Origin of the sequence: Leisingera sp. ANG-M6, assembly GCF_000813905.1 — a bacterium.
GTDB lineage: Bacteria > Pseudomonadota > Alphaproteobacteria > Rhodobacterales > Rhodobacteraceae > Leisingera.
The window spans coordinates 1-115,343 of sequence record NZ_JWLG01000025.1 but is presented as its reverse complement, the minus strand read 5'-3'; the positions used below and the strand labels follow the sequence as shown (position 1 = coordinate 115,343).

96 protein-coding genes and 1 pseudogene (1 of these 97 running past the window's edge) are annotated in these 115,343 nt (G+C 63.8%); 50 read left to right on the top strand and 47 right to left on the bottom strand.

Features of this window, described 5'->3' with window-relative positions:
• A protein-coding gene (locus tag RA24_RS19985) for a hydantoinase/oxoprolinase family protein (RefSeq protein WP_039193857.1) crosses the window boundary here: on the bottom strand, positions 1–1,371 show its 5' portion. 732 nt of this gene lie to the left of the window's left edge; only the first 1,371 of its 2,103 coding nucleotides appear in the window; its start codon is at positions 1,369–1,371; the stop codon falls past the left edge of the window.
• 256 nt (positions 1,372–1,627) lie between these two features.
• Positions 1,628–3,076, bottom strand: a complete 1,449-nt coding sequence (locus RA24_RS19980; RefSeq protein WP_241480977.1) for an aldehyde dehydrogenase family protein — start codon at positions 3,074–3,076, stop codon at positions 1,628–1,630.
• 282 nt (positions 3,077–3,358) lie between these two features.
• On the opposite strand from RA24_RS19980, the gene RA24_RS19975 reads away from it, so the two are divergent.
• Complete coding sequence (locus RA24_RS19975; RefSeq protein WP_039193851.1) at positions 3,359–4,768, top strand: efflux transporter outer membrane subunit; 1,410 nt, start codon at positions 3,359–3,361, stop codon at positions 4,766–4,768.
• A gap of 33 nt (positions 4,769–4,801) precedes the next feature.
• Here RA24_RS19975 and nqrM read toward each other — a convergent pair whose 3' ends face one another.
• From nqrM to RA24_RS19960, 3 genes are all read right to left on the bottom strand, one after another.
• A complete protein-coding gene (gene nqrM, locus RA24_RS19970; RefSeq protein WP_019296967.1) occupies positions 4,802–5,047 on the bottom strand; it encodes a (Na+)-NQR maturation NqrM in 246 nt (81 codons plus the stop codon).
• 36 nt (positions 5,048–5,083) lie between these two features.
• A complete protein-coding gene (locus tag RA24_RS19965; RefSeq protein WP_082020407.1) occupies positions 5,084–6,130 on the bottom strand; it encodes an FAD:protein FMN transferase in 1,047 nt (348 codons plus the stop codon).
• A 79-nt stretch (positions 6,131–6,209) separates the two neighbouring features.
• The gene (locus tag RA24_RS19960; RefSeq protein ID WP_019296965.1) at positions 6,210–6,398 is read right to left on the bottom strand and encodes a hypothetical protein; all 189 of its coding nucleotides are present in this window, start codon (positions 6,396–6,398) and stop codon (positions 6,210–6,212) included.
• A gap of 112 nt (positions 6,399–6,510) precedes the next feature.
• Here RA24_RS19960 and RA24_RS19955 point away from each other — a divergent pair, with 112 nt between their 5' ends.
• Positions 6,511–7,035, top strand: coding sequence for a CBS domain-containing protein (locus tag RA24_RS19955; protein ID WP_019296964.1), 525 nt, complete (start codon positions 6,511–6,513; stop codon positions 7,033–7,035).
• Positions 7,036–7,429: 394 nt separating this feature from the next.
• Here the strand turns inward: RA24_RS19955 and RA24_RS19945 are convergent, their stop codons facing one another.
• On the bottom strand, positions 7,430–8,320 hold the full coding sequence (locus RA24_RS19945; protein ID WP_039193848.1) for a LysR substrate-binding domain-containing protein: 891 nt from the start codon (positions 8,318–8,320) through the stop codon (positions 7,430–7,432).
• A 105-nt stretch (positions 8,321–8,425) separates the two neighbouring features.
• On the opposite strand from RA24_RS19945, the gene RA24_RS19940 reads away from it, so the two are divergent.
• The 6 genes from RA24_RS19940 to tcuA are packed head-to-tail and all read left to right on the top strand — an operon-like array spanning position 8,426 to position 19,244.
• On the top strand, positions 8,426–9,973 hold the full coding sequence (locus RA24_RS19940) for a trimethylamine methyltransferase family protein (RefSeq protein WP_039193845.1): 1,548 nt from the start codon (positions 8,426–8,428) through the stop codon (positions 9,971–9,973).
• Positions 9,970–11,259, top strand: coding sequence for an aspartate aminotransferase family protein (locus tag RA24_RS19935; protein ID WP_039193843.1), 1,290 nt, complete (start codon positions 9,970–9,972; stop codon positions 11,257–11,259). Before RA24_RS19940 ends, RA24_RS19935 begins: the two co-directional genes overlap by 4 nt.
• Positions 11,256–13,661: a GcvT family protein gene (locus tag RA24_RS19930; RefSeq protein WP_039193840.1), complete on the top strand. Its 2,406-nt coding sequence runs from the start codon at positions 11,256–11,258 to the stop codon at positions 13,659–13,661. The genes RA24_RS19935 and RA24_RS19930 overlap by 4 nt, the downstream gene beginning before the upstream one ends.
• A complete protein-coding gene (locus RA24_RS19925) occupies positions 13,654–16,065 on the top strand; it encodes a GcvT family protein (RefSeq protein WP_039193838.1) in 2,412 nt (803 codons plus the stop codon). The genes RA24_RS19930 and RA24_RS19925 overlap by 8 nt, the downstream gene beginning before the upstream one ends.
• Before the next feature lie 4 nt (positions 16,066–16,069).
• Positions 16,070–17,764, top strand: a complete 1,695-nt coding sequence (locus RA24_RS19920) for a thiamine pyrophosphate-binding protein (protein ID WP_039193835.1) — start codon at positions 16,070–16,072, stop codon at positions 17,762–17,764.
• A 4-nt stretch (positions 17,765–17,768) separates the two neighbouring features.
• Positions 17,769–19,244 carry an FAD-dependent tricarballylate dehydrogenase TcuA gene (gene tcuA / locus RA24_RS19915; protein ID WP_039193834.1) on the top strand — a complete coding sequence of 492 codons (1,476 nt, stop codon included), beginning with the start codon at positions 17,769–17,771 and terminating at the stop codon, positions 19,242–19,244.
• 657 nt (positions 19,245–19,901) lie between these two features.
• Here tcuA and RA24_RS19910 read toward each other — a convergent pair.
• A complete protein-coding gene (locus RA24_RS19910) occupies positions 19,902–21,080 on the bottom strand; it encodes an MFS transporter (protein WP_039148292.1) in 1,179 nt (392 codons plus the stop codon).
• 89 nt (positions 21,081–21,169) lie between these two features.
• Between RA24_RS19910 and RA24_RS19905 the strand changes: the two genes are divergently transcribed.
• On the top strand, positions 21,170–22,531 hold the full coding sequence (locus tag RA24_RS19905) for an aminotransferase-like domain-containing protein (RefSeq protein WP_039193832.1): 1,362 nt from the start codon (positions 21,170–21,172) through the stop codon (positions 22,529–22,531).
• Positions 22,532–22,734: 203 nt separating this feature from the next.
• Here the strand turns inward: RA24_RS19905 and RA24_RS19900 are convergent, their stop codons facing one another.
• Positions 22,735–23,178, bottom strand: coding sequence for a MarR family winged helix-turn-helix transcriptional regulator (locus tag RA24_RS19900; RefSeq protein WP_039193829.1), 444 nt, complete (start codon positions 23,176–23,178; stop codon positions 22,735–22,737).
• Positions 23,179–23,329: 151 nt separating this feature from the next.
• Here RA24_RS19900 and RA24_RS19895 point away from each other — a divergent pair, with 151 nt between their 5' ends.
• Positions 23,330–23,911: a YceI family protein gene (locus tag RA24_RS19895; RefSeq protein ID WP_052254280.1), complete on the top strand. Its 582-nt coding sequence runs from the start codon at positions 23,330–23,332 to the stop codon at positions 23,909–23,911.
• Positions 23,912–24,059: 148 nt separating this feature from the next.
• On the opposite strand, the gene nqrF is transcribed toward RA24_RS19895, so the two are convergent.
• The 13 genes from nqrF to RA24_RS19830 all read right to left on the bottom strand — a co-directional run bounded on the left by nqrF (position 24,060) and on the right by RA24_RS19830 (position 37,552).
• Positions 24,060–25,283 carry an NADH:ubiquinone reductase (Na(+)-transporting) subunit F gene (gene nqrF / locus RA24_RS19890; RefSeq protein WP_039148301.1) on the bottom strand — a complete coding sequence of 408 codons (1,224 nt, stop codon included), beginning with the start codon at positions 25,281–25,283 and terminating at the stop codon, positions 24,060–24,062.
• A gap of 16 nt (positions 25,284–25,299) precedes the next feature.
• The gene (gene nqrE / locus RA24_RS19885) at positions 25,300–25,908 is read right to left on the bottom strand and encodes an NADH:ubiquinone reductase (Na(+)-transporting) subunit E (RefSeq protein ID WP_019296950.1); all 609 of its coding nucleotides are present in this window, start codon (positions 25,906–25,908) and stop codon (positions 25,300–25,302) included.
• Entirely contained in the window at positions 25,908–26,561 is a 654-nt protein-coding gene (locus RA24_RS19880; RefSeq protein ID WP_019296949.1) for an NADH:ubiquinone reductase (Na(+)-transporting) subunit D, read from the bottom strand. The genes nqrE and RA24_RS19880 overlap by 1 nt, the downstream gene beginning before the upstream one ends.
• Positions 26,561–27,364 (bottom strand): Na(+)-translocating NADH-quinone reductase subunit C, encoded by an 804-nt coding sequence (locus RA24_RS19875; protein WP_019296948.1) that lies wholly within the window; start codon positions 27,362–27,364, stop codon positions 26,561–26,563. Before RA24_RS19875 ends, RA24_RS19880 begins: the two co-directional genes overlap by 1 nt.
• The gene (locus RA24_RS19870) at positions 27,357–28,565 is read right to left on the bottom strand and encodes an NADH:ubiquinone reductase (Na(+)-transporting) subunit B (protein WP_019296947.1); all 1,209 of its coding nucleotides are present in this window, start codon (positions 28,563–28,565) and stop codon (positions 27,357–27,359) included. The genes RA24_RS19875 and RA24_RS19870 overlap by 8 nt, the downstream gene beginning before the upstream one ends.
• A gap of 5 nt (positions 28,566–28,570) precedes the next feature.
• The gene (locus RA24_RS19865; RefSeq protein ID WP_039174044.1) at positions 28,571–29,914 is read right to left on the bottom strand and encodes a Na(+)-translocating NADH-quinone reductase subunit A; all 1,344 of its coding nucleotides are present in this window, start codon (positions 29,912–29,914) and stop codon (positions 28,571–28,573) included.
• 357 nt (positions 29,915–30,271) lie between these two features.
• Complete coding sequence (locus tag RA24_RS19860; protein ID WP_039193826.1) at positions 30,272–31,396, bottom strand: mandelate racemase/muconate lactonizing enzyme family protein; 1,125 nt, start codon at positions 31,394–31,396, stop codon at positions 30,272–30,274.
• Positions 31,393–32,487 carry an alcohol dehydrogenase family protein gene (locus RA24_RS19855; RefSeq protein WP_039193823.1) on the bottom strand — a complete coding sequence of 365 codons (1,095 nt, stop codon included), beginning with the start codon at positions 32,485–32,487 and terminating at the stop codon, positions 31,393–31,395. The genes RA24_RS19860 and RA24_RS19855 overlap by 4 nt, the downstream gene beginning before the upstream one ends.
• A 90-nt stretch (positions 32,488–32,577) precedes the next feature.
• Entirely contained in the window at positions 32,578–32,817 is a 240-nt protein-coding gene (locus tag RA24_RS19850) for a hypothetical protein (protein WP_039193821.1), read from the bottom strand.
• 3 nt (positions 32,818–32,820) lie between these two features.
• Positions 32,821–34,272: an aldehyde dehydrogenase family protein gene (locus RA24_RS19845; protein WP_039193818.1), complete on the bottom strand. Its 1,452-nt coding sequence runs from the start codon at positions 34,270–34,272 to the stop codon at positions 32,821–32,823.
• Positions 34,269–35,423 (bottom strand): aromatic ring-hydroxylating oxygenase subunit alpha, encoded by a 1,155-nt coding sequence (locus RA24_RS19840; protein ID WP_019296941.1) that lies wholly within the window; start codon positions 35,421–35,423, stop codon positions 34,269–34,271. Before RA24_RS19840 ends, RA24_RS19845 begins: the two co-directional genes overlap by 4 nt.
• Positions 35,424–35,519: 96 nt before the next feature.
• Complete coding sequence (locus RA24_RS19835) at positions 35,520–36,434, bottom strand: LysR substrate-binding domain-containing protein (protein ID WP_019296940.1); 915 nt, start codon at positions 36,432–36,434, stop codon at positions 35,520–35,522.
• Between the two features lie 167 nt (positions 36,435–36,601).
• Positions 36,602–37,552 carry a GlxA family transcriptional regulator gene (locus RA24_RS19830; protein ID WP_039193815.1) on the bottom strand — a complete coding sequence of 317 codons (951 nt, stop codon included), beginning with the start codon at positions 37,550–37,552 and terminating at the stop codon, positions 36,602–36,604.
• 212 nt (positions 37,553–37,764) lie between these two features.
• On the opposite strand from RA24_RS19830, the gene RA24_RS19825 reads away from it, so the two are divergent.
• From RA24_RS19825 to RA24_RS19810, 4 genes are read left to right on the top strand one after another with little or no spacing between them, the layout of a single operon-like run.
• Complete coding sequence (locus RA24_RS19825; RefSeq protein WP_019296938.1) at positions 37,765–38,475, top strand: GntR family transcriptional regulator; 711 nt, start codon at positions 37,765–37,767, stop codon at positions 38,473–38,475.
• Positions 38,476–38,482: 7 nt separating this feature from the next.
• A complete protein-coding gene (locus RA24_RS19820; RefSeq protein ID WP_019296937.1) occupies positions 38,483–39,400 on the top strand; it encodes a dihydrodipicolinate synthase family protein in 918 nt (305 codons plus the stop codon).
• A 3-nt stretch (positions 39,401–39,403) separates the two neighbouring features.
• Entirely contained in the window at positions 39,404–40,903 is a 1,500-nt protein-coding gene (locus RA24_RS19815; RefSeq protein ID WP_039193812.1) for an aldehyde dehydrogenase, read from the top strand.
• Positions 40,900–42,240 (top strand): NAD(P)/FAD-dependent oxidoreductase, encoded by a 1,341-nt coding sequence (locus RA24_RS19810; protein ID WP_039193810.1) that lies wholly within the window; start codon positions 40,900–40,902, stop codon positions 42,238–42,240. Before RA24_RS19815 ends, RA24_RS19810 begins: the two co-directional genes overlap by 4 nt.
• Positions 42,241–42,310: 70 nt before the next feature.
• Here RA24_RS19810 and RA24_RS19805 read toward each other — a convergent pair whose 3' ends face one another.
• From RA24_RS19805 to RA24_RS19795, 3 genes are all read right to left on the bottom strand, one after another.
• Positions 42,311–43,042 (bottom strand): SDR family NAD(P)-dependent oxidoreductase, encoded by a 732-nt coding sequence (locus RA24_RS19805; protein ID WP_241480978.1) that lies wholly within the window; start codon positions 43,040–43,042, stop codon positions 42,311–42,313.
• The gene (locus tag RA24_RS19800) at positions 43,042–43,776 is read right to left on the bottom strand and encodes an SDR family NAD(P)-dependent oxidoreductase (protein ID WP_039193806.1); all 735 of its coding nucleotides are present in this window, start codon (positions 43,774–43,776) and stop codon (positions 43,042–43,044) included. The genes RA24_RS19805 and RA24_RS19800 overlap by 1 nt, the downstream gene beginning before the upstream one ends.
• A 67-nt stretch (positions 43,777–43,843) precedes the next feature.
• Positions 43,844–45,400 carry a trimethylamine methyltransferase family protein gene (locus RA24_RS19795; RefSeq protein WP_039193803.1) on the bottom strand — a complete coding sequence of 519 codons (1,557 nt, stop codon included), beginning with the start codon at positions 45,398–45,400 and terminating at the stop codon, positions 43,844–43,846.
• A 470-nt stretch (positions 45,401–45,870) separates the two neighbouring features.
• On the opposite strand from RA24_RS19795, the gene repA reads away from it, so the two are divergent.
• The 8 genes from repA (at position 45,871) to hutU (ending at position 56,320) form a co-directional block, all read left to right on the top strand.
• A complete protein-coding gene (repA, locus tag RA24_RS19790) occupies positions 45,871–47,046 on the top strand; it encodes a plasmid partitioning protein RepA (RefSeq protein ID WP_029204611.1) in 1,176 nt (391 codons plus the stop codon).
• Positions 47,046–48,020, top strand: coding sequence for a plasmid partitioning protein RepB (gene repB, locus RA24_RS19785; RefSeq protein ID WP_039193800.1), 975 nt, complete (start codon positions 47,046–47,048; stop codon positions 48,018–48,020). The genes repA and repB overlap by 1 nt, the downstream gene beginning before the upstream one ends.
• Before the next feature lie 182 nt (positions 48,021–48,202).
• Positions 48,203–49,345 (top strand): plasmid replication protein RepC, encoded by a 1,143-nt coding sequence (gene repC, locus RA24_RS19780; protein WP_039193798.1) that lies wholly within the window; start codon positions 48,203–48,205, stop codon positions 49,343–49,345.
• 354 nt (positions 49,346–49,699) lie between these two features.
• Positions 49,700–51,025, top strand: coding sequence for an MFS transporter (locus tag RA24_RS19775; RefSeq protein ID WP_039193796.1), 1,326 nt, complete (start codon positions 49,700–49,702; stop codon positions 51,023–51,025).
• A gap of 105 nt (positions 51,026–51,130) precedes the next feature.
• Entirely contained in the window at positions 51,131–52,339 is a 1,209-nt protein-coding gene (gene hutI / locus RA24_RS19770) for an imidazolonepropionase (protein ID WP_039193793.1), read from the top strand.
• The gene (hutH, locus tag RA24_RS19765; RefSeq protein ID WP_039193791.1) at positions 52,336–53,859 is read left to right on the top strand and encodes a histidine ammonia-lyase; all 1,524 of its coding nucleotides are present in this window, start codon (positions 52,336–52,338) and stop codon (positions 53,857–53,859) included. The genes hutI and hutH overlap by 4 nt, the downstream gene beginning before the upstream one ends.
• Complete coding sequence (gene hutG, locus RA24_RS19760) at positions 53,856–54,641, top strand: N-formylglutamate deformylase (protein ID WP_039193788.1); 786 nt, start codon at positions 53,856–53,858, stop codon at positions 54,639–54,641. Before hutH ends, hutG begins: the two co-directional genes overlap by 4 nt.
• Entirely contained in the window at positions 54,638–56,320 is a 1,683-nt protein-coding gene (gene hutU / locus RA24_RS19755; protein ID WP_039193785.1) for a urocanate hydratase, read from the top strand. The genes hutG and hutU overlap by 4 nt, the downstream gene beginning before the upstream one ends.
• An 89-nt stretch (positions 56,321–56,409) precedes the next feature.
• On the opposite strand, the gene RA24_RS19750 is transcribed toward hutU, so the two are convergent.
• A complete protein-coding gene (locus tag RA24_RS19750) occupies positions 56,410–57,084 on the bottom strand; it encodes a GntR family transcriptional regulator (RefSeq protein ID WP_019294370.1) in 675 nt (224 codons plus the stop codon).
• A gap of 107 nt (positions 57,085–57,191) precedes the next feature.
• Between RA24_RS19750 and RA24_RS19745 the strand changes: the two genes are divergently transcribed.
• The 7 genes from RA24_RS19745 (at position 57,192) to RA24_RS19715 (ending at position 63,375) form a co-directional block, all read left to right on the top strand.
• On the top strand, positions 57,192–57,794 hold the full coding sequence (locus tag RA24_RS19745; RefSeq protein WP_019294371.1) for an amino acid synthesis family protein: 603 nt from the start codon (positions 57,192–57,194) through the stop codon (positions 57,792–57,794).
• Positions 57,766–58,569, top strand: a complete 804-nt coding sequence (locus RA24_RS19740; RefSeq protein ID WP_039193782.1) for an alpha/beta fold hydrolase — start codon at positions 57,766–57,768, stop codon at positions 58,567–58,569. Before RA24_RS19745 ends, RA24_RS19740 begins: the two co-directional genes overlap by 29 nt.
• Positions 58,566–59,492 (top strand): flavin reductase, encoded by a 927-nt coding sequence (locus RA24_RS19735; protein WP_039174081.1) that lies wholly within the window; start codon positions 58,566–58,568, stop codon positions 59,490–59,492. Before RA24_RS19740 ends, RA24_RS19735 begins: the two co-directional genes overlap by 4 nt.
• A complete protein-coding gene (locus tag RA24_RS19730; RefSeq protein WP_039174085.1) occupies positions 59,489–60,526 on the top strand; it encodes an LLM class flavin-dependent oxidoreductase in 1,038 nt (345 codons plus the stop codon). Before RA24_RS19735 ends, RA24_RS19730 begins: the two co-directional genes overlap by 4 nt.
• A 12-nt stretch (positions 60,527–60,538) precedes the next feature.
• Positions 60,539–62,002 carry an aldehyde dehydrogenase gene (locus tag RA24_RS19725; RefSeq protein ID WP_039193778.1) on the top strand — a complete coding sequence of 488 codons (1,464 nt, stop codon included), beginning with the start codon at positions 60,539–60,541 and terminating at the stop codon, positions 62,000–62,002.
• Positions 62,003–62,181: 179 nt separating this feature from the next.
• Positions 62,182–62,388: a dodecin gene (locus RA24_RS19720; RefSeq protein ID WP_039193776.1), complete on the top strand. Its 207-nt coding sequence runs from the start codon at positions 62,182–62,184 to the stop codon at positions 62,386–62,388.
• 90 nt (positions 62,389–62,478) lie between these two features.
• Complete coding sequence (locus RA24_RS19715) at positions 62,479–63,375, top strand: complex I NDUFA9 subunit family protein (RefSeq protein WP_039193773.1); 897 nt, start codon at positions 62,479–62,481, stop codon at positions 63,373–63,375.
• A gap of 30 nt (positions 63,376–63,405) precedes the next feature.
• On the opposite strand, the gene RA24_RS19710 is transcribed toward RA24_RS19715, so the two are convergent.
• A complete protein-coding gene (locus RA24_RS19710; RefSeq protein ID WP_039193771.1) occupies positions 63,406–64,380 on the bottom strand; it encodes a GlxA family transcriptional regulator in 975 nt (324 codons plus the stop codon).
• A 128-nt stretch (positions 64,381–64,508) separates the two neighbouring features.
• Between RA24_RS19710 and RA24_RS19705 the strand changes: the two genes are divergently transcribed.
• The 4 genes from RA24_RS19705 to RA24_RS19690 all read left to right on the top strand — a co-directional run bounded on the left by RA24_RS19705 (position 64,509) and on the right by RA24_RS19690 (position 70,823).
• Positions 64,509–66,455: an acetoacetate--CoA ligase gene (locus RA24_RS19705; RefSeq protein WP_039193769.1), complete on the top strand. Its 1,947-nt coding sequence runs from the start codon at positions 64,509–64,511 to the stop codon at positions 66,453–66,455.
• 18 nt (positions 66,456–66,473) lie between these two features.
• Positions 66,474–67,391: a 3-keto-5-aminohexanoate cleavage protein gene (locus RA24_RS19700; protein ID WP_019294380.1), complete on the top strand. Its 918-nt coding sequence runs from the start codon at positions 66,474–66,476 to the stop codon at positions 67,389–67,391.
• Between the two features lie 88 nt (positions 67,392–67,479).
• The gene (locus tag RA24_RS19695) at positions 67,480–68,901 is read left to right on the top strand and encodes a carnitine 3-dehydrogenase (RefSeq protein ID WP_039193767.1); all 1,422 of its coding nucleotides are present in this window, start codon (positions 67,480–67,482) and stop codon (positions 68,899–68,901) included.
• Between the two features lie 230 nt (positions 68,902–69,131).
• Entirely contained in the window at positions 69,132–70,823 is a 1,692-nt protein-coding gene (locus RA24_RS19690) for a BCCT family transporter (RefSeq protein ID WP_019297426.1), read from the top strand.
• Positions 70,824–70,895: 72 nt separating this feature from the next.
• On the opposite strand, the gene RA24_RS19685 is transcribed toward RA24_RS19690, so the two are convergent.
• The 3 genes from RA24_RS19685 to RA24_RS19675 form a co-directional block, all read right to left on the bottom strand.
• Entirely contained in the window at positions 70,896–71,240 is a 345-nt protein-coding gene (locus tag RA24_RS19685; RefSeq protein WP_039148384.1) for a RidA family protein, read from the bottom strand.
• Positions 71,241–71,335: 95 nt separating this feature from the next.
• Complete coding sequence (locus tag RA24_RS19680; RefSeq protein ID WP_039193765.1) at positions 71,336–72,997, bottom strand: acetolactate synthase large subunit; 1,662 nt, start codon at positions 72,995–72,997, stop codon at positions 71,336–71,338.
• A 32-nt stretch (positions 72,998–73,029) separates the two neighbouring features.
• Positions 73,030–74,538 carry an FMN-binding glutamate synthase family protein gene (locus tag RA24_RS19675; RefSeq protein ID WP_039148390.1) on the bottom strand — a complete coding sequence of 503 codons (1,509 nt, stop codon included), beginning with the start codon at positions 74,536–74,538 and terminating at the stop codon, positions 73,030–73,032.
• A gap of 296 nt (positions 74,539–74,834) precedes the next feature.
• On the opposite strand from RA24_RS19675, the gene RA24_RS19670 reads away from it, so the two are divergent.
• From RA24_RS19670 to RA24_RS19650, 5 genes are all read left to right on the top strand, one after another.
• On the top strand, positions 74,835–76,562 hold the full coding sequence (locus RA24_RS19670) for a sensor histidine kinase (RefSeq protein WP_039193762.1): 1,728 nt from the start codon (positions 74,835–74,837) through the stop codon (positions 76,560–76,562).
• Entirely contained in the window at positions 76,559–77,896 is a 1,338-nt protein-coding gene (locus RA24_RS19665) for a sigma-54-dependent transcriptional regulator (RefSeq protein WP_039193759.1), read from the top strand. Before RA24_RS19670 ends, RA24_RS19665 begins: the two co-directional genes overlap by 4 nt.
• Before the next feature lie 125 nt (positions 77,897–78,021).
• Positions 78,022–79,032, top strand: coding sequence for a C4-dicarboxylate TRAP transporter substrate-binding protein (locus RA24_RS19660; protein ID WP_039193756.1), 1,011 nt, complete (start codon positions 78,022–78,024; stop codon positions 79,030–79,032).
• Positions 79,033–79,104: 72 nt separating this feature from the next.
• Complete coding sequence (locus tag RA24_RS19655) at positions 79,105–79,737, top strand: TRAP transporter small permease subunit (RefSeq protein WP_039193754.1); 633 nt, start codon at positions 79,105–79,107, stop codon at positions 79,735–79,737.
• 12 nt (positions 79,738–79,749) lie between these two features.
• Positions 79,750–81,150, top strand: a complete 1,401-nt coding sequence (locus tag RA24_RS19650; RefSeq protein WP_039193751.1) for a TRAP transporter large permease — start codon at positions 79,750–79,752, stop codon at positions 81,148–81,150.
• A gap of 54 nt (positions 81,151–81,204) precedes the next feature.
• On the opposite strand, the gene RA24_RS19645 is transcribed toward RA24_RS19650, so the two are convergent.
• The 8 genes from RA24_RS19645 to RA24_RS19610 form a co-directional block, all read right to left on the bottom strand.
• A complete protein-coding gene (locus RA24_RS19645; protein WP_039193747.1) occupies positions 81,205–82,752 on the bottom strand; it encodes a sensor histidine kinase in 1,548 nt (515 codons plus the stop codon).
• Positions 82,737–83,432, bottom strand: coding sequence for a response regulator transcription factor (locus tag RA24_RS19640; protein ID WP_039193744.1), 696 nt, complete (start codon positions 83,430–83,432; stop codon positions 82,737–82,739). Before RA24_RS19640 ends, RA24_RS19645 begins: the two co-directional genes overlap by 16 nt.
• 13 nt (positions 83,433–83,445) lie before the next feature.
• Positions 83,446–84,972 carry a DUF4153 domain-containing protein gene (locus RA24_RS19635; RefSeq protein WP_039193741.1) on the bottom strand — a complete coding sequence of 509 codons (1,527 nt, stop codon included), beginning with the start codon at positions 84,970–84,972 and terminating at the stop codon, positions 83,446–83,448.
• A 248-nt stretch (positions 84,973–85,220) separates the two neighbouring features.
• Complete coding sequence (locus RA24_RS19630; protein ID WP_019294613.1) at positions 85,221–85,892, bottom strand: TetR/AcrR family transcriptional regulator; 672 nt, start codon at positions 85,890–85,892, stop codon at positions 85,221–85,223.
• A gap of 1 nt (position 85,893) precedes the next feature.
• Positions 85,894–87,450: a trimethylamine methyltransferase family protein gene (locus RA24_RS19625; protein WP_019294612.1), complete on the bottom strand. Its 1,557-nt coding sequence runs from the start codon at positions 87,448–87,450 to the stop codon at positions 85,894–85,896.
• Positions 87,451–87,454: 4 nt separating this feature from the next.
• Entirely contained in the window at positions 87,455–89,860 is a 2,406-nt protein-coding gene (locus tag RA24_RS19620) for a GcvT family protein (RefSeq protein WP_039193739.1), read from the bottom strand.
• A 136-nt stretch (positions 89,861–89,996) separates the two neighbouring features.
• Positions 89,997–90,983 carry a pyridoxamine 5'-phosphate oxidase family protein gene (locus RA24_RS19615; RefSeq protein ID WP_082020405.1) on the bottom strand — a complete coding sequence of 329 codons (987 nt, stop codon included), beginning with the start codon at positions 90,981–90,983 and terminating at the stop codon, positions 89,997–89,999.
• A gap of 59 nt (positions 90,984–91,042) precedes the next feature.
• Entirely contained in the window at positions 91,043–91,663 is a 621-nt protein-coding gene (locus tag RA24_RS19610) for a glutathione S-transferase family protein (RefSeq protein ID WP_039148419.1), read from the bottom strand.
• A gap of 141 nt (positions 91,664–91,804) precedes the next feature.
• Here RA24_RS19610 and RA24_RS19605 point away from each other — a divergent pair, with 141 nt between their 5' ends.
• The 6 genes from RA24_RS19605 (at position 91,805) to RA24_RS19580 (ending at position 97,553) form a co-directional block, all read left to right on the top strand.
• Positions 91,805–92,701 carry a LysR family transcriptional regulator gene (locus RA24_RS19605; protein ID WP_039193736.1) on the top strand — a complete coding sequence of 299 codons (897 nt, stop codon included), beginning with the start codon at positions 91,805–91,807 and terminating at the stop codon, positions 92,699–92,701.
• Between the two features lie 306 nt (positions 92,702–93,007).
• Positions 93,008–94,144, top strand: coding sequence for an ABC transporter substrate-binding protein (locus RA24_RS19600; protein ID WP_039193734.1), 1,137 nt, complete (start codon positions 93,008–93,010; stop codon positions 94,142–94,144).
• 68 nt (positions 94,145–94,212) lie between these two features.
• Complete coding sequence (locus RA24_RS19595; RefSeq protein ID WP_019294606.1) at positions 94,213–95,133, top strand: branched-chain amino acid ABC transporter permease; 921 nt, start codon at positions 94,213–94,215, stop codon at positions 95,131–95,133.
• Positions 95,130–96,119 (top strand): branched-chain amino acid ABC transporter permease, encoded by a 990-nt coding sequence (locus RA24_RS19590; RefSeq protein WP_019294605.1) that lies wholly within the window; start codon positions 95,130–95,132, stop codon positions 96,117–96,119. The genes RA24_RS19595 and RA24_RS19590 overlap by 4 nt, the downstream gene beginning before the upstream one ends.
• Positions 96,112–96,867, top strand: a complete 756-nt coding sequence (locus RA24_RS19585; protein ID WP_019294604.1) for an ABC transporter ATP-binding protein — start codon at positions 96,112–96,114, stop codon at positions 96,865–96,867. The genes RA24_RS19590 and RA24_RS19585 overlap by 8 nt, the downstream gene beginning before the upstream one ends.
• On the top strand, positions 96,864–97,553 hold the full coding sequence (locus RA24_RS19580; protein ID WP_039193732.1) for an ABC transporter ATP-binding protein: 690 nt from the start codon (positions 96,864–96,866) through the stop codon (positions 97,551–97,553). The genes RA24_RS19585 and RA24_RS19580 overlap by 4 nt, the downstream gene beginning before the upstream one ends.
• An 87-nt stretch (positions 97,554–97,640) precedes the next feature.
• On the opposite strand, the gene RA24_RS19575 is transcribed toward RA24_RS19580, so the two are convergent.
• Positions 97,641–99,890, bottom strand: coding sequence for a methyl-accepting chemotaxis protein (locus RA24_RS19575; RefSeq protein WP_039193729.1), 2,250 nt, complete (start codon positions 99,888–99,890; stop codon positions 97,641–97,643).
• 376 nt (positions 99,891–100,266) lie between these two features.
• Between RA24_RS19575 and RA24_RS19570 the strand changes: the two genes are divergently transcribed.
• Entirely contained in the window at positions 100,267–100,716 is a 450-nt protein-coding gene (locus RA24_RS19570) for an Lrp/AsnC family transcriptional regulator (RefSeq protein WP_019294601.1), read from the top strand.
• A gap of 11 nt (positions 100,717–100,727) precedes the next feature.
• Here RA24_RS19570 and RA24_RS19565 read toward each other — a convergent pair whose 3' ends face one another.
• Positions 100,728–101,678, bottom strand: a complete 951-nt coding sequence (locus RA24_RS19565; protein WP_039174125.1) for a LysR family transcriptional regulator — start codon at positions 101,676–101,678, stop codon at positions 100,728–100,730.
• 168 nt (positions 101,679–101,846) lie between these two features.
• Between RA24_RS19565 and RA24_RS19560 the strand changes: the two genes are divergently transcribed.
• The 4 genes from RA24_RS19560 to RA24_RS19545 all read left to right on the top strand — a co-directional run bounded on the left by RA24_RS19560 (position 101,847) and on the right by RA24_RS19545 (position 105,347).
• Positions 101,847–102,860, top strand: a complete 1,014-nt coding sequence (locus RA24_RS19560) for a TRAP transporter substrate-binding protein (protein WP_019294599.1) — start codon at positions 101,847–101,849, stop codon at positions 102,858–102,860.
• A gap of 70 nt (positions 102,861–102,930) precedes the next feature.
• Positions 102,931–103,467 carry a TRAP transporter small permease gene (locus RA24_RS19555; RefSeq protein WP_019294598.1) on the top strand — a complete coding sequence of 179 codons (537 nt, stop codon included), beginning with the start codon at positions 102,931–102,933 and terminating at the stop codon, positions 103,465–103,467.
• A gap of 18 nt (positions 103,468–103,485) precedes the next feature.
• Positions 103,486–104,826: a TRAP transporter large permease gene (locus RA24_RS19550; RefSeq protein ID WP_019294597.1), complete on the top strand. Its 1,341-nt coding sequence runs from the start codon at positions 103,486–103,488 to the stop codon at positions 104,824–104,826.
• A 17-nt stretch (positions 104,827–104,843) separates the two neighbouring features.
• A complete protein-coding gene (locus tag RA24_RS19545; protein WP_019294596.1) occupies positions 104,844–105,347 on the top strand; it encodes a universal stress protein in 504 nt (167 codons plus the stop codon).
• Between the two features lie 57 nt (positions 105,348–105,404).
• On the opposite strand, the gene RA24_RS19540 is transcribed toward RA24_RS19545, so the two are convergent.
• The 7 genes from RA24_RS19540 to RA24_RS19510 all read right to left on the bottom strand — a co-directional run bounded on the left by RA24_RS19540 (position 105,405) and on the right by RA24_RS19510 (position 113,946).
• The gene (locus tag RA24_RS19540) at positions 105,405–106,901 is read right to left on the bottom strand and encodes a M81 family metallopeptidase (protein WP_039193725.1); all 1,497 of its coding nucleotides are present in this window, start codon (positions 106,899–106,901) and stop codon (positions 105,405–105,407) included.
• Positions 106,902–106,903: 2 nt separating this feature from the next.
• Positions 106,904–108,526 (bottom strand): amidohydrolase, encoded by a 1,623-nt coding sequence (locus RA24_RS19535; protein ID WP_039193722.1) that lies wholly within the window; start codon positions 108,524–108,526, stop codon positions 106,904–106,906.
• A 38-nt stretch (positions 108,527–108,564) separates the two neighbouring features.
• The gene (locus RA24_RS19530; protein WP_039174132.1) at positions 108,565–109,488 is read right to left on the bottom strand and encodes an oligopeptide/dipeptide ABC transporter ATP-binding protein; all 924 of its coding nucleotides are present in this window, start codon (positions 109,486–109,488) and stop codon (positions 108,565–108,567) included.
• Positions 109,485–110,465: an ABC transporter ATP-binding protein gene (locus RA24_RS19525; RefSeq protein WP_039193720.1), complete on the bottom strand. Its 981-nt coding sequence runs from the start codon at positions 110,463–110,465 to the stop codon at positions 109,485–109,487. Before RA24_RS19525 ends, RA24_RS19530 begins: the two co-directional genes overlap by 4 nt.
• A complete protein-coding gene (locus RA24_RS19520) occupies positions 110,462–111,319 on the bottom strand; it encodes an ABC transporter permease (RefSeq protein WP_019294591.1) in 858 nt (285 codons plus the stop codon). Before RA24_RS19520 ends, RA24_RS19525 begins: the two co-directional genes overlap by 4 nt.
• 14 nt (positions 111,320–111,333) lie before the next feature.
• The gene (locus tag RA24_RS19515; protein ID WP_019294590.1) at positions 111,334–112,272 is read right to left on the bottom strand and encodes an ABC transporter permease; all 939 of its coding nucleotides are present in this window, start codon (positions 112,270–112,272) and stop codon (positions 111,334–111,336) included.
• Between the two features lie 111 nt (positions 112,273–112,383).
• Positions 112,384–113,946, bottom strand: coding sequence for an ABC transporter substrate-binding protein (locus tag RA24_RS19510; RefSeq protein ID WP_019294589.1), 1,563 nt, complete (start codon positions 113,944–113,946; stop codon positions 112,384–112,386).
• Positions 113,947–114,169: 223 nt separating this feature from the next.
• On the opposite strand from RA24_RS19510, the gene RA24_RS19505 reads away from it, so the two are divergent.
• The gene (locus RA24_RS19505) at positions 114,170–114,973 is read left to right on the top strand and encodes a helix-turn-helix transcriptional regulator (RefSeq protein ID WP_019294588.1); all 804 of its coding nucleotides are present in this window, start codon (positions 114,170–114,172) and stop codon (positions 114,971–114,973) included.
• A gap of 96 nt (positions 114,974–115,069) precedes the next feature.
• Here the strand turns inward: RA24_RS19505 and RA24_RS19500 are convergent.
• Positions 115,070–115,343, bottom strand: a pseudogene (locus tag RA24_RS19500) (Na/Pi cotransporter family protein); the annotation flags it as partial.

Sequence of the window (115,343 nt, the reverse complement as noted above, 5' to 3'; positions counted from 1 at the left end):
CGTGCGCGCGCCCAGATCCTTGCCCGACTCCACCGCGTGCATCCGTCCGGCGCTGGCCATGCTTTCATCGACAATCCGGCTGACGCCGTCGGCAGCGCCAGTGCCATCCAGTTCCAGCCGCGAACCAATCACCCGGCTCAGCGCTTCCTTAGAAGCCTCCAGGTCAATCCGGATATGCCCCTCGGCAAAGGTCTCCGGCACGATATAGCCCAGCGTGATGTCGCTGTCGGTCACGGTCGGCTCCGTGCCGCCGCGCCCGAAGGCCACCGGACCCGGCTCCGACCCAGCCGATTTCGGCCCCACGGTCAGCCGGCCCAGCTGGTCCACCCCGGCGATAGAGCCGCCCCCGGCCCCGATCTCGATCATCTCGATCACCGGGATCCGCACCGGCATGCCCGACCCTTTGATGAAGCGCGCGGCGCGGGCAATTTCGAACTGGCGCGAGGTCTGCGGCCGGGCGCCATCAATCAGGCACAGCTTGGCGGTGGTGCCGCCCACGTCAAAGGACAACACCTGTTCCAGCCCCGCCTGCGCCGCAATCCGCGCCGCTAGGATGGCGCCGCCGGCAGGCCCCGACTCCACCAGCCGGATCGGAAACCGCGCCGCGGTCTGAATGGTGCACATGCCGCCGCCCGCGGTCATCATCAGGATCGGGCAGGCAACGCCTTCCGCCGCGAACCGCCCGGCAAACTGCGCCAGATAAGTCTCCATCAGCGGCTGAATATAGGCATTGGCAACCGTGGTGCAGAGCCGGTCGAACTCCCGCGCCTCGGGGCTGACCTCCGAGGAGATCGAGACCGTCAGCCCGGGCCGCCGCGCCGCCAGAATGTCCCGCAGCCGCCGCTCATGGTCCGGGTTGGAATAGGCGTGCATCAGGCAGACCGCCACCGCCTCTGCCCCGCTGGCATCCAGCTCCGCAATCAGCGCCTCTACCGCGCGGTCCTCCATCGGGATCAGCACTTCTCCTGTCGCTGACATCCGTTCGCGGATGGTCAGCGACCGCTCCCGCGGCACCAGCAGATCGGGTTTCTCTAGATTGATGTCATACTGGGAATAGCGCCGCTCATAGGCGATCTCCAGAATGTCCCGGAACCCTTCAGTCGTCACCGTCGCCACCCGCGCCCCGCGCCGCTCGATCAGCGCATTGGTCGCCAGGGTGGTCCCGTGGATAAAACCGGTGACTTCGCCCAAAGACCGCCCCGCCTGCGCCATCACCCGCGCCGCGCCTTCCATCGCGCCAATGCCCGGGTTCTGATGCGTGGTCAGGGTCTTGGTTGAGGCCAGAATTCTGTCTTCGCCCGCCACCAGAACGGTGTCGGTGAATGTGCCGCCAATATCAATGGCAAGGCGCAGCGCTTGTGATGCTGTCATGTGTCATTCCAATGTCCGCCGTTGAGAAACCGTCAAAGCCCGCGAAGGGCGGCGGAACTCAGGCAGCGACCAGGTTGCACCTGGTTGCGCGGCGGTCCATGCGTTTTGGAATGAAGCTCTGTGTCATGCCCCCATCCTGAGGCGCTGCCGGGCGGCACGCTTTGCGGATTGCGACACGCGCACAGTCAGATAACGGCATCTGACAGGCCAATGGCGGCACCCCTCCCGGCAGTTTCCCGCCGGGAGGAAGGGCTTCTCAGCCGAAATGCAGGGTTTTCACTTCCTGATAATCCTCCAGCCCCAGCATGCCGCCTTCGCGGCCGTTGCCGGATTGCTTGTAGCCGCCAAAGGGCGAGCCGTAGTTGAAGCCGCCGCCATTGATATGCACTGCGCCTGCGCGCAAACGGGCGGCAACACGCTCGGCCCGCTCCGGATCGCCGGTCTGCAAATAGGCCGCCAGCCCGTAAGGCGTGTCATTGGCAATGCGGATGGCGTCTTCCTCGTCCTCAAACGGGATGATCACCAGCACCGGGCCAAAAATCTCCTGCTGCGCGATGACCATATCGTTGGTCACACCGGCAAAGACGGTGGGGCGCACATACCAGCCCTTGTCCAGCCCCTCGGGCCGGCCCAGACCACCCGCCAGCAGGGTGGCACCTTCGTCGATACCTTTCTGGATCATGGTCTGCACCCGGTCGTATTGGATGCGGTCGAACATCGGGCCGATGTGATCGCCCTCCTGACTCGGGTCGCCCACAGCCTGGCCCTCCGCGGCTGCCCTGGCAATCTCCAGCACCTGATCGTAACAGCTGCGCTCCACCAGCATCCGGGTCGGCGCATCGCAGCTCTGGCCGGTGTTATACATGCACTCCAGCACCGAGGCAGTGACCTTCTCCTCAAGGTCAGCATCCGCGAACACCAGGTTCGGAGACTTGCCGCCCAGTTCCAGCGTCACCCGCTTCACCGTTTCGGCCGCATCCTTGGAGACCGCTATGCCGGCCCGGGTCGAGCCGGTGAAGGACATCATGTCAACGTCCACATGCCGCGACAGGCCCGCGCCCACCGTCGGCCCGTCGCCGTGGATCAGGTTGAAGACGCCTGCCGGATAGCCCGCGTCATGGATCATCTGCGCATAAACGGCGGCGGACATGGGCGTGTGCTCTGATGGCTTCAGCACGCAGGTGCTGCCCGTCGCCAGCGCCGGCAAAACCTTCAGCGCGATCTGGTTAACCGGCCAGTTCCAGGGCGTGATCAGCCCGCAGACGCCGATAGGCTCGCGCACCAGAATATCGCCATTGGGCAGGGTCTCACGCAGCTCCTGCGTCTTCAGTGCCTCCAGAATGCCCTCCAGGTGCCCGATGCCCGAATCGGCCTGCGCGTCCCGCGCCATGGTAACCGGCGCCCCCATCTCTGCGCTCATCGCCTGCGCCAGCTCCTCGCGCCGGTCCCTGCTGATCTCCAGCAGGCGCTCCAGCAGCGCAATCCGTTCGGCGCGGGAGGTCTGCGAAAAACTCTCAAACGCCGCCTTGGCCGCTGCAACCGCGGCGTTCACATCCTGCTCATCCCCCAGGATGATGGTGCCGATCCGCTCTTCCGTGGCCGGGTTCAGCACCGGAAACTCGCGGGCCGAATGCGGCGTCACCCAGGCGCCGCCGATATAGAATTTTTGCAGGTCCATCAGGTTGTTCTCACTGTTGCGTCGCATATGCGGTTGAGACCGGGGCAGAGGCGCGGACCCTCTGCCTGCGGCGGATGCTGCCAGGAGTTCCAGACAGCGGCATTGATCCGGCAGCCTGCCCGGCTTCCCGCGTACAGGATAGGCCAAAACCGTCACCGGGCTGGCATTATTTCGACATTTTCAGGCTGTGGGATGCACGCATCAGTAGCCGGGAAAGACTCCATTGCAAGCCGGAACCGCTTCGCGGCCGGTTCCCGCCTTGGCTATGTTGTCCGAAAGCCCGCCAAAAAGGGCGCCCAGAGGCAGAATATGAGCAAACCCCATTGGACAGCACGGTCCGTGCTGCTGGCAGGCACGTTCCTGTGCGGCTGTACCGTTGTCGGCATCGACTACCACCGCCCCGATTTCGCGGTGCCGGTCAGCTATTACCAATCCCGCAGCTATGCCACCGCCAAGGGGGCGTCTGAGACCTGGTGGCAGGGCTTGAACGACCCTGCGCTGAACCGGCTGGTTGCGGCAGGCCTGCAGCAGAACCTCGGCCTCAAGGCCGCCAAGGAACGGCTGATCGCAGCAGAAGCCCTGCGCCGGGGATCAGGCCGCCCGCAGCAGGTCAGCGGCGATCTGGAGGCCAGCTCGATCTTCTCGCGCCGCGAATCGCAGGACGGCTCCACCAGCACCGACACCGCCGCCGTTGGCGCCACCTATGTCTTTGATCTGTTCGGCGAGTTCCAGCGCCGCTCCGAACGGGCCGTGGCGGACCGTGATGCCCAATTCTACCAGCTGGCCACCACCCGGCTGGCGGTGATCGACGCCATTACCCGCACCTATATCCAGGCCCGCTTCTTTCAGCGCGGTGCCGCGGTCACCCGCAAGACCATCCAGCTGCGCCAGCAGATCCTGCAAACGGTGGAGGAGCTGAAAGAAGCCCGTGCCGTGCTGGCACTGGACCTGGAACGCACCAAGCTGCAGGTCGCCAGCGCCAAGGCGGACCTGCCAGCCTTCATCGCCAGCTACGAATCCTCGGTCTATGCCCTGGCCACGCTGCTGGACCGCGATGCGTCAGAGGTTTTTGCGATGATGCAGGGCAGCTCCGGCCAGCCCTCCCCCGCTACCCAGCCGGAACTGGGCGTGCCCGCCACCCTGCTGCGCAACCGCCCCGACGTGCTGCTGGCCGAGGCCCAGCTGCGCGGCGCCACCGCGAACATCGGCGTCACCGAGGCAGAACTCTATCCTTCGCTGGAAATCACCGGATCGGTTCAGGCCATACGCGGCGTGGATGACCTTTATTCCATCGGCCCGGCGCTGAACCTGCCGCTGTTCAACAGGCCGGTCCTGCGCGCCTTCCACCAAAGCGCGATGGCCGAGGCCAAGGCCGCGCAGTATGACTACCGAACATCCGTGCGCACTGCGGTTGAGGAGGTCCAGTCGCAGCAAAGCAACCTGCGCGCCGCCCGTGAACGCACCGCTGCCCAGGCGCGGGCGGTCAACCTCGGTTCCAAGGTCGCCGATCTGGCGCGTGAAACCTTCAAGGCCAATGAAATCACCCTGTTCGATCTCTTGAACACAGAAGAAGCCCTGCGCGACAATGAGCTGAGCCTGATCACAGCCCGGCGCGACCTGGCGCTGGCCTGGGCCCGCCTGCAGATCTCCCTGGGCAAGGGCTGGGCGCCGCACCAGGATCCGGACAGCGCGGTGGTTCTGGTTAAGAAGCCAGACTAGGCCAGCCCTGCAGCGCAGACGCGGCAGCCGGCCTCAGGCCTGCTGCGCTTCGCGTTCCATCTGCTCGACCATCTTGCGGGCGCGCTTGCACTGCAGCTTGTCACGCAGCGGGCTGTCGGGGTCGATGTCCTTGGAGCAGACCACGCATTTGTCGGCACCTGAAATCGCATTCAGGCCGCCGCAGCTGCCTTTGATCTTCTTGCCCATCAGTATGACCCCCAGCGACATGCCCAGGGTGACGATCAGCAGCAGGATGAAGGCCAGAAGAAAGGTGCTCATAAAGTGGTCCCTCGCAGGATGGCTTGGTGCGCGGTGTCAGTTGGCGGTTAACGCCTCAAAGGCGCTGCTTGCCGCTGTCATATAGGCATCCGGCCCGGCTTGCACGTCCCGATCAATGAAAAACACGGCAAGTTTATGCTGCTCGGCCAGCTTCAGCCCGTTTTCGCGGCCCAGAACCAGCATTGCGGTGGCCCAGGCATCGGCCAGCATGGCGTTTTCTGCAATCACTGTGACCGAAGTGGTCGCATGTGTCACCGGCCGCCCCGCCACCGGATCAAGGATGTGGGAATAACGGGTCCCCTCATACTCGAAGTAATTGCGGTAATCGCCGGAGGTCGCCAGCCCATGGTTGCTGACCGGCACGATCAGCTGCACGGTCTGCGCCGCCGCATCCGGTTTCTCGATGCCGATGCGCCAGGCTTCGCCCTTGGCGTTTTCGCCCTTGGTCACCAGATCCCCGCCGATCTCGACCATGTAATGCTCGACGCCAAACCCCTGCAGCGCTTCCGCCACCGCATCCACGCCATAGCCCTTGGCAATGGCCGACAGGTTGATGCCGGTTTCCGGCGCGGATTTTCTGAGCGTCCCGGCTTCAGCGTCCAGCATCAGCAGCCGTGCTTGCCCAACGCCCTCCAGCGCCTTGGCAATAGCCGCATCCGATGGCACCGGGTCCTCGGGCTTGCGCGGGCCAAAGCCCCACAGCTCGATCAGCGGGCCGAGGGTCACATCGAACTTGCCGCCGGTCTTGGCGTGCACATCATTCGCCGCCGCCAGCACATGGGCAAACTCCGGCGACACCCGCACCGGCGCGGTGCTGCGCTCGGCAGAAAAGGTGGAGACCTCAGACGCCGGATCCCAATTCGACATCTTGGCATTGACCGACGCCAGGGTGCCCTCTACGGCTGAACCCAGCGCCTCCTGGTCCAGATCCTCGCCAATGGCAATCACGCTGTAGGTGGTGCCCATGGTTTCACCCGTCAGCCGCACCTCCTCCGGCGCGCTATCGAACCAGCAGCCAGTCACCGCCAGCACCGCGGGCAGGGTCAGGGCGATCAGGACCTTTCTGGGCATCAGGCTGGGCATTCGGCAACCTCCGGCAGCAAAACTGGCGCAGCTATGCCCCTGCCCCGCGCCAGAGTCAAACGGAGCGCCGGGGCAGGCCTCAGAACTTCAAGGGCAGAAAGGCCAGTGCCAAGAGGCCCACCGCGGCAGGCAGCCCGTACAGCCAGGCCCGGAAGCGCGCGTTGGGTGCTTCACTCTTCCAGTTCTGCCGGTACAGGTGGCCGCAGACAACCACCAGGAACACGGTCAGCGCGCCGGTCACGGGGGTCAGGTAGAGGCTTTCGAACATGTTGTTTTTCCGCTGTTGTTAGCGCTCGCGTCATTTCGCCCCTTTCCGGATCATAATCCGCCGCTAAGATGGGGGTATGACCTGATGCAGGATACAGGAGGAAACCCCGCGCATGGCACCGTTCTCATACCAGCCTCCCACCCGGGGCGACAAGGCCGGGCAGGAAAGCCACAGCCAATCGCCCGAGTCGAATTTGTCGCACGGCCAGTCGACCGTCGCCAGTTTGCTGGAGGCCAAGGGCGACGCGATCTTTGCGATCCGCCCCAACGATACGGTCGGCCACGCGGTCGAGGCGCTGAAGGCAAAACGCATCGGCGCGCTGGTGGTCACCGACCAGAACGGCGCGCTGCAGGGCATCCTGTCGGAACGCGACATCGTGCGCCGCCTGGCAGACACCCCGGGCCACACCCTGCCGCAACTGGTCGAGGAGATCATGACCCGCGAGGTCAAGACCTGCGCGCCGGACGACCTGCTGATTGATGTGGCCAAGGTGATGAACGAGGGCCGCTTCCGCCACCTGCCGGTTCTGAAGGACGGCAAGCTGGCGGGCATGATCACCGTCGGCGACGTGGTGAACTTCCGTCTGAAGGAGCTGGAATACGAAGCCCTGCGCATGAAGCAGATGATCGTCGGCTGAGGCTCATACCAAATGGTCCGCCTTCGGGCGGATCACCTCTGGCGGCAGGCCTTGCTGCATCCTGCCGCCATTCACGCCTTGCGCAGCAAACACCGGTTTGAACCCAAACTGAATATTCGAAATCCTCGCTGCGTGCGCACACAGCAACCGGAATGCTGCAAACGTGTGAAGTTCGGTGCCGCCACGCATTGGCAGAACCGGTCATTCATGCAGACCGCGGCGAAGACCCGTCGCTGAATTCACAAGAAACGAAGCAAAGTGGCCATCGCCCGAAAGTGATTGAATGTCCGCAATACCAGCGTTTTTGCTTATGTTCTAAAAGAGTAGCTGGCATTGGGCGTTCGTCAGCCCATACAAACAAGCCGGCTTGGCCGAGGCAAATAACAAAAGGGTTTCAGCAGCGGGCAAAATCAGCCTGGGTGCTTTGGGCTGTCAGCCATTCAATGGCGAGCTGTGTCTGGCGGCGCATGTGGCTGCCTTTGCGCACGTCCAGGAAATACCCGTGGGTAGGTGTGATGTCTTCGCCGAACAGGCGCACCACTCTGCCTTCAGCCAGATCCTGATCAATCAGCGGCAGCCATCCGACGATCACGCCCTGGCCTTCGGCCGCGCCGCGCAGCAGAACATTGGCGTCTTCAAACACCGGCCCGCGCAAGGTGTCCGGAACCCGCACGCCCATGGCTGAAAACCAGTCCAGCCAGCCCCAATGATTCCGTTGGTGCAGCAACGGCATGTGCAGGAGGTCTGCCGGTGTTTCCACGGGGCCGAACCGGGTGAGGAAAGCCTCTGAGGCAATCGCCACCGGGCTGAGTTCAAGCAGTTTGACGGCCCCCTCGGGCATCTCCGATATGCGTTCCCAGCGGATCACGATATCCACGTTTTCGCGGTCCTGCGCGCCGGGCTGATACGTCGGCACCACTTCCAGCCCGGTTCCGGGGTGCTGTTCCCAGAAATTGCTGATCCGCGGCATCAGCCAGCGGGCGGTGAAAATGGGGCCGGCGGCAATGCGCACGGTCCTGCGGGTGGTGCGCCGGAGCGCGCGGACCGCATCCTCGAGCATGCCAAAGGCCTGAACCGCCGTTTCCGCCAGCCGCTGCCCGTCCTCGGTCAGCACCACATCGCGCCCGGAGCGTTTGAACAGCTTGGTGCCAAGCTGCTCCTCGAGGCCGCGGATGTGGTGGCTGATTGCGGTGGGGGTTACGGACAGAAGCTCCGCCGCAGCGCGGAAGCTGCCCGTGCTGGCGGCGGCTTCGAAGGCGCGCAGGGCGGAGAGAGACGGCAGCATGCGGAATCCATAGATGAGTACAGCTCATTAGTTGCTGAGCAATGACCATTTGTAAATGGGCGTTTCAAGGGGCACCGTTTGAAAGAAGTTAGCTGGGCTCATGAAATGGCGGCATCCGGAAAACGAAGGCGGGGGCGTAAGGAACGCCTCCTTGAAGCTGAGGAAGCTGGCAGCGTTTCGCCGGTCTGGCCCGGCGTTGAAGGCGGGCGGCTGAAACCGCTTGCGCCGGAGGAGGTAGCGCTGGTGGAGGAAACGGCGCTGTCGCTTCTGGAAACGCTGGGGCTGAGCCAGGCCATTCCGTCCGTGATTGACAAGGTCTGCAGCGCCGGCGGGCGGCTGACCGAAGACCGCAGGCTGCTGTTTCCGCGGGTGTTGGTGCACTGGGCCGTGGAGGGTGCGCGGAAGGCGTTCACGCTGTGCGGCCAGGAGCCGGAAAACGATCTGCAGATCAGTGGTGCGCGGGTCCACATGTCGACGGGCGGGGCGGCGCCGGGGGTGTTCGACCTCGACACCGGGGCCTACCGCGACTCCACGCTGGCGGACCTCTATGACGCAGCGCGGATTGTCGACCGGATGGAGAACATCCACCATTTCAGCCGCTCGGTGGTGGCACGCGACATCGAGGACAACGCGGTGATGGACCTGAACACCGCCTATGCCTGCCTGATGGGCACCTCCAAGCATGTTTCGATCTCAATCAGCGCACCGGAGAACGTGCGGCCAATCGCGGAGCTTTGCTACCAAATCGCCGGCGGCGAGGCCGCGTTCCGGGCGCGACCCTTCCTGACGGTGATGGTCTGCCATGTGGTGCCGCCGATGCGCTTTGCCGAGGAGGCCTGCGAGGTGCTGGAGGCCGCCATAAAGGCAGGGTTCCCGGTGCAGCTGATCAGCGCTGGCCAGGCCGGGGCAACCAGCCCCGCCACAATCGCCGGGTCGCTGGTGCAGGCGGTTGCCGAAACATTGGCCGGGCTGGTTTTTGCCCGGCTGGTGGACACGGAGGCCAAGGCGATCTTTGCCCCCAAGCCCCTGGTGGCCGATCTGCGCACCGGGTCGATGTGCGGCGGCGGCGGCGAGCAGGCAATCCTGATGGCGGGCGCGGCGCAGATGGGGCGGCATTTCGGCCTGCCGGTTTCCTCTATCGCAGGGATCACCGATTCCAAATGCCTGGACGCGCAATACGGCGCCGAGAAATCGCTGGCCGTTGCGATGGCCGCCCATGCAGGGTCCAACATTGTGACCCAGGCGGCGGGCATGCAGGCGAGCCTGCTGGGCGTCAGCCATGCGGCCTATGTCAGCGACAATGACCTGCTGGGAAACATCTTGCGCACGATCCGCGGGGTTGAGGCCACGCCGGAAAACACTGCCGCGGATGTGATCGCCCAGGTGTGCCGCGGCGAAGGTCATTATCTGGGGGAACAGCACACGTTTGAGCGGATGAAATCAGACTACTTCTATCCGCACATCGGCGACCGCCGGTCCCCGCGCGAATGGCAGGAGGCTGGCGCCCGGCCGGTTGGCGACGCCGCGCGGGACACGGCCCGTGAAATTCTGGGCACGCATTTTCCGCAGCATGTCAGAGATGAGACCGACCGCGCGCTGCGCGCGGTGTTTGATATCCGGCTTTCCCGTGAACAGATTGGCAGGCCCGCATGAGCAACAGCGAACTGAGCAGCCGCGCCCGGGCGGCGCTGCCGGGCGGGGTCAGCCACGAGCTGCGCTACCGCGCGCCGCACCCCATCTATATCGAACGCGCCGCAGGTGCCGAGAAATGGGATGCGGAGGGGCGCCGCTACATTGATTTCAAGATGGGATCGGCCAGCCAGATGCTGGGCCACGGCCACCCCGCGGTTGTCGAGGCGCTGCAGCGGCAGGCCGACCAAGCGATTTTCAGCGCCGATTGCCACGCGGCCGAGACCGAATGGGCGGAATGGGTCAACCGGCTGTTTCCCTGCGCCGAACGCACCCGTTTCACCGCATCTGGCAGCGAGGCAACGATGCTGGCGATGCGGCTGGGCCGCGCCTGGTCCGGCAAGGATCGGGTTCTGAGGGTCGACGGCCATTACCACGGCTGGCACGACCATGCGCTCAAAGGTGCCAAGGCGGGCAGTTTGCAGGCCGCGTCCCTGGGGGTGCCAGATGCGGTGAACGGCCTGGTGGAAGTCTGCGCGGCCGATCCGCAGGCGATGCAAGCCGCCCTGCAGGACAACAGCATCGGCACCGTGATTATCGAGGCCTCCGGGGCGAATTACGGTTCGGTGCCGCTGTCCGTGGAAACATTGCGCGCTTTGCATGATGCGGCCCGGGCTGCCGGGGCGGTGCTGATCTTTGATGAGATCATCACCGGCCTGCGCTGGTCGCCCGGCGGGCGGCAGGCGCGCGACAGCATCGTGCCGGACCTGACAACGCTGGCCAAAGTGGTGACCGGCGGCCTGCCGGGCGGGGCCGTTTGCGGGCGTGCGGACCTCATGGAGCTGATGAACAACGCAGCCGCGCGGGACGGGCTGTCGCCGCCGGTCAGCCACAAGGGAACCTTCAACGGCTCCCCGCTGATTGCCGCGGCCGCCTGTGCTGCGATGCCTCTGCTGGCCACCGGAGAGGTGCAGGCACAGGCCGATAACATGGCAGAGCGTCTGCGCAGCGGCGTCAATGCAGTGATGGCGCGGCACGGCATCACGGGATGCGCCTATGGCGAAAGCTCAACCTGCCACCTGCTGTTCGGCGCAGCAGACCCGGCGGGGCTGAGCCCGGCTGAAATCCGCAGCGTGCCGCCTGCCTTGGTGGCGGGCCTGCGCTGCGGCCTGCTGGCGCGCGGTGTGGATTTGATGAGCCATACCTCCTGCGTGACCTCCGCGGCGCATACCCCGGAACTGATAGACGAGGCGCTGGACGCCTTTGATGCGGTGTTTGCCGCGCTTGTTCAGGACGGAGTGCTGCAATGACCCTGCCATCCCGCGCCCGCACCGTGATCATCGGCGGCGGCGTCATCGGCTGTTCCATCGCATACCACCTGGCCCGCGAAGGGCGGACGGATATCGTGGTGCTGGAGCGCTCCAAACTGACCAGCGGCACCACTTGGCACGCGGCGGGGCTGGTGCGCCGGCTGCGGCCCTCGGCGACGCTGACCAGGCTGATCAACTACTCGATCGACCTGTATGGCGCGCTGGAAGTGGAGACCGGCCAGGCCACCGGCTGGACCCAGACAGGCTCGCTGACGCTGGCGACCAACCCGGACCGGCTGACCAATATCAAGCGCCAGGTGTCGCTGGGCCGTGCCTTTGGCCTGGAGGCCGAGGTGGTGGATGCAGCCCGCGCCAAGGAGCTATGGCCGCTGATCGAGACAAGCGATGTAATCGGTGCGGTCTGGTCGCCTGCGGACGGCCGTGTGAATCCTTCTGACGTTGCGCTGGCACTGTCCAAGGGCGCACGGGCGCGTGGTGTGCAGATATTTGAGGATACCACCGTCACCGGGCTGCAGAAGAAGGGCGGGCGCATTTCCGGCGTCGAGGTGGGTGAGCATCTGATCGAAGCCGACGAGGTGGTCATTGCCTGCGGCCTCTGGTCCCGCGAGGTTGCGGCGATGGCGGGGGCGCATATGCCGCTCTTTGCCTGCGAGCATTTCTACATCCTGACCAAGCCATTGCAGGAGGTGCAGGCGCTCGGCAAGGGCGCGCATCTGCCGACGCTGAACGATCAGGACGCGTTTCTTTATGCCCGTGACGATGTGGAGGGGCTGCTGGTCGGCTGTTTCGAACCGCAGGCCAAGGGGCTGCCCTTGGACCGGCTGCCCAGGGACTTTTCCTTTGACCTCCTGGATGAGGACTGGGACCACTTCATGCCGATGATGGAAAACGCCCTGCGCCGCATTCCGGCCTTGGAGAAGGCCGAGGTGCGAATGCTGTTGAACGGGCCGGAAAGCTTCACCCTCGACAGCCAGTTCATGCTGGGTGAAAGCCCAGAGGTGCCGGGGTTGTTCCTGATGGGCGGCATGAATTCCACTGGCATCGCGCTGGCTGGCGGCGCAGGGCGCGCGATGGCCGAGTGGATCATCGCGGGCGAGCCAACGATGGATCTGAACGAGGCCGACATCCGCCGCTTCAGCCCGGAGATGAACGTGCTGGGCGCGCTGGAGGCCCGTATTCCCGAGGTGCTGGGCCGCCATTACGACAACCCCTATCCGGGCCGGTCCATGGAGACCGCCCGCGGCCAGCGCCGCTCCCCAATCCACGCAGGTCTGGCTGCAGCCGGTGCAAGATTTGAAGGCCGCGGCGGCTGGGAGCGGGCGGTGCATTTCGGCGGTGAGACGGCGCATCTGCCGCTGACCTTCGGGGTGCCTGCCTGGCGCGATCAGGTGGGCCGCGAGGTGGAGGCCTGCCGCAACGGCGCCGCCATCCTGGATCAGAGTGCCTTTGGCAAGATTTGGGTGCAGGGGCCGGATGCCTGCGCCTTCCTCAACCATCTCTGCGCGGCGCAGATGGACATTCCTGAGGGCCGTATAGCCTATAGCCAGATCCTGAACCGCAAGGGCGGCATCGAAAGCGATGTCACGGTGCAGCGGCACGGGCCGGAGACCTATCTGATGATCGCCGGCGCCGGCGAAGTGGTGCGCGATCTGAAACGGATGCGGGAAACCAAGGGCGCCTTCCAGGTCGAGTTCACCGATGTGACCAGCGGTTATGCAATCCTTGGCCTGGCGGGCGCTCAGGCCCGCGCGGTGCTACAGGCGACCTCCAACAGTCCTGTGCCGGACCTGAAACGCTTCCAGTTTGCCCCCGTCGAGATCGGCCTGGCGCGCGGCTGGGCCGGGCGGCTCAGCTTTACGGGCGAGGAAGGCTATGAGCTGTATATCCCTGCCGACATGGCGATGGCGGCCTATGAGGCGCTGGTGGCAGCAGGGGCAAGCCAAGCCGGGCTTTATGCCAGCGGTTCGCTGCGGATCGAAAGCGGTTTCCGCGCCTTTGGCCATGAACTGGGCCCCGGCACCACGCCGCAGGAGGCCGGGCTGGGGGCATTCTGCGCCTTTGGCACCGGGTTCGCGGGTGAGGGCGCGCTGCGGGATCAGATCCCGGAACGCCGGATCGTCTCGATGCTGTTCGACAAACCGGAGGCGGTCCCGATCCATGATGAGCCGGTTTATTTCGGCGGCGATGTCGTGGGCCAGATCACCTCGGCGGCCTGGAGCTACCGCTATGGACGGTCTGTTGCGCTGGCGATGATTGATGCGCCGCTGGATCAGCTTGCCAGCGACACAGTTGTGAACGGCTTCGAGGTCGAAATCGCCTGCTCCCGCTTTGCCGCCAAGGCGTCGCTGAAACCCGCCAAAGAGGCGTTTGCCCATGACTGACACCTTTCGCACCACGCAGGTTGCCATCATCGGCGGCGGTATCATGGGCGTGGCGGCCCAGTTCCAGCTGGCCGAGAACGGCTGGACCGACACGATCCTGTTTGAGAAGGCGGAGCTCACCTCAGGCTCCACCTGGCACGCGGCGGGACAGATCGCCCATGCGGTGGGCAGCCGGTTGATGGGCTGGATCAACAAGACCTCGATCGAAACCTACAAACGGGTCGAGCGGGAAACCGGCCAGAGCATCGGCTGGCATGAGGTGGGCGGATTCCGCATTGCGACCACTGATGATGAGGTCGACTGGATGAAGTCGATCATGGGCGTCGGCAAGCTGCTGGACCTGCCGATGGATCTGGTCGGCCCCGAGGAGGTCGCCCGCGTGAACCCCTTCTACAGGGTGGACGGCGTCAAGGCGGCGGTGCGCACCTATGAGGACGGGCATATTGATCCGTCCTCCGTCACTATGGCATTGGCCGCCGCCACCCGCGCGCGCGGCGCAAGGATCGAGCGGCGCAATCAGGTGCTGGGCGCCTCCCGCAAGGGGGATATGTGGCTGTTGCGCACGGAAAAAGGCGACGTGCTGGCCGAGCATGTGGTGATCGCTGCGGGCTCTTATGCCAACCAGGTCGGGGCGTGGTTCGGGCTGAAAATTCCGTCTGTCAGCTGCCTGCACCATTATCTGGTGACCGATACCGTGCCAGAATTTCTGGACCGCCCGGAGCTGCCGGTGATGCGCGACAATGCCTATGGCGGCTATATCCGTCAGGAGCAGAAATCGGGCCTCATCGGCATTTACGAGGGTCATGTCTGCCCCACCGTCTGGGAGATGCCGCAGGGCGCGCCCTGGGCTGCGGAGAATGAGCTGTTTGAGGCTGATTACGACTCCATCGGCGATTTTCTGATGGTGGCGTTTGAGAAGATGCCGGTGCTGGCCGACCTCGGCATCAAACGCGTGGTGCGCGGGGCGATCACCCATACGCCGGACGGCGGCATGCTGGTGGGCCCCTCGGGTGCGCCCAATGTCTGGCTGTCCTGCGGGTCGTCCATCGGCCTTGCCTGGGGCGGCGGCGCGGGCAAGGTGCTGGCCGATTGGATGGTGCATGGCGAAACCCCGATCAACACCCGCGGTCTTGATCCGCGCCGGTATGGCAATTTCTCTACCGATCATTTCATTGTTGAGCGCACCAAGGATGAGTTCATGCGCCGCCATGACACCCCTTGCCCCGGCAAGCAGTTCCAGAGCCTGCGGCCGCTGAAGCGTCACCCGCTGTATGACCGGTTGGCCGCCAAGGGTGCGGTGTTCGGCGAAGTGGCTGGCTGGGAACGCCCGCGCTATTTCGGCGAGGTTGGCGAAGTAGAGCAGATCGGCTGGGGCCACCAGCCCTGGCACGCCAACGCCATGGCCGAGGCCAAGGCGACGCGTGAAGCGGCAGGTGTCATCGACCTCTGTGCCTTTGCCCAGTTCGAGATCACCGGCAAGGACGCAGGCAAGCTGCTGGACCGCCTCTCGGCCAACAAGATCCCGGCCAAGGACGGCCGGATGAGCCTGAACCACCTGCTGACCGAAAAGGGCCGCTTCGAGACTGAGATCACCATCTGGCGCATAGCTGAGAACCGCTTTTTCACCGGCTCGCCCATCGCCCGCTGCAACCCGGACTTCGATTGGATCAAGTCGCACATCCGTGACGGCGAAGACGTGCAGATGATCAACCGCACCCACGACTGGGGCATGCTGGCGCTTTCCGGCCCGGCCTCGCGCCGGATCATGGCAGAGCTGACGGATGCGGACCTCACGAACCGGGCGTTCCCCTGGCTGTCCGGGCAGGAGATCACCGTGGCCGGCATCCCGTGCTATGCGCTGCGGGTCTCTTTCGTGGGGGAGCTTGGCTGGGAACTGCACGCGCCGTTGGAGCAGATCGGCGAACTCTACTACGCGCTGTTTGCAGCCGGAGAGAAACACGGGCTGGCCGATCTGGGGTCTTATGCCTTCAACGGCATGCGGATGGAGAAGGCCTATCGTGCCTCCGGCGAGCTGACCACCGACGCGGGGCCGCTGGATGTGGGGCTGGAGCGGTTTGTGGCAGCGGAGGGCCGGGAGTTTCTGGGCAAGGAAGCCTTGCTGCCCCGCGATCCGGGCTGGGAGCTGTTCTACGCGGAACTGTATTCTGACGGCGTTGATATCCACGGCGGCGAGCCGGTGCTGCGGGAGGGAAAGCCCGTCGGCCTGACCACCTCCGGCGGTTATGGCTACACGGTTGGCAAGTCGCTGGGCTGGCTGTTTGTCCGCAAGGGCACGCCGCGTGAAGGGCTGACCGTGCAGATCCTGAACCGGGAATTCCCCGTAACCATCCATGATGACGCAGTTTTTGACCCGCAGAACCTGCGGCCCCGATCCGAGGATTGAGACCATGACCACAATCAGCACCAAGATCACCGGAGGCGAGGCCGTCTACCGCGTTTTGAAGGCCAATGGCATCGATACCGTGTTCGGCCTGCTGGGCGGGTCGATGCTGGAGCTGTACGACGCGATGCATCAGGGCGGCGAAATTGCCTATGTCGGTGCACGGGATGAGCGTGCGGCGGGCCATATGGCCGACGCCTGGGCACGGATGACTGGCAACCCCGGTGTGGTGCTGGGGGCGCAGGCAGGCCCGGGTGTGGTCAATATCGTGACTGCCGTAGCGGAGGCGCAGCTGGCCTATTCGCCGCTGGTGGTGATCGCAGGCGCCATCACCCGGGCCGATCAGGCCAAGGACACCTTTCAGGAGGTCGACCAAGTGGCGCTGTTTGCACCGATCTCGAAACGCTCGGTCATGGTCAGCGATCCTTCGCGCCTGGCGCCGATGCTGGAGGACGCGATCCGGCTGGCCAATTCGGGCCGCCGCGGGCCGGTGGTGCTGCATGTGCCGCGCGACCTGTTTGCCGCCGAAGTTGCGCCCATAGACTCCAAGCCGGTGAACATCGCCCGCCCGGGGCCTGCGGCGCCGGAAGACATCAGCGCCATTGCGGCCATGCTTTCCACCGCAAAACGTCCGGTAATCTTCGCGGGCGGCGGGTTCAAATGGGGCCAGGGGCGCGAGGCGCTTACCGCTTTGGTGGAAACGCTGGAGGTGCCGGTGGTGGCCTCGACCGGCCATGCCGACGTGATGCGTCATGGCCACCCGTGGTTTGCAGGCCAGGCCGGGCCGCGGGGCAACCAGGTGGCCAGCCGCCTGACCAAGGAAGCCGATGTGATGGTGGTGCTGGGCGCGCGGCTGGGTTTCAATTCGACGTTCCACAGCAACGACTATGTCGGCGCAAAGACACGCATCGCCCATGTGGACATCGACGGCTCTGCCGTGGGCCGCTATTTCCCGGCGGAGATCGCGGTTCAGGCCGATGCCCGGCTGACAGCCGAAGTCTTGACCGCAGCGGCATCGAAACCGGCGGCGGATGAATGGCGGGCAGCCTTCAAGGCGGATATGGAAAGCCTTGCCGAAGAACGTGCGGAAGAAGCGCGGATCGCCACTCTGCCGATGCACCCGCGCCGGGCGCTGGCAGAGATCCGCGCCGCACTGCCGGAAAACGCTATCGTAACGCTCGACACCGGCAACACCTGCCTGCAGGCCGCCGACCGGCTGGCGCATTACGAGCCGATGAGCCTGATCACGCCGCTGGATTTCGGCCTGGTCGGCTTTGGCCTGGCGGCGGCCATCGGTGCCAAGGCGGCCGCACCGGAGCGCCCGGTGGTGGCGGTGATGGGCGACGGTGCCTTGGGTTACACGATGATCGAGATCCAGACCGCCATTCAGCACAGGCTGCCGGTCATTGTGGTGGTTCTGGATAACGAAGCCTGGGGGGCCGAGAAGGCCTATCAGCAGGAGTTTTACGGCGGCCGCCTGCTGGGCGCGGAGATCACCTCGCCGCGCTTTGACAAATTTGCGGAGCTGTGCGGGGGCAGAGGCATCTGGGTGGATGGCCCCGGCGAAATGGGCCCGGCGCTGGAGGCGGCGCTGGCCAGCAACGAGACCACCATCATTCAAGGCAAGATTGATCCGGGTGCGCTGATGACGCTGCGCAAGGATCTGTTCAAGGCCCCGGAAAATACCCCGCAGGAGGACTGAGACCATGACCACCTGGGACACGATCATCATCGGCGCGGGCAACGCGGCCTTTTGCGCCGCCCATGCCGCGCGGGAAAAAGGGGCAAGCGTGCTGATGCTGGAATGCGCGCCCGAGGCGGAAAACGGCGGCAACTCCCGCTATACCGCAGGCGCTATCCGCTTTGCCTATGACGGGGTGGAGGACATCCGCGCGCTGTGCCCGGACCTGAGTGAAGAGCAGATCGCCATCACCGATTTCGGCACCTACACGCAGGAGCAGTTCTTTGACGACATGTTCCGCGTGACCCGCTACCGCACCGACCCGGCCCTGTGCGAACGGCTGGTGACCACCTCTCGCGAGACGATGCACTGGATGCGCGGCAAGGGCATCCGCTTCATGCCGATCTACGGGCGGCAAGCGTTCAAGGTCGACGGAACGTTTAAATTCTGGGGCGGGCTAACGCTTGAGGCCTGGGGCGGCGGCCCCGGCTTGGTGGATGCCCACACCAGAATCGCCAAAGAGGCCGGTGTCGAGATCCGCTATGAAACCCGGGCCGTGGAAATTTTGACAGACGGCCACGCCGTCACCGGCGTCAAGGTCCGCCACAGGGGGGGACTTCAGGAATTGCGCGCGAATTCCGTGGTGATTGCTTCAGGCGGTTTTCAGGCCAGCCCGGAGATGCGCACCCGCTACCTTGGCCCCGGCTGGGAGATGGCCCGGGTGCGCGGCTCCCGCTTCAACACCGGCGAAGGCATCAGGATGGCGATGGCGGCGGGCGCCTCCACCTATGGCAACTGGTCGGGCTGCCACGCGGTCGGCTGGGACTACAACGCGCCGGAGTTCGGCGATCTGGATGTCGGCGACGGTTTCCAGAAGCATTCCTACCCCTGGGGGGTGATGGTGAACGCCACGGGCCGCCGGTTTGTCGATGAGGGCGCGGATTTCCGCAATTACACCTATGCCAAATACGGCCGGGTGATCCTGAACCAGCCGGACCAGTTCGCCTGGCAGGTTTTCGATGCCAAGGTCACCCATCTGTTGCGCGACGAATACCGCATCAAGCGGGTGACCAAGGTGACCGCGCCGACGCTGGAGGAGCTTGCGCACAAGCTGGAAGGCGTGGACCCGCAGGGCTTTCTCGATGAAATCCGCGCCTACAATGCGGCGGTGGACACCGCCACGCCGTTTGATCCGAACGTCAAGGATGGCCGCGGGACGCGGGGGCTGGCGGTGCCGAAGTCCAATTGGGCCAACACCATCGACGAAGGCCCGTTCGAAGCCTACCAGGTCGGTTGCGGCATCACCTTCACCTTCGGCGGCCTGAGGATCGACCCGGACAGCGCGCAGGTCCTGGACAATGATCTTGCGCCGATCCCCGGCCTGTTCGCGGCAGGGGAACTGGTCGGCGGCATTTTCTATTTCAACTATCCTGGCGGGACCGGCCTGATCAGCGGATCTGTTTTCGGCCGGCTGGCGGGGGCGCATGCCTTTGGCGGATAGGCGGCAGCTGGCTTGCTCAAACGGAGACGGCAAGCAACCGGACAACAGCCGTTCAAACCGCCTGTATGGCTCAGGTGTCAGCGCGGTGCTGATGTCTGGGTTTGACGGGAGGACTGGAGGGAGCACTATGCCAAAAGTCCAACTTCCCGCTGTTGCCCAGCAACGAAAGGCCGGGAACGGCCACTGTTGCCGAAACAGGCCCGGGCGATCCGCGCGGCTGGAACTGGCGGGCAACCTGCGTGATCTTGCACTGTTCAACGTGGCATTTGATAGCAAACTTCACGGATGCAATTTGGTCAAACTGGCCGTCAGTGACTTGGTAAGGGATGATCGCGTTTGCGACAGGGTGTCAGTGATCCAGAGCAAATCCTAGCGGCCCGTTCAGTTTGACCTCCCAGAAAACTCGCAGGATACCATTGCCCCGTGGGCCAAGCCGCCGAAAATGACCGGCCACTGTTTCACGCACCCCCGCGCCGCGAACTCCCTTTCATTGCAGTTGGTCTTCCGCATGAAATCTCGCGATCCCGTGCGCAATCAGTTTCTCAATAAGCGTGCTGTCTCCAGAACATTGGTTGCCGGCAGTAGCGAATCCTCATGCTCTGCCGACCGGCCGCCAAACAGAACCATGACCCTAAGACGATCTCCCTTAGTTCTCATTCACACGCTCCTTTTGCTTGCCTCAAGTGCCTCGCCTGCAGGCCCAGATTTCCGGTTCCGCAATTTCATGATCAACAGTGTGGCCGACAATTGGACCACGGCAAAAATGGCCATGGCCGTCAGCAGCCCAAGCATATCAGCAAGCGCGCCGCTTGCGATGACAGGCAGTGAGAACCCTGAATAGGCATAAACGAACAGGCCTGCGGTGGCGCGTGCGCGGTCGTCAGGAGCGCGCAATGACACTTCTGCCAGTGATGCAAGATACGTGAAGCCATAACTCGCTGCGCTGGTGATGCAGGTTCCGGCAAGGACCAGGATCAGCAGTTTCAGCCAGACACCGGCCAAAAGCACGAGGAAGCCGAGCGGGATCAGGACAAACCCGAGGGTGAGCGCCTGATCGTTTGTCATTCGCCGGGCGATGGGCTGGCAAAGAAAGCCCACGAAAATGGCGAGGAAAATCACAAGACCGGTCCAACCGCCGAGGCCATTGGCCGCCAGTTGCAGAGGCACGACAGCAATGGTCATGCCGGTCGTGGACCAAGCCAGCGCCATCGCGGCACCAAACATCCATGTGCCCGGCGGAAAGACCGGCAGCCGCAGAAGCGAGACAGGTTTCGGGCGGTCCGCCTTGGGCAAGGCAAAGGCGGCCACCGCCAAGGCTGGCGCCGCTGCAAACAGAACAATATAGCTGACCGGCATCAGCGTCGCGCCCTGAACCGCCAAGCTTATACCGGTTGCGAGGGCGCCGCCGCCGAAACCAAGTGACGTTGCCGATGTCACAACCAAGGCCGCATTTCGTGCGCGGCCCGCACCGAGAATTTCAGCCATGTAAGCAGCCCCGGAAGTGGTCGCCAGACCAGTTCCGGTACCTAAGAAAAACCGCGCGGCCACAAGACTTGCCCAGTTAGGGGATTGCACCAGTACTGCTGTTGCCGATGCGCCGAGGATCAGGGCCAGCGCAATGGGAATACGCCGCCCAATCCGGTCCGACAGTCCCCCTAGCAGCAACAGCGTTGGCATGAGACCGCCAGCATAGGCAGCAAATGCCACCGTCACAGCCGTGGCGCCGGCACCGCTCTCAGCCGCATATACATCGTAAAGCGGAGCTTGAAGGTTCACGGCAAAGGTGACGGTGAACAGGCTCGCGGCAAGCAGGCAGGAAGAGATGAAGCGCGGCATCCGGTGACCCTTATGGATTGACTTTGTTCCGGATTGCCATGAGGTTTTCTGTATGACAATTTTTCTATTGTACTAATGACAGTGGGCGCATGAAGAAGCCTCGATACGCGCGTCTTGCCGACATGCTCGCCAACGCGATCCAGGACGGGAAACTGGTCCCTGGCTCCAAACTGCCGACACACCGGGCATTTGCTGAGAAATCCGGTGTCGCTCTGGCGACCGCAACACGCGTTTACAAGGAACTGGAGCAGCGCGGCCTGGTTGCCGGCGAAGCCGGCCGCGGCACATTTGTGCGCGATCCCGGCCTGCCGGTGACGCTTGGCGTCCATCAGACCGCTGCCGAGGGCGTCACTGACCTTGTCTTCAACATGCCGGGGGATGCCGCCGACGCCGGCATGCTGCGCAGCGGATTGCGGCGGCTGGCAACTGCAGGTGATCTGGAAGCGATGCTGCGCTATCAGCCTCATGGCGGGCGGCTGCACGAACGCCGGATCATTGCCGAAAGCCTTGCCCCGGGCCTGGGCCGGGTTGACCCTGAATGCCTGCTGGTCACATCGGGCAGCCAGCATAGTTTGGCAGTCACTTGTTTGGGGCTTTTCCGGTATGGCGATTTGATTGCAGCAGATACACTCACCTACCCCGGTTTCAAATCCGCCGCGGCTTTACGCGGTCTTAACCTCCTCCCGGTCGAAGGATCGCAGGGAGTGATGGACCCTGATGAACTTGAGCGGTTGTGCCGATTACGGGAGGTTCGCGCCGTTTACCTGATGCCGACGGTCCATAGCCCCTTGGGATCGGTCATGGATGAGGCAACACGCCGCCGCCTTCTCGACGTTGCACAGCGGAACGACCTGCTGATTATTGAAGACGCCGCCTATGCGTTCCTGGAACAAAACCCGCCGCCCAGTTTCTATTCCCTGGCACCTGACCGGACAGTTCACATCGGCGGGTTTTCAAAGAATCTCGCGACAGGGCTGCGTCTGGGATATGTGATAGCCCCTGCAAGCCAGACCCTGCCACTCCTGGAGGCCATCCGTGCGACGACTTGGAATGCTCCGGCGCTGATATCTGGTTTGGTCGCGGGCTGGATCGAAGACGGGACTCTGCAGGTGTCTGAAGAAAACCGCAGGCGCGATGGAGCGGCGCGCCAGTCTGTCTTGCGGAAAGTTTTCGGTACGCTGCCCCTCCAGTCACATCCTAATGCGGGCTTCGCCTGGATGCCGCTCGAGAAAGGTGTTCGTGCTCAACCTATTGTCACGCGCTTGAAGGAGCACGGTCTCTCGGTGTCCGGCGCGGAGCCGTTCGCAACCACTACCGCAGCTCCGCAGGCGTTAAGGCTCGCCTTCGGCGGAATACCGAAGACTGAGCTGGAAGGCGTGCTGAATACGGTCCGGGATGCGGTATGCATTGACCAGGCCGGCTATGGTCAGGACCCTGCAATACGGAAATAGTGGGTCCAGAGCCTAAGATCGCTAGATGCTATCGTTGGCACATGTTGCAGCAAAGGACCTGAAAGTCCTGCTTTCCAACTTGCCGCATGTCCCGTTCTGAAGGCCCGGTTCGGCTCAGAATAGCCTGGCAGCCAGAGATCCAGGATTGTGTAAGGTCTGCTCCAGTCTACAGCGCAGGGCCTATTCAGCCCGGCGCCTGACCATCAGGGAAACGGCCCGCCGCCTGTATTCTGCAGGCGTTCCAGAAACACCTCCAGATCCTCCGCACTGTCCAGCGGTTCCATCGCCTGTTTGATCGCCGCACCGTAGATCTGCCACATCTGCAGCCGCAGCGCCGCGCCGGCCTCTGTCAGGTGCAGCAGCTTGCCGCGGCGGTCCTGTTCGAACACGGTTTCGCGCACCAGCCCCTGTTTCACCATCTGCGCCAGAATGCGCGACAGGTTGGATTGCTCAAACAGCAGGTTGCGGGTCAGCTCATAGGCCCGCACACCCTCCGCCCCGGCCATCTCGATCCCCCACAGCACGTCATACCACCTGAGCGGCGGCAAACCCGCCGCCCGCAGCTTGGCCTCCATGTCACGGTGGGTCTGCCGGTGGGCGCGGTTCAACAGGATCCAGATTGCGGTTTCGCGTGGGCTGGGCGTCATCACGTCTTCACGAGTTGGTGAACAGGGCTGCGGTTCCGCCGTTGCCGGTGGATGCGCCAAAATAGATGTCATAGCATCCATCCCGGATCAATCGCATCCTCACGTAACAAGAGCCGTTCCCGGCCCAACCCCATCCGACAGGAAAACTGCCATGATGATCAGGATTGCCTCCCTCGCCGCCGCTGCGCTGCTGGCCGCTCCCGCCGCCTTTGCCGCCACCACCTACAAGACCGATCAGGGCCATACCGAGGTCAAATTCAGCTGGAGCCACGCCGGCGTCTCGATGCAGAGCGGCGAGTTTACCGACGCCCAGGGCACTCTGGTGCTGGATCCGGAAAACCCCGAAGCCTCCACCCTGAATGTGACCATCAAGGCGGACAGCGTCGCCACCGGGTTCGGGCCGCTGGACGACCACCTGTCCAGCGCCGACTTCCTGGAGGTCGCAACCTACCCCGAGATCACCTTTGTCAGCACCGGGATCGAGAAGACCGGCGACAAGACCGCCAAGGTGACCGGCGATCTGACCATTCACGGCACTACCCAGTCCGTGGTGCTGGATACCACCATGACCCACCTCGGCCCGCACCCGCTGGGCGGAGCGATCGAATACTACCAGGGCGACTGGGCGGCGTTTGAAGCCACCACAACAATCGACCACCAGTCCTTTGGTGTCGGCGGCTTCTCCACCGGGCCGATCACCATCCAGATCGTCAGCGAACTGAAGGCTGAGTGATTTCTGCCCAGCCAGTGCATCAGGCGGTGCACGGGGGGTGTACAGGGGGTGCATACATGTCACCCCCCTCCCCGGCCCGCTCATGAGAACAGAAAAAGCCCCGGATGTGTCCATCCGGGGCTTTTGATTTTCTGCTCTGCGCTTCGGCTCAGCCGCCGAAGTCGTCCAGCATGATGTCCTCGCGGTCCACACCCAGATCCAGCAGCATGTTGATCACCGACTGGTTCATGATCGGCGGGCCGCACATGTAGAATTCGCAGTCTTCCGGCGCCGGGTGGTTCTTGAGGTACTCCTCGAACAGAACGTTATGGATAAAGCCGGTGTAGCCTTTCCAGTCGTCCTCCGGCTGCGCGTCGGACAGGGCGACGTGCCAGTCGAAGTTGTCGAACTCCTCGGCCAGCTGGTCGAAGTCCTCGACAAAGAACATCTCCTTCTTCGACCGCGCACCGTACCAGAAGCTGATCTTGCGGTCGCGGTTCTGCAGCCGCTTCAGCTGGTCGAAGATGTGGCTGCGCATTGGCGCCATGCCGGCACCGCCGCCGATGAAGACCATTTCCTTCTGGGTCTCGCGGGCAAAGAACTCGCCGAACGGGCCGGAAATGGTGACTTCGTCGCCCGGCTTCAGGTTGAAGATGTAGGACGACATCTTGCCCGCCGGAATGTCGCTGGAACCCGGCGGCGGCGAGGCGACGCGGACGTTCAGCATGATGATGCCCTTCTCGTCCGGGTAGTTCGCCATCGAATAGGCGCGCTCGACCGGCTCATCCACGACGGATTTGTACTGCCACAGATTGAAGCGGTCCCAATCCTCCCGGTACTCCTCCTGAATGTCGAAGTCGGTATAGGCCAGCTGGTGCGCGGGCGCTTCGATCTGGATGTAGCCGCCGGCGCGGAAGTTCACATCCTCGCCTTCGGGCAGTTCCAGAACCAGCGCCTTGATGAAGGTCGCCACGTTGTCGTTCGACCGCACCTTGCAGCGCCATTTCTTGACGCCGAAGACCTCTTCGGGAACCTCGACTTCCATATCCTGCTTGACCGCAACCTGACAGGACAGGCGGTCGCCGCAAGACGCCTCGCGCTTGGTGATGTGGCTTTCCTCGGTCGGCAGGATAGAGCCGCCGCCGGAATGCACACGCACCCGGCACTGGGCGCAGGTGCCGCCGCCGCCGCAGGCGGAGGGGACAAACAGTTTCTCAGCCGCCAGCGTCTGCAGCAGCTTGCCGCCCGCAGGCACCGAGATGGTTTTTTCACCGTTGATGGTGATGTTGACGTTGCCGGACGCGACCAGGCGGGAGCGGGCGGCCAGGATGATGGCCACCAGCGCCAGCACGATCAACGTGAACAGGACAACGCCGAGCGAGAAAGTTTCCATAACTTCAGACGCTCCCTTACAGTTTGACGCCGCTGAAGGACATGAAGGCCATCGCCATCAGACCCGCGGTGATAAAGGTGATGCCCAGGCCCTGCAGGCCGTCCGGCACGTCGGAATACTTCAGCTTCTCGCGCACGCCCGCCATCGCGGTGATCGCCAGCGCCCAGCCAAAGCCGGAGGAGAGGCCGTAAGTGGTTGCTTCCGCGAAGTTGTAGTCGCGTTCCACCATGAACAGCGAGCCGCCCAGGATGGCGCAGTTCACCGTGATCAGCGGCAGGAAGACCCCCAGCGCGTTGTAGAGCGGCGGGAAGTACTTATCGAGGATCATCTCCAGGATCTGCACCATCGCCGCAATCACCCCGATATAGGAGATCAGACCGAGGAAGGTCAGGTCCACATCCGGGAAACCCGCCCAGGCCAGCGCGCCGGGTTTCAGCAGGTAGGTCAGCAGCAGGTTGTTGGTCGGCACAGTGATCGCCTGCACCAGCATCACCGAAATCCCCAGACCCAGCGCGGTGGAAATCTTCTTGGACACCGCGATAAAGGTGCACATGCCCAGGAAGAAGGAGAGCGCGAGGTTCTCGACAAAGATGGCCTTAACGGCGAGTGAAATCAGCCCTTCCATCAGTGCGCCTCCACATTCTGGATTTTATATTCACGCTCTTCGACCTGGTTCGGCTTCCAGGTGCGGAACGCCCAGATCAGAAGGCCGATCACGAAGAACGCCGAGGGCGGCAGCAGCAGCATACCGTTCGGCACATACCAGCCGCCGTTGTTCACGGTTTCCAGGATGGTGATGCCGAACAGGGAGCCGGAGCCGAACAGCTCGCGGATGATGCCGACCAGCATCAGGATAAGGCCATAGCCCATGCCGTTGCCGAGGCCGTCTATGAAGGACGCCACCGGCGGGTTGCTCATGGCGAACGCCTCGGCACGGCCCATCACGATGCAGTTGGTGATGATCAGGCCAACAAAGACCGACAGGGTCTTGGAGATCTCAAAGGCGTAGGCTTTGAGCACCTGATCCACCAGGATCACCAGCGAGGCGATGATGACCATCTGCACGATGATCCGGATCGACGAGGGGATCTGGTTCCGCAGCATCGAGATGAACATCGACGAGAACGCGGTCACAAAGGTCACCGCCAGGGTCATCACAAAGGCCACCTGCAGCGAGGAGGTCACCGCCAGCGCCGAGCAGATGCCCAGAACCTGCAGCGTGATCGGGTTGTTGTCGACCAATGGGTCGACCAGCATGTCTTTCTTGGTCTGCGCCATCAGAGCTCTCCCGCTTTAAGGGCGGCCAGGAAGGGTGCGTAGCCCTCTTCGCCCATCCAGAATTTCACCAGGTTGTCCACGCCGACAGAGGTCAGCGTCGCACCAGCCAGCGCATCAATGTGATGCTCCGGCCCGGCGGGGCCTTGCGCCTTGGCAACGCTGATCTGCAGCTCGCCGCTTTCGTCATGCAGCTTCTTGCCGCTCCACAGGGACTTCCAGCGCGGGTTGTCCACCTCGGCGCCGAGGCCTGGGGTTTCGCCGTGCTGGTAGAACTGCAGGCCAAAGATGTCGTTGCCGTTTTCCTCAACCGCGATGAAGCCATAGAGGGTTGACCATAGGCCGTAGCCGTGGACCGGCAGGATCACCTTGTCCAGATCGCCGTTTTCCTCGCGCAGCAGGTACACGGTCTTGTAGCGCGACTGGCGGCCGATGCCCGCCGGATCATTGTCCAGCGCGCGGCTCAGTTCCGGATCCTGCGCGGCGGCCAGATCGTCGAAATTGGCGGCGTCGAACTGGTCGGTGAATTCACCGGTTTCCAGATCCAGCACCTGCGGTTCAAAGGCGGCGAAGGCCTCAGCCACTTTGATGCCCGGCTCATAGAGGCCGGCCACCTGCAGAACGTTCAGCTGCTTGTCGCGTTTGCGGTTCACTTCCTGCACCGGGCGAAGGGACACCGCGGCGGTGGACACGATCATCGAGGCCACCAGGCAGACGGCAACAGCGATGAACAAGGTCTTGCCGACGGAATCCGGCGATGCGGCCAGGAAGCGGCCAATCAGGCCCTTGCTTTGGGTATCAGCCATGGCGGCGCGCCCTCCGTTTGATGTTGGCCTGCACGACGAAGTAGTCGATCAGCGGTGCAAAGACGTTGCCGAACAGGATCGCCAGCATCATGCCTTCGGGGAAGGCCGGGTTCAGCACCCGGATCAGCACCACCATCACGCCGATGAGGGCACCGTAGATGTAGCGGCCTGCGTTGGTGTGGGATGCGGACACGGGTTCGGTCACCATGAACACCAGGCCGAATGCATAGCCGCCCAGCACCAGGTGCCAGTACCACGGCATCGCAAACATCGGGTTGCTGTCGGAGCCAATGAGGTTCAAGAGCATCGAGAAGGCAATCATGCCCGCCAGGCAGCCGACGATCAGGCGCCAGTTGGCGATCTTGGTGAACAGCAGGAAGCAAAGCCCGATGGCACAGGCCAGCGTCGAGGTCTCGCCAAAGCTGCCTTGGATGGTGCCAAAGAACGCATCCGACCATTCGATGCCCTTGGCGGCCAGCGCCTGCACGCCGTCGGCGGCTGTCACACCCAGCGCGGTCGCGCCGGAGAAGCCGTCAACCGGGGTCCAGACCGCATCGCCCGACATGTTCGCCGGATAGGCGAAATACAGGAATGCACGGCCCACCAGCGCCGGGTTCAGGAAGTTCTTGCCGGTGCCGCCAAAGACTTCCTTGCCGATCACCACGCCGAAGATGATACCAAGCGCCACCTGCCACAGCGGCGCGGAGGCCGGCATGATCAGAGTGTAAAGCATCGAGGTCACCAGGAAGCCCTCGTTCACCTCGTGGCCACGGACGGTGGCAAAGATCACCTCAAAGATGCCGCCTGCAACCAGTGTCACGATGTAGATCGGCAGGAAATACAGGAACCCGTGCGCGATATTGGCCATCGGGTTCGCCGCATCCAGCGAGATGCCGAACATCTGCAGGATGGCGATCCGCCAGCCGGTGGCCGCGTCAGCACCCAGCGCGGCAATTGCCGAGTTCGCCTGATAGCCGGTGTTCCACATACCCCACAGGATGCAGGGGATGGTGGCGATAACCACATAGGTCATGATCCGCTTCATATCGACGTATGAACGGGCATGCGGCGCCACCGAGGTGACGGTTTTCGGGGTATAAAGGAAGGACTCCACCATCTCGTAGACGGGGAAGAGCTTTTCGTACTTGCCCCCCTTCTCGAAATGCGGCTCGATCCTGTCAAAGAAGCTGCGCAATCCCATCCGGCTCAGCCCTCCTTTTCAATCTTGGTCAGGCAGTCGCGCAGCGCCAGCCCGTATTCGTACTTGGCCGGGCAGGCAAAGCCGACGAGGCCCATGTCCTCTTCGTCCAGCTCCAGCGCACCCAGCGCCTGTGCGGTGTCGGTGTCCATCACCAGCAGCGCGCGCAGCAATTGCGTCGGCAGGTAGTCCTGCGGCATCAGCTGCTCAAAGGTGCCGGTGGGCACCATCGCCCGGCGGCCGCCGTTGAGGTTGCTGGTGAGGTTGAACAGCTTGCGGCTGAGCGCAGAGCCCAGCACCGGCTGCACCGCGTATTTGCTGCCCATCGGGCGGATCCAGCCCAGCGGGATCTGCTTGCGGTCTTCTTCGATGATCGCAACCTGGCGGGCAAAGCGGCCCAGGAACGCCAGCGAGCCAGCCGCGTGGCGGCCCGACAGGATCGAGCCGGAGATCACCCGCACCGGACCGTCCGAGGCGATCTCGCCGCGGGTCAGTTCATCGGTGGAGGCGCCTGTCACGGTGCGGACCAGACGGGGGCTGCGCGCAGCGGGACCGGAGATGGCAACCACGGTGGAGGGGTCCAGATGACCGGTCAGCAGCAGGCGGCCGATGGCGATCACGTCCTGATAGGACACGGTCCAGACTTGGTCGTTCGCGCGGACGGGATGCAGGAAGTGGATGTGGGTGCCCGCCAGACCCGAGGGATGCGGGCCGGAGAAACCCGCAGCCTCGACACCGGCAAGGTTCGCACCCGGAATGCTGTCGCCTGCCTTCTGGCACAGATAGGTGGTGCCGTCGGTCAGCAGGGTCACGGCCTTCAGGCCCGCCTCAAACGCCTCAGCCGCGTCATTGATGATCACGGCGGCATCTGCGGCCAGCGGCTCGCTGTCCATCGCGGTTACAAAGATTGCGGCGGGCTTGGACCCCGGCTGCGGCATCTTGGAATAGGGACGGGTGCGGAAGGCGGTCCAGAGACCGGCGGCGCACAGCTTTTCGGTCAGGCCCTCAGCCGTGTCAGCATTGCCGGTGGCGGAGAAATCAAGGCCGGTATCTTCGGCATCGGAAATCGCAATCACCACGCTTTCCAGCACCCGGCGCGCACCGCGGTTGATCGCCACGACCTTGCCGGTCACCGGCGCCACCATCAGCGCGGCCTCGGCATCCTTGTGGCAGAACAGCGGAGTGCCGCGGCGGACCTCCTCGCCTTCCTGCACCAGCATGCGGGGTTTCAGGCCCATGTAGTCGGGGCCCAGCACGGCCACCGAGGTGATGGAGGGGCCATCGTGGATCACCTGCTCCGGTGCGCCTGTCACCGGCAGATCCAGCCCCTTTCTCAAGTTAAATGTCTTCATATTTGCGCTACGTCCCTCCAAGGCCGAATCCCGTGGCGGTTCTTACCCCGTTCCGGCAGCGGCGGCAAAGAAAACGCACAAAACGCCGTTTTCCGAACATCCGCACAGCCTGTCCTGATTTCCGGCGCACTCGAATCAAATTCGGCGCCGATTGGCAAGGCTGTGCCCCTGCCAGTTTCCCGATTTCCTGTGTGTGCCGCGCTTTTATCAGACTGTTGGCGCTCACGCCCTTCGGGAAACCGTCAAAGCGGACAGGCGGAAACGGCAACGCCGTTCCCGCAGGCGCCGCCAGGGCGGGCCAGTCTGCCTGCCAGTCTCAACACGAGGTTGAAACTGATTCTACCAAATACTGCGTATTCAGGCCTCCCAAACGGCCTGCGGCGCGCCCATCAGGCCGCGGTCGACGGTGATCCCCAGCCCCGGCGCGTCGGGCACCAGCACGCCGCCGTCCTGCACTGGTGCGTCGAATTCTGCCGTTTTCAGCGTCACCATATCGCGGCAGTCCAGAATGCAGCGCAGGGACCGCTCCGGCACCGTCGCACCCAGATGGGCGATGGCGGAAAACGCGACCACGGACCCGACGGTATCCTGCACGCTGACCGTCGCACCCGCGGACAGGCACATGTCCCGGTGCCGCCGCCCATGGGTCAGCCCCCCGGCCTTGGAGATCTTGAGGCCAATGCCATCGGCCACATCCTCGGCCAGCATCAGAGCAATGTCCTCATCCTGCTGCACCAGCTCATCCAGGATGATCGGCACAGTGCAGCGTTTGCGCAGCGACATGGTCTCGCGCCAGGTCTTGCAGGGCGCCTCCAGCACGAAATCCAGCCCCTCCGGCAGCATCCGCAGCATCCGCAGCGCGGTTTCCGGCGTCAGCCCGCCGTTGGCATCGACCAGAAAGAACTCCCCCGGCTGCCGGTCGGCCAGCGACGCACGGATGCGCTCGGCATCCAGCGCCGGGCCGCCTTCGCCGTCCAGCGCGCCGATCTTCACAGAATGACCCAGATACCCCATCTCCCGGTGCTGCGCGACGCGGGCGCGCATATCCTCGGGGCTGCCTGCATAGATCGAGGAGATCACCGGCAGGCGTTTGCCCGTCGAGCCGCCCAGCAGCTCGCAGACCGGCAGGTTGACCGATTTGCCGAACAGGTCCCAGCAGGCCAGATCAATTGCGGACTTGGCGTGGTTGTGGCCCAGCAGCGCCTCGTCCATTGCCTCGTTGATGCGGTCCATCTGCCGCGGGTCACGGCCCAGCAGATAGGTCGCGATCTCGGCAATGCCCGCCCTTACACCCAGGGCATGCGCAGCGATATAGGTGGAGCCGAACGGCGTGCTTTCGCCCCAGCCCTCCAGCCCCGTATCGGTGGTGATGCGCACGAAGGACGCATCAAAGCTGCGGTACTCCCGCCCGCCCGACAGCATATAGACGCCGCCGGAATAGGGCAGGTCCAGCTGATAAAGCTCGATCTTCCTGATCTTCACGCCCCGGCCTCCGGGATCATCAGAACCAACTTGCCGGTATGCTTCTTGCTCAGGAAGTCCTCCTGCGCGGCGGCAATGTCGCTCAGCGGATAGGTCTTGGCCACCAGCGGCCGGATTTCTCCGGCTTCGATGTAGGAGATCAGATTGGCGAAGACCTCGTCCTCCTGGAAAGTGCAGCCCATCAGGGTCAGGTCCTTGAGGTAGAGTGTGCGCACGTCGATTTCGCTGATCGGCCCGGCAATGGCGCCGGCGGTGGTGTACCGCCCGCCCCGGCGCAGCACGTCGAGGAAGGAGGGCCATTGCGGACCCGCCACCAGATCCACCACCACGTCGATGGAGCCTTCACCCAGTTCTTTGACCAGATCCGCATTGCGGTCCACCACCCGGTCGGCGCCAAGCGCCAGCACTTCATCCGCCTTGGCGGCAGAGGACAGCGCAATCACCGTGGCGCCGCGGCGCTTGGCCAGTTGCACGGCAGCAGAGCCCACGCCGCCGGAGGCACCGGAAATCAGCACGGTCTCCGCGCCCAGGCCCACCCGGTGCAGCATGTTTTCCGCGGTGGAATAGGCGCAGGGGATCGAGGCGAGTTCCGCATCGGACCAATCGCAGTTCACCGCGTGGGTTTCCCGCGCAGGCGCCACCGCAAACTGGGCAAAGCCGCCGTCGCATTCGCTGCCGAAAGTCCAGCATTCATAGGGGCGGTAGTCGACGTAAGTCCGCAGCATGTTGCGCACCAGCACCCGCTCGCCGATGCGGGCGGGATCGACCCCCTCCCCCACAGCCGCGATTTGGCCGCAAGCGTCAGCGCCTTGGATGCGCGGGAATTCCAGCGGCTTGCCGGACCAGCTGGCGTCATCATCGTTGACACTGTCGAACCCCGTGGCACCGCCCGCGTTGGTGTCAGCCTCCACCGCCTTGGAATACCAGCCGATGCGGGTGTTGATGTCAGTGTTGTTGATGCCCGCTGCCGCCACGCGGATCAGCACCTCGCCAGGACCGGGCTGCGGTACCGGCACATCGGTGCGGTATTCCAGTTTGTCGATGCCGCCGTGGCCGGTCAGCAGAACCGCCGCCATTTTGCTGGGGATCATGCCCTTACCTCCCTGAATAGATTGGCCGGCCCTCCCCTGCCGGCCAAAACAGGGCGCCGTCCCCCCGGGGACAGTGCCCTGAAACTTGTCTCACAGCTCCAGCGGATGCGCGCGGCCGCGCTCCGCCAGGCGGCGGTTCAGCTCCTTCGCTGCCGGCAATCCGGCCTCCAGCGCAAAGACAAAGGCGTGGGTCAGGTAGAAGCAGGCGGCGTCAATGTTGCCCGCCTCCTCCGCCTGATCCCCAGCCAGTGTGTACAGCCGGACCAGCACGGCGCTGTCCTTGTCCTCATGCGCCTGCAGCAGCGCCTGGTCGAGCTCTGAGCGCTCCATGCCTCAGCCCTTCAGCGAGATCGCGATGTTCTTGGTGCGCACGTAGTTGTAGAGCGCCTCCAGTCCCTTTTCGCGGCCAAAGCCGGATTTGCCGACCCCGCCGAACGGGGTGGAGATGCCGCCCGCGAACCATTCGTTCACGAACACCTGCCCGGCGCGCAAACGGTTCGCAACCCGATGCGCCCGCGCCAGATCGCGGGTGAAGACGCCTGCGACCAGCCCGAACTCGGTGCCGTTTGCCATGGTGATGGCTTCGGCTTCGGTATCGAAAGGCGTAAAGCAGGTGACCGGGCCAAAGATTTCCTCCTGCGCGACGCGGGACGCGGGGTCCACGTCCGCCAGAATGGTCGGCGCCATGAAATAGCCCTCCCGTTCCAGACGCTCGCCGCCCGAAGCCGCGCGGGCGCCGCTTTGGCGGGCAGTGGCGGTCAGGGTTTCGATCCCGTCCAGCTGGCGGGCAGAGATCACCGGGGTCAGGCCGGGGTTTTCCAGCCCGTGGCCAACGCTCAGGCCATTTGCCAGCGCGGCAGCGCGTTCCACCGCTTCGTCATAGATCGACCGATGCACCAGCACCCGCGACATGGCAGAGCAGACCTGACCGGCGTTGTAGAAGATGCCGCTTTGCAGGGAAGACATCAGCGTGTCCAGATTGGCGTCCTCGAACGCCACCGCGGCGGACTTGCCGCCCAGCTCCATCAGCGCGGGCGTGACCGGATTAGCGGCGGCGCGCAGGATCGCCTGGCCGGTCGGGACCGAGCCGGTGAAGACGATCTGATCCACCATCGGGCTTTCGACCAGCCGCGCACCCAGTTCTGCGCCAATGCCGTTCAGGATTGACACTGCGCCTGCAGGCACCTCGGCGCGTTCCAGTGCCACACCCAGCATTGCCAGCGCCATCGGGTCCAGCTCCGGCGATTTGATGATCACCGAATTGCCCGCCGCCATCGCAGGCGCCAGCGAGCGCGCGGCAATCGACACCGGGAAGTTCCACGGCACGATCTGCGCGGAAACGCCGTAAGGCTCATAGACCGTATAGTCGGCATAATCCGGGCCAAGCGGGATCGACTTGCCTTCGATCTTGTCAGCCATGCCGCCGTAGTATTCGAAATACTGTGCGGCCTCTTCGAACTCGTCATGCGCAGCGCTGAGGCTCTTGCCGCTTTCCCGGCACAGCAAGTCTGCGCCCTCATCGGCAATACCGCGGATCTCAGCCGCGATGCGCTGCATAAGCTGGCCGCGCTTGGCGGGCTTCATGGCGGCCAGATCGCCGCGCTCGAAACTTGCCCGCGCCGCTTCCAGCGCTTTCGCCAGGCTCTCCTCGCCCGCCAGCGCGCAGTCGCCCACGTGCTGGCCGTTGCCCGGATCCTCGACGGCCATGCGTGCACTGCCATCGCCCTCAACCCAGGCACCGGCCAGGAAGTTCCTGGCCAGCCCGTCTTTCAGGAAAGAACTCATGCCTCGCGGCCCTTGGTCACCTGATCGGCCACCCAGGCATGGAAGTTGTGGGTCGGCCCGTCCATCGCCGGCGAGAAGCGCCCGCCGTCGAACAGCTCACCATGGCGGCCCTTCTGCATGCCCTCGACAACAAAGACGTCCTCTTCGAACACGGTTTTCCACAGCTTGGCGTTCTCGGTGCGCAGGTTTTCCAGCTCCGGCGTGTCCTCGTTGGACTTCGCGTAGTAGAGCTCGATGTGCTCAACGGTGTTTTCAGTGTCGACCGGTTCCAGGATGATCGCAAAGGCATGGTCGCGCTGCACACCCAACAGGACGTTGGGGTAAACGGCCACATATTCGCCGCCCTCGTCCCACTTGCTGCTGAGGCCTTCGAAATCCGGGAACACCTTGCCGTCTTCGCCCTTCATCTGGCGGTAGACCAGGGTGCCCTGGCCGGAATAGTGGCCCGGCACTTCGATATTGTAGTGGTCTTCCAGGCGCGAATAGCTGTTCAGCCCCGGATGCACCCACGGCAGGTGATAGCTTTCACAGTAGTTTTCGACCGCCAGTTTCCAGTTGGTTTTGACTTCCAGCTTGAAGCCAGAGTCTTCGCCGCCGTGATGCACCGGGGTTTCGAACTCCTTCCAGCGCTCCAGCAGACCTGCATGGACCTCTTCGAACTCTGGCGCGGTGCCGTCAACGTTCACAAACACCACATCGCGCCAGACGTAAGAGCGGATGCGCACCAGGCCCAGCTCATCCAGCTTGATGTCTTCATGCTTGTTGTTGCCGGGGCCGCCCACATGCGGGGTGGAGACCAGACGGCCATCAAGGCCATAGCACCAGCTGTGATAGGCGCAGCGGATGGCGCCGCGGATCTTGCCGGCCTTCTCGACCAGGATCATGCCGCGGTGGCGGCAGGTGTTCTGGAAGACGCCGATCTCGCCGTCCTTGTCGCGCACGATCAGCAGCGGCATGCCGAGGAAATCCACCGGCTTGGCATAACCCGGCTCCGGCACGTCCTTGCCAAAACCGATGCCGGACCAGTTCTTGAACAGGACCGAGCGTTTCTCTTCGGCAAAGACGGCGGGGTCGATGTAATGGGCGTTCGGCAGGCCGTTGGCAACGTTGACCGGAGCCATCACCGGGGCAAGCGTGTCATGCTTGTTCATCTGGGGTCTCTCCAAGGCAGGAAAAAGATGTGCGCGTTTTGCGCCATTGAAGGCAGAGACCAGATTCACTCAATATCAGGAATTTTCGCGCTGGAGTTAGCTGAGCTCATCCGAGCTTCGATTGACCTCGCCAATCACCCATTTGCGAAGCAAACGGGCGGATTCCGACAATTCCGCATCCGGGCGGCCCACCAGATGGAAACCATGCGGCGCTGCCAGAACATGCGGGCCGATCGGCACCAGCTGGCTGGTTGTCAGCAGGGGGTGCAGCAGCCGCTGCCAGCCCAGCACCAGCCCGACCCCATCCTGCGCCGCCTGCAGCGCCACCGCGTAATTGTTCACCCGCACGCCTGTTGCGATGGGACCGTCGTAGCCCAGCTGCTGAAACCAGTCGGCCCAGGTGGTCCAGCTTTTGTCATCGGACTCCAGATGCACAAGCCGCTCTTGCGCCAGCTCCTCCAGCGGGCAGCCGGTGAGCTTCTCCGCCAGTTCCGCATTGCCGACAGGCACCAAGTGATCGCGGTACAGTTCGGTCTGCTCCAGCCGCGTGTCCCGTTCGCGCCCGTAACGGATATAGAAGTCCACATCCGGCATGCTGCGCAGGGGCCGGTCATTGACGATCTGGTTGACGTTCACATCCGGGTGCCGGCCCCAGAACCGCACCACCGAGGGTGACAGCCACAGCGAGGCAACGGCAGAGGTGGAGCCGATAGTCACGGTATCCCCGGTCTGGCGGTCGCGGATGGTCTTGAGGCTGAGGGAGATCTTGGAAAACGACGAGGCAAGGGTTTCAAACAGCGCTTCGCCCTCCTCAGTCAGCTCCACGCCCCGGTGCTTGCGCTGAAACAGCGGCGCCTGCAGCTCCGCCTCCAGCGCCTTCACCTGATGGCTGACCGCGCCGGGTGTGACCGACAGCTCCTGCGCCGCGTTCTTGAAGCTCAGATGCCGGGCCGCAGCCTCAAAAGCCGCAAGGGTGGTCAACGGCGGCAGGTTGTAGTGGCGGCGGGACATCTGCGGCTCCTGGCTGGCGGGTCAGGTGAAAGGGCTTCATTCCAATATGGGGAATACGCCTTTAAAGGCCAGTCCGGAATTTTCTGGCGCCGCCGTTTTCTGACGCAGAAAACGGCCATAAAAAATCGATTTTTCATGGCCGGAAACCGCGCCGGTTTCCGGCGGCCTCACTCGATCCGGCTGCGCTGCAGCATCGGGGTCACGTTGAAGGCCGCCTTGTAGACCCGGGAAAAATGCCCCGGGCTGTCGAACCCGCAGCTGAGCGCCACGTCGGTCACCGAGGCCTCAGTCTGGATCAGCAGATTGCGGGCGCGTTCCAGCCGCATCTCCATCGAGTATTTCTTGGGCGAGGTGTTGAGGTATTTGCCGAACAGCCGCTCCAGCTGGCGGGTGGAGATACCAATCTCCTCGGCAATGCGGGCGGGGGAGATGGGGTCGCTGATGTGGTCATGCATCATCTGAATGGCGCGCGCCAGATGCGCGTTGCGCATCCCGTTGCGCGACTGCAGCGACACCCGCTGCTCGGCAGTGGCATTGCGCACCGCGTTGTAGACCATCTGGTCGGCCACCGCGACGGCCAGGTCATAGCCGTGGTCCCGTTCGATCAGATGCAGCATAAGATCCGCCGTGGCGGTGCCGCCTGACGCTGTCACGTGCTTTTCGTCTGACACAAACACGTTGCGCACCAGGTTCACCTCCGGGAACGCCTCCATAAAGCTGTCGTGGTATTCCCAATGGATCGCCGCCTGCATGCCATCCAGAAACCCGGCCTCTGCCAGCACCCAGGCACCGGAGCACAGCGCGCCCACCGCAACCCCGCGCGCCTTCTCCCGGCGCAGCGCGGCCAGCAGCGGCTTGGTCACATGATTGCGCATATGGATGCCCGACAGGGCAAACAGCCGGTCGCATTTCGGGACCGCGTCAAAGCCGTAGTGCACCAGTGTCACCGAGCCGTTTGAGCAGGTCGCGGTCTCGCCATTCTCCGATCCGAGCGACCAATCATACAGGTCCTGGCCGCTGACCAGGTTGGCGATCCGCAGCGGTTCCACCGCGCAGGAAAACGCCAGATGGGAAAACTCCTCGAGCAGGAGAAAGGCGAAATGCTGGGTTTTGGTCATGGGTCAACCGCCTGACAAGTAACGCTGTGCGGGCCTGGCTGCATTGCCCTCGCGCCCGGACAGGCTAGGCCCCCTGCCCTGCCTGCTGCAAGCCGCGTTGCGCCCGCTGTTTGCACACACCATATTTTTTCTGTGTACACAATATGTATTTTTGTGTCATAGAGCCGGCAAGCCAGAGAATCCCGTACCGCAAAGCGGCAGGAGAGAAGCCCATGAAAGATGCCTCAAAGAACCGGAAGGCTGCGCTCTACAGCCGCCTGAAGACCGCAATCATGACGCTGGAGCTGCGCCCCGGCGCCGATCTGGACGAGGCCAAACTCTCTGAGGAGTCAGGCCTGTCGCGCACGCCGCTGCGCGAGGTGCTGCGCCAGCTTGCCGGCGAGGGCTATGTGGATCTGCGCGAAAACCGCGGTGCGCGGGTCAGCGAGATGTCGCACATGACCCTGCGCGACTTCTTCCTGGCCGCACCGATGATCTATGGCGCGGTGATGCAACTGGCGGCAAAACACGCCACGCCCGCGCAAGTCTCGGCGCTGAAGTCCGCGCAGGAGGATTTCAAGGCAGCGCTTCGCACCGGCTCCAGCGCCGACCGGGCGATGGCCAACAACCGTTTCCACGAGATCACCGGCGAGATGGCGGACAACATCTATCTGCTGCCGTCCTTTCAGCGCCTGCTGATCGACCATGCCCGCATCGGCATGACCTTCTACCGCCCCCAGGACGCCCGGATGGCGGAAAACCTGGATGAGGCCAGTTCCCAGCACGACGCCATCATCGCCGCCATCGAGGCCGGCGACGAGGCGGCGGCGGGCCAGCTGGCGATTGAGCATTGGAACCTGTCGCGCGACCAGATTGAGCTGTTCGTCATGCCCGCCGGGCTGGACGTGCCCTTGGGAACCGTCGCACGCAAAACCCCTGCATGAGGATGACATGACCCCGATTTTCCGCTTTGAGGGGATATACACCCCTGTGGTGACACCCCATTTCGAGGACGGCAGCGTCAATTGGGACGCGCTGGCCGAGGTGATTGAATACCTGGTTGAGAACGGCGTGCACGGGCTGATCTCCGGCGGCTCAACAGGCGAGAACTATGCCCAGACCGTCGAGGAACGCATTGCACTTGCCCGCTTCACCCATGAACGGCTCAAGGGCCGCTTGCCGCTGGTCGTCGGCACTGGCGCCATGCTGACCAGCGACTCCATCGCTCTGGCAACAGGCGCCAAGGAGATCGGTGCCGATAGCATCCTCTTGGCCTCGCCGCCCTACTCGGTCCCGACCGACCGCGAAAACGCACTGAACGCGCTGGCGATTGATAAGGCCGCCGATCTGCCGGTGATGCTCTACAACTATCCGCACCGCACCGGCACCATGATGGGCGAGGAGTTCCTGGACCGGGTCGGCCGTTCCCGCAATTTCTGCGGCATCAAGGAAAGCTCCGGCGATATCAACCGGGTGCACCTCTTGGCCCGCGACTACCCGCATATCCAGCTGGGCTGCGGCATGGATGACCAGGCGCTGGAGTTCTTTGCCTGGGGCGCGCCCTTCTGGGTCTGCGGCGGCTCTAACTTCCTGCCCAAGGAACACGTCGCGCTCTACAATGCCTGCGTGATCGAAGGCAACTTTGCCAAGGGCCGCCGCATCATGTCGGCAATGATGCCCTTGATGCGCGTGCTGGAACAGGGCGGCAAGTTCATCCAGACCATCAAGCACGGCGTCACCATGAACGGCATCGAGGCCGGCGCCATGCGCGCGCCGCTGAAGGGGCTGAACAAGGACGACAAACGCGCGCTGGAACAGGTCGTGCGGGTGCTGAAACAGAAAATCGCAGATATCGAGGCGGAGGGTTAAGGAATGACTTTGCTTACTCAGGACGAATACAAATCCATCGCCGCCAATCTGGACCTGCCCACGGCTGCGTTCATTGACGGCAAGTACTGCCCCGCGGCCTCTGGCAAAACCTTTGAAACCGTGAACCCGGCCACCGGCGAGAAGCTGGCGGATATCGCCGCCTGCGAGGCCGCGGATGTGGATGTTGCGGTTGAAAAGGCGCGCGAAGCCTTCGACGATGGCCGCTGGTCCCGCCTGCACCCGTCAGAGCGCAAGGACGTGATGATCCGGCTGTGCAAACTGATGACCCGCAACGCCCATGAACTGGCGGTGATGGAAAGCCTGGATTCCGGCAAGACCATCTATGACTGCGAAACCGTCGATGTGCCGGAGACCATCCACTGCATCAAATGGCACGCGGAAGCGATCGACAAGATCTATGACCAGGTGTCGCCCGCCTCCGACGATCACATCGCGATGGTGGTGCGTGAACCCATCGGCGTGGTTGGCCTGGTATTGCCGTGGAATTTCCCGCTGCTGATGCTGGCGTGGAAGATCGGCCCGGCGCTGGCCGCAGGCTGCTCTGTGGTGGTGAAACCCGCCGCGGAAACCACATTGACCGCGCTGCGTGTCGCGGAACTGGCGATGGAAGCGGGCCTGCCGCGAGGCGTGCTGAACATCGTGCCCGGCGGCGGTGCTGGTGTGGGAGAACCCATCGGCCGCCACATGGATATCGACATGGTTTCCTTCACCGGTTCCACTGTGACCGGCAAGCGCTTCCTCTCCTACTCAGCCGAGAGCAACGCCAAGGAAGTGGTGCTGGAGATGGGCGGCAAGAACCCCGCCATCGTGATGGACGACGCCGAGAACCTGGACCGGGTGGCATCGCACATCGTCAACGGTGCCTTCTGGAACATGGGCGAAAACTGCTCCGCCTCCTCCCGCCTGATCGTGCACAAGGACGTCAAGGCTGAACTGCTGGAACGCATCGCACATCACGCCAAGGCCTGGAACGTCGGCGACCCGCTGGACCCGGAAACCCGCATGGGCGCACTGGTGTCCCAGGCGCATTTCGACAAGGTCTGCAGCTACTTGGAACAGGCAGAAAACGTGGTGCTGGGCGGCAAGGCGCAGGGCGGCGCCTTTGTCGAGGCGACCGTGGTCGAGGTGCCGGGCAACGACGCGGTTCTGGCGCGCGAGGAGATCTTCGGCCCCGTCCTGTCGGTGATCGAGGTCAGCGGCTTTGACGAGGCGATCCGCATCGCCAATGACACCCAGTATGGCCTTTGCGCCTCGATCTTCACCGCCAACGCCAAACGCGCGATCCGTGGCGCCCGCGCCATCCGGGCAGGCACGGTGACCGTGAACAGCTTTGGCGAGGGCGATATCTCCACACCCTTCGGCGGCTACAAACAGTCCGGCTTTGGCGGCCGCGACAACTCCGTCCATGCCCACGACCAGTACACCCAGCTGAAAACCATCTGGATCGACCTTGCCGACGACGCAGACGAGGCCGTGGATTGACCGCCTACACCGCCAAACGCCTGCCCCGGCAGACCGGTGCGGCGGGATGGAATGCCATCCTGCCGCAGCAAGCCCCCCTGCCGGTGCTAGCACACGACCTGACCGCCGATGTCACCATCATCGGCGGCGGGTTTGCGGGCCTGTCCGCCGCCCGCCGCCTGCACCAGCTGGACCCGTCGCTGAAGGTGGTCTTGCTGGAGGCCGGCCGCTTTGCCGAGGGCTCCGCCGGGCGCAATTCCGGTTTCATGATCGACCTGCCGCATGACCTGGCCTCCGACAATTACGCTGGATCGGGGCTGGAGGCCGACAAGGCCGCGATTGCCTTCAACCGTAAGGCCATCGGGTTCGCCAAGGGCGTGGCGCAGGACTGCGCCCTGCCGCAGGAGATGTTCGACCCCGCAGGCAAGATCAACGCCGCCGCGACTAAGGCCGGCGACCAGCACAACCGCGATTTCGCCGCCCATCTGCAGCGGCTGGGCGAGCCGCATCAGCTGCTGAGCCAGCAGGACATGCAGGAGCGCACCGGCAGCCCGCACTACACCTCCGGCCTCTATGCGCCCGGAACGGTGATGATCCAGCCCGCCGCCTATATCCGCGCCCTGTCGGCCCATCTGGCGGGCCGGATCAGTGTCTTTGAAAACACTCCCGCCACCGGGTTTGAAAAACAGGCGGATGGCTGGCTTGTCAGCACCCCCAGGGGGCGCATCAGCACCGGCAAAATTATCCTCGCCAACAACGGCCACCTGGAAAGCTTCGGCTTCTACCAGCGCCGCCTGATGCACATCTGCCTTTACGCCTCGATGACCGAACGCCTGACTCCGGAGCAGGTCAAGCGGCTTGGCGGCACACCGCGCTGGTCAGTCACGCCTGCAGACCCGATGGGCACCTCCGTGCGGCGGATCTCAGGCTCCTATGGCGACCGGATCCTGGTCAGAACCTGCTCCAGCTTCCACCCCACCATCGAGACCAGCGAAATGCGCCTGCGCAACGCCGGCTGGGTGCAGGACCGCAAGTTCAAGGAACGCTTCCCGCATCTGGAAGGGGTCAAGATGGAACACCGCTGGGCCGGGATGCTCTGCCTCAGCCGCAACGGTTCTGCCGCATTCGGAGAGCTGGACCAGGGCATCTATTCCGCCTGCTGCCAGAACGGTCTTGGGATTGCCCGCGGCACGTTGCAAGGCATGGGCATTGCCGAACTGGTGCTGCAGGGCGGGTCACAGATCGCCAGCCATTTCCTGGCCCAGCCGATGCCGCCCAAACTGCCGCCGGAACCCTTTGCCTCGCTCGGCGCCAATACCTACCTGATGTGGAAGGAATGGCGGTCCGGCAAGGAATAAAGGGCAGAGGGGGCGCTGCCCCCGGCCTGCGGCCTCCCCCGGGGTATTTCGGACCAGAAAGAAGCGGCTGTCAGGGCAGGCTCAGCTTGGCCATCCGGCCGCCGTCCACGGTATAGACCTGGCCGGTTATGAAGCCCGCGTCCTCTGACGCGAGGAAGGCCGCCAGCGCCGCCACTTCTTCCGGCTTGCCGGTGCGGGCCACCGGGTGGATGCCGGCAATATCGCGGCGGAAAGCCTGTGGATCAGGCATCCCTTCGATGAGATCCATGTTGAGATCCGTGTCGATCCAGCCCGGCGCCACCGCGTTGCAGCGGATACCCTCAGGCCCGTGGTCCACCGCCACCGCACGGGTGAGCCCGTGCAGCCCCGCCTTGGAGGCGCAGTAGGCGGCGTGGCCGGGATTGCTGCCCAGCCCTTCAATCGATCCGGTATTGACGATGCAGCCCCTGGTCTTGCGCAAATGCGGCAGTGCCGCCTGGATCATCAGGAACGGCGCCGTCAGGTTCACCGTCAGGTTGCGCTGCCAGCCGGCGAGTGTCATCTCCTCGACGCGTGCCTCCTGCATCATGCCGGCATTGTTGACCAGCACATCCAGCCCCCCTGCCCTGCTGACCGCCTCGGCCACCACCTGCGCCGGGCTGTCCGGGTCGGTGAAATCCGCCGGGATTGCCTCAAACTCCGCATCCGGCCCGCGCTGCGCGGTGAACACCCGCGCGCCTTCGTCCCGCAGCCGCCGGGCAATTGCCAAACCGATGCCGCTGCGCCCGCCGGTGACCAGCGCTACCTTGCCCTGAAACCGCATCAAGACACCGGTTTCCCGCCGTTCACCTCCACCAGCGCGCCGCACATGTAGCGCGCCGCGTCCGAGGCCAGGAACATCACCACATCGGCGATATCCTCCGGCTCGGCAATCCGGCCCAGCGGCACCGTCTTGCCCAGCTCCGCAACGGCGCTGTCCGGATCAAAGCCGCGCTTGGCAAAACCGGTCCGCAGCATCGGCGTGTTCACCTCATTCGGGCAGACCGCATTGATGCGGATGCCCTGGTGGGCGTGATCCATCCCCATGCATTGCGTCAGCGAGGCAATCGCCGCCTTGGTCATGCAGTAGAGCGCGTGGTTCGGTCCCGGGTTTTTGCCCCCCCAGCAGGAGGAGGTATTGACGATGGCACCGCCGCCAGTTTGCGCCATGATCGGGATCGCTGCGCGGCAGATGCGGAACGGCGCCTCCACGTTCACGCCCATCGACAGGTCCCAGTCGGCGTCCGAGGTTTCGGTCACCGGGCCGCGGGTGATGACGCCGGCGTTGTTTATGACGATGTCCAGCCCGCCAAGCGCCTCTGCCGCCATCTGCGGCAGCCTGTCGGCGTAATCGGCATCCAGCAGATCGCCGGGCAGATGCGCCTCGGCCTCAATGCCGCTGGTATCGCGGTCGGCAACCGCCACGGTGGCGCCGGCGGCACGCAGGCGCTGAACGATGGAGGCGCCTATACCGCCCGCCGCGCCGGTGACCAGCGCACATTTTCCATGAAATTCCATTACGTTCCCTTTCCTGTCAAAAAAAAAAGCCCGCCCTATCGAAGGGCGGGCCAGTCGGGGAGGAAGCCTAGTAGCTTTGGTTCAGCTCATCCGCCGCGGGGATCTCCCGCTCGCGCCGGGCGATGTAATCCAGCAGTTCTTCGTTCTTTGCCTCGTCCAGCTTCGGCTCCTGATACTCCGCCAGCAACTTCTTGGCGCGAGTCAGGGCACGTTCGGTAATCTCGACGCTGCCCTCCGCCTGCCATTGCTCGATCGAGTTATTGTCGAACAGTTCCGGCATGAAGAACGCCTCCTGGAAGTTCTCCTGCGTATGCGGATGGCCCAGATAGTGGCCGCCGGGGCCGACATCCGGAACCGCGGCAATCGCCTGGTCGAAATCGTCCCATTTCGGGCCTTCCGCCATCCGGTAGGCCATCGCGCATTGCTCCGCATCGACGATGAATTTTGCAACCGAGCAGTGCATCCCGGCTTCGTTCCAGCCTGCCGAATGCCAGATATAGTTGGCGCCCGCATGTATCACCGCCGACAGGGTAGTGGCGGATTCATAACCCGCCTGCGCGTCAAACGTCTTGGCCCCGCCCAGCGTGTTGGAGGTCCGCCACGGCACATCGTAGTAGCGCGCCATCTGGCCGATCATGAAGTTCATCAGCGAAATCTCGGGCGTGCCCGCCATCGGGGCCCCGGATTTCATGCTGACGGTCGAGAGATAATGGCCGTAGATAGCCGGGGTGCCCGGGTTGCAGACCTGGGTATAAGCCAGCGCCGACAGCGCCTCTGCGTTCAGCTGCGCCACCGAGGCCGCGACAGAGGCCGGGGTGTTGGCGCCGCCCAGAACAAAGGGTGAGCACAGCACCGGCTGACGGCGGGCGCCAAAGGCGCGCATGGCGCCCAGCATGGTCTCATCCCAGACCAGCGGCGAGTTGCCGTTGCAGTTGCCGGTGGTGACCGGGTTGTTCATGATGAACTCTTCACCGAACAGGATGGCGCACATATCCATCACGTCCTCGGCGTTCTTGGGGCTGGTGGTCATGCCCATGAACGTCTTGTCGGAGTATTTCATCGACGAATAGGTGATGCGCAGATGGCGCTGGCTGATCGGATGGTCATACGGCTCCACGATGTGGTGCGCCGAGGAGTGCAGGGCCGGCATCATATGCGCCAGCTTATGGAACATCGCCAGGTCGTCCAGCATCGGGTTGCGGCGCACATCCTCCAGGTCGCGCAGGAACGGCGCGCCAGTCATCGGCACAAAGATCGAATGCTTGCCGCCCAGGCGCACGTTCTTTTTCGGATCCCGCGCGTGATAAGTGAAATCGCTGGGAATGGTCTTGATCAATTCCCGCACCAGGCCGCGGTCGAGGTAAACCAGTTCTCCCACGACCTTGGCCCCTGCCCTCTTCCAGTCCTCCAGCGCGATGGGGTCGCGGAACTGGACGCCCACATTCTCCAGAATGTCCATCGAGGCGTTGTCGATCTTTTCGACCTGGCCGCCGTCCATCACCTCGCACAGCGGGATGTTGCGGGTCAGCCCCGGCAGCATGTCGAACTTGGGCGCGGTGCGCAGGGCGCGGCGGGCGTTGCGGCCGCCGGAGCGGGCGCGGGTGGCAGTGGCTTGCTCAGTCATCGCAGGGGTCTCCTTTGACGGTGAGTTTCTCCAAATGAATCGGGTTTCACCTGCAGGATTGCGAAATCCGGTTGCAGAAACCGACACTCTGTCCGGCGGAACCGGCCTGGGGTCGGATCCGGTTTCTTCCGCTCAAGGCTCAGAATGTGCATTTAGAGCCTATACCGGCTGTTTTTCAGGGAATCTCTCTGACTTGTCGACTCGCCGGCCGCGCCGGTCTTGCGCATCATGCATACCCCAGCGAAAAATTATCCACAGGCCGTGAAAGCTCATTTGACCTTTGGCAATTTTCATAATTTCAATGAGTTACGGGAAATTCACCCGAAATGCACCGTGTATGGCGGAGAACCAAAACGCCCGGCTGCAACCTCTAACTGAAGGAATCTATTGCACAACTGCGTTCGCATTGCGTATAGAAACGATAAATAAAGCGCTGACGCAAAACAGCGTTACTATCGAGAGGGCAGCAGGTGGCAGTAGCACTCCACATCAATCAGCGTATCCGCGAGAACGCGGAGAACCTCAGTGCGGCCCTCAACAGCCACATGCTGGCAAGTTTTGCGCCGGATGCAAGGAAGGAATTGCGCCTGTTCAGCGCGGGAGAGGCAGCTGAGATGCTGGGCATCTCTCCCAGCTTCCTGCGCAAGCTGCATTTTGACGGCAAATTCCCCGAGGTGCACACCACGCCCGGCGGTCGCCGCCATTATTCTGCCGCCGACCTGATGGAGATGCGCAAGATCCTGGATGCCGCGGCCAAGACGCCGGGCACCTACCTGCGCGGGCGGCGTGAAGGCGACAAGGTGCAGGTGCTGTCGTTCCTGAACTTCAAGGGCGGCTCGGGCAAGACCACATCCTCCATTCACACCGCGCAGCGGCTGGCACTCAAGGGCTACCGGGTGCTGGCGGTGGACATCGACCCGCAGGCCTCGCTGACGACGCTTTTCGGCTACCAGCCGGAGGTCGATTTCCTCGAAACAGGGACGATTTATGACGCAATCCGCTATGAAGACCCCCTGCCCCTGCGCGACATCATCCAGGAAACCTATTTCGCCAATCTGGATCTGGCCCCCGGCGGGCTGATCCTGCAGGAGTTTGAGCACGAGACCCCGCAAGCGCTGATCAATAACGTGCAGCCCGCGTTCTTCTCGCGCATGGCCGCGGCGCTGCAGGAGGTCGAGAAGGATTACGACGTCATCATCTTCGACTGCCCGCCGCAGCTGGGGTATCTGACCATGTCGGCGCTTTGCGCCTCCACCGGTGTGATCATCACCGTGGTGCCGAATATGCTCGACATCGCCTCGATGTCGCAGTTCCTGCAGATGTCAGCCGAACTGCTGGATGTGGTTTCCAACGCCGGCGCCACGCTGGAGTTCGATTTCCTGCGCTTTCTCATCAACCGGTACGAGCCAAACGACGGCCCTCAGCAACAAGTGGTTGCATTCCTGCGGCAGCTGTTCGGCGAGGAAGTCATGGTTGCCCCAATGCTGAAATCCACCGCGATTTCCGATGCGGGCCTGACCCAGCAAACCGTCTATGAGGTCGAAAGGTCCATGTTTCACAGGTCAACCTACGACCGTGCGGTCGATTCACTGAATCAAGTTAACGATGAAATAGAATCGCTCCTTCAACAAGCATGGAGGCGTTGATGGCACGCAAAGGCATTCTCAGCACGGCACTCAGCAACCCCGCAGCATCCGCTCCGGGGCCGAAACCCAAGATGATGCCCCGCGGCGCGGTCGGGGCGCTGCAATCCTCGCTCAGCAAGCTGCAGGAAAGCGCGGTGCAGGAGATCGACGCCGCGCTGATCGACGACGCGGGCTACGAGGACCGGCTGGGCCTGGACGGCGCCGCGCTTAACCAGCTGAAGGAGAGCCTGCGGACCTATGGCCAGCAGGTGCCGGTGCTGCTGCGTCCGCACCCCAAGGCGCCGGGGCGGTTCGAGATCGTCTATGGCCGCCGCCGCCTGATGGCACTGCGCGAACTTGGCATGGCCGTAAAGGCGATGGTGCGCCAACTGGACGACCACGCGCTGGTGATGGCGCAGGGGCAGGAAAACACCTCGCGCCTGGACCTCAGCTTCATCGAGAAGGCATCTTTTGCGGCGCAGCTGCAGGACGGCGGCTATGACCGGCCGACAATTGCCGCGGCGCTGTCGATCGACCTGCCAATGGTGTCGCGGATGCTGAAGGTCGGCACCGCGTTTGAGCTGCCGTTCTTGCGGGCCATCGGCTCTGCCCCCGGCATCGGCCGCGACCGCTGGATGCAGATGGTCAAGCTGTTTGACGATCCCGCAGCGCGGGCCCGGGCAATCACCCGGACAAACCGGCCCGATTTCACCACTTTTGACTCCGACGGGCGGTTCGAGGCGGTTCTGACCCATGCCCAAGGCGTGAGCCAGGAGGTGAAAGCCCCCCCTGCCCCGCCGAAATCCCGCGCCCTGCGAGGCAGCAACGGCGCTGAGGTCGCAGGCATCAAGACAACCGCCAAGGGCATCACCCTGACGATCTCCGGCAAGCACGCGCCCGGCTTTGACGCCTGGTTCGACGAAAACGCGGAAGAGATCATGGCAGAGCTTCACGGCCGCTGGCAGCAAGACCAGCCCGAGCAGCCGGAAGACTGAGCAAGAGCAGAGAAAACAGGACAGGAGGCACGTAAACAGGCAAAAGAAAAGCCCCCCAGGACATTACATCCCAGAAGGCCGTTCTCAGATTTAGCACCTTTGGAATAGCCTCTCAGACTCCTTAGTGTCAACTCCATGCGCTGCATGGGGGCGGGAATTCTTTGTCTTTCGTGAAAATAATCATGGAACAGGCGTCCCAAATCGCATTTGGGCGGCAGGATCCGTGTGGCCAGCTGGCGGGTACCCACGACAAGTGGGACCTTCTGGCTGCGCTGACGCACGCCGCCGCGGAATTTGAACTGAGCCACCGCACCCTTGGCGTCCTGAAGGCGCTGCTGACGTTCTTTCCGGAGCGCGCCTTGCCTGCGGCGCCCGACAGCGCCATCGTGTTCCCGTCGAACCGCAAGCTGATGGAGCGCTTGAACGGGATGCCCGAAAGCACCCTGCGCCGCCACCTGGCCGCCCTCACCCGGATCGGCATTGTCAGCCGGAAGAACAGCCCCAACCGTAAGCGGTATGCGCGCCGCAGCGGCGAAGACATGGCCCTTGCCTTTGGCTTCGATCTCTCCCCCCTAGCCCGCCACGCAAGCCAGATCTTTGACGCCGCGCTAGACGCCAAGGCCCGTGCCGAGCGCCTGGCAGTGCTGCGCGACCGGGTTGCCGTGCTGCGGCAAGAACTGCTGGAGCTGGCGGAGGGCGGTGCTGACGTGCTGCTGGAAGCCGCCCGCAAACTGCTGCGCCGCAAACCATGCGCCACCGAATTGACCGCAATGGCCAACGCCCTGCAGGATGAAATTGCCAGCCGGACACCCGAAGAGCCTGCCCAGGAAACCAAACTTCCTGCACGCCAAATGAGCGGCCCTGACAGCCAAAATGAGCGGCACATACAGGATTCAGTAAAAAAAGATTCTGACTCTGAACAGACGGCCACGGAAGTGCCCAGCCCTCAGCCACAGCATTCTGTAGCAACTGGTGGACCGGCAAAGAAAGACACTGATCTGGCAGCGGTTCTGCGTGCCTGCCCAGAGGTTCAGACCTACTACCCCGGTGCATTGCGCAGCTGGCAGGATGCCGACCGCATTGCAGAAACCCTGTCGCCCATGATGGGGATCGAGATGCCGGTCCTAAGCGACGCACGCGCTGCCATGGGCCGCAAGGACGCGGCAACGGCAGTGATGTGCATGCTGGAGAAACTAAGCACCATCCGCAGCCCCGGCGCCTACCTCAGACGCTTGGCGCAGAAGGCGCGGGCGGGCCAGTTTTCCACAGCGCCGATGCTGAACGCACTGCTGCAGGCGGGGAACCGGGCGGAGATTGCCAGCTGACAATTTTCACAAGCTGCCGGTCTTCAGTGACTGGTTTGACGCGGTGAACACTGGATTTCGGCTTCTCCAGTACAGGAGCCAGAAGTGAATTGTCAGCTGACAACTTTTGGGAATACCGCGAAGCCCGCCCTGCGCGTGAAGCCGGTTTCCACCGGGGAACGGATGTGGACCGGCGCAGAGTTTGAGGTTGAAAATCACCGGCGGCGCCTCCCGGCACCGGCTACTTTTGACTGAAATTGTCAGCTGACAATTTTCTTCTTTTGCTTGGCGCTCCGGCTGCAGTGGACCATTGCTTTCCGCGCCGGGCCGCGGTCACAGTGGCGGGGATATTCCCAGCCAGAAGGCAAGGCCTGCATGCTCTCTATCCTGAAGAACCGAACCTACCGGCACCTGTTCCTCGCCCAGATCGTGGCGCTCAGCGGCACCGGACTTGCGACCGTGGCGCTTGGCCTTCTGGCCTATGATCTGGCCGGGGAGCGCGCGGGTGTGGTGCTGGGCACAGCATTGACGATCAAGATGGTGGCCTATGTCACCGTGGCCCCGGTTGCCGCCGCCTGGGCTGAACAGGTGGACCGGCGCCGGATGCTGATCGCGCTCGACATGGTGCGGATGGCGGTTGCGGTTTGCCTGCCGTTTGTCACGGAGGTCTGGCAGGTCTATCTGCTGATCTTTGCGCTGCAGTCCGCATCGGCCGGGTTCACGCCCGCCTTCCAGGCCTCGATCCCCGATGTGCTGACTGAGGAGAAGGACTATACCCAGGCGCTGTCGCTGTCGCGGATGGCGTATGAGCTGGAAAGCCTCATCAGCCCGATGCTGGCGGCGGCGCTGCTGGTTTTAGTCAGTTCCTCGACGCTGTTCTGGGGCACCGCGGCTGGGTTTGCGGCCTCGGCCTTGCTGCTCGTTTCAATCATTCTGCCGTCGCCAGCGCCCAAGGCGCCGCGGCCCATTTGGCAGCGCACCACCCGCGGCATTCGCAACTATCTGCGCACACCGCGTCTGCGCGGGCTGCTGGCAATGAACTGGGTGGTCTCGGCAATGGCCGCGATGGTGCTGGTCAATACAGTGGTGCTGGTGCGCGCCGGGCTGGGGCAGGGGGAAAGCGCGGTGGCGCTGGCCTTGGCCTGTTTCGGCGGCGGCTCGATGCTGTCGGCGATGCTGCTGCCGCGGCTGCTGGAGCGTGCTCCTGACCGCAGCGTGATGCTGGCGGGCGGCGTGCTGGGGACTGCCGCATTGGGGCTGCTGGCGCTGGCAGCACTGGCACTGCCGCTGAACTTTGCACGGCTGGCAATTGCCTGGTTCGTGATCGGCCTTGGCTATTCCGCCGTGATGACGCCTTCAGGGCGGCTGCTGGCACGTTCTGCCCATGCAGCGGACCGGCCTGCGATCTTTGCCGCACAGTTCACCCTGTCGCATGCCTGCTGGCTGGTCTTCTATCCGCTGTCGGCCTGGCTGATGGCGGCCTGGGGGTCAGGGGCCGCAATGCTGGTGCTGGCGCTGCTGGCCGCCGCAGGGCTGTTCGCCGCGCAGCGCCTTTGGCCTGCGGACAGCGCAGCACCGGTTGCGCATGAGCACCCGGACCTGCCGCCTGACCATCCGCATCTGCAGGGCGGCCACCCGCATGCGCATCCGATCATCATCGACGATCTGCACCCGCGGATACCGCAGAAAGAGGGTCTCTAGCATCGCCGGGCCAAGTCGCAGCCTATTCATTTTATGACTAGACATAATCGCCTAAATGAGTAGCTTATTGCCAAACCGGCAACCAAGCGACTCGGGGAGATTTGCGTGACTGGCAACTATGTTCTGACAGGCGCCAAGCTGGCCACGATGGCCGGCTCAGATGCGCTTTACGGGCTGATTGAGGACGGGGCCGTTGCGGTTTCGGACGGGAAAATCGTCTGGGCCGGGCCGCGGCAGGAATTGTCAGCTGACAATTTTCCCTGGAAGCATGTCGATCTGGACGGACGGGTGGTAACGCCGGGCCTGATCGATTGCCACACCCATATTGTTTTCGGCGGCAACCGCGCGATGGAGTTTGAGATGCGCCTGAATGGGGCGTCTTATGAGGAAGTCGCAAGGGCAGGGGGCGGCATCGTCTCCACCGTGTCCGCCACCCGCGAGGCATCGCTTGAACAGCTGGTGCAGGATGCGCTGCCCCGCCTGGATGCGCTGATCGCCGAGGGCGCAACGGTTGTGGAAGTGAAATCCGGCTACGGGCTGGACCTGAAGACCGAACTGAACATGCTGCGCGCCGCCCGCCGTCTGGGTGAACTGCGCCCGGTGACGGTGAAAACCACCTTCCTTGGCGCCCATGCCCCGCCCGGCGAATACAAAGGCCGGGACGACGACTACATCGACGAGATCTGCATCCCCGCCCTGCGCGCCGCCCATGCGGAGGGGCTGGTGGATGCGGTCGACGGCTTCTGCGAGAACATCGCCTTTGCCCCGGCGCAGATCGAACGGGTGTTCAAGGTGGCGCGGGAGCTGGGTCTGCCGGTGAAACTGCACGCCGAGCAGCTGAGCCATCAGGGCGGCACCGCATTGGCGGCGCAGTACGGTGCATTGTCAGTTGATCACGTGGAATACGCCACCGAAGACGACGCCAGGGCGATGGCCGCGGCGGGTTCTGTTGCGGTGATCCTGCCGGGTGCGTTCTACACCATCCGAGAAACCCAAGCGCCGCCGATTGAGCACTTCCGCGCCCACGGCGTGCCGATGGCGCTGGCGACCGATTGCAACCCCGGCTCCTCACCGCTGACCTCCTTGCTGCTGACCATGAACATGGGCTGCACCCTGTTCCGCATGACGCCGGAGGAGGCGCTGGCAGGCGTCACCTGCAACGCAGCGCGCGCGCTGGGACTGGCGGACCGCGGCCAGATCGCCGCCGGCATGCGCGCCGACCTGGCGGTCTGGGACGTGGAGACGCCCGGCGAGCTCGCCTACCGCATCGGCTTCAACCCGCTTTACACCCGTATCTATGAGGGAAAACGATGATCGAGATGATCCCCGGCACCGTGACGCTGTCCACGCTGGAAGATATCTACCGCAACCTGACCCCGGCCAAGCTGGATGCCTCGGCGCGTGAGCCGGTGGAGGCCGCCGCGCAGATGGTGGCGGATGCTGCTGCCGGAGAAGAAGCGGTTTATGGCATCAACACCGGCTTCGGCAAATTGGCCTCGACCAAGATCGCACCGGCTGACACTGCCACCCTGCAGCGCAACCTGATCCTCAGCCATTGCTGCGGGGTAGGGGAGGCGCTGCCGGAGGACAAGACCCGGCTGATGATGACGCTGAAACTCTTGTCGATGGGCCGCGGCGCGTCGGGCGTGCGCTGGCTGGTGATTGAGCAGATCGAACAGATGCTGGCGCGCGGTGTGGTACCGGTGATCCCGTCGCAAGGCTCCGTTGGTGCATCGGGCGACCTGGCGCCGCTGGCGCATATGGCAGCGGCGATGATCGGGGCAGGGGAGGCCACCTTTGAAGGCACCCGCATGTCCAGCGCGGAAGCGCTGAAAAAGGCCGGATTAGAGCCGATTGTGCTCGGTCCAAAGGAAGGCCTGGGGCTGATCAACGGCACCCAGTTCTCGACCGCTTGCGCGCTGGCCGGCTTGTTTGACGCCTGGCGCATGGCTGAAGCCTCGATGGTGATTGCCTCGCTTACCACAGACGCGATCATGGGCTCCACCGCGCCGCTGGTTGCCGGCATCCATAGCTTGCGCGGCCATGCCGGGCAGATCGATGTGGCGCGGGAAATGCGCGGCATCATGGACGGATCGGAAATCCGCGAAAGCCACCGCGAGGGCGACACCCGGGTGCAGGATCCCTATTGCATCCGCTGCCAGCCGCAGGTGGTGGGCGCGGCGCTGGACGTGCTGCGGATGGCCGCCAAGACGCTGGAGATCGAAGCCAACGCCGTCACCGACAACCCGCTGGTGCTGGTGAACGAAGGCCGGATCGTCTCGGGCGGCAACTTCCATGCGGAATATGTGGGCTTTGCCGCCGATCAGATCGCGCTGGCGGTGGCCGAGGTTGGCGCCATCGCGCAGCGCCGGGTGGCGCTGATGGTGGACCCGACGCTGAGCCACGACCTGCCGCCGTTCCTGACGCCTGATCCGGGCCTCAACTCTGGTTTTATGATTGCCGAAGTCACCACCGCCGCGCTGATGAGCGAGAACAAGCATCTGGCCAACCCCTGCGTGACCGACTCGACCCCGACCTCGGCCAACCAGGAGGACCACGTCTCGATGGCCGCCCACGGCGCCCTGCGGCTTGCCAGGATGAACGCCAATCTGTCGGTGATCCTCGGCGTTGAAATGCTCTGTGCCGCACAAGGGGTGGAGGCGCGTGCGCCGCTGCAAACCTCGGCCCGGCTGCAGGACGTGCTGGCAATGCTGCGCTCTGACATCCCCGCTCTGGCAGAAGACCGCTATCTGGCGCCCGACATTGAAGCTGCCAGCGCCATGGTCCGCGCGGGCCGGGTTGCGGATGCCGCTGGCGTGAAGGTGGCGGCATGATCGAAGTGACCCAAGGCACCTCGCCGCTGGTGCTGGGGCTGCCCCACACCGGCACCGATGTTCCGCCGGAAATCTGGGACAGCCTGAACGAGACCGGCCGGGCGCTGGCCGATACCGACTGGCACATTCACGACCTTTACACGGGGCTGGTGGAGGACATCACGACCGTCCGCACGCCGATCCACCGCTATGTGATCGACGTGAACCGCGACCCCGCAGGTATCAGTCTCTATCCAGGGCAAAACACCACCACTCTGGTGCCGCTGACGGATTTCGACGGACTGCCGATCTGGCAGGAGGGCAAGGAGCCGGACGAGGCGGAGATCACCCGCCGCCGCGACGCCTATCATGCGCCCTATCACGCGGCGCTGATGGCGGAGCTGGAGCGGGTGAAGGCGATTCACGGCTTTGCCATCCTCTACGACTGCCACTCGATCCGCGGCGACATTCCGTTCCTGTTCGAAGGCCGCCTGCCGGATTTCAACGTGGGCACCAACATGGGCGAAACCTGCGACGCGTCGATCGAGGCGCTGACCGTGGCCCATTGCGAGGCGGCGGAGGGCTATACCTCCACCCTCAACGGGCGTTTCAAGGGCGGCTGGACCACCCGTCACTACGGGCGGCCCGCGGACGGGCTGCACGCGATCCAGATGGAACTGGCGCAGGCGACCTACTGCCAGGAAAGCCCCCCCTGGACCTATCTGCCGGAGCGCGCGGAACAGCTGCGCGCCCATCTCACCCACATTCTGACTGATCTCAAAAACTGGAGGCCCTCGGCATGAGCGATCCCCGCAAGAACACCCGCGACATCTTTCCGCCCACCGGCCCGGAAATCACTGCCAAGCATTGGGTCACCGAGGCGCCGATGCGGATGATGATGAACAACCTGCATCCCGACGTCGCCGAAAACCCGCATGAGCTGGTGGTCTATGGTGGAATCGGCCGCGCGGCGCGCACCTGGAAGGATTTCGACCTGATCGTCGAGACCCTGAAGAACCTGGAAGAAGATCAGACCCTGATGGTGCAGTCCGGCAAGCCGGTCGGCGTGTTCCAGACCCACAAGGACGCGCCGCGGGTGCTGATCGCCAACTCCAACCTGGTGCCGCATTGGGCCAACTGGGACCACTTCAACGAGCTCGATAAAAAGGGCCTGATGATGTACGGCCAGATGACGGCCGGCTCCTGGATTTATATCGGCACGCAGGGCATCGTGCAGGGCACCTACGAGACCTTTGCCGAGGCGGGCCGCCAGCATTACGGCGGCGACCTCAAGGGCAAGTGGATCCTGACCGGCGGCCTGGGCGGCATGGGCGGCGCGCAGCCGCTGGCCGCTGTATTCGCCGGTGCCTGCTGCCTGGCGGTGGAGTGCAACCCGGACAGCATCGACTTCCGCCTGCGTACAAAATACCTGGACGAGAAGGCCGAGACCCTGGACGAGGCGCTGGAGATGATCGAGCGCTGGACCGCCGCAGGCGAGGCGAAATCCGTGGGCCTCTTGGGCAACGCGGCAGAGATCTTCCCGGAGCTGGTGAAGCGCGCCGAAGCAGGCGGCATCCGCCCCGATATCGTGACCGACCAGACCTCCGCCCACGACCCGGTCAACGGCTACCTGCCGCTGGGCTGGACCATGGGCGAATGGAAAGAGCGCCGGGAAACGGACAAGAAAGCGGTGGAAAAGGCCGCCCGCGCCTCGATGAAGGTACAGGTCAAGGCGATGTGCGATTTCCACGCGATGGGCGTGCCCACGGTGGATTACGGCAACAACATCCGCCAGATGGCGCTGGAGGAGGGGCTGGAGAACGCCTTTGACTTCCCCGGCTTTGTGCCCGCCTATATCCGCCCGCTGTTCTGCAAGGGCATCGGCCCGTTCCGCTGGTGCGCGCTGTCGGGCGACCCGGAGGATATCCGCAAGACCGACGCCAAGATGAAGGAGCTGTTCCCGGAGAATGAAGGCCTGCACCGCTGGCTGGGCATGGCGCAGGAACGCATCGCCTTCCAGGGCCTGCCCGCGCGGATCTGCTGGATCGGCCTGGGTGATCGCCACAAGGCCGGCCTCGCGTTCAACGAGATGGTCCGCAATGGCGAATTGTCAGCGCCGGTGGTGATTGGCCGCGACCATCTGGACTCGGGCTCTGTCGCGTCTCCGAACCGTGAGACCGAGGCGATGATGGATGGCTCCGACGCGGTCTCCGACTGGCCGCTGCTGAACGCGCTGCTGAACACCGCCTCTGGCGCCACATGGGTGTCGCTGCACCACGGCGGCGGCGTTGGCATGGGCTTCTCGCAGCATTCCGGCGTGGTGATCTGCTGCGACGGCACCGAGGACGCCGACCGCCGTATCGGACGGGTGCTGTGGAACGACCCGGCCACTGGCGTCATGCGCCACGCGGATGCGGGGTACGACATCGCCAAGGATTGCGCGCGCGAGCACGGGCTGAACCTGCCCGGCATTCTGGGCTGACGTCCGAGCGAGAGAAAGGCAGAAATCCGGCGCGGATTTCTGCCATGAAAAATCGATTTTTCATGGCCGTTTCCCTCGCAGGGAAACGGCTATTTTTCGTTCAGCAGCCGTTCGGCGGTGTTTTTGGCGTCGCTCAGGTGCCGTTCGATGGCGGCTTGCGCAGCCTTTGCATCCCCCGACACAATCGCCTCGCAAATGTCCTGCATATGGGCGGGGCCGGGCTTCTGGCGCTCCGCGGTCGACAGCGTCACCGCCCGCAGCCGGCTGATGCGGCCGTTCAGACGCTGGGCGATTTCCCAGGCGACGTTGTGGCCTGCGCCGTCAAAGATGATCCGGTAGAACTCTGTCGTGGCGCGCAGCATCGGGGTGGGCACGCCTGCGCCCACGGCCTCTTGCAGGCTCTGCAGTGCCGCCTTCAGCTGCTCTGCCAGCTGCGGCGTGATGTTGCGGGCGCATTCGGTGGCGGCGGCGGTCTCCAGCATCTGGCGGATGTCGTAGATCTGCCGCGCGTCGGCCCATGTGAGCTGCGCCACAATCGGGCCCTTGCCGGGCAGGATCTCCACCAGTCCCTCTGCCTCCAGATAGCGGATGGTTTCCCGCACCACGGTGCGGCTGACGCCAAGCTGGTCGCACAGGGGCCGCTCCACCAGCCGTTCGCCGGGGGTGAACTGGCCGGAGATGATCGCCTCGCGCATCCGTTCCTGCACGATGTCGCGCAGGGTCTGCGGCTGGTGGTCGATTTTGCTCATGATGGGGCTGGTCATAGTTCTTCCGATAACAACGGGGGCAGGGCGGAACAAGTCTGCATTGACATACTGTATGATGGTATACCATATTACGGCAACTGGAATCAGACAAGAAAGACCCGCCCATGCCCGCCGAAATCCGCAAGACGCTGCTGCATGTCGAAGAAACCCTGATCGAGGGCGGCAAGGCAGCGGAAACCCCGCTCAAGATGATTGCCGCGGTGGCAGTGATCAAAAACCCCTGGGCAGGGCAGGGATTTGTCGAGGACCTGCGCCCGGCGATCCACGACTGCGCGCCAGGGCTGGGCGAGAAGCTGACCGCGATGATCCTGGAAGCGGCCGGCGGCGGCGACAAGGTGGAGGGCTACGGCAAATCCGCCATCGTCGGTGTGAATGGCGAGGTCGAGCATGCCTCTGCCCTGATCCACACGCTGCGGTTCGGCAATCACTTCCGCGAGGCGGTGGGGGCGAAATCCTATCTGGCCTTCACCAACACCCGCGGGCCGGCCAATGCTTCACTGCAGATCCCGCTGATGGACAAGAACGACGGCGGGCGCCGCAGCCATTACCTGACAATCCAGCTGTCGGTTGCGGACGCGCCGGGCCCGGATGAGATCGTGATCGCGCTGGGTGCTTCGATAGGCGGCCGTCCGCATCACCGCATCGGCGACCGCTATCAGGACCTGAAGGAACTGGGCCATGACGTCGACAATCCTGCCGCTGTCTGAGCCTTACGGGGCCGTCTCCTGCCATAGGGCAGGGGAGGGGTCTCCGCTGGTGCTGATCCACGGGGTCGGCATGCAATCGGCGGCCTGGGGGCCGCAGATTGAGGCTTTTGCGCAGACCCATGAGGTCATCGCGCTGGACATGCCCGGCCATGGCGGCAGCGCGCCGCTGCCGGAGGGCACCGAACTGCCGGATTATGTGGCCTGGCTGCACGCGGTTTTGCAGGCGCTGGATCTGGGGCCGGTTTCCTTGGCTGGCCACTCCATGGGCGCGCTGATTGCCGGCGGCTATGCTGTCAGCCATCCGGAGAACGCGGCCCGCGTGGCGCTGCTGAACGGGGTGTTCCGCCGTTCCTCAGACGCACGGGCTGCGGTTGAGGCGCGCGCGGCTGAAATCCGCGCGGGCAGCTTTGATCTGGAGACACCGCTGGCGCGCTGGTTCGGGCAGAGTGAGACCGACCAGGCGGCACGGGCGCAGGTCGGGGAATGGCTGTCGGCTGTGAACCTGGCGGGCTACGCAGCCGCCTATACCGCCTTTGCCCGCGGTGACAGCACCTATGCGGACGGCTTTGCGGGCATCCCTTGCCCGCTGCTGGCGCTGACCGGCGATGGCGATCCGAACTCGACACCCGCGATGGCGCAAGCCATGGCGGATGCCGCGCCGCAGGGCAGGGCGGTTGTCATCGAAGGCCACCGGCATATGGTCAACTTGACTGCACCCGCAGCGGTCAATGCCGCCTTGCAGGGCTGGCTGGATACGGAAGGAGCAACGTCATGAGCGAGATCGACCCGCGCGCCTTGCGCAATGCATTCGGCACTTTCATGACCGGCGTTACCGTGGTGACAACCCATGATGCGGACGGAAACCCCATCGGTTTTACCGCCAATTCCTTTACCTCCGTGTCGCTGGACCCGCCGCTGGTGCTGGTGTGCATTGCCAACTCCTCCAGCAACTACGCCGCGTTCGAGCAGGCGGGCGGGTTTGCCGTCAATGTGCTGGCGGAGGACCAGAAGGACGTCTCGAACACCTTCGCACGGCCTGTCGAGGACCGTTTTGCCGCCGTCAGCTGGCAAAGGGGACCGCAAGGCAGCCCGGTGTTCGAGGGTGTCTCCGCCTGGTTCGACTGCACCATGCACAACCGGGTTGAGGCGGGCGACCACCTGATCCTGATCGGACGGGTCGAGGCGTTTGAGACCTCGCCTGCGCCGGGGCTGGGATACGCCCGCGGCGCCTATGTGACAGCGGCGGCGGAGGCCGAAGCCCTGACACAAGGAGCCAAGCTGATCGTCTCGGCATTGATCGAGCATGAGGGCAAAGTGCTGCTCATGGGCAACGATCAGGGCAAGCTGACGCTGCCGGAAATCCGGGTCGGCAAGGAGGGTGCCTCTGCCGCCCTGGCCAAGCTGATCGCGGACACCGGCGTCGAGGCGGAGCCGGGGTTCATCTATTCCGTTTACGAAGACAAAGCGCGCGAACATCAGCACATCTCGTTTCTGTGCCAATCGGCCGGCGGCACACCGGCCAAGGGGGTTTTCACACCGCTGACCCAATCCACGCTGATGGACATTGCCGACGCGGCGATGTGCACCATGCTGGAGCGGTTCGCGAGTGAATCCCGGATGGGCAATTTCGGGGTGTATTATGGCAATCAGACCACCGGGCAGGTCCGCCCCGTGGCGACAGGGAGCAAGGGCGCATGAAATTTTCCCTCTTTGCGCATATGGAGCGGATTTCCGCGGCAGACGACCAGAAGCGGCTTTATGACGAGTTCATCCAGCTGTGCAAAATCGCCGATGACGGCGGTATGCATGCGGTTTGGACCGGCGAGCATCACGGGATGAACTTCACCATCTCGCCGAACCCGTTTCTGAACCTCATCGACGTGGCGCGGCACACCAAGAACGTGCGGCTGGGCACCGGCACGGTGATTGCGCCGTTCTGGCATCCGATCCGGCTGGCGGGTGAGGCGGCGATGACCGACATCATCACCGAGGGCCGCCTGGACCTGGGCATCGCCCGCGGGGCCTATTCGTTTGAATACGAACGCATGATGCCCGGCATGGACGCCTGGGAGGCGGGCCAGCGGATGCGGGAGCTGATCCCGGCAGTGCAGGGGTTGTGGCAGGGTGACTATGCGCAGGAGGGGGAGTTCCACTCCTTCCCGAAAACCACCTCCTCGCCCAAGCCGCTGCAGCAGGACGGGCCGCCGATCTGGGTCGCGGCGCGCGATCCCAACAGTCATGAATTCGCGGTGAAGAATGGTTGCAATGTGCAGGTGACGCCGCTGTGGAAGGGTGATGAGGAAATCACCGACCTGATGGGCAAGTTCAACGATGCCTGTGCGAAACACAGCGACGTGCCGCGGCCCAAGATCATGCTGCTGCAGCACACCTATGTCGCGGACAGCGCCGAGGATGTGAAACGCGGGGCGGAGGAGCTGAACCGTTTCTACTGCTACTTCGGGGCCTGGTTCATGAACAAGCGGGACGTCAGCCAGGGCCTGATTGATCCGCTTTCAGATGAGGAAATCGCCGCGCATCCGTTCTACAGCCCCGAAGCGATGGAGCGCGATCTGGTGATTGGCGAACCGGCGGCGGTGATCGAGCGGCTGAAAAAGTATGAGGCGCTGGGATATGATGAATACTCGTTCTGGATCGACAGCAGCATGAGTTTCGAGCGCAAGAAAGCCTCGCTTGAGCGGTTCATCACCGAAGTCATGCCCGCGTTTCAGTAAGGGAACCTGAGAATGCAGACCTTCCAGCAGTACATCGGCGGTGCGTTCGAGGACGCGAGCGGGACCTTCGAGAGCCTCGATCCGGCTACCGGCAAAGCCTGGGCGCAGATGCCGGCCGCTTCGGCGGCGGATGTGGACAGGGCGGTGCGGGCTGCGGAGGCTGCGTTCTTCTCCCCTGAATGGGGTGGGATGACGGCCACCCAGCGCGGCAAGCTGCTGATGCGGCTGGCTGATCTGGTGGCCGAGAACGCGCCAAAGCTGGCAGAGCTGGAAACCCGCGATACCGGCAAGATCATCCGCGAGACCTCAGCCCAGATTGCCTATGTGGCGGAATACTACCGCTATTACGCAGGCCTGGCGGACAAGATTGAGGGCGCGCATCTGCCGATCGACAAGCCGGACATGGAGGTCTGGCTGCGGCGCGAGCCGGTGGGTGTGGTGGCGGCCATCGTGCCGTGGAATTCGCAGCTGTTCCTGTCCGCTGTGAAGATCGGCCCGGCGCTGGCGGCGGGCTGCACCGTGGTCTTGAAGGCCTCCGAGGAAGGCCCGGCGCCGATGCTGGAATTTGCCCGCATCTTTGATCAGGCGGGCTTTCCGCCCGGCGTGCTGAACGTGATCACCGGCGGGCCGGAGGCGGGGGCGGCGCTGACCAGCCACGCATCGGTCGCGCATGTGGCCTTCACCGGCGGGCCGGAGACCGCGCGCCATATCGTGCGCAATTCGGCGGAAAACCTCGCCTCCACCTCGCTGGAGCTGGGCGGCAAGTCGCCCTTCATCGTGTTTGACGATGCCGATCTGGAAAGCGCAGTGAATGCGCAGGTTTCCGGCATCTTCGCCGCCACCGGGCAAAGCTGCGTCGCGGGATCCCGGCTGGTGATCCAGAAGGGGATCAAGGACGCCTTCCTTGCGCGGCTGAAGGAGAAAGCCGAGGCAGTGGTGATCGGCGCGCCGGATGACATGGCAACCGAGGTCGGGCCGCTCTGCACCCTGAAACAGCGCGACCATGCGGTGCGGCTGATCGAAGCCTCAGTTGCTGCCGGTGCCAAGCTGGTCACCGGTGGCACCGTGCCGGAAGGGCAGGGGTTCTATTTCCCGCCCACGGTGCTGGATTGCTCCGCCGCGCCGGAGGCACCCTGCCTGTCGAACGAATTCTTCGGCCCGGTGCTGTCGGTGGTGGAGTTTGAGACCGAGGCAGAGGCGATGGAGATTGCCAACAACACCGCATTTGGCCTGGCCTCGGGTGTGTTCACCCAGAACCTCACCCGGGCGCACCGGATGATCCGGGGCATCCGGGCGGGCATCGTCTGGGTCAACACCTACCGCGCGGTCAGCCCGATTGCGCCCTTTGGGGGCCATGGGCTGTCGGGCCACGGGCGCGAGGGCGGGCTGCAGGCGGCCTTGGATTACACCAAGGTGAAGGCCGTCTGGCTTCGCACCAGCGATGATCCAATCCCCGATCCCTTTGTGATGCGCTGATCTGAGGCGCTCAGGAACGAGGGGGCTGCCTGCCCCCTCGCGCCCCCCCGGGGATATTTTCAGCCAGGAGAAGAGGAGATCCGCGCCGTGCGGCAGCGGAATCTCTGGACGCGGGCGCGGATCGGGGCACACTTAATCACCACTGCAGCCGCTTTGGATGCAGGTTGAGGAGGTGTGTGATGAGTGACGCAATTTACAAGACGGTGGATGTGGTGGGCAGCTCGCAATCCAGCATTGAGGATGCCATCAGCGGCGCGATTGCCCGCGCGTCCAAGACCATTGACCATATCAACTGGTTCGAGGTCGGGGAGATCCGCGGCCATGTCGAGGACGGCAAGGTGGCCCATTACCAGGTGGGGCTGAAGATCGGCTTCCGGCTGGACTGATCCGGCAGAGACGGGCGCAAGTGGCGCAAGTGGCGCAGCGGCGCGGATGCGCTATCTGTTGGCGCAGACCCGGATGGGGAGCGTTTCCAGATGCAGATCAGCCCCCGCAGCGTGATTGTGCTGGGCGGCACGGGGTTTCTCGGCCGCCGGGTGGTTCGGCGTCTTCAGCAGCAGGGATGCCGCGTCAGCGCAGGCACCCGCACCCCTGGCGCACCAGCGCCGGAGGAATGGGAGACCGGGGTGCAGCAGGTGCAGGTCGATCTTGCGCAGCAGGGTGTCATGGCCCGCGCCCTCAGCGGCGCCGGCTGGGTGGTCAACTGCATCGGCTTTTACACGGAGACACGGCAGCAGAGTTTTCAGGACGTGCACCTGGCAGGCGCCCGCAGGGTTGCCCGGCTGGTGCAGGAGACACCTGGCCAGCGGCTGATCCACGTCTCCGGGATCGGTGCCAGCCTGCATTCGCCCTCAGCCTATGTGCGGGCCAGGGCAGAAGGCGAGGTGGCGGTGCGAAATGCCTGCCCCGATGCGGTGATCCTGCGGCCCAGCGTTATGTTCTGCCAGGGCGGCGTGTTCTTTGGTGATCTGCAAAAGATCGCAGCCCGCCTGCCGGTGATCCCGCTGTTCGGCCGCGGCCGGACCCGGCTGCAGCCGGTTTGGGTGGAGGATGTGGCCGAAGCGGTGGCCTGTGTGCTGGAAGGGCCGCGCGCGCAGCGGAAAGTCTATGAACTGGGCGGGCCGGATGTGTTTGCTTACCGCGACATCCTGCGGCGGCTGGCGGCCCGCAGTGGCCGCCGCCGCCTGCTGCTGCCGGTGCCCTTTGCGCTGTGGCGGCTTGCGGCGGCGCTGTTGGCGCCGCTGTCAAAACCGCCGGTCACCCCGGCGCAGATTGCGCTGATGCGGCGCGACAATACCGTGGGCGCAGGTGTTGCAGGGTTCACCGATCTGGGGATCAAGCCGCATTCCGCCGTGGCGATGGGGCTGGTGTAGATCGAAGGGGTCCTGCCCCCGTCCGCCCTGTCAGCCGCTGGTGTTCCTGACCCAGGGCTTCTCCTGCACTCGTGCCTCGCGGATGGTCCGCCCGTAATGCCCGCTGAACGACCGTCCCAGCGAAGAGGCAGAGGAAAACCCGCAGCGCATCGCAATCTGCTCCAGGCTGAGATGGGTTTCCTCCGACAGGTAGCGGGCGTGCTGGAGCCGCAGCATCTTGTAGTATTTTCCCGGCGTCATGCCGAGTTCGCGCTGGAACGCCCGCGCCAGGGTGCGTTCGGACAGCGACACCCGCTTGGCCAGGGCCGCCGTGCTCAGCGGGGTTTCGATGGTCTCTGCCATCAGGTTCGCGGCCCTCAGGATCTTGGGCGAGCCGCGCTGCTCCAGCCTCGCCGCGCCGCGGTTCAGTTCTGACTGGCGCGACGGGTCATAAAAAAACATCGTTGAGGCGCCGAAGGCGGCGGCGGAACCGTAAAGATCCTGAATGAGGCTCAGCATCATGTCGAGCGCGGTGCTGGCGCCGCCGCAGGTCAGGAAGGGGCCGGAGCGGACAAAGCGGGCTGTCGAAACCTCGGCCTTCGGGAAGGCCTCGGCAAAGGCGTCCAGCTCCTGCCAGTGGATCGTCGCGCTGTGCCCGTCCAGCACCCCTGCCGCAGCCAGAAGCCAGGCGGCGGTATCGAGCGCCAGAACCAGCCGGGCAGCCCGTGTGGCGGTCCTGAGCTTGGCCAGCAGGGCAGGCGTCACCTGTTCGCGCACATGATAGCCCGCAACCAGAACCAGGGTGCGGTTGCCCTGGCCTTCGTCAAAGGCGCCGTCGGGGGTTATCTGCAGCCCGCTGGAACTGCGAACCGGCGCCCCGTCCAGCGTGCTGACACGCCATCCGGCAACATCCTGGCCCGCATTCATCCGCACGTCGCGCAGCGGTTCCATGGCGCTGGCCAGCACCATGTTGGAAAACCCCTCGAACAGCAGGAATTCGAATATTGGCGGCGGATTTGTCTGCATCTGTATAGTATTTGACCGAAAATGTATAAGCGCTGCGTCAACTCCTGCGCTAATCACGCAGGAAGTCAAGCATCTTGACGATCCGCCGAAGACCACCTGACGCCTGCTCTCTAACCGCTGATACCTTCATGACCACCGCTCCTCTTCTCTGGCAGCCGGATCTTTCGGCGCGCCGCAAACCTTTGCTGTCCGGCTTCATGGCGCAGGCTTCTGCTGCCGCTGGCTCAGCTCTGGACAGCTTCGCCGCTCTGCATGCCTGGTCGGTTGCGCAGCCGCAGGACTTCTGGCCGCTGGCCTGGGAGTTCTGCGGGCTGGAGGGCGACCCGGGGGAGGTGCCGCTGCTGGACCATCAGGACCCGATGCAGGTGCGCTTCTTCCCCGAAGCGTGGCTGAACGTCGTGGACACATTCCTGAAGAACGCGGACGGGCGCGAGGCAATTGTGTTCATCGGCGAGGACGGGCGCCGCATGGTCTGGACCCGTGCCGAGCTGAAGCGCGAGGTGGAAATGCTTGCCGCCGCGCTGCGGGACGCCGGGATCGAGGCTGGCGACCACGTCGCGGGCTATGTGCCGAACATGCCGCAGACCGTGGCGGCGATGCTGGCCACCGCCTCGCTGGGCGCGGTTTGGTCCTCCTGCGCGCCGGAAAGCGGGCCGGATGTGGTGGTCGACCGCTTCGGCCAAATCGAACCCAAGCTGATGTTTGCCGCCGACGGCTATTTCTACAACGGCAAGGTGTTTGAGACCCGCGCCGCCATTGCCGAGGTCGCGGCCCGGGTGCCGTCGGTCCGGCAGATCGTGGTCTGGCCCTATGCGGGCGAGGCGCAGGACCTGCCGAAAGGCATGACCGCCTATGAGACTTTCAAGCAGGCAGACGCCCCGGCGCTGGACTGCTGTCAGATGGGCTTCCGCGATCCGCTCTATGTGATGTTTTCCTCCGGCACCACCGGCAAGCCCAAGTGCATTGAGCATTCCGGCGGCGGCACCCTCCTGCGGATGCTGGTGGAGCAGCAGCTGCACTGCGACCTGCACCCGGGCGACCGGATGTTCTATTACACCACCTGCAACTGGATGATGTGGAACTGGCAGGTGGCGGCGCTGGCCTCCGAGGCTGTGATCGTGCTGTTTGACGGCAATTCGATGTATCCGGGCATGCGCCGGCTGTTTGACCTGGCGGAGGCCGAGAAGGTCACGCATTTCGGCATTTCCGCCAAATACATCGATGCCTCGCTGAAACGCCGCAACCGGCCTGCGGACAGTCATGACCTGGCTGCGCTGCGGGTGGTTCTGTCCACCGGCTCGCCGCTGTCGCCCGAGGGCTTTGCCCATGTCTACACGGACTGGAAAGCGGATGTGCAGCTGGCCTCGATCTGCGGCGGCACCGATATTCTGGGCTGTTTCATCGGCGGCTGCCCGGTGCTGCCGGTGCATCAGGGTGAGATCCAGGCGCCGATGCTGGGGCTGGACGTCGCAACCCTGAACGATCAGGGCGAACCGGTTGAGGGCACGGCTGGCGAACTGGTCTGCCGCAATGCGCATCCGTCGATGCCGGCGCGGTTCCTGAACGACCCCGGCAATGCCCGTTACCGTGCCAGCTATTTCGAAACATACCGCAATATCTGGCGGCAGGGCGATTTCACCATCCGCACGGAACACGGTGGCTACGTGGTGCTGGGGCGCTCGGACGCGACGCTGAACCCTGGCGGCGTGCGGATCGGCACGGCAGAGATCTACCGGCAGCTCGACAAGATCGGCGAGGTCGCGGATGCGGTGGTCGTGGGCCAGAGCTTCGACAACGACGTGCGGGTGGTGCTGTTTGTGGTTCCTGCCGAAGGTGCAACGCTAGACGACGCGCTAACCACCCGGATCAAAACGGAAATCCGCAAAAATGCCTCACCGCGTCATGTGCCCGCGAAAATCATCGCCGTCGCAGACATCCCGCGCACCAAGTCCGGCAAGACCGCCGAGCTGGCGGTGCGGGATGTGGTGAACAAACATCCCGTCCGCAACCTCTCCGGCCTCGCCAATCCGCAGGCGCTGGAGCTGTTTGCGGATCACCCCGAATTGCAAGCTTAACCCCAAAGGAGCGAAACCATGCCCCTGACCATGAACCGAGACGTCTTCATCACTGCCGCCGTGACCGGCTCTGGCGGCACCCAGGACAAATCCCCCCATGTGCCGCGCTCACCCAAGCAGATTGCCGAATCCGCGATCGCGGCGGCCAAGGCTGGTGCGGCGGTGGTGCATTGCCATGTGCGCGACCCGGAAACCGGTGCACCGTCCCGGAAACTTGAGTATTACCGGGAGCTTACTGACCGCATCCGCGATTCCGAAGTTGACGTGGTGCTGAACCTGACCGCAGGCATGGGCGGCGACATCGTGTTCGGCTCGACCGAAGCGCCGCTGCCGGTCAACGAGGCGGCAACCGACATGATCGGCGCCACCGAGCGGATGGCCCATATCGCCGAATGCCTGCCGGAAATCTGCACGCTCGACTGTGGCACCATGAACTTTGCCGAGGCCGATTACGTGATGACCAACACGCCGGGCATGCTGCGGGCGATGGGGCAAATGATGACCGATCTGGGCGTGAAGCCGGAGATCGAGGCGTTTGATACCGGCCACCTGTGGTTTGCCAAGCAATTGGTAAAAGAAGGAATTCTGGAGCCGAACGCGCTGGTGCAGCTGTGCATGGGTGTTCCGTGGGGCGCGCCGAACGACCTCAACACCTTCATGGCGATGGTCAACAATGTGCCGTCCGACTGGACCTGGTCGGCGTTCTCGCTGGGCCGGGACCAGATGCCCTATGCGGCGCAGTCGGTGCTGGCGGGCGGCAACGTGCGGGTCGGCCTTGAGGACAACCTGTTCCTGGACAAGGGCGTGCTGGCCACCAACGCGCAGCTGGTGGAGCGCGCGGTCGGCGTGATCGAGGGCATGGGCGCCCGGATCATCGGCCCGGAGGCGGTCCGCGAGAAGCTGGGCCTGACCAAGCGCGCGCCGGTGGCGAAATAAGCCGAAATGCGGGGGTGCCACGCGTGCACCCCCTGTACACCCCCTGTGCACCGGCGGGCGCACAGGGAGGGCGATCAGAGGATAGATTATGAAAACAGCAGCAATCATCGGCGGCGGGGTTATCGGCGGCGGCTGGGCCGCGCGGTTCCTTTTGAATGGATGGAACGTGCGGGTGTTCGACCCGGACCCGGAAGCGGAGCGCAAGATCGGCGAGGTGCTGGCCAACGCCCGCCGCTCGCTGCCGTCGCTGTATGACAAGGCGCTGCCGGCCGAAGGCGAACTGACCTTCCACACCGACATGGCTGAGGCGGTGGCAGATGCCGCCTGGATCCAGGAGAGCGTGCCGGAGCGGCTGGACCTGAAGCACAAGATCCACGCTCAGCTGCAGGAGCACGCACCGGCATCTGCGGTGATCGGCTCCTCGACCTCCGGCTTCAAGCCCTCGGAACTGAATGCCGAAGGCGCCCGCGCCGTGGTGGCGCATCCGTTCAACCCGGTTTACCTGCTGCCGCTGGTCGAGCTTGTGGGCGATGCGGACACCTGTGCCAAGGCTGCGGATCTGCTGCGCGAGGTGGGGATGTACCCGCTGACCGTGCGCAAGGAGATTGACGCGCATATTGCCGACCGTCTGCTGGAAGCGGTCTGGCGCGAGGGGCTGTGGCTGATCAAGGACGGCATCTGCACCACTGAGGAGCTGGACGAGTCGATCCGTATGGGCTTTGGCCTGCGGTGGGCGCAGATGGGTCTGTTCGAGACCTACCGGATTGCCGGCGGCGAGGCGGGTATGAAGCATTTCATGGCGCAGTTCGGCCCGGCGCTGGAATGGCCCTGGACCAAGCTGATGGATGTTCCGGAGTTCACCGAGGAGCTGGTCGACCTGATCGCGGGCCAGTCCGATGCGCAATCCGGCCATATGCCGATCCGCGCGCTGGAACGTCTGCGCGACGACAACCTGGTCGGCATGATGCGGGCGCTGAAGAAATCCGGCAGCGGTGCCGGCGGTGTCATCAACACCCATGAGGCCACGCTGCCCGTGCCGGACGCGGTGGAGCTGCCGGTCACCGTCAGCCGCCCGGTGCCGCAGAGCTGGACCGACTACAACGGCCACATGAACGAGGTGCATTACACCGAGGCCTCGGCCCAGGCGACCGACCGGTTCATGGAGATGATCGGCTGCGATGCAGACTACATCGCCGCGGGCGGCAGCTACTTCACCGTCGAGAACCACGTGCGCTTCCTGGATGAGCTGCATGAGGGCGATGCGCTGACAGTCACGACCCAAGTGCTGCAGGGGACCGGCAAGAAGATGCATCTGTTCCACCGCCTGTTTGGGCCCGAGGGCAAGCTGGCGGCAACTGTGGAAACGCTGCTCTTGCACATGGACCTGAACGCGCGCGGCACCTCGCTGCCGTCGCCGGAGGTTGCGGACAAGCTGGCAGGTTTCGCTGCGGCGCACGCGGGTCTGCCGCTGCCCGAAGGTGCCGGGCGCCACGTCGGACAGCGCGGATGACTTGGAAACCCGGCGGCTCGCGCGCTGCCGGGTTTCTTTTTGCGGGCCGGGTCTCCTCCCCGATCCGGCCCGTTTTTTATTGATTGGCGGTCTGCTGCGGATGCGGCGGCCGGGGGAGGATCAAGCCGGAGCGCGGCGGGGAAAGCTTCATCCCGTCAGGGCGTTCTGATCAGCCTGCCGGGCAAGGAGGGTCCCGGCGCTGAGATACCTGAAATCTACGGGAGGACCAAATGTCTGAAGAAAACTCCAACAGCCACCTGGTGGCAAAATCCGGTTTCTTTACCGGCCTGCATCCGGGGATGAGCATTGCAGCCAAGGGCATGATCGCTGCCTTCGTGATCTTCACGGTCATGAACGTCGAGTTCGCCGGAGGCCTTTACAAGTCGATCCGCAGCTGGATCGAAAACGGGCTCAGCTTCTACTACATCACCCTGTTTTCCATCGGGCTTTTTGTCTGCTTCTGGCTGATGTTCTCGCGTTTCGGAAAGATCCGCCTGGGCGATGACGACTCGCGTCCCGAATTCAGCAACTTCAGCTGGTTCTCGATGCTGTTCTCCGCAGGCATCGGCATCGGCATCCTGTTCTTTGGTGTTGCCGAGCCGATCTTCTACTTCGACACCTCTGCAGTCTGGGGCTATCCCAACAACCCGCATGCGGACCTTGCGGGCCATACGGAAATGGACATGCAGCGCGCGGTGGACGCGATGCGCGTGACCTTCTTCCACTGGGGCTTCCACGGCTGGGCGTTTTACGTACTGGTTGGTCTGAGCCTGGCGTATTTCGGGTTCCGCAAGAAGCTGCCGCTGACCCTGCGGTCGGCGCTCTATCCGCTGATCGGCGAGCGCATTTACGGCCCGTGGGGGCACGCAGTGGACCTTCTGGCGGTGTTCGGCACGGTGTTTGGCGTCGCGACCTCGCTCGGTCTGGGCGTCAGCCAGATGGCGGCGGGTCTGAACCATCTGTTCGGTGTTGATCCCGGCACCGGCACCAAGCTGGTTCTGATCGCGGTTGTGTCGGTCATCGCAACTATTTCCGCGGTGTCCGGCGTTGGCAAGGGCATCCGCATCCTGTCGGAATGGAACATCTGGCTGTCGATCGTGCTGCTGGCAGCCTTTGTGATCTTTGGGCCGTTCCAGTGGCTGATGGGCCTGTTTGTGACAACACTTGGCGACTATGTTGCAAGCTTCGTTCCGATGGGGTTCTGGACGGCAACCGAAGGCCCGGATGTGGCCTGGCAAGGTGGCTGGACGATCTTCTACTGGGGCTGGTGGATTTCCTGGTCGCCGTTTGTCGGCGTGTTCATCGCCCGCATTTCGCGCGGCCGGACCATCCGCGAATTCATGGTCGGGGTGATGTTTGTTCCCACCACCATCGCGTTCTTCTGGCTGTGCATGTTCGGCGGCAACGCGATCTGGCAGGAGATGCACATGGGCTCTGGCATTGCTTCGGCTGACGGGGCGGGCATCATCCAGACCGTGCGCGACTGGAACCTGCCGAGCGCGCTGTTCGGGACCATCGACAACATCGGCGCCACCAGCTGGATGGGCGACATGAGCTGGGTCAGCTGGCCGATGTCGCTGCTGGCGACGTTCCTGTTGTTCTCGTGGTTTATCACCTCGTCGGACTCCGGCACGCTGGTGATCACCACCATGCTGTCGATGGGCGATGACAACCCGCCGAAGAAGTTCCGCATCATCTGGGGCCTGGGCGAAGGCGTGGTTGCGGCGGCGCTGCTGCTGGCCGGGGGGCTCGGCGCGCTTCAGACCGCGTCGATTGCGGCGGCCTTCCCGATTTCCTTTGTGCTGATCGCAATGATCTGGGGTTTGCTGAAGTCGCTGCACGACGATCCTTCGGCGTCGCCGATCTCGGTTGAGACGGTGGCAGCGGACGGAACCCGTATGAAGCAGGACCTGCACGCCTGAGGCACGTAAGGTTTCCGCAAAAGGAAAGCGCCGGGCTGGTGAGGCCCGGCGCTGTTTTTGTGCGGGTAAAGGTCAGTCGCAGGCGGCGGTGACGATGATTTCCACCTTCAGGATTTCGCGGGCCAGCTTGGCCTCGCCGCAGGCGCGGGCGGGGGCGTGGCCCTCGGGAACCCAGGCATTCCAGACCTCGTTCAGCTCTGCGAAATAGGACATGTCGGAGAGCCAGATCACGGTCTGCAAGAGGCGGGTCTTGTCGCTGCCGGCCTCTGCCAGCAGGGCGTCGACCTTGGCGAGGATCTCGCGGGTCTGGTCGGCGGCGGTTTCGGCCTCGGACACCTGGCCGCTGAGGTACACAACGCCGTTGTGCTTGACGATTTTGCTGGAGCGGGCGGTGGTGCCGATGCGGGTGATGGTCATGGGATTTGCCTTTCCTTGGGTAAGCTGCCGCGGTCATAGCGGCCGCGGCAGCCGGGGGAAAGGGCGGGCAGATCAGGCCACCTGGATCAGGCCCGTCAGATCAGGCAGGTCTTGGCGGCCAGCTCATCAATCAGCACCCGCTGGTTTTCGCTGTAATCGACCGGCACGTCGATCAGATGCACGCCGCCCGCGGCAAAGGCGGCCTCGAACGTTGGCGCCAGGTCTTCGGTCCGTTCAATCCGGTGGCCGGTGGCACCGTAGCTGGCGGCGTATTGCACGAAATCGGGGTTGTTGAATTCCAGCCCCCAGTCGGCAAAGCCGACATGCGCCTGTTTCCAGCGGATCATGCCGTAGGAACTGTCGTTCAGCACCGTGACCACGAGGTTGAGGCCAAGCCGCACCGCGGTTTCCAGTTCCTGGCTGTTCATCATGAAGCCGCCGTCGCCGCAGATCGCCATCACCCGGCGGTCCGGGTTCAGAAGTGCGGCCATCATTGCCGAAGGAAGCCCCGCGCCCATGGTCGCCAGCGCGTTGTCCAACAGGACGGTGTTGGGGTGATAGGCCTTGTAGTTGCGGGCATACCAGAGCTTGTAGATGCCATTGTCGAGCGCGATGATATCGCAGTCCGCCATCACCTTGCGGGTGTCGGCGACCAGCCGCTGCGGGATCACCGGGAAGCGCGGATCATCGGCGAGTTCAGTGATATGGCTGTCGGTCTCCGCCTTCATGCGCTGGAAGAAGCTGCGGTCGAAATCGAGCGGCCCGCCGAGGATGTCTCCCAACCTGGTGATGGATCCTTCCAGATCGCCCACCACCTCTGCTTGCGGGAAATAGACCTGATCGACCTGCGCCGCCTTGTAGTTCACATGGATCACTTTGGTGCCGCCCTCGGTCATGAAAAAGGGAGGCTTTTCGACCACGTCGTGGCCGACGTTGATGATCAGATCGGCGCGTTCGATGGCGCAGTGCAGGTAGTCGCCATCCGACAGCGCCGCGGTGCCGAGAAACAGGTCCGAGCTTTCGTCAACCACCCCCTTGCCCATCTGGGTATTGAAGAAGGGGATTTGCACCCGTTCGATGAAATCACAGAGTGCCGAGCGTGCCTTGCGGCGGTTTGCGCCGGCGCCGATCAGCACCAGTGGCATTTTGGCGGCGCGGATTATGTCAGCCGCTTCGGTCAGAACGGCCTCGTCCGGCACGGCGTAATGGCGGGCGTGCGGGGGAATGACAGAGGCGTCTGTGTCCTCCGCCGCGATATCCTCGGGCAGTTCCAGCAGCACCGCGCCGGGGCGTTCTTCTTCGGCCACGCGGAAGGCCTCGCGGATCAGCGCGGGGATGGTGTTGCCGTGCACGATCTGACGCGACATCTTGCAGACCGGATCAAACAGGTTCACCACGTCGATGATCTGGAACCGGCCCTGCTTGGATTTCTTGATCGGTTTCTGCCCGGTGATCATGATCAGCGGCATCGCCCCCAGATGGGCATAGGCCGCCGGCGTGGCGAGGTTGGTGGCGCCGGGGCCAAGCGTTGCCATGCAGACGCCCGGTTTGCCGGTGAGGCGGCCATAAGTTGCCGCCATGAATCCGGCGCCCTGCTCATGCCGGGTCAGCACCAGTTTGATCTTTGAGGTGCGCAAGGAATCCAGCAGATCAAGGTTTTCCTCACCCGGGACACCAAAGACATATTCGACGCCTTCGGCCTCCAGCGCGGCCACAAGAAGGTCGGATGCTTTGGCGGGGCGGTCAGAATCTGGCATGGAATCTCCTTTAATTTTTCAGGCGGGGCGGGTTACTGCGCGGCGTGCTGCTGGGCCTGTTCCGGGTAAAGCTCCGCCATCGAGACCGAGCGGCCGCTGTCCTGCACGATCCGCGCGTGGTAGCGGCGCAAGAGCCGCGGTTCGGTGACGCCGCAGCTGTGGGCGAGGATGGTCACCTCCTTGAGCATGTTCTTGGCATAAGAGGCGACCCGTTCCGCCTTGTCGGCGGGGTCGAGGCCGAACTGCAGTTTGGGATTATGGGTGGTGATGCCGGTGGGGCAGGTGTTCTTGTTGCACTGCAGCGCCTGGATGCAGCCGAGCGCAAACATGAAGCCGCGCGCCGAATTGACGAAATCGGCCCCGGCGCAGAAGGCCCAGGCGACCTCCGAGGGGTTGATCAGCTTGCCGCTGGCGCAGACCTTGATGCGCTGTCGCAGGCCGTAGCGGGTCAGCACATCCACCGCCTTGGGCAGGCTTTCGCGCAGGGGCATGCCCATGTTGTCGATCAGGCTCATCGGGGCGGCGCCGGTGCCGCCGTCGGCGCTGTCGATGGTGATGAAATCCGGCGCGCTGGCCTCGCCGCGGGAGAGGATCTCCTGGCAGAGGCCATCAAGGAAGCCGTGGGCGCCGAGCACCGCCTTGAACCCCACGGGCTTGCCCGTGACCTCGCGCACATAGGCGATCATGTCTAGGAGTTCGCCCACGTTGGACGCCTCCGGGTGGCGGTTGGGACTGATCGCGTCCTCGCCCGGCGTCAGCCCGCGGATAGCCGCGATTTCCTCAGTCACCTTGGCGCCGGGGAGGATGCCGCCCTTGCCGGGCTTGGCGCCCTGGCTGAGTTTCAATTCGAACATGCGGACGGTTTCGTGGGCGGCGACGGCGCGGAGTTTCTCCTCGTCAAAGCCGCCTTCGGGCTTGCGGACGCCGAACTTGCCGGTGCCGATTTGGAAGACGATGTCGCAGCCGCCCTCCAGGTGGTAGGGCGACAGCCCGCCCTCGCCGGTGTTGAGCCAGATGCCCGCCTTCTTGGCGCCGCGCGACAGGGCGCGGACGGCCGGAACCGAGATGGCGCCGTAGCTCATGCCGGAGATGTTGAAGATCGACGAGGTGGTATAGGGCGTGCGCGCGTGGGGGCCGATGGTGACTTCGGCAGGCGGAGTTGTGCCGTGTTCCAGGTCCGGAAACGGCGCGTTGGCGAAATAGACGGTTCCCGCCGGGCGCAGGTCGCGGGTGGAGCCGAAGGCGACGGTGGAATCCACATTCTTGGCGGCGCGGTAGACCCAGGAGCGTTCAGCGCGGTTGAACGGCATCTCCTCGCGGTCGAGGGCAAAGAAATACTGCCGGAAGAATTCGCCCAGATGCTCGAACAAATAGCGGAAGCGGGCGATTACCGGGTAATTGCGGCGCAGGGTGCTGGCGGTCTGGGTCTTGTCGTGGATGTAGATTGCAATCACCCACAACAGGCCTGCACCCAGGGCGAAGATGAAGGCATAAGACAGGATTTCGAGCAGCGCCAGGACGGTGCTGGATATCTGGGACATGGTTTCCTTCGCTCCTTTGAGGCCGGGCTTGGGCCCGGCTTTTGAAATTCAAGACTGCGCCATTGCGGCTGAAATTGCAGCCGCGGGGCGGTCACATCCTCGGGAGCCGCAGAAGCAGTGATCAGGATGCTGTCCCGGGACGCAACGTGCCGCCGCCCGGAAAGGTTCCGCCTGGCATTGATCTTGTTTCCGGAGTGTGCGGCAGGCGCGCAGAAGTTGTCCAGCCTTGAGAGCGGCTGGCGCCTGAGGTCCACTAATGTCTTGCCATGGCGCGTTTTTGCGGCCTATCGACGGGAATGCGCCTGATCCCGTTCCTGATATCCCTCGTGGTGACGATTGCCGTCGCGGTCGGCGTGTTCAGGGTTTCGAGCGTTTACTTCCAGTCGGAAGAGGTTTCGCAGGCCGAAGGGCCGCTGTCGCTTTATCAAAGCTCCGTTGTCGCTGAGCTGGAGCGGTTTTCCCATCTGACGCATGTGCTGGCGCGGGATGCCTCTGTCATAGGTGCCGCCGGCGGTGATGACACCGGCACGCTGAACCTGCGGCTGGAAGACTTCGCCGCCAAGGCGGGGCTGGATGCGATTTACCTGATGGACACGAACGGAGTTGCCATCGCGGCCTCCAATTTCCGCCAGCCCGGCAGTTTTGTCGGCCAGAGTTATGCGTTCCGCCCCTATTTTCAGCAGGCCCTGCAAGGCGGGCAGGGGCGGTTTTACGCCATTGGCACCACCACCGGCCTGCCGGGGTATTTCATCGCCGATGCAGTGCGGGGTCCGGATGGAACGCTGGCGGGTGTGATTGCGATCAAGATCGGCTTTCAGCCGCTGGAGCAGAGCTGGAGCGGATCTGGCGAGCAGGTATTGATGGCCAATGAGGACGGCGTTGTGCTGCTGGCCTCTGACCCCGCCTGGCGGTACCGGGTGATGGCGCCGCTGACGGCAGGGCAGCGGCAGCGTATCAAGGCGGCGCGGCAGTTTCCGGGCCAGGCGCTGGAACCGCTGGACTGGCAGGCGGGCGAGGGGCCGCGCGCGGTGATTTCCGGGCGGGAGCAGATCCACCTGACGGCACCGGTCCCGCCGCACGGCTGGACCCTGCATTACTTTGCCAGCGGCGACCGGGCGGTGGCGCGCAGCTGGCTGGTCACCTCGCTGGTTGGATTTGCCGCGGGCCTTGCACTGATCCTGTTCCAGGTGCAGCGGGCGCGCCGGATCAGCGCCGCGCTGGCGCGGTCCGAACAGGAAGAGGCGCAGCTGCGCCGGGCCAACGAACTGCTGGCAAGCGAGATCGAGGACCGCCGCACCGCGGAACGGCGGCTGAAGCGCACCCAGGATGAACTGGAGCGCGCCAGCCGCCTGGCAGCTCTGGGCAGGCTGGCCGCATCGGTGACGCATGAGCTGGGCCAGCCGATTGCCGCCATGCGGAACCATCTGGTTGCCGCGGAGATCGCTCCGGGCAATTCCGCGGCGCTGCCAGCCAGGATCGGAGCGCTGGTAGACCGGATGGAGGGGATCACCCGGCAGCTAAAGTTCTTTGCGACTCCGGATGCCGAGAGCCAAACCGCGGTTGACCTGAACGCTGCGATGCGTGCCTCTGCCGCCCTGGTTGCCCCCAATCTTGAGGAGGCGGGGGCAGAGCTGCGGCTGGATCTGTGCCCCGGCCCGGTCAGCGTGCAGGGCAGCCGCCTGCGGATCGAGCAGGTGATGACCAACCTGCTGCGCAATGCCATTGATGCCAGCGAGGACAGCGCGGCGCCGCTAATCATGGCCCGCACCGGCGCTGCGGAGGGCGAGGCCTGGTTTGACATCAAGGACAACGGCCATGGCCTGGGCGAAGCCACGCTGGCCGATCTGCAGGAGCCCTTTGTCACCACCCGCGAAAGCGGCCGGGGCATGGGCTTGGGCTTGGCGATCTCTGCCGGTATCGTGCAGGATCACGGCGGCACAATGACGGCCCGCAACAGGGACGCAGGCGGTGCGGTGTTCCGGGTCGCGTTTCCGGTCCGGCAAGCAGAGGAAGATCAGCCATGAGCAGTGCCCGGCCCTTCAGCATTCTGGTCATTGATGATGACAAGGCGATGCGCCAGTCGGTGGCGGAACTCCTGGAGGCTGCGGGCTGGCAGGTCACTGCGGCGGCACGGGCGGTGGCGGGGCAGGAGAGGCTGGCGGAGTTTCAGCCCGATGTCATCCTGTCGGATGTGCGGATGCCCGGCATGTCTGGGCTGGACCTGCTGGCCGCGCTGGATCCCGCCGCGCCACCGCTGGTGCTGATTTCCGCCCATGGCGACATTCCGATGGCCGTGAAGGCGATGCAGGACGGCGCCTACAGCTTTGTCGAAAAGCCCTATGAGCCGCGCCGTCTGCTAGCGATCCTGCGCCACGCGGCCGAACAGCACCGGATGCAGCAAAGCAACGCGCGGCTGAAGGCGCGGCTGTTTGCGCTGTCGGGGCTGGACCGGGTTCTGCTGGGGCAGACGGCACCGGTGGTGCAGCTGCGCCAGGACATCCTGGACCTTGCGGAGACCGGAACCACGGTTCTGATCGAGGGCGAGACTGGCACCGGCAAGGAGCTGGTCGCGCGTGCGCTGCATGATCTGGGGCCAAATGCCGATGCGCCGTTTCTGGCGCTGAACTGCGCTGCGCTGTCGCCCGCCACCTTTGAGGCTGACATGTTTGGCACCGATGGCGGGTCCGGCGGGCGGCTGCTGGCGGCCTCGGGCGGCACGCTGTTTCTGGATGAGGTCTGTTCTTGCCCCATGGAAGTGCAGGCCAAGCTGCTGCGGGTGATCGAGGATAAGCAGATCCTGCCCGCAGGCGGCCAGCTGCCGGTGCCGGTCAGCTTCCGCGTGGTATCTGCCACCAATGAGGACGTTGAATTGGCCGTGCAGGAGAACCGCCTGCGCAAGGATCTGCTGTTCCGCCTGAATACCATGGTGCTGACCCTGCCGCCGCTGCGCCAGCGCCGCGATGACCTGATGCTGCTGGCGGCGCATTTTCTGGCGCAGTTTGCGCAGCTTTACGAAACCGCCGTGCCCGATATCTCTCAGGACGATCTGACCGCGCTGCTGGCGCACGGCTGGCCGGGGAATGTGCGCGAGCTGCGCAGCGTTTGCGAGAGCCGGGTTCTGGCGGCGCGCCGCGGCGGTGGCAGCATGGCGCAAGCCATCCGCATGGATCAGCCCCCGGACGATGTGCCGGACACCCTGCGCGAGGCGGTAGCCGCGTTTGAGCGCGAACTGATCGGCAAGGCGGTGAAAGCCCACGAGGGCCGCATGGATGCAGCGGCTGAGGCGCTGGGGATCGGCCGCCGCACGCTGAACGAAAAGATTGTCAAACTGGGCCTCGACAAGGACGCCCTTCTGTAGCCCGTGCACCTTGCGGAAATCCGCAGGGCGGCCCGCAAATGCCGCGCGGTTTCCTTCATAGGCAGGCGGCCCGCCGTCCCGGATACTCCCCCAATCATATCCGCATGTTTCTGGGAGGAGCACTGATGCGCACTTATCTCAAGGGGGCCGCGCTGGCCGCCCTCACCGCCGCCTTTGGCACCGAAGCCCTGGCCACCGAATGGAACGTCTCCTTGTGGGGCAAGCGCCGGGCCTTTACCGAGCACGTCGAGAAGCTGGCCGAACTGGTCTCTGAGAAAACCGGCGGCGAGTTCACCCTGAACATCAGCTATGGCGGGCTTTCGAAGAACAAGGAGAACCTCGACGGCATCTCCATCGGCGCCTTTGAAATGGCCCAGTTCTGCGCCGGCTACCACCGCGATAAGAACCCGACCATCACCGTGCTGGAGCTGCCGTTCCTGGGGGTGACATCGCTGGAGCAGGAAATCGCCGTCTCGCAAGCGGTCTACCAGCACCCCGCAGTGCAAAAGGATCTGGCCCGCTGGAACGCAACCCTGCTGATGCCTTCGCCGCTGCCGCAATACAATCTGATCGGCACCGGTGATGTGCCCGGCACGCTGAAGGACTTTGAAGGGCTGACCGTGCGCGCAACCGGCGGTATCGGCAAGGCGATGGAAGCGGTCGGCGCGGTCCCGACCTCGATGTCGGCCACCGAGGTGCGCCAGGCAATGGACAGCGGCATCGTCAAGGCGGTGGCCTTTGCACCGCACGCGCATATGTCCTTTGGCACCATCGAAAACGGCACCTGGTGGACCACCAACCTGAACCCCGGCACGGTGAACTGCCCGGTGGTGGTGAACACCGATGCGCTGGACAGCCTGTCCGATGAGCACCGCGAAGCGCTGCTGGGTTCGGTGGATGAGGCGCTGGCCCATTACGTGGACTTTTACAAGTTCAACTCGCTGGACACCTGGGAACCTGCGCTGGATGCCGCCCGGATTGAGCTGGTGACCTTCCCGGATGCGGAAATCGCTGCCTTCAAGGAGGCCGCTGCGGCACCTGCGGCCCAGGCGTGGATCGAGGAAAACGCCGCCCGCGGCCTGCCTGCGCAGGAACTCTACGACCTGGTGACAGGCCTGATTGCCGAAGGCAATTAAGCCTGCCGCGCCCCGCAGCCGCGCGCTGCGGGGCCACTGCTTTTTCCCCTGAAAAACTGATGGAGTCCCGCCATGGCCGGCTCATCCCTCGTGCTGACAGACGGCAGCCGTCTCAGCGCGCTTGACCAGAAACTCTACCGTTTGGAAAAGCCCCTTGCCCTGCTCAGCGGCCTGGCGGTGTTTTCCCTGATGCTGCTTGCCGTTGGCTCCGTCGGCGGGCGCAATTTGTTTAACAGCCCGCTGCCGGGTTACGTCGACTGGATCGAGCAGGCGATGCCGCTGATTGCCTTCATGGGCATTTCGTTCACCCAGCGCGACGGCGGCCATATCCGCATGGACATTCTGGTGGGCGCGCTGAAGGGTAGGGCGCTGTATCTGGCCGAGTTGCTGACCACCGCCGCCGTGCTGATCCTGATGCTGCTGATGGTCTGGGGCAGCTGGGCGCATTTTCAGCGCAGTTTCGACTTTGCCGCGCCGTGGTGGAGCGCTGATAGCTCGATGGATATCTCGCTGCCGCTCTGGCCTGCGAAACTGCTGGCGCCGGTAGCGTTCAGCGTGCTGTGCCTGCGCCTTTCACTGCAGCTCTGGGCCTATGGCCGTGCTTTGCGCAGCGGCACGGACAGGCCCGTTGCCGTCCCGATGATTGCCGATGCCGCCACCCAGGCGGCGATGGAGGCGGATCACGTCTCCGGCCACGACAGCTGAGGAATTTCTGACATGGAACCGATTGAAATTGGGCTGATCGTTTCAGCCGGGCTGCTGGTGATGGTGATCCTGGGCATGCGGGTGGCCTTTGCCGCTGCTGCTGCCGGGATGATCGGCCTGATCTGGATTTTCTGGGCCAAGTTCGGCTATGACCCGGCGCGTTTTGGCAAGGCACTGACCATTGCCGTCAAGACCGCGGGGCAGGTGCCGCATTCCAAGGTGTCCAGCCAGGCGCTGAGCCTCATTCCGACTTTCATCCTGATTGGCTACCTCGCCTACTATGCGGGCCTCACCCGTGCGCTGTTCGAGGCCGCCAAGCGCTGGATGGCCTGGGTTCCGGGCGGGCTGGCGGTGTCCACTGTTTTTGCCACCGCGGGATTCGCCGCCGTGTCCGGTGCAAGCGTGGCGACCTCCGCCGTCTTCGCCCGCATCGCCATCCCGGAGATGCTCAAGATCGGCTATGACAAGCGCTTTGCCGCGGGTGTTGTTGCTGCTGGCGGCACCCTGGCGTCGCTGATCCCGCCCTCGGCCATTCTGGTGATTTACGCCATCATCGTTGAACAGGATGTGGGCAAGCTGTTGCTGGCAGGCTTCATTCCCGGTGCGTTTTCGGCAATGATCTATGGTCTCTTGATCGTTGGCATGGCGATGGTGATCAAGGACTTCGGGCCGCGCGTCACCGGTTTTACCTGGCGCCAGCGGTTTGCGGCCCTGCCGCCGGCGCTGCCGATCGTGTTTGTCGTCGTGACCATCATCTTCTTTGTCTACAACCCCTTTGGCGGCGACGCCTGGGGCACCCCGACCGAGGGCGGGGCAATCGGGGCGTTTGTGGTGTTCCTGATGGCCCTGCGCCACGGCATGCGCTGGCGGGAACTGAAGGATGCGCTCTTGGAGACCGCCAAGCTGAGCGTGATGATCTTCACCATCATATGGGGGGTGCTGATCTACGTGCGCTTCCTCGGCTTTGCCGACTTGCCAGGCGCATTTGCCGATTGGATCACCTCGCTGGAGATGTCGCCGATGCTGATCCTGATCTGCATTCTGCTGGCCTATGCAGTACTGGGGATGTTCATGGATGCAATCGGGATGTTGCTGCTGACGCTGCCGGTGGTCTACCCCGCGGTGATGGCACTGAATGGCGGTGAGGCGGTTTCCGCCGCGGACAGCACCTTTGGCATGTCCGGCCCGATGTGCGCGATCTGGTTCGGCATTCTGGTGGTCAAAATGGCTGAGTTCTGCCTGATCACCCCGCCCATCGGCCTCAACTGCTTTGTGGTGGCGGGCGTGCGCGATGACCTGAGCGTGCAGGACGTGTTCAAGGGGGTGACACCTTTCTTTATAGCCGATGCGGTGACCATTGCGCTGCTGGTGGCCTTCCCGGCGATTGTGCTGTGGCTGCCGGGGCAGGTCTGACACGTCTTTGATGCTGAGGAGCGGGCCGCCTGCTGCTGGGCGGCCCGGCTGATTTCAGCGGAAGGTCAGCCGGAAACAGGCGCCGCTGCTGGACGGGAAAACACTCAGCGTGCCGCCGAGGGCCTCTGCCGTTGCCTTGACGATGTTGAGCCCCATGCCGGTGCCGCCGCTGTCCCGCCGGGTGGTGAAGAAGGGCTGCAGGATCTTGTCCGCGTTGCCTGCGCTGATGCCGGGGCCGTCGTCTGTGATCTGAAGACAGGTGGCGGTGCCGTCCTGACAGGCGGTCAGCACGGCCTGTTTGGCGCCGTGTTGCTGTGCGTTTTCCAGAAGATGGGTGAGGATGATCTGCAGGGTGCGCGCCGCGACCGGAAGCGGCAGGGTGCCGTTCTGCACCTTGACCGCAAGGGCCGGGAAGGTCTGCGAGATCTGCGCATGGATTTCGTTCAGGCAGCAGCTTCCTGCCATCGCGCTCTGATCCGCCAGGCTGAAGGCGCGCATGTTGGCCAGCAGGTCCTCCATCCGCTTGCCGCCCTTGTCCACGGTGTCGAGCAGCCGGTGTTTCTGGGCCGGTGGCAGATCGTCGTCGCGCAGCAGTTCTGCAGCGCCTTTCAAGGCGGTGAGCGGCGATTTCAACTCATGCGTCACATGGGCTGTATAGGTCTTCAGCGCGTCCTGCTTGCTTTGCAGGCGGCCGGTCAGAGACTGGAAGCTGCGGCTCAGGTCCTCGATCTCGCGGGTGCCAAGCTGGTCCGGCGGCTCCCACGTCTGGCTGCCGTGGCCCGCCAGCTGGCTGCGCTGGATCAGCAGCTGGATCGGACGGGTGATGAAGCGCCAGAACACATAGCCGATGAGCATAGTGGACAGGGCAACAAATCCCGCGGCCTTGGCAAGGTTGAAGCGCTCGCCATAGAGAAAGCGGAAGATGTGGTTCGGGGTGCGGCTGAGGTAGACCGCGCCGATCAGGGTCTGGTCCGCAAAGACCGGCATCGCCACGAACACGCGCACGCGGGCGCCGCGGCTGAGAGTGTAAAGCGCGGGCGGCGCGTCCTCGCGCAGGCGGGTGCGCGCAACAGAGACGGTTTCGCCTGCCAGCGCGCCCTGCACCTCCTCCACATGGCCCAGAAAGGTGCCGGTTTCAGCGGTGCCTGCAAAGACGTTGCCGCGGGCGTCAAGAAACCGGTAGCCGGCCAGCGTCTGCGCCTGTGCGGCATTGGCAATGCGGGTCAGCGGGGTTGCGATCTTCCGGTAAGGGGCGCCCGCAGGACCAGAGAGCGGTTTTGCGTCGGGGCGGGGCGGCAGGACGGTTTCGCTGTTGACGGACAGCGACGGAAACACCGCGTGCTCGCCGGAGACGGCGCGCCCGCGGGGCGGTTCGGTGCCCGCTGCGCCTGCATAAAGCTCGGCATAGGCCGCCGACATCACCGCGGCCTGAGTCAGCAGGCTTTCCTCGGTCTGCTGCACCAGCTGGCTGTCGTAGAAACGGAACAGGATCAGCCCGGCAAAGGGCAGGCACAGCACCAGCGCCAGCACCAGAAGCACCACCGCCCAGAGCCGCGGCCGCCATTTGCGGGTCAGCCCGTTGCGGTTCAGGCTGGGGTGCATGCGCCCATCCTGAGGCCGACGCCGTGGACGGTCACGATCCCCTCGGCGCAGCCGGCCTGCGCCAGCTTGGCGCGGATGTTGCGGATGTGGCTGTCGATGGTGCGGTCGGAGACATGGATGTTGTAGCCATACAGCGCATCCACCAGCTGCGCCCGCGACAGCACCCGGTCCGGGCGGGCCATCAGGGTTGCCAGCAGCCGGAACTCCGACCCGGTCAAGGACACTGGCACTGCGCCAAAGCGGCAGAGGTGGCGCTCCGCATTCAACTCCAGGCTGCCCTGCGCCAGCACCGCTTCGGGCTGTGCCGGGGCGGCGGGGGCGCTGCGTTTCAGGATCGCCTTGATCCGGGCCACCAGTTCGCGCGGGGAGAAGGGTTTGGTCAGGTAGTCGTCGGCGCCCAGCTCAAGCCCGACGATGCGGTCGATCTCGTCATCGCGGGCGGTGAGGAACAGGATCGGCACGTCGGAGGATTTGCGGATCTCGCGGCAGACCTCCAGCCCGTCCAGTTCCGGCAGCCCGATGTCCAGCACGATCAGGTCGGGGTTTTCCTCCCGGCTCGCGTTCAGCGCGGCGAGGCCGTCACTGGCAAAAAGCGTCTCAAAGCCTGCCTTTTCCACCGCGAAGCCGGTCACCTCAAGGATATCGGGATCGTCATCGACAACAAGAATGCGGGCTGGCATCAAATGGGGTCCTTCAATTTTGCCGCTGATAATAGGCTTGGATCCGCCACCTCCGAAAGCCCCATTCGCGCCAGTTGGTGATGGCGGTCTTGTAGAGGTCATAGTGCATTGCGCTGCCGCAGACCTGCTGTCCGGTTTCGGTTTCAAAGGCATGGACAGTGGGGTAGGCACCGGCACCGAGGCTGCAGATGTAGTATGTGTCCTGTTTCACCAGCGTACTGCCGTGGGTCAGGTTGTAGCGGGCGATGACCTCGGCGAAGTTCACGAAACCGCAGATGTAGAGGGTTCCTGCAAGGGCGGCAAAGCACCGGCGCAGCAGCCAGGCATTTCCGTGGCCGCGATGGATCTGCACCACGGTCAGCACCAGTCCCGCCAGCACCAGCGCCATCCAGATGAAGGCAGCAATCCGCAGGTAAGTCAGCGCATAGGCCCCGACATAATGATGCAGCCGGATGGCGGCGGTCAGCACCAGGAACATGTTCTGCGCCAGCCAGAGGTAGACCAGAGCGCGCAGGGTTCTGTCGGCGCCAGTCATGCTGCGCGTCACCAGCGTGAACACACCGGCCAGCAGTGCCGTCACCACCAGCGGATAGGATCCACGGTGGGCGTAAGAAGCATAGCTCATCCCTTCAGGCAGGGAGACGCCGCCGGTCAGGATGCCAAGATCCATCACCGTTTGGACCAGAAACAGCAGGTTGAACAGCACCAGCGAATTGCGCACCGAAACCGGGTTGATCAGAAAGGCGGCCCGGCTGGGGCCTGCCTTTTGCACGGAAACGGGCGGTGCTGCACTGCCCAGCCATGTCCCGCTGAGGTTGAGGCAGGGCCAAAGCAGCGCTGCCATCACGGTCCAGAACAGGAGCCGCAGCCAGAATTCCAGCTCGAACAGGCGGGCCGGATCCAGCTCTGCCAGAACCTCCTCCAGCACCGGGTTGGCGGCGGCCAGAAGCATCAGGAAAACCGCGCCCATGAGCAGCGGCAGCGCCATCGCTGCCGCCTGGCGGCGGGCGCCTGAGCTGAGGTCCGTGGCGGGCATGGCGCGGAATGCATCGCGCAGCAGCAGCGTGGCGCCGATGGTCGGCAAGCGCAGGGCGGTGCGCAGCGCCAGCCGTTCGCTGGCGGCCTGGCCGTAGACCGCCCAGACCACAAGGCAGACCAGACCGCCGAGGCTGAACAGAACCGACAGGAACTGCAGCTCAATGGCGGCGGGCAGATTGCTGAGCACAGCAAAACCTGCCGCACCGGCCCATTCCCGGGCTGTTGGCCGCCGCGGTTTCATCGCCATGACGGCAGCAGAGAGGATCAGCGCAAAAACCGCAACCGAGATGCCTGCGGGCTGTTCCCAGAACAGCCAGTCGGCAACTGCAACCAGGGCCGCCAGAAGCGGTATCGCATGGCGGATCCGTAAAGCGGCGATGAGCGGCCCGCCGTCCCGCGGGCGGCGGTGCGGAGCCTGCGGCGGCCCGTCCGCCGTTTCCAGCCACCACCCATCCAGCCTGATGCTGTCGGGCACCCCGTGAATAACCAGTTCCTGCCTCATGTCCTGTCTCCTGCTCTCAAATCTCTTTGCCAGGCAGGATGAGGCCCGCGCTTGCAGCTTTGGCGTGCTGTCTCCGCAGGTTTCAGGGGGCTTTTGTGCAGATTTCGTGCAGGGATGAAGTGTCCGCTGCTTGCCTTTGAAGGGAGAGATTCCGCGGGCTTCCCCAGGGTATGCCTCTGCAGTTTTCGGCTGCGGGTGCAGCGGGCCGCCTTCTCGGCGCCGTCGCGGCAGGCCGAGACGTGCTGCAGTCAGCGGTCCATCTTTTGTTCCGCAAAGGCCCGGGCCGCGGCCACCGCCTGCTGGTCCGGTTCAGCCCCGGTGAAGCCCAGCAGGTAGCCTTCCAGCCGGGCGGTGCGGGCCTGCATAGGCTCGCGCACTTCCAGTGCGTGGTAGCCGCATTGCATGAAGTAAAGGATCCGGGCGCGGGCCTCAGCTTCATAGGCGGAGTAGTCGTGGCGTTCGAACATCGCCGTCACCGCAGCCAGCCGCTGCGCATCCGCCGCGTCGATCCGGTTGCGCACCTTGCCGTCGCGGCGCGACCATTCGCGCACCGCAAAATCCAGGGAAGCGTCGAACAGGTCCGGGTCGACAAAACAGCGGAAGAAATTGCAGACCGCCCAGGAGATATTGGCGGCGGGCAGGTCGCAATGGTCGAGGATGGGCGCGGTGTTGCGCGCCTCCCAGTCGTCCAGCAGCGCCTCCAGAAGGTGTTTGCGGCTCTTGAAGTACCAGTAGAAACTGGAGCGCGATACGCCGAGCCGTTCGCCGATCGCCAGCACCTTGACCCCGGCCACCCCTTCGCTGACCAGCAGGTCGCGGGCCACGTTCAGCCAGTCCTCCGGCGTGACCTTCACATGGCCGCTGAGGGGTTCCTTCTCGGGGTTGTCCCGGTGCAGCACCGGGGCGGCGCGTCTGGCCATGTCAGCTCTCCGGCGGGGCGCCGCCTTCTGCGGTGCGCTTGGCGATGAAGGCTTGCAGCGCTTCAGCGCGGGTTTCGTCCGTCACAGGCCGGGTATCATGGGCGAGGATCTCCTTCCAGACCCGGGTGGCACGCTGGCTGGCGTCCAGACTGCCGCGTTCGGTCCAGGTGCCGAAATTGGCATAATCATGCACCACGGGTTCGTAGAATTCCGTACTGTAGCGCTCCATGGTCTGGGGCGCGGCAAAGAAATGCCCCTGCGGCTCCACCTGTGTCAGGGCGCTGGCGTAGCCGATTTCGTCTGTCCCGGCCTGGGCGCCTGCGCAAAGTTCGGCAATCATGTTCAGGACTTCGGCGTCGGTGACCAGTTTTTCGTAGGAGACGGACAGCCCGCCCTCCAGCCAGCCGGCCGAGTGAATGATCACGGTGGCGCCGGCCATCAGGCAACCCCAGAGCCCCATCTGGTTTTCATTGGCCGCCTGCACGTCGTTGCAGTTTGACGCGGACCCGGCGGCAGAGCGCCAGGGCAGACCAAGGTGCCGCGCCAGCTGGCCTGCGGCCAGGGAGGCTTGGAAATGCGCGGGCGTGCCGAATGCAGGCGCGCCGGATTTCATGTCCACGTTGGAGGTGAAAGTGCCATAACAGACCGGCGCGCCGGGATTAGCCAGTTGGGTGAGAGTGAGCGCGGCCAGCACCTCCGCATGGCTGAGGGTGATCGCGCCCGCGACGGTGATCGGTGCCATTGCACCCATCAGGGTGAAGGGCGTGATGATCGAGACCTGCCCGTGGTGTGCAAAGTCGATGAGGCCTTGCGCCATCGGAATGTCCAGCGTGCGCGGGCTGTTGGTGTTGATGATGGTGTAGCATCGCGGCTCCGACTGGAACTCCGCGTCAGACAACCCGCGGAAGTCGCGGATCATCTCGAAGCAGTCCATCACCTGCGGCGTGCCGCGTGAGAAGATGAAGGGGAACTTGTCGGTCCGGGTCATCTGCGCCTCAGTGGTGAAGTAATGGCGCAGATGGATGGGGACGTCCTGCGGTTCCACCTGGGGGGAGATCATGTGGAAGACGTCGAAGTGATGGGTAAGCTGCAGGTATTCCAGGTAATCCCGGGCTGAGCCGGGGCGGCGGCCGCGTTCCAGATCGGTGGCATTTGGCGCGCCTGCCCCTGCCTGGAACACCAGGCTGCCCAGCTCCAGCGTGATATCGCGCTCCCGTGCGCCCGCCCGGCAGGTGATTGAGCGGGGGGCAGTGGCCAGCGCCGCCTCCACCATGTCGCGGCCGATATAGACCATTTCGCTGTCTTCATCGACGCGGGCGCCGCCTTTGGCATAGACTTTGCGCGCCTCCGGCAGCAAAACCTTCATGCCCAGTTCCTCGAGCATCTTCAGCGCGGTTTCATGCATGTCCGCGATCTGATGCGCCGGGAAGACCTCTATTTGCGGGAAGGGGTTTCTTAGCTGGCGGTAGTTTGTGGTGCGTTGCGGGGCAGGGGCGGTGTCGCCCCCGCGTCCCCGCCGTCTGCGCCCGCGTTGGTTGCCTTCATTCTCAAAGGTCATCGGATCAGCCTCTCATCGCTTTGCCGGAGGGGTCGTAGGGGGAGGGGGCAATCACGCGCGCAGGGCGTTCCTGCCCCACGATATGCACGGTCAGTTCCGTTCCTTCGGCGGCTGCGTTGCGGTCCACCATCGCCATGGCGAGCGACTTGCCCGTGGTGTGGCCATAGCCGCCGGAGGTGACAAAGCCGACGCGGGTTCCGCTCTGCCAGACGGGTTCATAGCCGCTGGCGTCTGCATCCGTGGCGTCCACCTCAAGGGTCACAACAACCTGACCCGGGCCGCCCGCGTCGCGTTCCTTCATCGTGGCGGCGCGGCCGATGAAGTCCTTGTTCCAGTCAATCCAGCGGTCCATGCCGGTCTGCGCTGCGGTGTAGCCTTGGGTGAACTCCGCGCTCCAGATGCCGAAGCTTTTTTCCAGTCGCAGGCTCAGGAGCGCGTTGAAGCCGACTTCGCGGAGGCCAAGGTCTGCACCGGCCTCCAGCAGGGTTTCGCGCAGGGTGATGTGCTCGGCAGCGGAGCAGTGGAGTTCATAGCCCAGTTCACCTGCAACCGAGAGGCGGCCCACCTTGAGGCGCAGCATGCCGATGTCGAAGGTGCCGCAGCCCATGAAGGGCAGGTCAGCGATGGGGCCGTCGGTTAGCTTTTCCAGCACCTTGCGGCTGTTGGGACCTGACAGGCTGAATCCGGTAATCGCATCGGTCACGTCGCGCACCGCGACACCCTCATCCATGTGATCCTGGAACCAGCGCATGTGCCATTCGCGCAGGTAGTAGCTGCCCATAATCCACCAGGTGCCATCCCCCCAGTTAAAGACCGTGAGGTCGCCCTTGAGGCGGCCCTCGGGCGACAGCATCGGCGCCAGCTTGGCGCGGCCGGGTTTGGGCAGTTTCGACGCCATGAGGCGGTCGAGCCAGGCCTCGGCGCCGGCGCCCGTGACCTCGAACCGGGAGAAGGTGGAGATGTCCAGAAGCCCCACGGCCTCGCGCACTGCCTTGCATTCCTCTGCGACGATGCCAAAGGCGTTGGAGCGTTTCAGGGTCGGGGTTTCGGTGAAGTCTTGCGACGGGGCGAAGTAAAGCGGGATCTCCAGCCCGTAACTGGCGCTCCAGCGGCAGCCAGCGGCTGTCATGCCGTCATAGGCGGGGGCCTTTTTCAGCGGACGGCCTGCGGGCAGCTGCTCATTCGGATAGGTCATCACGAAGCGGCGGGTGTAGAACTGGCCGGTGGTTTCCTTGATGAAACGCTTGTTCTGCGCATAGTCGCCGAAACGCGCCACATCCATGCCGAACACATCCGCCTCCGGCTCGCCGTGGATCATCCATTCGGCCAGCGACTTGCCGACGCCGCCGCCCTGCAGGAAACCGGCCATCACGCCGCAGGCGCACCAGTAGCCGGGCTTGCCGCGCACCGGGCCCACCAGCGGGTTGCCGTCGGGGGCAAAGGTGAAGGCGCCGTTGACCCAGGTTTTGACCCCGGTGGTTTGCAGCGCCGGGTAGCGTTCGAACCCCAGTGTCAGTTCGCGCTCAATCCGGTCGGGGTCTTCCTGCTGCAGTTCGAAGCCGTATTCCCAGGGCGCGCCGTCCATCATCCAATGCTGGTGGTCGATCTCGTAGATGCCGAGCAGAATGCCTTTCTGATCCTGCCGCATGTAGGTGAAGCCTTCGAGGTCGACGGTCATCGGCACCTCGAAATCGAGCTGTTCCAGCGCGGGGATGGTGTCGGAGATCAGATAGTGGTGGTTGAGCGGTGAGACCGGCAGTTCTATGCCAGCCATCCGGCCCACCTGCTTGGCCCAGAGGCCCGCGGCGTTGACCACATGTTCGGCGTGGATGGTGCCCTTTTCGGTCACGACCTGCCAGCCGCCCTCCACCTGATGCAGCTCCAGCACCCGGTTGTGCTCGATCACCTCGGCGCCGCGTTTCTTTGCCGCTCCGGCATAGGCGTGCACGGTGCCGGTGGTGTCGACATAACCCTCGCGGTCGGCCCACATGCCGCCGAGGATGCCCTCGGTGGACATGATCGGACACAGTTCGCCTGCCTCCTGCGGTGTGATCAGGCGGCAGTCGTCGATGCCGATCGACTGGAAGGTGCGGTAGGCCGATTGCAGCCATTCCCAGCGGTCCGGGGTGCCCGCCAGCGTCATGCCGCCGGTCATATGCATGCCGACGGACTGGCCGGATTCCTGTTCGATCTCGGACAGGAGGTCGATGGTATAGGCCTGCAGCGAGGCGATGTTGGGATCTGCGTTCAGCGCGTGGAAGCCGCCCGCCGCGTGCCAGCTGGACCCTGCTGTCAGCACCGAGCGTTCGATCAGGCAGACATCACTCCAGCCGAATTTCGCCAGGTGGTAGAGGACAGAGGTGCCGACAACACCGCCCCCAATGACAACGGCACGATAGTGCGACTTCATGGCTTTGCTCCCTGTCTGCCGTCACCGGGCAGGCGGGGATCTCCCCCGAATCCGCCCTTTGGACATTTCTGTCCAATTCATCGACGATCCTGGACAGTCTTGTCCAGAGAAAATTTCAGGGTCTCACGCGAGGATGCTATTTGGCGGGTGTGCCGCTACTGACCTGGGTTTCCGCCCAGGTGCCGGTGCGCAGGGTTTGAGCGGCAAACCTTCCCGGGCCGGTTCGCCAGGGCAGGGCGGCTTCCAGCCACAATCCCTTGTGAAGGGTAAAGCGCCAGCCGCGCTGTGCGCGTTCAAAGGCGGTCACGTCCGGATGGTCTTCTTCCAGCAGCTCCACCGTGCCGGTCAGCAGCAGAAGGCTGCCGGTCTCGAAGTCCGGGAAGGCCAGGCCGGCGCGCGGGTTCAGCAGGAAATTTCCCAGCGTGTTGAAGTGGTTGTTGCCGCGAAAATCCGGGATGGTGAGGGTATTGCCCGCCACCCGGACAAAGCCGGGCCGCCCGCCGCGGTGGGAGACATCGACACCCTCGCGATCCGGGTTCGCGGCGGCGGGGATGTGGCTGGCGACAAAGAATGTGTCGGCCTGGGCGATCAGCGCGCTGTGCTCCGGCCGCAGGTCTGTAAAGGCCTGCGGGGGCGCGGCGGGCACGTCATCAGCGGGGATCAGATCGCGCTCCTGGATATATTGCGGGCAGTTGCCAAAGGACTGGTCCACCCGCAGGGTGAAACCTTCCGGGCCTGCTGAAACAATCCGCCCGTTCAGCCGGTTGCGGCGGCGGCTGTGCAGCTCAATCCCCAATAGCCCCAGCGGTGCGCCCTCGCGGATGGCGGCCTGGACCGGGTCCCCCGCAGTTCCATTCAGCGTTACTCGCAGGTGCTCCGGGTCGGGCGAGACGGCAAATCCGGGGGCACCGCTGAGCAGGCTGGCCCAGGGCCAGCCGTCCGCGTCCACTGCACCGGCGGCGAGGAACGGCAGCTGGGCGAAGAACTCCCGATGCTCCTCAGGCATGAAGGGGCGGATCATCCGGCGGCCCAGGGTTTCTGCCATGTCGCGCTTGCCCGCGCGGCGCTGCATTTCCTGTTCGCCTGCGTGGAAGGGTGAGGGGCTGTCTGCGTCATGGGGCATTGGAGCCTCCTTTAGCTGGAGCGGTGCGGCGGCGGCCCGGTGGACCGCCGCCGGCGGGATCAGGCAGCCAGCCCAACCTTGGTTGCGGGCATCGGCTTGAAGCCTTTCAAAGCTTCGATGTTTGCCAGCAGGGCGCGGACGTTGGGGTAAGGCTCCAGCGAGATGCCGCCCTCCGGCGCGTGGGCGATGTAGGAGTATGCTGCCACGTCAGCGATGGTGGGGGTGTCGCCGACCAGGAAGCTGCGGCCCTCCATATGGGCGTCGATCTTGCCCAGCACACGGGCCGCAACGGTTGCGCAGAAGTCTGCATCCAGCGGCGCATTGAAGACGTTGATCAGCCGCGCCGCCGCCGGGCCAAAGGCAATCTCGCCTGCCGCAAGGGTCAGAAACTTCTGCACCTCGGCCTCTTGGACCGGATCGGAGGGCAGCCAGGACGGCGCGTATTTGCGGGCGAGGTAGACCAGGATGGCGTTGGAATCGCTGATGACGGTTTCACCGTCCTCGATCACCGGCACCTGGCCTGCGGGGTTCAGCGCCAGGAAGGGCGGCTGTTTGTGCTCGCCAGCGGCGAGGTCGACGTTCACAACCTCATGGGCGAGGCCGGTGAGGCTGGCAAACAGCTCCACCCGGTGGGCGTGGCCGGAGAGGGGAAAGCTGTGGATGCGGATCTGATGTGCCATGTCTGGGGTCCTTTGCTGCGGCAGGGGCCGCTGGTTTCTGAAGACACCCGGTAGATACACCGTGCCTAGCATGGCGATAATATTCCAATTCATGGAATGATTATGTATATATCGTTCATAACTGATGCCGGAGGCCCTGGGATGGACAAGCTGGACTGCATGCGCGCCTTTGCCGCCGTGGCGGCGCAAAGCTCCTTTACTTCCGGCGCACGGCAGCTGGGGATCAGCACCAAGCTGGCCAGCAAGTATGTCGCCCGGCTGGAGGAGCAGCTGGGCGCGCAGCTGCTCAATCGCACCACCCGCAAGGTGACGCTGACCGATACCGGGCGGGCCTATCTGGAGCGGTGCCTGCCTTTGCTGGATCAATTCGACGAGCTGGAGGACGTGGTGCAGCTGCGCCAGCAGGAGCTGGCAGGCCCGATCCGCATCACCGCGCCTACTGGTTTCGGCAGCCGGGAACTGGTGGAGGCACTGCAGCCGTTCCAGCAGGCGCACCCCAAGGTGTTGGTGGAGCTGGTGCTGTCCGACCGGCATCTGCCGATGCTGGAGGAGGGGGTGGATCTGGCTGTGCGTTTTGGCGCCCTGAAGGATTCGACGCTGGTCGCCCGCAAGCTGTGCGGCATGCGGCTGGTGGTGGTGGCCTCGCCCGGCTATCTGGCCACGCATGGCGAACCGGCCGAGCCGGAGGCGCTGGCCACCCACAATTGCCTGCTGCAGATGACCTCGCCGCAGCCCGATGCCTGGGTCTTTGGCCAGGGTGCTGCGCAACGGACCGTCACCGTCAGCGGCAGCTTCCGCGCCAACTCCCCCCGGGCGGTGGCGCATATGGCCGCCAGCGGGCTCGGCATTGCCCGCTGCCCGCATTACACCGCGCTGCCGTTCCTGCGCGACGGCAGGCTGCAAGTGCTTTTCGAACAACAGGAAACTGACCCGGCAACGCTTTACGCCGTTTATCCCTCCAGCCGCCACCTGACGGTGCGGATCCGGGCACTGATTGATCATCTGGCAGGTTGCTTCGGACAAGGCTTTTCAGCCTGAGAACCTGCTGCTTCTTTCTGGTGACCAGTACCCCGGGGAGCGCGAGGGGCCGGCCCCTCGCATCTGCAGCAAGGCCATTATCATGCAGTTGCAGCAATTCGGGCAACAATATTGCCCTATATATTTTATGCTTGAAATATATATTCAAGCCTGCGTAGGCTGATCCCGAGGGCTGGCGCAAGATCAGCCGCGACGATGCCGGCTGTGGCGGGTCTTGGCTTCTGCCGGGGCGGCGTTAAAGTCGCAAGCATTTGATCAAGAACCCAGGCCCCCAAGGGCCGGTCATATTCTGGGAGGAAAGACGTAATGAAGACCATTCGGATGCTTGCAATGGCGGCTGCGATTCCGGCGCTGGCTGTTGCAGCCCAGGCGGATACCAAGATCGGTATGATCACCACATTGTCCGGCGGCGGCGCCGGGCTGGGCGTGGATGTACGCGACGGTTTCATGCTGGCGATCGAACAGGATGGCCGCGAGGGTGTCGAGGTGGTGATTGAGGACGATCAGCGCAAGCCCGACGTGGCGGTGCAGATCGCCGACCGGATGATACAGTCCGAGAAGGTGGACATCCTGACCGGCATCATCTGGTCGAACCTTGCGATGGCGGTGGTGCCTGCGGCAACCGCGCAGAACGTGTTCTACCTGTCGCCGAACGCCGGCCCCTCGGCGCTGGCGGGCAAGCGCTGCCATCCGAATTACTTCAACGTCGCCTGGCAGAACGACAACCTGCACGAGGCCGCGGGCGCCTATGCCAACGAGGCAGGGCTGAAGAACAGCTTCATCCTGGCGCCGAACTACCCGGCGGGGCAGGACGCTCTGACCGGCTACAAGCGGATGTATGGCGGCGAACTGGCGGGTGAGATCTACACCAAGCTGGGTCAGACCGATTATGCCGCCGAAATCGCGCAGATCCGGGCGTCCGGAGCCGACTCGGTCTATTTCTTCCTGCCCGGCGGCATGGGGATTTCCTTCCTCAAGCAATATGCGGGCAGCGGCGTGGACCTGCCGGTGGTGGGACCGGCGTTCTCCTTTGACCAGGGCATCCTGCAGGCGGTGGGCGACGCGGCGCTGGGGGTGAAGAACACCTCGCAGTGGAACAAGGACATCGACAATGAGGCCAACGCTGAATTTGTTGTGTCCTTCCAGGAGAAATACGACCGCCTGCCGTCGCTTTATGCTAGCCAGGGCTTTGACACTGCCAACCTGATCCTGAGCGCGCTGGACAAGGCGGAGGTGTCTGATCAGGACAGCTTCCGAGCGGCGCTGAAAGCGGCGGAGTTCGCATCGGTTCGCGGTGATTTCAAATTCGGCGACAACCACCACCCGATCCAGGACATCTATGTGCGTGAGGTGATCAAGGAAGGCGACGTCTTCACCAACAAGATCATCGCCACCGGCCTGAGCGATCACGCCGACGCCTACGCGGCCGAGTGCAAGATGTAAGACCTGACCCGGACGGGGGCGCCTGAGGTGCCCCCGCACACGGCAAGACTTCCCCTTCGGAAAATCAAATGACGTATATTCTAGTTCTGGAGCAGATCCTGAATGGGCTCCAGCTCGGGATGATGCTGTTTCTAATGGCAGCCGGGCTGACGCTGGTGTTCGGGGTGATGGGGCTGATCAACCTGGCCCATGGCTCGCTCTATATGGTTGGCGCCTTTGCCGCCGCGGCAGTGGCGGGCTGGACCGGATCGTTCCTGCTGGCGCTGATTGCAAGCCTGGCCGCCGCCGCGGCGGCCGGCGCGCTGATGGAGCTGGTGGTGATCCGGCGCCTCTACCGGCGCGACCATCTGGACCAGGTGCTGGCGACCTTTGCGCTGATCCTGATTTTCTCTGAGGGCACACGCTGGCTGTTCGGTTCTTTCCCGCTGTTCCTGGACGTGCCGTCCTACCTGTCGGGGCCGGTGAGCCTGCCGGGGGGTATTCAATATCCGCTGTACCGGCTGACGATCATCTTGATCGGCTTGGCCATTGCCGCCGGGCTGTTCCTGCTGATTGCGCGCACGCGCATCGGCATCCAGATCCGGGCGGGCGAGGCCGACCGGGAGATGATTGCCGCGCTTGGCGTTGATATTTCCAAGCTCTACACGCTGGTATTTGCGCTCGGCGCGGCGCTGGCCGGGCTGGCAGGCGCGCTGGTCGGCGCGATCCAGTCGGTGCAGGTCGGCATGGGCGAGCCGGTGCTGATCCTGGCCTTTGTGGTGATCGTGATCGGCGGCATCGGCTCCATCAAAGGCGCGTTGGCCGGGGCGCTTCTGGTGGGGATGACCGATACGCTGGGCGGTGTGTTCCTGCCGCAGCTGTTTGCAGTCTTCATGGACCCGGCCAGTGCGGCCTCTGCCGGGGCGTCGCTGGCCTCGATGCTGATCTATATCCTGATGGCGGCGATCCTCTTGGTGCGCCCCTCTGGCCTTTATGGAGGGAGCGCATGATGCTGACGCGCGAGAGCCTGCTCAATTGGGCGATGATTGCGGCGCTGCTGGTCGTGCCGCTGGCCGCCTGGAGCCTGGATGAGCCGTTCATCATTACGCTGGCGACCAAGGCCGCGATCCTGGCGCTGGCCGGGGTTGGGCTGAACATTGCCCTAGGGCTTGGCGGGCTGATCAGCCTGGGCCATGCGGCGTTTTTCGGAATCGGCGGCTATGCCATGGGCATTCTGGCCGCCCATGCCCAGAACTATGAGCCGCTGTTTGAGTGGCCGTTCCTGTTTGAGGGCAGCAACCAGATGCCGCTGATCTGGCTGGTGGCGGTAGTGTTCAGCGCGCTTGCGGCGCTGGTGATCGGCGCGCTGTCTTTGCGCACTTCGGGCGTATATTTCATCATGATCACCCTCGCCTTCGGGCAGATGCTCTATTACTTCGCAATCAGCTGGAGTGCCTATGGCGGCGAGGACGGGCTGTCGATCTGGGTGCGGAATGAATTCCCAGGTCTCAACACCCTGGATCCGATCCAGTTCTTTGCCATTGCCTATGTCATCCTCTGCCTGGCGCTGGTTTTCGCGGCGCGGCTGGCGCGCTCACCCTTCGGGCTGGCTCTGGCGGCGGCGCGGCAGAATGAGGACCGGGTGCAGGCGGTGGGCCTCACACCGTTCGTCTTACGGCTGACGGCCTTTGTGATTTCCGGCGCCATCACCGGGCTGGCGGGGGCGCTGTTTGCCGATTTGAACCGGTTCGTCAGCCCGACCATGCTCAGCTGGCACACCAGCGGCGAGATCATGATCTTTGTGATCCTCGGCGGGGTCGGGCGGCTTTACGGTCCGGTTGCCGGTGCCGCGCTTTATATTCTGCTGGAGCATCTTCTGGGCGGGATCAGCGATTACTGGCAGATTTTCCTAGGCGTGCTTCTGCTGCTCATCGTGCTCTTTGCCCGCGGCGGGTTGATTGGAGCGCTGGCTGGACGGGAGAAGGCACATGGCTGATGTGGTTCTGAAAACCGATAGGCTCAACAAGTGCTTTGGCGCGCTGAAAGCAAGCAGCGATGTTTCCCTGGACCTGCGGTCCGGAGAAATTCACGCGCTGATCGGGCCGAACGGGGCGGGCAAGTCCACTCTGATCAAGCAGATCGCGGGCAACCTAGTGCCGGACAGCGGCACGGTCGAGCTGCTGGGGCAGGATGTGACCGCGCTGGATACGGTGGCGCGGGCGCGGATGGGGCTGGGGCGGACGTTCCAGATCTCCGCACTGGCGATGGAATACACGGTGCTGCAAAACGCGGTGCTGGGCGCGCTTGGCGGGCGGGGCCGGGTCTTCCATTTTTTCCGCAATGTGATGAAGGACCCGGAACTGCTGGAGCAGGCGCGCGACGCGCTGGAGCGGGTCGGGCTGACGCAGGATGCCAACCGCCGTACCGCGGATCTGTCGCACGGCCAGCGCCGCCAGCTGGAGGTGGCGGTGGCGCTGACGCTGAAACCGAAGCTGTTTCTGATGGATGAGCCGATGGCGGGCCTGGGCACTGCCGGGTCCAAGGCGCTGACCGGGTTCCTGGATGGCTTGCGGCAAGAGGCTCCGATTCTGCTGGTGGAGCACGACATGGATGCGGTCTTTGCCCTGGCGGACCGGATCAGCGTGCTGGTCTACGGCCAGATCATCGCCACCGGCACCGCGGACGAGATCCGCGCCAATGCCGAGGTGCGCCGCGCCTATCTGGGAGAGGAGGATGCCGCATGAGCCTGCTGTTATTGCAAGGGGTTGAGGCCTCCTACGGACCGGCGCAGGCGCTGTTCGGCGTCAGCCTGGAGATCGGCGAGGGCGAGGTGGTGGCGCTGATGGGCCGCAACGGCATGGGCAAATCCACCACCATCAAGACGATTTGCGGGATGCTGGCGGCCTCCAAGGGGGAGCTGACGTTCGACGGCCACGACCTGCGCCAGCTGCCGTCGCACAAGATCGCCCGGCTGGGAGTTGGTCTGGTGCCGGAAGGCCGGCGCTGTTTCGCGCCGCTGACGGTGGAGGAGAACCTGATTGCCGCGGCCTGTCCCGGCCCTTGGGATATGGCCAAGGTGGCAGAGCTGTTTCCGCGGCTGGAGGAGCGCCGGACGCAGGCTGCCGGGTCGTTGTCGGGCGGGGAGCAGCAGATGCTGACCATTGGCCGCGCCCTGATGACCAATCCGCGGCTGCTGATCCTGGATGAGGCAACCGAAGGCTTGGCGCCGGTGGTGCGGCAAGAAATCTGGGCCGCCATTGCCCGGCTGAAGCGCGAGGCGGGTCTGTCGATCCTGGTGGTGGACAAGTCGCTGAAGGAGCTTTCCGCCGTCGCCGACCGCGCGGTTATACTGAACAAGGGCAGCAACGCCTGGGAAGGCCGGATAGGTGAGCTGCCTGCGGATATTGCGGACCGGTTCCTGGGGGTCTAGGTAAGCGGCATGTAATGAGACTTATGTTAAGTTAGATCCGTTTCCCCGCATTGTGAATTTCCCCCGGCTGATGCCGGGGAACTATGTTCAAGCGCTCATTCGGTGCGGTTCTCTGGCGAACTCTTGGGCTGGTGCTGAACCGCTGCCGCCCAGGTCAAAGCGGCCAACAACATCCGTCAGGCTTTGTGATTCATTCTGCAAGAGCTGGCTGGCTGCCGCGGCTTCTTCGGACATGGCTGCGTTCTGCTGGGTCATATTGTCCAGCTGATGCATGGCGCCGTCGATTTTCTCCAACCCTTCGGACTGGATGCGGACGCCGTCAGCGATTTCAGTCACCAGCCCGGAAACGGCTGAGACCTGCTCGATGATGCTGGTCAGCGCATCGCCTGCGCGGCCCACCATGGCAACGCCATTGGCAACGTGCTCCTCACTGGCGGAGGTCAGCCCCTTGATCTGCCCTGCGGCATTGGAGGCGCGTTGCGCCAGTGCGCGCACTTCAGAGGCGACCACGGCAAAGCCTGCCCCGGCGGGACCCGCTCGGGCGGCTTCGACGCCCGCGTTCAGCGCCAGAAGGTTGGTCTGGAAGGCAATGTCGTCGATCATGTTGATGATCTTGGAAATCTCCGCCGAGGCTTCCTGAATCTGATCCATTGCCGCCACCGCCGAGGTTACTACATCGGTGCTTTGCTCTGCCTCGCTGCGGGCGCCGCGCATAGTCTCGTCCATCCGGCCTGCCCGGTCGGCGGTATTGCGGATGCCACCGGTCAGCTCGCGGATGGCGCCTGCGGTTTCTTCCAGTGTCGCTGCCTGGCTCTCGGTGCGATGCGCCATCTCAGTTGCTGCGCCGCGCTGTTCTTCTGAGAAACGGCCGACGTTTTCTGCAGCATCGACAACCTCGCCCATAGAGCTGCGCAGGCGCTCCAGGCTGCGGTTGAAGTTTTCCCGCAGGGTTTCGTAATGCCCGTCGAATGGCGCCTGGATGTCGCAGGCCAGGTTGCCGCGCTGCAGTTCCGACAGGGCCGCGCTCATGCTTTCGACCACGGCGGCGGTATGGCGGGCAGCCTCTACTTCGCGGGCTGCGGCCTCATCGGCGTCCTTCAGCTTGCCGCGGAAGGTGTCGAGGCTGCGGGCCAGATCGCCAAGCTCATCACCGCGGGCGAGGCCCTGGATTTCAGAATTGTAATCTGCATCGGCCAGCGCATTGGTGGCTTCGCGCAGAGCGTGGATCGGACGGGTGACGCTGCGCGCCGCCAGCCAGGAAACACCGATCGCGGCCAATAGCGCCGCGCCGATCATGGCAGCCGCAATCAGGCGGATACGCTCGACAACGGCAAAGGCGGTATGTTCGTCGGTTTCCAGCACCAGCGACCAGTCGAATCCGGGCAGGTCCAGCGGCATTACCTGCGCAATGGCGCGTCCGCCCATTGAGGAGGCGACACCTTCGAACTGGCCTGCCTCGCGCGACTTGGCGGCCTCGATCTGCGGTGATCCCGTAAGTTTCTGCAGTGCCGGAAACAGGCCCACAACGGAGGACGGGCTGCGGGCTACACCGTCGCTGCTAACCACATAGATGTTCTGATGGGTGCCGCCGGACAGGTTGCTGGTCAGCGCCTTGACGACGCCATCGGTGCCGAGCTGGATGGCAATCACCCCGGCGATTTTACCGTTCTTGGCAAACACTGGTGCGGCCATGAAGGCTGCGGCGTCCGGACTGTGGCTGTAAGCGGAAAAATCTGCCACCGCGATTGTGCCTGCTTCTGCCTCCAGCGCTGCCTGGAACACCTGCGACAGACCGCTGTCAGGCGCTTCCTGAACACCGGTCATGAAATCGTCCTGTTTTTTCACCGAATAGACCACCTGCCCGGCGGGGGTGATCAGATACAGGTCCTGATAACCGTTGAGGCGCAGGCTTTGCAGGAAAGTGGGGTGATAGGTGACATGCGACTGGTTGTAGTAGGAACCGTCGCCCGCATCTGTCAGCTCCTCCCGCTGGTCCGCAGCGTTGGGGTTTCCGGCGGCGTAGGTCTGTTTCAGATAGGCGACGGGGTCGTCTTCCTCAACCATGCCGATCACCCGCTCGAAATTGCTGATGGCGCGGAACACCGCAGGCTGCCCTGCCAGGCTGGAGAGGTCGGAGCGCGCGGCCTTGATCAGGAAGCCAAGTGCCTGGGCGCCGGACTTGGCCTCGATCTTTTGGGCGGCAAAGGCGTTTTCTCGGATGCTGCGCTCTGCCATGGAATAGACCAGAACGGACACGGTGACGAGAAACACACCCGTCAGCGCAACCATGATCAGCGGCAGTTTCAGTTTCAGCGGCAGTTTCGTTAGTCGGGGCATTGGCCAGGGTCTCCTGCAGTCTGCGGCGCCCGGTCGCACCGGGGCCTGAAGGAGTCATAGTCTGGAAAGTCCTGATAAAGTGTGTACCGCAAATAGGCCGCAAATGAAGTTTTCCGGAATCTTTGCGTATTTGATGCCGCAAATTTGAATCGTGTGCCAATCCGGCCGGAAAGATGCCTGAAGCACTTATTTTTAAGGCCCTGCTAGTGCGTTGAGTCAGGAAATGCGCTGCGGGAATGACGCAAACTGTCAGGTCTGAACATATTCACATTCCGTAGTTTTGCATCCGCAAGACGTTCGCTTTAGCCGGCCGCCGGCAAGGCCCGTGGCGGGTTTTCAAGTTGTCATTCATGTTAAACCAAACCAAAAATCACTCATGGACAAAAAAGACCGTGAAATTCTGAGGCTGATACAGGCCAATGCCCAGCTGACCGCTGAAGCGATCAGCCAGGAGGTCGGCCTGTCAGCGCCCGCGGTGCAGAAACGGCTGAAGAAGCTGCGTGACACCGGGGTGATCGAAAGGGAAATCGCGATCCTGTCGCCGTCCAAGATGGGCCGGGAGATGACGGTGATCGTGCAGGTTGTGCTGGAGCGTGAAAGCCGGATGCATCTGGATGCCTTTAAGCGCAAGATGCGCAAGGCGCCGCAGGTGCAGCAGTGTTACTACACCACTGGAGAGGCGGACTTTATTCTGATGGTGATTGTGAAAGACATCAAGGAATACGAAGCCTTCACCCAGGAGTACTTCTTTGATGAATCCAACGTCAGCCGGTTCACATCTTCTGTGGTGATGGATCGGGTCAAGGTGTCGCTGGACATCATTTGAACAGTTTCGGCTCAGGTCCGGGCAAGTAGCGCATCGGCCGCCGGGAGGGTGTGAGCGGCGGTCAGCGTGTCCAGAAACAGCTTGGTGATGCGGTTCACCGCAGGGCGTCTGCGGGTGACAGCCGCAAATTGGCTGCGGTAGCGGATCTCCTCGGGCAGCACTGCTTTCATCAGTCCTTTTCGGATATAACCCTCGGCCATATGGTCCGGGAGGAACCCCAGATAGCTGCCGGACATGATGAGGATCGCCAGTGCCTGTTCATTCTGCACTTTCGCGGCGCGGCGGAAACCCAACGTCTGACCAACATGCAAGTTAGGGGAGTTCACCCGGATTCCCGCATAGTTCATTGCCTGCACATCCGACAGGCTCAGAGCGGATAGGTCGCGGTCCATGAACGGGTGCCCCTTGCCGCAGTAAAGGAACATGTTTTCACCATAAAGCGGCATGTAATCAAGGCTGGGGGACGGCCGGTGCAACGCAAGAATGCCAATGTCGAGCTGGCCGCTGATCACCTTGGTTTCGATCACGTTGGGCGGCTCCAACGATAAATCGATTTCCACCGCGGGGGCGGCTTTGTTGAAGGCCCGGATGCCGCCCGGGACGAAGGCTTCCGGATTTGAGGCGCATTGATCGAACAGCGCAATCCGGATGGTTCCGGCCAGTTGCTGCTTGATTTCATTCACCTCGGCGCGGAAATCCGCCACAGAGATCAGCAGCCCTTCGGCGGAGCGCAGCACCTTGGCGCCATCGTCTGTCAGGGAAAACCCCGCAGGCCCCCGGTTGCAAAGCTTCAGGTCCAGCCGCAGTTCAAGGTCAGCAATGTATTTGGAAATCGTCGATTTGCCGATGTTCAGTTCGCTTTCGGCGGCAGCCAGACCACCACTTTCGGCCACTGCCTTGAACACGCGAAGTAATTTCAGATCGGCGTCTGCGACATGTTTGAGATGGGTTTTGCGGGCCATTTTAAAGTTCGATAAATGTGAAACCTTGAGCTCAATAGTTTACATTCTAGAAACATAGAACGCAATGTAGCCTCCCGCAGACCAAGGCTGGAACCGGCTGGCAGATGTGCTGTGGAGGGCGCGCCGCCCCGGACCTTGGGACCCAAGATGACAATACGGGAGGAAGTTATGTCATTTCTCAAGAAGGTCTGCACGCTGACTGCGGCCGTTTCTGCTGCCGCAATGCTGACCACCGGCGCTGTTTCCGCCAAGAACTTCAAGATCGCCGTGGGTGACGGCGCTGGCAGCTCGCAAGAAGGCACCGGCAAGTTCTTTATCGAGGCGCTGGAAGAAAAATCCGGCGGCAAGCACACCGGCACCATGTTCCTGAACGGCCAGTTGGGCTCTGAGCAGGACACCGTGAACGAGGCCGCAATCGGCACCTTGGACATGTCGCTGCTGGCAATCAACAACGTCACGCCGTTCTCGCCGACCGTCGGCGTGTTCACCCTGCCTTATGTGATCCTGTCGCTGGAAGATGCGGAGAAGCTGACCCAGGGCCCGATCGGCCAGGAGCTGACCGAAAACACCATCCGGGACGCCGGCGTGCGTATCCTGGCCTGGACCTACACCGGCTTCCGCCGTCTGACCAACTCCAAGAAGCCGGTCACCACCGTGGCTGACCTGCAGGATCTGGTCATCCGCGTTCCCAAGAACGAAATCATGATCGAGACCTACAAGTCCTGGGGCATCAACCCGACTCCGATGGCCTGGTCCGAGACTTTCACCGGCCTGCAGACCAAGGTTGTTGACGGCCAGGACAACCCCTACACCACCATCAACGCGATGAAGTTCTACGAAGTGCAGGAATATGTGACCAACCTGCGCTACATCTTCTCGATCGAGCCGCTGATCGTGTCTGAGGCAGTGTTCCAGGACCTGTCCGAAGAAGACCAGCAGATCCTGATCGAGGCGGGCAAGGAAGCGACCGTGAAGTCGGCTCAGTTCCTGCGCGACATCGAGGCCCAGATCAAAGAAGAACTGCTGGCCAAAGGCATGCAGATCGATGATCCGGCAAACGACGAAGCCGAGTTTATCAAGCTGGCGACCGAGGCAGTCTGGCCGCAGTTCTATGACTCCATCGGCGGTGTCGAGAAGCTGAACACCGTGCTGACCACCATTGGCCGTGATCCGGTTCAATAAGACTCTGACAGACCTATAAAAATAACGAAGCAGCGCCGCGGCGCTGCTTCGCACAGGGGAGGAGTGCATCATGTTCTGGAAATTCCTGGAAAATATAGAAAGCTATATCTGCCGAATATTGCTGTCCGGCTTTGTCATTCTGCTGTTTGTGCAGATCGTTTCGCGCGAGGTGTTCGGCCATTCGTTTTCATGGATCGAAGAGCTGTCGGTCTACATGTTCGTCTGGTTCGTCTACTTTGGTGCCAGCTATGCCGCGCTGAAAGGCGCGCATAACCGGGTCACCTTCCAGTTCAAGTTCCTGCCTGCGGGCTGGATCAAGTACATTGAGGCCTTTGCCGACCTCTTCTGGCTGTTCTTCAACTGCTATTTCCTGTGGCTGGCCACCGATTTCGTCTTCAACAAGATGAACAAGTTCTGGAAGTCGCAGACCTTGGGCATTGAGATGAAATACATCTACATGGTGCTGCCCATTGCCTTTGCGCTGATGACGATCCGCATTTTGCAGGTGAATTACCGCAAGCTGATCCGCGGCGAAGATATCCATGATCCAGACCAGATCGACCTTGATGAAATCAAGGCCGCCGCTGGCGTGGACAAGCGCACGTAACCGGGAAGGGACAGGACTATGGAAACCGAAATCGTCACGATCCTGTTTGGATCCTTTCTGCTGCTGCTGCTTTTGGGTGCGCCTATCACCGTCGCGCTGGGGGTATCGTCGCTGCTGTCGTTCCTCTATCTGGATGAAAACCCGATCAAATTCGTGCAGATCGCCTTTACCTCTGTCGGCTCCTTCCCGCTGATGGCGCTGCCCGCGTTTATCCTGGCCGGCGCATTGATGGAGGCTGCGGGGATATCCAAACGGCTCATTAACGTGGCCGAAAGCCTGGCTGGGCCGTTCACCGGCGGGATTTCCGCTGCCACTGTGATGGCCTGCCTGTTCTTTGGTGCAATCTCCGGCTCTGGTCCTGCCACCACGGCGGCAGTCGGTATGCTGATGATCCCGGCAATGATCAACCGGGGCTATGAGAAGGGTTATGCTTCTGCGGTCACGGCGTCCTCCGGCGGTCTGGGCATCATCATCCCGCCGTCGATCCCGATGGTGATCTTTGGTATCGCAGCCCTGGGCATGGCGCCGCCGCCGGAAGCGGTTGAGAAATTCGGCACCTTCCAGTCAGTGTCGATCTCGAAACTGTTCATTGCAGGTTTCGTGCCAGCCTTCCTGATTGCCACAAGCCTTTTGATCCTGAACTTCTTCATGTCGAAGAAGCGCGGCTACAAGGGTTCTGCCGACGGGTGGTCGATCCGCAATGTCGGCTGTGAGATGTACCGCGGGTTCTGGTCGCTGATGGCGCCGCTGGTAATCCTGGGCGGTATCTACACTGGCTTCTTCACCCCGACCGAAGCGGCCATCGTGGCGATCTTCTATACCCTTGTGATTGGTGTCTTCATTTACCGCGAACTGACCTGGTCGTCGCTGTTCCAATCGCTGGAGGCCACGACCTGGCTGACAGGGCGGGTGCTGCTGATCCTGTTCACGGCGACGGTGTTCGGCCGCCTGCTGGTGGAAAACCAGATCCCGGCAATGATTGCTGACAGCATGCTGAGCTTTACTCAGAATCTCTATGTGATCTGGGCGCTGATCATCTTCTTCCTGCTTTTTGTCGGCATGTTCATGGAGACGCTGGCAACCATCCTGATCCTGGTGCCGGTGATGCTGCCGGTGGCCTATTCTGTGGGCATCGACCCGATCCACTTTGGCGTGGTGATGGTCTGCACCTTGGGCATCGGCTTCCAGACGCCGCCTTTGGGGGAGAACCTGTTCATTGCCTCTGGCATCTCGAACATCTCGATTGAGACGATTTCGCTGCGGGCCCTGCCCTTTGCGGCTGTGAACACGATTGCGATCTTCATCATCGCCTTCTTCCCGGAAATCTCGCTGTGGCTGCCGCGGCTGTTCGGCTACTGATCTGAAAGGAGACTGGCATGAAACCGATGATCACAAACATCCTGTTTGCCACCGACCTGTCGCACAACTCTACCTTGGCGCTGCGCCATGCGGCCAGCCTGGCGCATGCGACAGGAGCGGAGATCCACGTGCTGCATGTGAATGAGCCGATCTCAGAGGATGCGCGCATCACGTTTGAGATGTTCGTGCTGAACGATGAAACCCGCAAATCCGCGGCCAAACGGCGGCATGAGATGGTCAAGCAGATGCTGGCCGAGCGGCAGGCGCGGTTCTGGGCATCTTTTGAAGGCGACGAGGCCAAGATCCGCGATCAGGTCACCTCTGTCGAGGTGACCGACGGCCACCCGGCAGAGGTGATCCTGCGCCGTTCGGTCGAGTTAGGGTGCGACCTGATCGTGCTGGGGGCCCATGACCACGGGTTCTCCCATACGTTTCTGGGCACTGTGGCCAAACGGGTGCTGCGCCGCTCCCAGATCCCGACGCTGGTGGTGCCCTACCAGAACGGCGAGGACGAGGACTGATCCTCCCCGCAGGCGGTTTCCCCTGGCCGCCTGCAAAGACCATCCCTGCAACAGGTGTCAGCCCTTTGCAGGGATGGTTCTGACGTCCGGGTGCAGGTTCTTGTACGGGAACCCGCCCAGATCACAGGGAAACACGCCCGGGGCCGCTACCGGAAAAACGGCGCTGGCTATGGGCTCGAAGTCAGCGCGGAAATGGGCAGTGCTTTTCACGCAGACCGTGCTGAAGGCTGCCGGGGCCAGCCCGATATGGGTGAAATGCGCCAAGTCGAGGCATTGGTTGCGGATGCTGGTAACAACCAGGGTGATGTCTGCGCTTGTCCCATGCAGCCGCAGCGCCGCTGCGGAACCCAGCTCCGCTACTCCGCCGCCATACATCTCACCGCTATAGCGGCAGCGGCCATCGCCAAGTGCCAGAACCTCGAACTTTGCTTCAAACGGCTGGTCGCCTTCTGCGCCTGAGCGTCCGCCAAGTGCTGTGCGGAAGATGCCGCCCTGCCCGGCTTCATGCGCCGCGGCGGCGGTTGCGGGGTCATGGAACAGTCCCATCAGAACGCCTTTTGCGCCTGCCTGTGCCAGTGCCGACAGCAGTCCGGTGGTGTCAGAGGTGCCGCCTGCGCCCGGATTGTCCTGCACATCCGCCAGCACAACCGGTTTGCCTGCGTGCGGCTGGCAGGCAATCTCTGCAGCTTGCTGCGGCGTCAGCATCGGGTGGCTGAACTGCGGTTCCAGTTCGGCAAACAGCCTGGCGATATGGTCCGCGGCTTGTGCTGCGGCGCCAGAAGTCCGGGCATAGGCCACGCATGAGGGGCGTGTGTCCGGGAAATCCGCTGCGGTGAACCCCAGAGCGATGTCTGCCAGCACCCCTGCCTGCTCCAGGGGAGGCAGCGCGGCATAAAGCTCCCGCGCAGGTGTGGCGGTGGTGTATTGCGCATGCAGCGGGATCAGGCAGTTCATCTGCCGGAATGCCTTGTGCAGCCTGTCACCCGCCAAAAGGTGCTGCAGCACCGGCACGCAGCGGGCGCCGGTTTCCGCCATGTCGAGATGCGGATAGGTACGGTAGATTGCGATGTAATCGGCCCGTTCCACCGACGCCGCAGAGATATTGGCGTGAAGGTCGAGGCTGACCACGATGGGCAGATCCGGCCCGGCCCAGGCGCGCACCCGGTCTAGCAGTTCCCCTTCGCCGTCGGGGTGGCTTTCGGTCACCATGGCGCCGTGCAGTTCCAGGAAAATGCCATCAAGCGGGCCTGCGGCGCGCAGGCCGTCCAGAATTTTGGCACAGACGGTTTCAAAGGCCTCATCGGTGACATGCGCTGACGGCTCCGCTGCGCACCACAGGATGGGGACGAGGTCCATCCCGGCCCCCGCTGCGGCCTCGGCAAAGCCTGCGATGGGCAGGTTCATGCCGCGGGTTTCGCGGATCACTTGCTCACCTTGCAGCATGGCTGGCCAGGAATCCGCCATCTCGAATTCTGCCAGCCCGGCCTTGGTGGTGCCGAAGCAATTGGTTTCATGCTGAAAGCCTGCAATGGCAATCCGCGGTTTGGCCTGCATTGTCACTGCTCCTGCGTCCAGACGGTCTGCCCGCGGCGGATGGTGCGGGTGACTGTGGTGGTCTCGATCTGGTCCGGGTCGTCCAGCGGATTGCGGTTCAGAACCGCGAAATCCGCCAGCTTGCCCGGTTCGATGGAGCCACGGGTGTTTTCCTGGAAGACTTGCCAAGCGGCGTCGATGGTCTGGGCGCGCAGGGCCGACAGGGCGCTGATCCGCTGTGCCTCACCAAGCCGCCGCCCGCTGGCGGTCAGCCGGTTCACCGCGCAATGGGCCAGGTGGATGGGTCGCGTCGGCGTTACGGAGGCGTCGTTGTGGATGGTGTAGCGCACGCCAAACCGTTCAGCGGAGGCGCAGGGGGAAATCCGCTCTGCCCGCTCCGGCCCCAGGAAGGTGTCGTAATGGCGGTCGCCCCAGAAATGCACATGCGCCGGGAAGAAGCTGACGGTGATGCCAAGCTTTGCCATCTGCTGCAATTGGTCGTCGCGCAAGGCTTGCCCGTGGATGATGGTGTGGCGGTGATCTTCGCGGGGGTTGGCCTCCAGCGCGGCGGCCACTGCATCAATGAACATCTGCGCGCCTGCGTCGCCGTTGCAGTGGCAGTGGATTTGAAAACCCAGGTCGTGCAGCTTTTGGACCTCCGCCCGGTGTTCGGCGGCATCCGCGTATGACATCCCGCAGGGGTGCGCCGGGTCCACCGGCTTGTGATAAGGCGCGCTGAGCAATGCGGTCTGCAACTGGAACGCCCCATCGGTGAACAGCTTGCGCGGGCCAAGTGTGAAATGCGGATTTCCGGGCCAGTCCAGCGCATCGGGGCCGCGGCTCAGCTCCGGCTCTAGTTCTCCGATCGGCAGCAGCATCAGGTCGTAGCCGGGATCCTGATCAGCAGGCAGCGAGGCGAAATGCTCCAGCATCTGCCGTGTGGCCCAGGCGTTCTGGGCGTAGGTGACGCCATACGCCAAGTACTCGTCGCGGCAGCTATTAAACCCGGCCCAAAACCGTTCGCGGTTGATCAGGAAATCGGTATCGCCCATTTCCCCCATAGCCGAGAGACCTTCGATCAGCCCGGTCAGCGCGAGGGTCTCCGGGTCGCGGCCGAAGCGGCCGCCAAGGGGATCGGGCGTGTCGCGGTTCACACCGTGGCGTTCCAGTGCCAGTGAGTTTGCCGCGCCGTTGTGGCCGGAGGCGTGGATCACCCAGACGGGGTGCTCAGTTGAGACACTGTCCAGCTCGGCGCGGGTCGGCATCCGGCCCTCGGCAATGGCGGTATTGTCGAACAGCACCCCCATCACCCATTCCCCGGCAGGGGTTTCGGCCGCCTTGGCCCGCAGCCGGTCCAGCGCAGTGGGGATGTCCGGACAGTCGCCGCTGGGGGCAGAAGCCAGGTTCACACGGAACAATCGGATGAACCCCGGGTCGGGGAAATGACCATGCGGGTCGATGAAGGCGGGAATCAGGGTCTGGCCCTGCAAATCCACCTCGACGGTGTCCGCAGGCATCTGCGCGCGCAGGTCTGCTTCGGCGCCTGCTGCCCGGATTTTCTCGCCTTCGGTCAGCACCGCCTGGGCGCAGGAATTGGCCGCGTCCATCGTCAGGACAACGCCGTTGAAATACAATGTGCTGGTCATGGTCTTTCAGGTGTTGAGGGGTTTCGGGCAGAGGGCCGTCAGCTCAAGGGGGCAAGGCAGCGCAGGCCGTGGCCGTTTGCGACCTCCCATTGCGGGGTTTGAATGCAGATCTCCTGGGCAAACGGGCAGCGTTCGCGGAATTCGCAGCCTTTGGGGCGGCGCAGCAGGCTGGGCGGCTCGCCTTTCAGCGCGATGCGCTCCAGCCGGGCGTCGGGGTCGGGTTCCGGGTTCGCGGACAAGAGGCAGCGGGTATAGGGATGGCGCGGCTCCTTGAAGATGGCCTCGGTGGTGCCTTCCTCGACCAGCCGGCCAAGGTACATGATGCCCATCCGGTCGGCCACATGGCGCACGACGTTCAGGTTGTGGGTGATGATCACCATCGCCAGCCCCAGCCGTTCGCGCAGGTCGTTCATCAGGTTCAGAAGCTCTCCCTGCACCGACACGTCGAGCCCCGCGGTGGGTTCATCCGCCAGAATCAGCTTCGGCTCCAGCGCCAGCGCGCGGGCCACGCCCACCCGCCGCGCCTGCCCTCCGGACAGCTGATAGGGATAGCGGTCGGCAAAATGCGCAGGCAGGTTCACCATCTCCAGCAGGCGCCTGGCCTCGGCGTCCAGATCGCGGTCCTTCATGCCCTGGATGCGATAGGGTTCGGTGATCAGGCTGCGGATCGTCAGGCGCGGCGACAGCGAGCCGACCGGGTCCTGGAACATCATTGCGATGTCCTTGCGCAGGGGGCGCATATCCCGTTCCGAGGCGCCGCGGATCTCCCGCCCTTCGAATTTGACCGAGCCTTCCTGCGCCGGGGCCAGACCAGCAATCGCGCGGATTACCGTGGTCTTGCCGGACCCGCTCTCGCCCACCAGCGCATAGGTCTCGCCCGGCTCCACGGTGAAGCTGACACCGGCGAGCACATTGACCGGGCCATAGCTGGTTTTCAGGTTTTTGACATCCAGCAGGCTCATTCTGCGGCCTCCTTGTGATTCAGCCAGCAGGCGGCGTGGTGGCCGTCTTTCAGCTGTTCGAGCGGCGGGACTTCTGCTGTGCAGCGCGGCATCGCCTGGTCGCAGCGGTCGCGGAAGATGCAGCCGCCGGGCAGGTTGGCGAGGTCCGGCACCTCTCCGGGGATCGTCGGCAGCACGCGGGCGCGTTCCTTGATGTGGCCGGGGTCGCAGTCGATCAGGCGGCGGGTGTAGGGGTGCTTGGGGTCGTGGAAGATCTCGCGCACCTCGCCGCTTTCGACCACGGCGCCCGCATACATCACAACCACCCGGTCGCAGAGTTCGGCAATGACGCCCAGATGGTGCGAGATGAACAGGATGGCGCAGTTGAACTGTTGCTGCAGTTCCTGCAGCCGCTCGATAATCTGCACCTCCAGCGTGGCATCCAGCGCCGTGGTGGGCTCATCCGCGATCAAGAGGTCCGGTTCCGACATCAGCGCCATGGCGATGGCGATGCGCTGGCGCATACCGCCGGAGAATTCGTGCGGAAACTGCGCCAGCCGCGCCTCAGGGTCAGGGATGCCCACCGCGCCGAGCATCTGCGCTGCGCGGGCGCGTTTTTCAGCCTTGGACGCTTTGGAGCGGTGCTGGATATCCAGCATCTGCTGGCCGATGGACAGAACCGGGTTGTGGGTCTGCATCGGGTCCTGAAACACGATGGAGATATCGGCGCCGCGCAAGTTCCGCATCTTGCGTTCGGGCAATTGCAGCAAGTCTTCGCCCTTGAACCGCACCGCGCCCTGACGGAACCGGGTGTTCGGCGCCGTCAATCGCAGGATCGAGGAGATCAGGGTGGACTTGCCGCAGCCCGATTCCCCGACGATGCCGACAATCTCGCCCTTGCGCACATCAAAGGAGATATCGCGCAGGGCCTTCAGATCACCGCGGGCGGTCTCATAGTCAACGCTGAGGCGGTCGATTTCCAACAAGCTTTCAGTCATCGCTGTTTCCTCAATTTCGGGTCAACCACGTCGCGCAGGGACTCGCCCAGGAAGGTGAAGCCAAGGGTTGCCAGGATGATCGGCAGCCCGCCGCCCACCACCAACCAAGGGGTTTGGCGGATCAGCGAATAGCCGTCCTTCAGCAGTGCGCCCCAGCTGGGTGTCGGCGGTTTCACCCCGAGGCCGAGGAAGGACAGCCCCGCCTCCAGCGCGATCACGGTGGGAATGTCCATCGCCGCCAGCACCGCCAGAACGCCGACGATATTGGGCAGCATGTGCACGCCCAGAATACGCTTCATGCTGGCACCCATGGAGCGTTCGGCCAGGATGAACTCGGAATTGCGCAAGGTCAGCGTCTGGGTCCGCGCCACCCGGCCATAGGTCGGGATCGAGGTCGCCATCACCACAAACACCACAGTTTGCAGGCTTGGCCCCACCAACGCGACCACCGCCAGGGCAAACATCACGGTGGGAAAGGAGCGGATGGTGTCAAAGAACAGCATCAAGAGGTTGTCGAGCCATTTCGGCCCGTAGCCAGCGATCATGCCCAGCGTCAGGCCAATGGCCATGGCGCCGAAGACAGCCGGCAGGGCAACCTGCAGCGCCACCTGGCCGCCCGCAATCACGCGGGAAAACGTGTCGCGGCCCAGCTGATCGGTGCCCAGAAGATGGGTCCATGACGGTCCCTGAAGCCGGTCCTTGATGTTCATGCCAACCGGATCGAAGGGCACGATCCAATAGGCAAAGATGGCGCAGAACACGATGGTGCCGACGATGATCAGCCCCATCAGCCCCAGCGGGTCGCGGGCGACGCCGTGGATGATCTGGCCCAGTTCGGAACGGGATTTTGCCATATCTCACGCCCTCCTTATGCTGCTGTGCGGGCGCGGGGATCGAGCCAGGCGTTAATCAGGTCGGCCAGCGCGGTGGAGACCACAAACAGGCCGGTCGAGATCAGCACCGATCCCATCACGATCGGGTAGTTGCGGGTGGTGATGCTGTCGATAACCAGCTTGCCAAGGCCGGGGCGGGCAAAGACGATTTCGGCAAAGACGGCAGAGGACAAAAGGAAACCCATGCCGACGCCGATCACCGTGACCACCGGCAGGATGGCGATGCGCAGCGCATAGACCATCACCACCCGGCGTTCATGAATGCCAAAGGCGCGGGCGGTGCGGATGTGGCTCTCGCCCATTACCTCCAGCATCGAGGCGCGCACCAGCCGGGCGATATAGCCGACCCAGCTGAGGCCGATGGCAAAGGCGGGCAGCACCAGGTGGTCAAGGCGGCCCCAGAAACCCTCGCCTGCGCCGATGGCCGGGAACCATTGCAGGTTCACCGCAAAGATCAGCAGCGATAGCAGCGCGACCACAAAGGCGGGCGCGGCAACGAAGCTCACCGAAATGGCCGCGGTAATCCTGTCGATCAGCGTATTGGGGTGCGCGGCAGCATAGGCGCCAAGCGCGATGCCCAGAGTGGCGGACCAGGCGATTGACCCCAGGATCAGCCACAGGGTGTGCGGCAGCTGTTCAAAGACAATGGCCGTCACCGAGCGGCCCGAGAACACGTCGATCCCCAGGTCGCCTTGCATCAGGTTGCCGTAGAAGATCAGCAGCTGTTTCCAGATAGGCTGGTCCAGCGCCAGTTCCGCCGTCAGCCGCGCCTGCAGCTCTGGCGTGGCGCGCGGGCCCAGCATGATCTGGACCGGATCGCCGGGCACGGCGCGGATCATCAGGAACATGACGGTGACCGCCACGATCAGGATCAGCAGTGCCAGCCCGAACCGCCGGATTGCATAAAGTAACATGGCCGCATGGCTCCCTTGTCTTCGCTGTGCGGATGAAAACGGCACGGCTGCGCCGCATATTGCAGCCGTGCCAGGTCAGGCCCGGGGGGAGGACCGGGCCTGCGGGGAGTGTCAGGCCTTGCCGAAGTAGCGCAGCAGTGCCAGCCCGTCGGGCCGCAGCGCCGGCACCACGCCAGCCGAGTGGATCACCGGCGTCGCCTCATGGGTCAGGAAGCGGTAGGCGCCGCTTTCCTCCATCAGATCCTGTGCCCGCCGGTACATCTCGTCTCGTTTGGCCTGGTCGGTCAGCTGCGAGGCCTCGGCATGGATCTTGTCGAACTCGTCGTTGCTGAACTGCTCCCAGTTCCAGTGGCCGACCTGTTCGGTGGTGAACCAGGAGGTCGCATAATACGGGTCCGGGGTCATCGAGTAGCGGTTCAGCACCAGCTGCAGATCCTCGTTGTCGGCGCTGGCCCAGAAGGCACCGGATTCCAGCACGTTGACCTCAACCGTGATGCCGATCTGCGCCAGCGTCGCCTGGATCACCTGGGCCGCGGTGGTGAAGGTGGTCTTGTTCAGCGTATCGAGCTTCAGGGTGACGTTAGTTTCACCGGATTCTGCCAATAGCTCCGCCGCCTTGGCAAAATCGGCCTGCGGTGGAACCAGCGATTGCGGGCGGTGGCCCGCCAGGCCCGGCGCGATGATGCCGGTCGAGGGCTCCACGGCACCGAAATAGGCAGCTTCCAAGACCGAGGGCACATCAATCGCGTGCTGGATCGCCTGACGCAGTTTCTTGTTCTGCAGCTTGGGGTGGTCCAGGTTCATGCCGAGCCATGCATAGTACAGCGACGGGTACTCCAGCAGCGTGCCGCCATTGGGCACACCAGCGCGGTAACGTTCGACAGAGCCCAGCGAGACACGGGTGAAATCCAGTTCCCCGGCTTCAAACGCGATTTCGGCGGTGTTCTCGTCGTCGATCGGCAGAATCTCGATGGTGTCCCAAGCGGGAGCTTCGCCCTTCCAGTTCGGGTTGCGCTTCAGCACGGTCTTTTCCTTGGGCGACCAGCTGTCGCGCAGGTAGGGGCCGGATTCCGCCAGCGGATCGGTGGTTGCCTTGCCGCCCGCGGCCTCCCAGGCCTTCTTCGACACGATGTTGCCGGTGATATAGGGCAGCGCAATGGACCACAGCGGCGCAAAGGGTTCCTTCAGCACGATGGTGCCTTCCCGCTCGCCGGTCACTTCGACGTGACTCAACGGGCCCATGTCGGGTTTGTTGGGGCTGTCGGTCGCCTCGTCCACGATTCGCTCAAAGCTGAATTTCACGTCTTCGGCGGTCATCGCGCCAAAACCGTTGGTGAATCCGATGTCGTCACGCAGCGCGAACTTGATGTGGGTCTCGTCGCCCTGCTCGATCATCGCGGCGGCATCCATCTGCCAGTCCCATTCGCGGCCCGGCTTGTACTGGATCAGCTTGTTGTAGATCGAGGCATGGATTTCCTCGTCGATCACGCCTTTGGAAAACGCCGGGTCGATGCTTTGCATGTCGCCGTAGGAGCGCACCCGCAGGGTGCCATCCTCTGCCGCCATGGCGCGGCCGCCCAGCCCCATCGGCAGCGCCGCCGCCGCCCCCAGCGCCGTGGCGCCCTTCAGAAATCCGCGGCGTCCTAGCGCCGTCTTGGTCCATTCGATCTTCATTGTGTCCTCCCTTGGATCAGATCAGCTCCGCCTGAGCTCCTCCGCCTGCAAGCACCTCTCGGGGGCAGCCCCCGGCGGGCCTTTTGCTGGTATTCGGGTTCCCCTGGCTCAGACGGCTTGGCACCAGAAGACGCCTGTTTCGCGGAACGTGGAATTGTGCAAACATGCGCGAAGCGGCGTGGTTTGCATCACAGCCGCGTCACTTTGCGAAGGGAAATGGGCGGTGTCCGAAAATTTTTCAGAAAACCTGCGTTCGCTCTGCGCCGAACACGGCAGCATTGCCCAGATCTGCCGCGAGGTTGGAATCAACCGTCAGCAGTTCAACCGCTACCTAAACGGCTCCAGCCTGCCCGCGGCTCACAACTTGCGCCGGATTGCCCGTTATTTCGACATCCCGGAGGCGCGGCTGTTTGCTCCGCAAGCGGAGTTCGAGGCACAGCTCAGCGATGCAGCGCGCTCGTCACCGCCGGGTCCAAGCGACAGTTTCCTGGAGCCGTTCCGCGGCCAGCAGCGCAATCTGAAGCGCTATCTGGGCTTTTATCATGCCTATTTCCGGACGCCCTCCTGGGGTGAGGGGATCTTCTGCTCCCTGACCCGTTTCTACGAAAAGGATGGGTTTATCCTGTCGCGCAACCTGGAAATCGCTCATGATCCAGAGCAGAGCATCCGGCAAATCTCGCGCTACGAAGGCATGGTGACCCAGCGTGGAAACCGGCTGTTCATCACCGAGCATGAGCGCGCCCATGAAGGCAGCGTGGCACAGACCATCCTGTTTTCCGCCCACCGGCAGCAGCTGAAGTACCTGCGCGGCATGACAATGGGTTTGGCCTGGCGCCCCTTCCCGCGGCCCTATGCGGCCAAGGCAATCTGGAAACGGCTGGATGAACGGGTCTCGGCACGCGAGGCGATTGCCGCCTGCGGCGTCTATCCGGTGCGGAGCACCCGGATAGACCCGACAGTGCGGAACTATCTGGCGACACCGGACAAGGAGGATTACCCGGAGATGTCCGGCAGTGTGCTGCTCTGAACAGTTCCGCCCCGCAAACGCCCCTGCGGGCCGGGCAAAACTTTTCCGGAAAAGTTTTGGCAAATTCCTTGGCCAGGGAATTTGGCCCGGGTCATCTCAGCGGTTTGTCTCTTCCAGGGCGTCCTCATCCTGCTCAGGCATTTCCTCGATCAGGCGTGTCTCCAGCAGCTGTCCGTTGCGGTAGAGCACGGGGGTGGCGACGGCGGCGATGTGGCTGTTGAACTCGCGCAGGGCCCGCAGCGTCTCCAGGTGGATGTCGGAGGTCTCGAAACTCTCCCGCCCGCCGTTTTGCAATCGGCTCAGGTGGCGCTTGCGGCTGTCATGCTCCATCCGTTTCAGCTCGGTCTTCTCCAGGCTCAAGAGCCGGGCG

Excerpts from the sequence above, each read along its gene's own strand:
- RA24_RS19980 (WP_241480977.1), bottom strand. The coding sequence starts at position 3,076 with ATGCGACGCAACAGTGAGAACAACCTGATGGACCTGCAAAAATTCTAT.
- RA24_RS19975 (WP_039193851.1), top strand. The coding sequence starts at position 3,359 with ATGAGCAAACCCCATTGGACAGCACGGTCCGTGCTGCTGGCAGGCACG.
- nqrM (WP_019296967.1), bottom strand. The coding sequence starts at position 5,047 with ATGAGCACCTTTCTTCTGGCCTTCATCCTGCTGCTGATCGTCACCCTG.
- RA24_RS19965 (WP_082020407.1), bottom strand. The coding sequence starts at position 6,130 with ATGCCCAGCCTGATGCCCAGAAAGGTCCTGATCGCCCTGACCCTGCCC.
- RA24_RS19960 (WP_019296965.1), bottom strand. The coding sequence starts at position 6,398 with ATGTTCGAAAGCCTCTACCTGACCCCCGTGACCGGCGCGCTGACCGTG.
- RA24_RS19955 (WP_019296964.1), top strand. The coding sequence starts at position 6,511 with ATGGCACCGTTCTCATACCAGCCTCCCACCCGGGGCGACAAGGCCGGG.
- RA24_RS19945 (WP_039193848.1), bottom strand. The coding sequence starts at position 8,320 with ATGCTGCCGTCTCTCTCCGCCCTGCGCGCCTTCGAAGCCGCCGCCAGC.
- RA24_RS19940 (WP_039193845.1), top strand. The coding sequence starts at position 8,426 with ATGGCGGCATCCGGAAAACGAAGGCGGGGGCGTAAGGAACGCCTCCTT.
- RA24_RS19935 (WP_039193843.1), top strand. The coding sequence starts at position 9,970 with ATGAGCAACAGCGAACTGAGCAGCCGCGCCCGGGCGGCGCTGCCGGGC.
- RA24_RS19930 (WP_039193840.1), top strand. The coding sequence starts at position 11,256 with ATGACCCTGCCATCCCGCGCCCGCACCGTGATCATCGGCGGCGGCGTC.
- RA24_RS19925 (WP_039193838.1), top strand. The coding sequence starts at position 13,654 with ATGACTGACACCTTTCGCACCACGCAGGTTGCCATCATCGGCGGCGGT.
- RA24_RS19920 (WP_039193835.1), top strand. The coding sequence starts at position 16,070 with ATGACCACAATCAGCACCAAGATCACCGGAGGCGAGGCCGTCTACCGC.
- tcuA (WP_039193834.1), top strand. The coding sequence starts at position 17,769 with ATGACCACCTGGGACACGATCATCATCGGCGCGGGCAACGCGGCCTTT.
- RA24_RS19910 (WP_039148292.1), bottom strand. The coding sequence starts at position 21,080 with ATGCCGCGCTTCATCTCTTCCTGCCTGCTTGCCGCGAGCCTGTTCACC.
- RA24_RS19905 (WP_039193832.1), top strand. The coding sequence starts at position 21,170 with ATGAAGAAGCCTCGATACGCGCGTCTTGCCGACATGCTCGCCAACGCG.
- RA24_RS19900 (WP_039193829.1), bottom strand. The coding sequence starts at position 23,178 with ATGACGCCCAGCCCACGCGAAACCGCAATCTGGATCCTGTTGAACCGC.
- RA24_RS19895 (WP_052254280.1), top strand. The coding sequence starts at position 23,330 with ATGATGATCAGGATTGCCTCCCTCGCCGCCGCTGCGCTGCTGGCCGCT.
- nqrF (WP_039148301.1), bottom strand. The coding sequence starts at position 25,283 with ATGGAAACTTTCTCGCTCGGCGTTGTCCTGTTCACGTTGATCGTGCTG.
- nqrE (WP_019296950.1), bottom strand. The coding sequence starts at position 25,908 with ATGGAAGGGCTGATTTCACTCGCCGTTAAGGCCATCTTTGTCGAGAAC.
- RA24_RS19880 (WP_019296949.1), bottom strand. The coding sequence starts at position 26,561 with ATGGCGCAGACCAAGAAAGACATGCTGGTCGACCCATTGGTCGACAAC.
- RA24_RS19875 (WP_019296948.1), bottom strand. The coding sequence starts at position 27,364 with ATGGCTGATACCCAAAGCAAGGGCCTGATTGGCCGCTTCCTGGCCGCA.
- RA24_RS19870 (WP_019296947.1), bottom strand. The coding sequence starts at position 28,565 with ATGGGATTGCGCAGCTTCTTTGACAGGATCGAGCCGCATTTCGAGAAG.
- RA24_RS19865 (WP_039174044.1), bottom strand. The coding sequence starts at position 29,914 with ATGAAGACATTTAACTTGAGAAAGGGGCTGGATCTGCCGGTGACAGGC.
- RA24_RS19855 (WP_039193823.1), bottom strand. The coding sequence starts at position 32,487 with ATGATCCCCAGCAAAATGGCGGCGGTTCTGCTGACCGGCCACGGCGGC.
- RA24_RS19850 (WP_039193821.1), bottom strand. The coding sequence starts at position 32,817 with ATGGAGCGCTCAGAGCTCGACCAGGCGCTGCTGCAGGCGCATGAGGAC.
- RA24_RS19845 (WP_039193818.1), bottom strand. The coding sequence starts at position 34,272 with ATGAGTTCTTTCCTGAAAGACGGGCTGGCCAGGAACTTCCTGGCCGGT.
- RA24_RS19840 (WP_019296941.1), bottom strand. The coding sequence starts at position 35,423 with ATGAACAAGCATGACACGCTTGCCCCGGTGATGGCTCCGGTCAACGTT.
- RA24_RS19835 (WP_019296940.1), bottom strand. The coding sequence starts at position 36,434 with ATGTCCCGCCGCCACTACAACCTGCCGCCGTTGACCACCCTTGCGGCT.
- RA24_RS19830 (WP_039193815.1), bottom strand. The coding sequence starts at position 37,552 with ATGACCAAAACCCAGCATTTCGCCTTTCTCCTGCTCGAGGAGTTTTCC.
- RA24_RS19825 (WP_019296938.1), top strand. The coding sequence starts at position 37,765 with ATGAAAGATGCCTCAAAGAACCGGAAGGCTGCGCTCTACAGCCGCCTG.
- RA24_RS19820 (WP_019296937.1), top strand. The coding sequence starts at position 38,483 with ATGACCCCGATTTTCCGCTTTGAGGGGATATACACCCCTGTGGTGACA.
- RA24_RS19815 (WP_039193812.1), top strand. The coding sequence starts at position 39,404 with ATGACTTTGCTTACTCAGGACGAATACAAATCCATCGCCGCCAATCTG.
- RA24_RS19805 (WP_241480978.1), bottom strand. The coding sequence starts at position 43,042 with ATGCGGTTTCAGGGCAAGGTAGCGCTGGTCACCGGCGGGCGCAGCGGC.
- RA24_RS19800 (WP_039193806.1), bottom strand. The coding sequence starts at position 43,776 with ATGGAATTTCATGGAAAATGTGCGCTGGTCACCGGCGCGGCGGGCGGT.
- RA24_RS19795 (WP_039193803.1), bottom strand. The coding sequence starts at position 45,400 with ATGACTGAGCAAGCCACTGCCACCCGCGCCCGCTCCGGCGGCCGCAAC.
- repB (WP_039193800.1), top strand. The coding sequence starts at position 47,046 with ATGGCACGCAAAGGCATTCTCAGCACGGCACTCAGCAACCCCGCAGCA.
- repC (WP_039193798.1), top strand. The coding sequence starts at position 48,203 with ATGGAACAGGCGTCCCAAATCGCATTTGGGCGGCAGGATCCGTGTGGC.
- RA24_RS19775 (WP_039193796.1), top strand. The coding sequence starts at position 49,700 with ATGCTCTCTATCCTGAAGAACCGAACCTACCGGCACCTGTTCCTCGCC.
- hutH (WP_039193791.1), top strand. The coding sequence starts at position 52,336 with ATGATCGAGATGATCCCCGGCACCGTGACGCTGTCCACGCTGGAAGAT.
- hutG (WP_039193788.1), top strand. The coding sequence starts at position 53,856 with ATGATCGAAGTGACCCAAGGCACCTCGCCGCTGGTGCTGGGGCTGCCC.
- hutU (WP_039193785.1), top strand. The coding sequence starts at position 54,638 with ATGAGCGATCCCCGCAAGAACACCCGCGACATCTTTCCGCCCACCGGC.
- RA24_RS19750 (WP_019294370.1), bottom strand. The coding sequence starts at position 57,084 with ATGACCAGCCCCATCATGAGCAAAATCGACCACCAGCCGCAGACCCTG.
- RA24_RS19745 (WP_019294371.1), top strand. The coding sequence starts at position 57,192 with ATGCCCGCCGAAATCCGCAAGACGCTGCTGCATGTCGAAGAAACCCTG.
- RA24_RS19740 (WP_039193782.1), top strand. The coding sequence starts at position 57,766 with ATGACGTCGACAATCCTGCCGCTGTCTGAGCCTTACGGGGCCGTCTCC.
- RA24_RS19735 (WP_039174081.1), top strand. The coding sequence starts at position 58,566 with ATGAGCGAGATCGACCCGCGCGCCTTGCGCAATGCATTCGGCACTTTC.
- RA24_RS19730 (WP_039174085.1), top strand. The coding sequence starts at position 59,489 with ATGAAATTTTCCCTCTTTGCGCATATGGAGCGGATTTCCGCGGCAGAC.
- RA24_RS19725 (WP_039193778.1), top strand. The coding sequence starts at position 60,539 with ATGCAGACCTTCCAGCAGTACATCGGCGGTGCGTTCGAGGACGCGAGC.
- RA24_RS19720 (WP_039193776.1), top strand. The coding sequence starts at position 62,182 with ATGAGTGACGCAATTTACAAGACGGTGGATGTGGTGGGCAGCTCGCAA.
- RA24_RS19715 (WP_039193773.1), top strand. The coding sequence starts at position 62,479 with ATGCAGATCAGCCCCCGCAGCGTGATTGTGCTGGGCGGCACGGGGTTT.
- RA24_RS19710 (WP_039193771.1), bottom strand. The coding sequence starts at position 64,380 with ATGCAGACAAATCCGCCGCCAATATTCGAATTCCTGCTGTTCGAGGGG.
- RA24_RS19705 (WP_039193769.1), top strand. The coding sequence starts at position 64,509 with ATGACCACCGCTCCTCTTCTCTGGCAGCCGGATCTTTCGGCGCGCCGC.
- RA24_RS19700 (WP_019294380.1), top strand. The coding sequence starts at position 66,474 with ATGCCCCTGACCATGAACCGAGACGTCTTCATCACTGCCGCCGTGACC.
- RA24_RS19695 (WP_039193767.1), top strand. The coding sequence starts at position 67,480 with ATGAAAACAGCAGCAATCATCGGCGGCGGGGTTATCGGCGGCGGCTGG.
- RA24_RS19690 (WP_019297426.1), top strand. The coding sequence starts at position 69,132 with ATGTCTGAAGAAAACTCCAACAGCCACCTGGTGGCAAAATCCGGTTTC.
- RA24_RS19685 (WP_039148384.1), bottom strand. The coding sequence starts at position 71,240 with ATGACCATCACCCGCATCGGCACCACCGCCCGCTCCAGCAAAATCGTC.
- RA24_RS19680 (WP_039193765.1), bottom strand. The coding sequence starts at position 72,997 with ATGCCAGATTCTGACCGCCCCGCCAAAGCATCCGACCTTCTTGTGGCC.
- RA24_RS19675 (WP_039148390.1), bottom strand. The coding sequence starts at position 74,538 with ATGTCCCAGATATCCAGCACCGTCCTGGCGCTGCTCGAAATCCTGTCT.
- RA24_RS19670 (WP_039193762.1), top strand. The coding sequence starts at position 74,835 with ATGCGCCTGATCCCGTTCCTGATATCCCTCGTGGTGACGATTGCCGTC.
- RA24_RS19665 (WP_039193759.1), top strand. The coding sequence starts at position 76,559 with ATGAGCAGTGCCCGGCCCTTCAGCATTCTGGTCATTGATGATGACAAG.
- RA24_RS19660 (WP_039193756.1), top strand. The coding sequence starts at position 78,022 with ATGCGCACTTATCTCAAGGGGGCCGCGCTGGCCGCCCTCACCGCCGCC.
- RA24_RS19655 (WP_039193754.1), top strand. The coding sequence starts at position 79,105 with ATGGCCGGCTCATCCCTCGTGCTGACAGACGGCAGCCGTCTCAGCGCG.
- RA24_RS19650 (WP_039193751.1), top strand. The coding sequence starts at position 79,750 with ATGGAACCGATTGAAATTGGGCTGATCGTTTCAGCCGGGCTGCTGGTG.
- RA24_RS19645 (WP_039193747.1), bottom strand. The coding sequence starts at position 82,752 with ATGCACCCCAGCCTGAACCGCAACGGGCTGACCCGCAAATGGCGGCCG.
- RA24_RS19640 (WP_039193744.1), bottom strand. The coding sequence starts at position 83,432 with ATGCCAGCCCGCATTCTTGTTGTCGATGACGATCCCGATATCCTTGAG.
- RA24_RS19635 (WP_039193741.1), bottom strand. The coding sequence starts at position 84,972 with ATGAGGCAGGAACTGGTTATTCACGGGGTGCCCGACAGCATCAGGCTG.
- RA24_RS19630 (WP_019294613.1), bottom strand. The coding sequence starts at position 85,892 with ATGGCCAGACGCGCCGCCCCGGTGCTGCACCGGGACAACCCCGAGAAG.
- RA24_RS19625 (WP_019294612.1), bottom strand. The coding sequence starts at position 87,450 with ATGACCTTTGAGAATGAAGGCAACCAACGCGGGCGCAGACGGCGGGGA.
- RA24_RS19620 (WP_039193739.1), bottom strand. The coding sequence starts at position 89,860 with ATGAAGTCGCACTATCGTGCCGTTGTCATTGGGGGCGGTGTTGTCGGC.
- RA24_RS19615 (WP_082020405.1), bottom strand. The coding sequence starts at position 90,983 with ATGCCCCATGACGCAGACAGCCCCTCACCCTTCCACGCAGGCGAACAG.
- RA24_RS19610 (WP_039148419.1), bottom strand. The coding sequence starts at position 91,663 with ATGGCACATCAGATCCGCATCCACAGCTTTCCCCTCTCCGGCCACGCC.
- RA24_RS19605 (WP_039193736.1), top strand. The coding sequence starts at position 91,805 with ATGGACAAGCTGGACTGCATGCGCGCCTTTGCCGCCGTGGCGGCGCAA.
- RA24_RS19600 (WP_039193734.1), top strand. The coding sequence starts at position 93,008 with ATGAAGACCATTCGGATGCTTGCAATGGCGGCTGCGATTCCGGCGCTG.
- RA24_RS19595 (WP_019294606.1), top strand. The coding sequence starts at position 94,213 with ATGACGTATATTCTAGTTCTGGAGCAGATCCTGAATGGGCTCCAGCTC.
- RA24_RS19590 (WP_019294605.1), top strand. The coding sequence starts at position 95,130 with ATGATGCTGACGCGCGAGAGCCTGCTCAATTGGGCGATGATTGCGGCG.
- RA24_RS19585 (WP_019294604.1), top strand. The coding sequence starts at position 96,112 with ATGGCTGATGTGGTTCTGAAAACCGATAGGCTCAACAAGTGCTTTGGC.
- RA24_RS19580 (WP_039193732.1), top strand. The coding sequence starts at position 96,864 with ATGAGCCTGCTGTTATTGCAAGGGGTTGAGGCCTCCTACGGACCGGCG.
- RA24_RS19575 (WP_039193729.1), bottom strand. The coding sequence starts at position 99,890 with ATGCCCCGACTAACGAAACTGCCGCTGAAACTGAAACTGCCGCTGATC.
- RA24_RS19570 (WP_019294601.1), top strand. The coding sequence starts at position 100,267 with ATGGACAAAAAAGACCGTGAAATTCTGAGGCTGATACAGGCCAATGCC.
- RA24_RS19565 (WP_039174125.1), bottom strand. The coding sequence starts at position 101,678 with ATGGCCCGCAAAACCCATCTCAAACATGTCGCAGACGCCGATCTGAAA.
- RA24_RS19560 (WP_019294599.1), top strand. The coding sequence starts at position 101,847 with ATGTCATTTCTCAAGAAGGTCTGCACGCTGACTGCGGCCGTTTCTGCT.
- RA24_RS19555 (WP_019294598.1), top strand. The coding sequence starts at position 102,931 with ATGTTCTGGAAATTCCTGGAAAATATAGAAAGCTATATCTGCCGAATA.
- RA24_RS19550 (WP_019294597.1), top strand. The coding sequence starts at position 103,486 with ATGGAAACCGAAATCGTCACGATCCTGTTTGGATCCTTTCTGCTGCTG.
- RA24_RS19545 (WP_019294596.1), top strand. The coding sequence starts at position 104,844 with ATGAAACCGATGATCACAAACATCCTGTTTGCCACCGACCTGTCGCAC.
- RA24_RS19540 (WP_039193725.1), bottom strand. The coding sequence starts at position 106,901 with ATGCAGGCCAAACCGCGGATTGCCATTGCAGGCTTTCAGCATGAAACC.
- RA24_RS19535 (WP_039193722.1), bottom strand. The coding sequence starts at position 108,526 with ATGACCAGCACATTGTATTTCAACGGCGTTGTCCTGACGATGGACGCG.
- RA24_RS19530 (WP_039174132.1), bottom strand. The coding sequence starts at position 109,488 with ATGAGCCTGCTGGATGTCAAAAACCTGAAAACCAGCTATGGCCCGGTC.
- RA24_RS19525 (WP_039193720.1), bottom strand. The coding sequence starts at position 110,465 with ATGACTGAAAGCTTGTTGGAAATCGACCGCCTCAGCGTTGACTATGAG.
- RA24_RS19520 (WP_019294591.1), bottom strand. The coding sequence starts at position 111,319 with ATGGCAAAATCCCGTTCCGAACTGGGCCAGATCATCCACGGCGTCGCC.
- RA24_RS19515 (WP_019294590.1), bottom strand. The coding sequence starts at position 112,272 with ATGTTACTTTATGCAATCCGGCGGTTCGGGCTGGCACTGCTGATCCTG.
- RA24_RS19510 (WP_019294589.1), bottom strand. The coding sequence starts at position 113,946 with ATGAAGATCGAATGGACCAAGACGGCGCTAGGACGCCGCGGATTTCTG.